The organism is Dyella psychrodurans (assembly GCF_003363265.1).
Classification (GTDB): domain Bacteria; phylum Pseudomonadota; class Gammaproteobacteria; order Xanthomonadales; family Rhodanobacteraceae; genus Dyella_B; species Dyella_B psychrodurans.
In genome coordinates, this window is the sequence record NZ_QRBF01000001.1 from 169,356 (window position 1) to 280,722 (window position 111,367).

Below are 111,367 nucleotides of genomic sequence, written 5' to 3' on the forward strand. Positions count from 1 at the left end.
GTTCCCATGGCCGAGCGCCTGGAGATCGCACGCTTGCTGTCCGCGGCCGCACCAAACGGCTGCCACGGCGGCCGCGCGCGCTGACGGAGGCCACAAACAACCGCGCCCACCAAGCGAACCACCCGAGGAACCCAACAGCCATGTCCCCCGTCAAAGATTTCTGGATCCGCATCAGCGTCGGCGGTCTGGTCACCGCCTTTGTCTTCGCCGCGCTGTCCTTCGCCCCCGTTGGAGCCGGTGCATGACCACCGCCACGCCCGTCCTCGACTCGTTCCTCCAATGCGCCGCAAGCGCCCACCGGCGGCATGAGGCGCTGGAGCGAATCATCGAGGTGCTTCTCCATTCGGATCCGTCGTCCGCCCCTCCCACGGAACCGACGGGCCACACCGAGGCCCAAGCGCCCGTCGTTACAGGGTGATCTCCACCGTGACGGTATCGCGGTACGTGCCGAGCGGCGCTTGTTGGTTGCCGTCCAGGCGCGCGCGGAAGGGCAGGTCCATCGGCACCAGCGCGGACGTGGATGTGCCCACCAAGGGATGGGCCGCGTCCCATGGGCCGCCGGCGGCGCTTTGCAAGCGGTAGGTCAGGCGCGCGCCCTCCGGTCCCGTGAGCACCGTGCCGCCCTGAATGGGCACCACGCGGGCGACGGCGCCCTTGGTGCAGCGCAGGCGCACCGTGCCCGGCGCCGACACCGGACCATCGCCAGGCGTCACAAGTGGCAGCACGGGCGAATCGATCGTATCCACATGACATGAGGCCACCACCGTCGCCGTGACGGTGAACGTTGCGACGGCCGATGCCGCGAAGGCCGGTGCGGTGCAAGCGAGGCAGGCCACTCCGATGGCCGCTGTCCAGTTCATGTGCGGGTCCTCCGCATCCGTGGTGGGACACCCTCAGGAAAGCACAAACGTCCCACACCGCAAGCGATGCGGGCTCGAAGTTGTGCGCCCCCTCTCAGCCCGGGCACACTCCCTACAGAATCGGCCGGCGCGGCCGATTGGGTGGCACACACACAGGGGACACAACGGAATGCGCAGCACAGGAGTTGGGGCTATGGCCCTTGTCGGGCTGATGGCCACAGCGGCCGCGGTCCATGGGCAGGATCTCGAAGCGCCGCAATGCGGCTCCACGGTGAACGTCGCCTGGGGCGACCCGGCCGCCGTCGTCAGCGACATCGACCGGCTGAGGCAAACCCACGTCAAAGAGATCGTCGAGCGCAATCCGTGCACGCCCGTCACGGACGTGTGCCGCGATGGAGGGACGGCGACGGCGCCCCAACACACATGGACCTTCAACCAGGCCGAACAACTGGTGCGCGTGATGGGGCCGCCCATGCGGTTCGGCCTCGACCACAGCGTCTGGACCTACACCTACCAAGGGACCCGACGGTACCCCACCGCCGCCTCCGAGGACGGCGCGCCGCCCGTGCCCACGCTGCTGGGGCAGGCCGACACCAACGGCGCGGTGACCACCGTCTCCTACGCGCCGAACGGACAGGGGCTGATGCAGCGGGTGTACCGCGCCGGCTATCTCTCCGATGAAGTCCTCCAAGTCGGGGGCGCCGCCGAGCGCATCGACTGCGTCTACGAGCGGGTGGGCCCGAACAACACCTACACCCGCGTCACCCAGGACGTGACCAAAGGGGACGATCGCAGCAAGCAGTACGTCGAGGAGGTCCGCACCTACAACGACAAGGCGCTGCTCATCGCGCGGATGAACACCAACCAGCACGCGTGGCGAAACATCGGTTCCTTCAGCGACATGCTGCCCACCACCGATGAGACCTACGCATACACCGCGTTCGACGCGAAGGGGAACTGGACGGCCCGCAAGGAATGCTGGAGCGCGACGATCAGCGGCGCGCGCCGGAACTGGTGCACGACCCGAACGCGCGCGATCACGTACTGGTGATCCCACGCCGTCGTGTGGGATGTCCTGGACCTCACGGAGGCGCGCGCCTCCGTTGAGCCCGCCAGCGCCGCACGACCGAAGCGACGGCGGTGGTCAGCGCGAGCGCAAGGGCGAACGACCACGAATCCACGAGGAGCGTCACGGCGTTCCCCGTGGTCGCCCGATCTCTTCGAACACCACGCCGGCCAGAGCGCCGATCATGAGCGCCAGGATGCCCCACGTCAGGTGGGACAGGGACAGCACGCAAAAGAGCACCACGCCGACGCTGGCGAGCAGAACGACGAACAGGATGTTGAGGAAGGCGGTCATCCCGTCACCCTAACGGCCGGAGGCCGATCGGCAAGGGCTGCGCTGACAACACACACGGCCCCCACCGCAAGCCATGCGCGCCGCCCCGCAGTTTGGCGTTTCCGACGTTGCCGACGGACCCGGCGCGGGTAGGGTGAATGAACCCCGCGCCCGGCCCATTGTCATGAACCCAACGTCACCCGCCGTCCACCAGACTGTTTCGTTGTGTCCTTCGTTGTGCCCGCCGCCGCCCCAACCCGACGATCAGGGCTTTATGGAGATGACACAATATTGGTGCGCCAGTGTGTTGCGCCGACACCACCGATGGCTCCACCGATTGCGTCGCTACGGGCTCCTCCCCAATGACGAATCCGTGGGCCTTACCGTGAAGGTGCGGTCAGGAATCGGTCACGTGGTCACCATCGACGATCACATGATCGAAGCCGGCCGTCGGGCCGTGCAGGCGCGGTGGGACCGCCGGCACCTGTACCGCGCAGCACGCGTCCAATCCACCCCACCCGAAGTCCAGCGCCGGAGGATGTGACGATGACCGTTCCCCACACTCACGTGCCCGCATGGGATCGGCGCAGCCGAAAGCACGGGGCGTTCCAAAGTCCCCACACCCGCACCTCAGTGCAGGATACGACTGTGAACGGATGTCTCGTGCTGGATGGCATGGGCACTCTGGGCCGCGATCATCGATATCATCGATGGAAGCACAAGTTCACCCGCCGCGCCCAGCGTGCCGGTCTTCCGCGAGCGCATGATGGATGGGCGCGCGACTTCGACGAACTGGGCGCATGGGAGCGCGTCGGTCGCCAGGTTGTCCAAGCCCGCTGGGATCGACGCCGATTGGAGCGGTCGGCGCGCGGCGGGAACGCGCCTCACGTGGTTCAACGCCGCCGCATGTGACCGACCCAAGGTCCCACACCCAGCGCGCACCGCACGCCACCAACGAAAACGCCGCCCCTCGCGGAGCGGCGGTCGGAGGTCGGTCATCCATGATGACGTGGGGCCCCACGTCGGCGCCAAGACATTCCGGCGCTGGTATTGACGCATAGGTGCGCCGTGAATGCACCTTCACGGGCCGGCGCACACTGTGCCCCAAGCGGCTGCGGTAAACTGCGGCAAGAGGCCCTGGGGAGGGCTTCACCGGGACTTCACGTGATTCCCGGTGTCATCCATCTTTCACGCGTGGGCACCTTGGGGAGGGCGGCATGCAGGGCAGGGGACAAGCCACAGGAATGGCCCGCTTCGTCGCGATCGCCGCAAGTTACTGCGCCGCCCTGATCCTCTTCCGTCACGTCAGTCTCCCCAACTGGTTCGTCCTCACCGGATTCCACCTCGCGGTGTTGTTGCTGGTGCCGTATCGGTATTGGCCGGCGCTGATGGCGGGCGACACCGCGCGGTTGGCGTACATCAGCGCGACGTGTTACGAGCAGTTCGGACTCCTCTGGGCGCTGGTCAACCTCGTCCCATCGATCGCCTACTACGCGCCGCTGGTCTGGCTCTTTCGCGAGCGCTGGGGGCTCGGCCCCACGCGGCGCACCACCAACGTGCCCGGCCTGGTGCTCTGCGCGTTGCTCACCTCCCTGGTCGCCATGGGCGTGATCATCGGCCAGATCCTGATCACCCCGAAGCCGCCGGGCTACGTGCTGCATTACGGCGAACTCATCGCGCGCCTGACTCTGGGCAACTTCCTCGGCGCGTTGACCATCGCGCCCATCGCCCTGGTCGGGGCGCAGGTGGCGCGCGCCGCCGGATGGGCGCACGCGGGTTCGCTCACAGCACGAATCGGTCGCATCGGCCGCGCGCTGGCCGACAGCCGCCTCACCTACGACGCCGTGTTGATGGGCGGCCCCTTGTTGCTGTTTTTGGTCGCGGTGGGTCTGCGCTACGAGCACGCCCGATCCTTGGTGCAAATGGCCATGTTTTTCGTGGTGGTGTGGCTCGCCCTTCGGCACGGCTGGCGGGGCGCGGCGGTGGGCGGCACGATGGCGAGCATCGCCATCGCGGTGCTGATGCCCGACACGGTCGACCACGGCACGCTGCAGGCGCAGGCGCTTCTCGCGATGGCCATCACCACCATGCTGCTCGTCGGCGCCCGCATCGCCGCGTTGGACGGACGGGCCGCCCAGGAGCAACAGGACCTGCGCCAGGCGCTGGCCCTGGCCCAGCGCAACGCGCACATGGGCGAGGCGCATCTGCGCTCCACCGCCCTGGCATTGACCCAGATCAACGACTCCGTCCACCGCGCCTTCGCGCTGCTGCTCGGGCGCCTGCGCCACTTGCAGCCGGCGGTCGACGAGGCCGGGTACCGCCGGCACGTGGCCGGCACGCAGGAGCAGATCTACCTCCTCTCCGACAGCCTGCACCCGGTGGCGCTGCGCGAACGCGGCCTGCCCAACGCGCTGCGGGAAGGGCCGATTGCTCGGATGCTCGCCGAGGCGGGCGCCGTCTACTGGGCCGACACACGCGGGCCCGTCAGCGCCCTGGCGCCGGCGCTGCACGCCGCCCTCTACCGCATCGTGGGCGAGATCATCGCCGCGCGCTGCGCCACCGAATCCTTCTCCGACTTCCACGTGCGCGTCCGCTGCGGGCGGGGCCGTGCGCACGGCGGGCGCTTGTGGGCGGTGGTGCAAGTGGACGCCCGGCGCCACCCGGTTCGGGCGCATCACGTGCGATTTGATGATCTCAATCCCCGCCTGCGCCAGGCGGTGAGCGGCGTTGGTCCCCAGGCCATCAGCGACCGGGCCGCGACCTTCGAGGGGTGGGTGCGCGAGCGCCCCATCCGCGAGGGCGTGCGCATCTCCGCGCTGCTGATCAACCCCGGCACGCCGGGGGTGATGGCCCCCGACGTGTCCGTGCGGCGCGCTACGGGCCTTTGAGGTTGCAGTCCACCGGATCGCAGGCGAGCGCCGACTGAGCGGCCGTCAGCGCCGTCGTGCCATCGGCCAACGGGGTGGCCGTGACCGTCGTGGCGCCGTCGTTGTAGACCGTGGTCGGCGCGGCCGTTGGCGACGCACTCGACGGAGCGGCCGGCGCTTGCTGCGGGGTCGCCACTTGCTGGGAGAAGGCGCCGATGGGCAACGTGATGTACTGCCCCGAGGCGGTGCCGACCGCGCCCAGGACGTGCCCGGACACATCGTTGACTTGGATGTAGCGCACCCCGCCGATTGCAAAGACATAGACGTGCCAGTTCGGGTTGGTCGAGACATCCGAGGTGTTCGGGGCGCTTTGGCCCAATCCGGTGGCGGGCTGGGCGGCCCACGCTTCGCTGGCACAACCAAAAACGCACATCATCGCCACAAGCGCGTGCGTGATTTTCATAAACACGTCCCCTTTGAGTTGGTGTGGTGAAAGTGGAATCCGTCCGTGGAGCGCCCAGTGTGCACCACGCTCCGTGGCGGTGGCGCGTGACCATCGCCACGGTGGAGCACATCGGGACGGACGTGACGCCGATGTGAAGCCGTGGTATCCAACAGAGAACCGCCAAGGGAGCCTGTCATGGACGCGATCGCGATGCTCCACCAGCACCTCACCGCCGTCGCCGCGCAGCACGGCATGGAGGCGACGCTGCACGGGCACAAGCACTGGGTGCCGGCTACCACGGACGAGTCCGCGTATTGGGACGACGGACGTCTCCTCAAACTCACCCCCGCCGGGGTGCCCAGCCGGCCGCTCCTGGAACTGGAGCAGGACGGCCAGGGCGTGGTGCGCATCTACAAGCACCGGGAATCCGATCTCACCGCCGCGTTCAAAGGCCGCGCGGTCACCTTCGACTGGGTCGTGGCCTTCATCGCCGCCAACGCCGATGCGGCCCGGCGCCTGAGCGGGCGGGGCGCCCCAAGCGAACCCCGCGAGCGGACCCATGTCCTTCCCACGCCCACGGCGCCCGCCGCAGGCTCGTGGGAGATCCTGCAGGCCGAACGGCACCAGGTGGCCTGCGCCTGCCAAGGGCGCAACGACGCCTGCGCCCGGTGCGACGGCCGCGGAACGTATCAGGTGGACGGCCTGGGCAACCCTGTCTGACGCACCCTCGCTCGCACAGAGGGACCCAACGGCAAGCGATGTGCGGTGCATCGCAACGCCGGCACGAGACCGGTTTCTGGCTGTGACGGACACCACGGCCCGCGCACGACGCCAGAGCGCAGCGGCCTAGGATGGTGAGTCCTCCCACCCGCCTGCGCGAACCCGCCGCCGTGACCACCCGACCTATAGCCACCCTGCACGAACTCCACCAGGCGCGTGTGCCGACGGCGGTGATCGCGTGCGTTCTGGGGGTGCGCGAGACGACCGTGCTGCGGGCGCTGCAAACCCCGCGGGCGACAGAAGGAACCACCGATACCTCCGAAGCGACCGTGGGGCGCGCCCGCTCCGGCTCCAGCGCGCTCGACGCGCCCATCACCGCCCTGTGGTTGGCCGGCCGCAGCGTCCGCGACATCGCCGACGAGGTCGGGCGCAGCGCGCCCACCATCCGGCGCGCGTTGGTTCGGTTGGGGCTGGCCGAGCCACGCCGCGCCCGCTGAACCACACCCGGGCCCAAGCGCGTGGGGACCTTGGCAAGCGGGGAAAACCTCCTAGGGTGAAGGGAACACCCTGCACGGAACCCACCCCCATGGCCAAGCGTCACGCGCCCACCGTTCCCGCCCCCAAGACCCTGCTGCGCGACGCGAACCGTTTGCTCGGCCGACAAGACCACGACAAAGACCGCGCGGATACCGCCGCGTGGACCGCCGAGCAAGTCGTGCGCGACGCGCGCGTGGGCAAAGACAAAGCGCAGTTCCGGGCGTACCTCTCCGAAGGGTTGGGCCTGGGCGACCAGGTTGCTGAAGGCATCGCTCAGATTTACGAGGACCGCGATCGCTTCGTGCGTCAAAGCGCCGAGGCGGTGGCGCGCGTGCCCAAGAGCGGGGCGACCACCGAAGCGCTGTCCCAAGCGCACGAAGCGCACTTGAGCGATCCGAAGACCCGCCAGCACCTGATGCGTCCGGTGAAATCGGCGGCGGGGGCGACCGACACGGAGTGGGCGCCCCTGGTCCACTGGCTGCACGACAGCGAGCAGGGCCTGGCCAAAACCGTCAAAGGGGAGGCCCTCGCGCGCATGGATCTGTACGTGCGCAGCGGCTGGGCGGAGAAGGACCTCGCCAACGGCCGGGCCGAGGCGACCTCGCAGACCGGCGCGTACGGCACCGAGCGTTCGGCGGCGGCCGACCATCTGCGCGACCTCGTCGACGGTCTGCGTCGGAACGGCGACGCGAACGGCCAAGAAATCACCGAAGCATTGGACGCCCGCTGGCAAGAACTCTTCGTGCCCATGTCGGTGAAGAAAGTCAGCCTCGACGGCACGGCCGACTGGCGGCCGGTCGCGTTTGAAGCGGGCCTGTCCACCTTTTCCATGGACGGCCGGGGCACCACAGAAGGCGGCGGGCGCATCGACGCCTTCATCCGCGACGCCAACGACTCATCCGCCTGGCACATGGCCTTTGCCTCCAGCGGCGAGGACAGCCGCCGGCAGGGCGATCAGATGACGCGCCATGTGGGCGGCGTGTTGACGGGCATGGAACTGGGCGCGCCGCCGTTCGGGGAGAACGACCGCCTGGCCTCGATCCATTACTACGCCCCGGCCATTGTCACGCGCGAGCGCGCCGAACACATCGGTCTCGCCGACAGCCGCGGCGTCCTCCGCACCATGCAGGAATCGGTCAATCGGTTGGCGCTCTACGCGCAACTCGATGACTCGCACATCCACCGCCAACAAGGCATCGGCGACGCGGTCCTGGCCACCCGCCACATGGCCGTCGGCGCGGGGAGCACGACCGAGGGGTGCGCGCTGCAGGACGTCGATCCCAAGAGCCACGCGCAGCAGATTGTGGGCGCGATCAAGGACCTCGCCCATGTGCGGTGGAACCGCGCCCTGGAGCGCGCCGGCGAAACGCCGGTGCACGACACCATCCTTCCCCTCGCCATGGCGGCGCTGAATGGCATGGCCAGCCACTACCCCGAGACCGTGCCCGATCTGCGCAAGGCCATTCCCAGCCTCAACGCGATCGCGCGGCAGCACCCGATTTCGGAAACGGGACTGGCCAAGCACCTGAGCAACACCGCGCTCACCCTGAAGCATGGGGACACCCAGCCGCTGCCCGAGCAAAAGCCGCTGAGCGAGGACGACAAGATCGCGCTGCGCGCCCGCATCGACGGCGACCGCGACCGCGCCGAAGGCGCCAGCATCGTCACCCTGGCGCTGCGCGGCCAAGTGGACGCGCGCGACGGCCGGGGGAATACGGCCTTGCACATCGCTGCGGAGAAGCGCGACCTCAGTCTTGCGCGCAAACTTTTGGACCAGGGCGCGCAGGTGGACGCGGTGAATGCCGACCAGCACACGCCTCTGCATGTCGCGGCCGCGGCTCTGCCGCGCACGAATGTGGGCCGGGCCGACAACGGCGCGCTGATCGGTCTCATGGCCGAAGCCGGCGGACGGGCGGCGGTGAACTTGGCCGATGCCGAAGGCGACACGGCGCTCCACCTCGCTGCCGCCAAAGGTCAGGACAATGCGGTGATGCACCTCCTGAAGAACGGCGCCGACCTCACCCGACGCAACAACGAGGGCGAGACGGCCCGCGACCTGGCCGCCCAGTACGGCTCCCAGGTGCGCAGCCCGACCCTGCGGCAGGGTGCGGACAAGACCGTCCTCGTGCTCGACACCGTGGCGGCGCTGCACATGCACGCGGAGCAGCAGACCCAAACCCACCACCGCACGAGGTCGCAGCGATGAGCAACGGCATCACCCGGACGCGCGACGCCGCGCTGGTGCGCGCCACGGTCGATCGGTGCCGCCGGTGTTGGGATGCGGTCCCCTACCTCGGGCTCCGCACGTGGTCGACGTTGCCCGACGTCGCCGACTTGCCGCCGGCCTTTGCCTTCCGCGACACCGAACTCCCGCCCGAGGCGGACATCACCGTGGTCTGCAACGCCTCGCGCTTGGCGGACATCGCGCGCGTGGAGGGGCGATTCCTGGGCCGGTTCGATCCCGCCGACGCGTCGGATACGGCGGCGTGGATCGTCGATCGCGTCGGGTCCCTGGTCGCGGAACACGAAGCCACCAGCGCGCTGCTGCCCATCCTCTGGGACTCCCTCGCCGCGCTCACGCCGCTGGCCGCGCCCGACACCGCCATGCCCGAACGGTGGCACGTGGCGTGGTTGTACACCCTGGGACTCAAGGGGCTCTGGGACGAGGGCGCGATCGCAACGCCCCAGACGGCAACCAGCCTCGTCGCGCGGGCGCGCGGCGAAGCGGCGCGGGTGGGCGTTCCGTTCACCTCCCCAACCCAAGCCGATCGCACCTGCGCCCTGGTGGCCCAGAACCTCCAGGAGTCCCTGCGCGCCGCCGGGGCGGACGGTGTTCACGACACGGTCGCCTGGGGGGCATCCCTCTGGGCGGCCGCCGAACCACACCAGGGCCCAAGCGCATGACACCCCGCATCCTCCTCGACCCGCGCCTCATCCGCTACGTCCATGGGTGGGCAACGCCTCCCAAGGCGGAACCGCCCTGGCGCGACGCCACGCCGGCCGAGCGCATTGCGCTCCTGGCGCCCGCTTCCATCGCGCGCTTCCGCCTGGCCTGCGACACCGGCGTCACGGACACCGCGTGCGCGCAGATGCCCTACGTGGGGCCGGCGCTGTGGGATGAAATTCGGCGCGCGGAACCGGAGCGGCGCGCCCGTTCGATGGGCTGGCTGCGCGCCCTCAGCGCGGAGGAGAAACGCCGCCTGGTAGAGGCGTGGCACACGCTGCGCGACGCGGCCCACCAGGCCCGCGCCGACGAGGTGCTGGCCCAGCGCCACGAGCGAAGGGCGGCCATCGCGCGGGCGCGGGCCCTGGGCTGGACGCCGCCCCAACGCGCCTAACCTCCGCGCACCAGGACCACGACCCCACATGCGGCCCCCAGGGCGTCACACCTGCGCCGGCGGCGCCACCACCGCGATGCCGATCCCGATCGCCAAGGGCACCGCCTCGTCCAGGCGCCGCGCCCGCACCAGGCGCTCCGCCTGCTCCGCGCGGGCGGCCGTGTTCTTTTTGGTGATCCGCTCCCATAGCGTTTGGTCGTCGAGCGGGGCGGGCTTCTTCTCCGGAAGCCAAGTCAGGCCCTGGAAGGTGAGGGGCGCCCCGCCGGGGTAGATGATCGACTGCCAGTACCCGCGGTCCCACACCGTCGCCGGATCGGGGTTGGGAACCGGCGGATCGCCGGTGAGCACGTGGAACACGCCCGTGCTGACGCATCCGACAACGGGTGGGTGGCCCACCTGCTCCAAGTACGTCAGGTAGTGGGGACCGGCGCACTGGAACGACAGAACCACCTCGTTGAGGTGGGCGCCCGAGCGCAGCGCGTGCTTCAGATTCCGCACGCTGAAGTTGGCGTGGCCGCCCGTGTCCCGCCCGTAGATGGTTCCTGTGGTCAGGATGCCGAGGGCCTCTGTCATTGAGGTCACGTGCAGCAGCGCGCACGCCTCTTGGGCGATCGCGCCCTGCGCTGGGTAGGTCATTGGCGGCAAGGGCAGGGTGGACACGGTCAACCTCGGCGGGGCGTTCGTCCGATCGTGCCACAACGCCCGAGGACAGTGTCCCCACCACAGCGCACAGGTCCCGCGCCGCAACTGCACGCCGCCTCACACTCCCTCCGGTTGCCAAGTTGCACCGTTTTGAGAGGGTGAAGGGGAACCGGGGACCGCACCCAGTCCCGAACCCAACCGCCCCAAGGAGTTTCCCTCTCATGCCCCTCCGCCCGACCATCCTGGCCGTCGCTTTGCTGTGCGCCGTTGCCACCGCTCGCGCCGCCGACGCGCCCGCAACGACGCACACCGTGGGCGCGATCGAGGTCAGCCCGATCGTGCAGGTCAACAGCCTGACCACACGCGCCTCCTCCTACACGCTCACCAACCGCACCGGATGCCCCGTGCGCGAGCAGATGCGCGTCGTGAAGTGGACCGGGACCGCGAGCGATGGCGCGCGCATCGAGACCGACACCGCCGACGTGCAGATCCGACCGGCGATCGTGACCATTCCCGACCAGGGCCAGCAGATCGCGCGCGTGATCCACGTGGCGCCGCCCGGTGCGTCGGAGGAGCAGTACCGCGTGCACTTCGACCCCATCGTCGCGCCCGGCGACACCTGCCAGGGCGCGGCCCCGGCCACGGCCGGCAAGATTTCGGCGATGGTGACCTTGGTGCAGCACATCGACGTGCCGCTGTTCTACCGCGGAGCGGACATGACCGCGCATGTGACCGCAACGTGGCAGGGCACGAAAGTTGTGCTGCGCAACGACGGCACGGCCACCGCCAAGATCTGGTCCATTGGCGTCGGCAAGCAGGTGTGGAACAAGCAGGCCAACTACGTCCTGCCGGGGCAGTCCGGGACGTTCGAAACAGGGCACCCTGCGCCTGCGCAGGTGACCCTGGTGATGGGCGACACCAAGCCCGTCACCACGGTCCTGCCGATCCACTGACCGGTGCCCGGCCGTGCCGATCCGCGCCACCAGGACCCGCCTTCGGGCGCTCCTGGCCGCCCTGTTCCTGGTTCTGAGCCTTCCCGCCCAGGCCACCACACCAGGTGCGGCCGGCGCGGATCGCGTGTGGCTGGACACCACCATGAACGGCCGGGCGGTCGGGCAGGCGGTGGAGTACGTCCAGCACGGGGTCGTGCTGAGCGCGCCGGCGGCCACCTGGTCGGGCCTCTCGGTGATTTTGAAGCCAGGTGAGACCGGAGCGCTCACGAATGTCCAGTTGGGCCTCACCTGCACCATCGACACGCCCAACCAGGCGGTGGCCTGCACGGGGCCGGCGGCGCGCTTTCCGCTGGAGAAAGTCGGCGCGGCCTTGCACGCGGCCCTGCCCACTACACCGAACGCCCTGGGCCTCCTGCTCGGCTACGACCTCGCTGTGGCGCGCACGCCGACCAGCACGTCGTGGTCCAGCAGCCAGGACGCCCGGTTCGTGACCCCGTGGGGCGTGTTGGAATCAACGGGCCAACTGGACGACACCGCGAGCCAGGGGCTGCTCTACAAGCGCGGCCTCACGACCTGGACCACCGACTGGGCGAGCAAACGCCTCACCTTCCAAGCCGGGGACATTGCGACCAACCCGGTGGCCAATCTTTCCTCTGCGCTGTTGGGCGGCGTGCGCCTGGCCAGCGACCCGTCGCTCGATCCCTCCAGCCCGTCGTACCCCATTCCCGTGATCGGCGGCGTGGCGGTGGGGCCCTCGAAGATCGATGCGTACTTGAACGCCGCGCCGCTCGGCACGGTGGCGCAGGTCGGGCAGGGCGGCTACCAACTGGCCACACCGGTGGCCGCGGGCGGGGCGAACGCCATGACGCTGGTGGCCACCGACGCGTTCGGCCGGCAAACGACCATCACTGATAGTTTCTATGTCTCGCCGACGCTGCTGCGCCCCGGGCTCGATCGCTGGGACGTGGATGTGGGGGAGGCGCGTGTCGACGGCGGGGACACCTACACCACACCCGGGCTGTCCGCCTCGTACCAGCGGGGCCTGAGCGATCACTGGACCATCCAGGGCGCGACGCAGTCCACCGCCGCCGCGCACAACCTGATCGTCGGCGCGATCACCGGCGGACGGTGGGGCACCGCCGACCTCACCGTGGGCGCGTCCACCGGCGGCGCTGGTGGATCGGTGGAGGGCGCCCCCTCCACCACATCCGGCGCCGGGCGCCTGGTCAACATGGATTACTCCTACGTCGGCCGGCACTTTCAGGTGGGCTTCGGCGAAAGCCTGATGAGCCGCGGCTGGTGGGATCTCGCCCAAGGGAACTACGCCCCGAACGAGCGGGGGTTGATCACCCAGCGCCAATCCACCGTGACCCTCGGGTGGACGCCCACGCCCGACCTCCAAGTGCAAGGCACGTACGCGCGGGTGGCGATGCGCAGCGGCAGCACGCAAGGGCGCAGCGACCTGCGCGCCACCTGGAGCCACAACGCGATGACGATCGCGCTGGACCTGGAGCACGCCAGCCGCGACAACGTCGTCGTGCTCTCGGCCTCGATTCCTCTCGGGCACAACATATCGGTCAACGCGCAAGCCTTGGACGACGAGCGCCAGGGCGCCAGCGGCCAGGTGGAGGCCATGGGCACGTGGACGCGCGGCGACACCTTGGGCCAATGGGACAGCACCGTCGACCGCACCGCGGCCGGCACCGTCACCTCCAGCGAGCACGTGATGTGGCGCAACGACCACATTCAGGACGACGCCACGATCTCGACCATCGGCAACCAAGTCTCCGAGAGCAACACCGTCAGCGGCGCGCTGTGGATGGGATCGGGCGCGTATCTGCAAACCGTGCAGCCGGTGTACGACGCCTTCGCCGTCGTGCGCGTCCCCGGCGTGAAGGGCGTGCGCGTGTATTTGGAAAACCGCCTGATGGGCCGCACCAACGCCAACGGCACGCTGGTCGTCGCGCCCCTGACGTCGCTCAGCGCCAACTCCATCCGCATCGCCGCCGAAGACCTGCCCATCGGTGTCGACGTCAAGGACGTCGTGCAAACGGCCGTGCCCAACCGAAAGTCCGGCACGCTGATCGTCTTCCAGATCGCGGGGCAGACCGCGCGCGAGTTCGTCCTCTCCGACGCCCAGGGGCACCACCTCCCCGTCGGATCGGCCGTCACCGCGCACGCCACGAAGGTTCCAGAGGACACCGTGGTCGGCAACGACGGCGTGGTCTACCTGGAAGACACCGTGCAGGGCGCGTCCATCGACGTGGATCTTGGCAACGACCGCACCTGCCGCGCCACCATCCCAACGCCGCTGCCGAAGCCCGATGCGATCACCCCTCTGACGTGCCACGCCGGAGGAACCAAATGACCCGCACGACGGCGCTGGGCACCGCCCATCGGAATGCCTGCCGGCGTTTGCGCGCCAAGGGCCTCACCCTGCGGGCGATCGCCACGCAACTCGGCATCAGCCACCAGGCCGTGGCCCGGCACCTGCGCGGTGCGGACGCGCCCGCCACCGCCCGCGCCCAACGCCGACGAACGATCGCCGATCACCCCGAACGGACCAGCGGGGACCTGGCGGCCGCCCTGGGCGTGAGCCGATGGACCATCGCGCGCGACCGCCGGGCGCTGAACGGGCGGTAGAGCGGAACCGCTCGACCACACCGGGGCCCATCCGCCCATGGACACCTGGTGCGAATCTGGTGAGATGGAGGGCCGCCCCCGGACGCAACCTGTGACCGACCCCATTCCCGCCGACCGCCGCGCCCGCATGGTCGAACGCTCCCGCGCCACCCGGCAGCGCGTGCGCGACAAAGCCATTGCGCTCATGCGGGTGATGCGTGATGGGGGCGCCACGAATCAGGTCATCGCCGATCTCACCGGATACAGTCCGACGACGGTGAAGCGGTATCTGAGATGACGCACAACAGGACGCGGCTCAAGCCCCAAACGCCAGGCCGGTGATGGCGACCGAGAGGACGGTTACATAGATGTCGACGGCAAAATTCGTCCACGAGTTGATGGCTCGAAGCGCGCGCACCACGTGCGCCGACGGGAGCACGTCGTCCATGGGGCACGAATGTACGGATGAGATCACCGATCGCACCAGCAATCCGCCATCTGTATCGGGAAACGGCAGAAGATTGTAGACACCGTAGATCAGGAAGACGTTGGCCGTGAGGAGTCCCAGCGCGGTTCCCAAGCCCACCGATCCAGCCGCGACGTTGTCCACGTGGAGCAGGTGGTGCAGCACGGCCATCAGGCCGAACGCGAACGCAATGTTGGCACCCGGGCCTGCGGCAACGATCGCCAGAATCTTACTGAGATTGACGTCCAAGCCGCCCTCGTGCGGCTCCGCGTGATCGATTGCATCCAGGTCCGATTCGGCCTTGCCGAGCCTGATGTGGCCGCCGAGGGGAACCCACCCCACCTGGTAGGACACCCCGTCACGTCCCACCCGGCCCCACAAAAGCGGTCCGGATCCAATGACCAGTGCCGTCGGTCGGACGCCCACGCAACGGGCCACTGCAAAGTGGCCCAACTCGTGAACGGCAACGCACATAAAGGTTGCGATGTACAGGCTGACGAGGGCGTCAACGAGGTGGAACAGCATGACGATGCGCTCAGTCCATCACAACGCCGACGGCGATCTGGGCGAAGCCGCCATCGGCGTTCTTCCCGGACGTGGTGGAAGGATTGGGTGCAACTGAAGAGGTGCTGGTCATGGCGCACAACCGTGGTGGGTGTCCTTTCAACCTAACGTCCGGCGCCCGTCCCGCAAGGCGCGTGCGCTCGTTTTGGCGCCCCCAAAACGACCAGGTGTGAGCCCCATCTCCCTGGGGACTGGACAGGCTGTTTCGGATGTGTAGAGTGCCGCCCCCGCCGGACGAACCCACCCGATCGCACCCCCATACGACACCAACGGCAAGCAATGCGCGCCAGCGCACACCTCCGGATCGGAGCCCGCGCATTTTGGTTTACAAATGGGACTCGGTCGGCAGGATGGGTACCCCAGCCCGATCGGGGCTCCGGGACCTCCGTGTGGACCATGGGAGGACCCCGAACCACCCCAGCCCTGCACACGCTCCCCCAGGACACTGGCGCACACGCGACCGCCCGAACCCACCAGGATCATCATGCCCATGACCACCACTGCCTACACCCAACGCCGAGCCCGTCGTGCCGCGCAAAACCAGCAGAACGCCGCGGCCGCGCAGCCGACCAGCGCGGCGCCGACCGCCGCAACCGGCAATGCGGCCGGGGCCAACGCCTCCAGCAATGGCGCCGGCGCCAAGGGGCCGAAGAAAGACAAGGGGCCGTCGATCGAGTTGCAGTGGAGCCGGCTGGCGGCCAAGGACACGCTGCGGCCGTGGCGTGTGCACGCGATTAATGAAACGCAGGCGGCGCTCCAGGTGTATCGCTGGCACGAGTGCTTCCTCCAGCCCTACGGCGCCGAAGGCGGCATGACCGAAGTGCTGAAGTGGTTGGCGAAGGTCGACAACGGCGCGTCGTACAACAACAAAAAAGCGCTGAGTTGCTACGACACCATGATGCGCCACCTGCGCGGCCTCACCTCCCACACAATGCCGGCGGAACAGACTCGCGCAATCGTGCCGCTGCGCGATGTGTATCTGGAGATCCACCGCGACGGACGCGTCACGACGATGGTGCCGAAGCCCGACTATGGCATGACGTACGCCATCAACCTGCGCGCCCACCACGCGCCGGGCACAACGTACACGCCCCAGCCGCTGCCCGAGACATCCCGGTTTCGTCGGTGGCTCGAACGTGCCCAGCCCAACCCGGAGGTGCGCGCGCTGATCCAGGAGCAATGCGGTGCGACCTTGTTGCCCTACAACTACAGCCAAGCCGCCTGGTGGTACGGCAAAGCCGGATCGGGCAAGTCAACGTTGGCGGAACTGTGCCGGTTGATGCAGCGCCAGGGCGTGAGCACACGACTCAAAGACCTCGCCGCACGGTTTGCCCTCGAGCCCTTGCTCGGCGCGTCGTTGGTGCACATCGATGAAGTGGACATCGGCGAAAAATACGATGAAGGCTTGCTCAAAACATTGATCTCCCAAAACAGCATCAGCGTCGATCGCAAGCACGAAAAAGCCATCACCACGCAGATTCGCGCCAAGTGGCTCATTTGCAGCAACGACAAACCCTTCATCCGCGACAAGTCGGACGGCATGTGGCGCCGCCTGTGCGTGGTCGAATGGCGCCACGAGATCCCCGAGGCCGAGCGGATCTCCAACATGCACGAGGTTTTTTTTCACGAAGAAGGCCGCGCGATCTTGGACTGGATGATCGAAGGGGCCATCCGCTTGGTGGCCCGCGGCCGGTCGCTGGCGAAAGCGGAGTTGCCCGAAGACGTGCAAGAGACGATGGAGTACGCCCGCGAAGAAGGCGACTCGGTGCGTGCGTGGCGCCGCGCTTACGTGGTGACCGCTGTCACCGAACGCGATCAATACCGCCCGAAAACGGCGATCTACCAAGCCTACCGCGACTATTGCTTGCTCAACGAAATCCCCCACCTGGAATCCAATGTCTTCTGGCGCGCGCTGCGTCCCGCGCTGGGCTTGGGGAACGACCGGCAACTGACCATGGGCGGGCGCGTGACGCCATGCCAAGGCGTGGCGTGGCGCGGCCCGCAAGCCGACGAGGCGGACCTGGCGGCGCACACGAATGTGGTGACCTTGCCGGTTCCGGCGAAATCGCCGGCGCCCACGCCCGCACCGGTGGCCCACACGGGGGCCGCAGCGCCCGCGCCGCGCCCCACCGCAAACGGCGACGGCGATCTCTTCTCACAACTGCTCGACCTGGGGCTCTGACATGCGCGCCTCCTACGCCGCCGCTCGAGCCACCCGCGCCGCGATCCACGATCTGCGCCGCCGGGGGCACTCCAACGCGTCCATCGCGCGCCTGCTCGGACACTCCCGCGCGTACGTCGGCCGTGTGTTGGGACCGACCCCAACGCTGCGCGCGCACCGTCCCCGCACCGTCCAGCGCCTGCGCGCCCAAGGACGGCCGGTGGAGGTCATCGCCCAGGACCTCGGCGTGAGCCGCACGACCGTGTACCGGGACCTCCAGAACCCGGCGGCCCAGAAGGCACACCCGGGCCCCGAGGCGCGCAGCGCCGACCGGGTGGGGCAGGGGCCTGACAAACGCCCCAAGCGCCGTACACTCAAATGATCCCCACCGTTCGGAGCCGCCAATGACCATCCGCCCCGTCGATCTTGACCTGCACGTGGCCCTGGACGAGCAGCGCCCCGACCAGGCGTTCGCCGCGCTGCGCGCCGGCGCCGATCCGCTCTACGCCTCGCCCTTGGAAGGGATCAGCGCGCTGCACAAAGCCGCTCGGGACGTCCGTCCCGACGTGCTGGAGGTGATGCTGCGCGACCCGCGGACGCACAACGTCCTGGACGCGCCGGCGCGCACAGGGCGCACGATGTTGACGGCCCTGTGCGGGGACATCGACACGATGCACAGCGACGAGGCCGCCCGGTGCGCCCGTCTGTTGCTCGACGCGGGCGCGAACCCCGTGGCGGCCGACGCCACCGGTCGCACGCCGGTCCAACGTCTGGTCGAGAATGATCTCGCTCTTTGGAGCGGGGACACCCTGAAGGTCCTGGTGCAGCACCCCGCGGCGCGCGCGGAGTTCCGCACGCGTCTGGCCGAAACCAACGGCCCCGACGCCCACATCCTGGCCCTGCGTTCGGACGACGCTTCAGCGCTCCAGCACTGCCGCAATCGTGGCGCCATCCTGGAGCGCCACTCGGCTGCGCTCAAAGAAGCGGCCCGCGACGGCCGCCCGAACGCGGTGGCGGACTTGTGCGCGCATGGATGCGACGCCAACGCTGTCCACCTGGGCCAATCTCTCTTGCACGTGGCCGCCTCTGAGCCCGACCGATCCGAAACGGGCGACCATCCGGGCACGATCCGTGCTCTGATTGCGGCGGGCGCCGACGTGCACGCCGTCAACGACAACGGCGACACGCCTCTGCACGCCGCCTGTTACTTTCGCGAACCCGAACGCGTGCGCGCGTTGCTCGACGCGGGCGCGGATACGGAGGCGCGCAACCGCGACGGCGAAACGCCGGAGCAGGTGGCCGTCCGCGACAGCCGGCGGCGCGACCCCTACACCTCCGACGCCCGCGCGTACCGCGACGAAAAAACGGAGGAGGCAGCGCGCATCACGCAGATGGTTCTGCAGCGGGCGGTCGCGCAGGAGAGCGAGCCGGTGCGCCAAGCCCCTACCATGCGTCGGCGGATGTGACGATTTGACGGCGGCCCGCGCGCCGCATGATCCTGTTCCCGGAACCATCCGGGAGCAGACCATGGATCAGCAGGGCCTCATCGACACGCCGCCCACCGACAGCGAACCGGGCACCATTCGTGTCGTCGGACGGTTTGCGCGGAAATCCCCGGTGTGGTGTTACGGACCAGAGGGGAGCGCCCTGGACGCCTACCCGAAGGCCGTTGAAGGAGCCATCAACTGGCTGTGGCGGCAGTGGGCGGAGCATCCCTATCGTGGCACCAAGTCCACGCAGGAGGCGCACGTTCTCTGTGAGAACGGTGCCGCCAGTGACGAGGAGTATTGCGCGGTCCTGGCGCGTGCCAATCTCACCACCCGGCTTCCCATCCACCGACACTGGCCCGGTCCGCTGCTGCATCACATCTTGATCTGTGGAGAGTCCGGGCTACGCGCCCTGACTCTGGACGATCCGCGCGTGCGCGACGCCATCCACGCCACCGACGCCCTGGGCCGCCCCGCGCTGGAGATGGTGGTGGCGAATGAGCAATTCGTTGTGAAGACCGTGAACGCACTTCTGTCCATCGGTGCCTGCCCAACAGGGTCGTGCTGGGGAAGTCCGTATGGCTATCCTGATACCTACACCTATCACGCCCTCCTCGTTCATGCCGCGCGCAAGGGGCGCTGGGACATCGGGCGCCTGCTGGTGGACGCGGGCACCATGTGCGATGAACCAGCGCCACAAGAGCATGCCTGGACGTGGGGGCTTCTGACCGGGTACATGCCGTGGTTGGAACAGGGGCTTCGGGACGGAAACGATCCCAATGCGCCGATCGTTCCCTTTCGACATGACCCCTATCCCTCCCAAGACCTCCGGTCCTCCTATTTGCCTCTTGCGATCGCAGCAAACACCGGCCGGCCCGATACCGTCCGATTTCTTCTTGCCCATGGTGCGCGGTGCGCGGACCTGGACCTCATCCCCTTGGTCCTGGACATCATTAAGGACATCACCGAATCTCCCGCCAACGTCTCCTCCGATGAATGGTCCGTCGCCGCATTGTCATTGCGACAGAAATCCCAGCGCCTGGAGTGCTTGCGCCTCTTGGTGGACGGTGGCGCGTCCACCGCCTGGGTGGATCAGGACACCGGGCGCAATGCCTTTCACTGTGCGGTCCTTTGGTCCTGGACCGGTGAGCAAGCGCACGATCTCTTCCGTCTTCTGCACCACGCCGGTGCCGACGTGAACGCCTCAACGAATGTGACCGGAGACACGGCGCTGCACCGTGTTGTCAAACTCACCCAACGGAGGGAAGGCATTCTTCCCGCGCTCTTGGCTGTCGGTGCTGATCCAGAGCGGCCCAACAAAGCCGGCAAGACGCCGATGGACCTCCTTCGGGACGACCTTGAGCAACCCAACGTGGGCCCCAAAGTTCGCGCCTCCTGGGAATCCGCGCTCCAACTCATGGCGGAAGCCGTCCGTACGAAGATCAGCGACGGCCTGCACGGCGGCGCTCTCGACCGGCCGGCCAAGCCCCGCACAACGAAAAGCGGCGGGCGGATGTAGTCCGATGCGGCACACGGGGGCCTGAGAGCCCTGCCGCAGTTTGAACCGGACGCCTCTTGCGGTGAAGGACCGCCGGGGTAGGGTGGTCGTCATCCAAGCCCCACCGGATCGACCCGATGCCCATTGCCCAAGATCACGTCGAGCACCTTCAGCGCATGCGTCACCGCGCAGGCGGCGCCGGATGGGACCCCCTTCCCAACGTCGTGATCGACGGGCGGGTGAACGGCGTGGACTACTACACGCCCGTCCTCGCGGCCACGGTGCGCACCGTGACGCGCGGCTCCGACGGGCGGCCGGTGATCACCGACGCGCCGTGGCCGCCCGACGACCGCGCCGCGATCGAGGCGTTGCGCGACGCCGCGCCGGCCGACCGTGCGATGGCGTGGTGCAACAACCACCGCGATCGCGCGCTCGCGGCGGCCTTCACCTGCGCCGCCTGGGACACGGCCGACGCTCTGGTCCGCCAAGCACCGCACCGGGAACGCCGACCGCTCCTCGACGGGGTGCTCTTCGAGAGCGCCACTTTGGATTACCTGGGCGACGGACAGCGCACGGCCTGGGCCCTGGCCCGTGGTGCGAATCCCAACGCCCACCGGAGCGGTTGCACGCCTCTGACGGGCTGCGCTCTGACGGGCAACGACGCATCCATGACGATGCTCTTAGAGGCCGGTGCTGATCCCAACGCGGCGGAGGATCAGGATCGGAGGACGGCACTGCACATCCTGCTCGACGAGATGCCCTTGGACCGTGACTCAGAGCGCGGCCATGCGTGCCTGGACCTTTTGCTGAACGCCGGCGCCGACCCCGAGCAGCGCAACCGCCAGGGCCGCTCCCCGCGTTCGGAGTTCGCAGAGAAACTCGACCGAACCACCGACCCGGAGGAACTCCGGCGCGGCGGCGACATCCTCGCCCGTCTGGATCAGAGCGTGCTGACGCACCAGGCCGCGCACGTCGACGCCCCACGTCGGAGCGTGCGGCGGATGTAAGTCCACCATGCCACACCCGGCTCCTGGGGCGGGCGCTGGACGAACGGCCCGATCCCGGTACCGTGGGGGCATGAACGCCCTCGGCCGCGCCGTCCTTCGCAACGACACCCCCGCCATCCAGGCGTACCTGGAGCGCGGCGGCAACGCGAACGCGCGGGTGCGCAACCAGGCCGGTGAGGAGTTCGCTCTTTTGCATCTGGCCACGGCGTACCGGCAGGACTCGATCGTGGATCTCCTGATCCGCTCGGGCGCCGATCCCTCGATCACCGATCCCGTTGGGCTGACGCCGCTCCACTACGCCGCCGCCGCCAACGACGCCCGCCTGACCGATCGCCTGGTGCACGCCGGCGCCGCGATCGACCGCGCCGACGCGGCCGGGCGCACGCCCTTGCACGTGAGTGCGCAGTTCGCCGCCCGCAACGCGTTGAGCGCGCTGCTGGCCGAAGGCGCCGATCCCACCTGCACGAACAAACACGGCCGCACGCCGGCCGAGGTGGCTGTGGCCCGCGGGCAGGTGTCGGTCATCGACGTGCTGCTGACCGCCCAGCGCGTGTGGCATCGCAGCCGCGAGCAGGAGCGCGCCACCGTCGTGCCAACCCGGCGCCGCGACGATCAAGGCCAATCCCTCTGACCGGCGCATGACGTACCATGCCCTCCAACAGGAGGGGGAATCATGGGATCGATTCGGTGGGGTGGGGCGGCGATCGCGCTGATCGCTCTGGGCGGCTGCGCCAACCATGTCTCGGGCGCGTACCTCGCGCGCGGCGGACAAACGCCCCAGTCCGCTTGGGCGGACCTCTTGCAACTGACGCCGTCCGGTGACGGGCATCTGATGGGCACGCTCACCCACGTTGGAATCAAACCCGACGGTTCCCTGGACCGCTGGACGCTCAACATCCAAGGCTCCACGGACGGCCGCTCGATCACATTGGCCGCGCAAGTGAACGAACCTCTGGCGACCGCCACGAACATGTCGGGGCAGGTGACCGCCAACGGAATCGCCCTGGTTGAACCGGGCGGCACCGAATCCTTCGCGCCCAGCACCATGGACGCCTACACCGCCGTGGTGCAGGCCATCACCACCCAGGCGCAACAGGTCCAGCAGCAAGCGGCCCAGGCGACCGCCCAGCGGGAAGCGGCGCAGGAGGCCGCGGACCAGGAGCGCGCCCAGCAGCAGGCGATCGCCGACGCCAACAGCCGCGCCGACGCCCTGGCCACGGCGCTCAGCGCCTACGTCGCGCAGGTGCAGGCCCGCCACGATCTCGGCCCCTTTCACGCTTTTCACGACAAGGCCCTGGCGGCGGCGCGTCACGATCTGGACCTGGAGCGCTCTCTGCCGGCCAACGGCCCGCAGCGCGGACAGGTGTCGGTGCGCATCCACCAGATCGGCGTGCAGGTCGACCAGTTCGACATCCCCTGGAGCCAGTCGGCCGACCGGGGCAAGGACCATCTGGCGGGCTTCGACGCGGCCATCGCGCGCAGCCCCTGCCGCACCCAGCCGGATCTGCCGGCGTGCCCCAAGGAGCACCAGGCCGAGGGCGCCTACCAAGCGGCGAAAGCGACCGTGCAAGGGGAGATCGCCGACATCACCGCCACCATCGCGCGCGATGCCGCCGCGTTGACCGATCTGGCCCATCAGTCGGACGCCGCCGACTGAGGCGGTTGATGGCGTCTGATCAACCGCGGAAGGGGGCGGCTTGGAGACGGTACGGTGATCGGGGCCGTCCTAAGCCTTTGATCACATTCCGCCCGGACGGTTTTGGTACCCTGATCCGCGCAATAGCATCAATTCCAATAACCGACTAACAGGATTTGGTCTAACCCGTTGTGCTGCCTACAGTTCCGCACAGCATCACCGCGGATCGTGCGCATGGCCAAGTCGCTTCACACCAAAGAGTATCGAGCCGCCGTCGACCTGTTGCGCGAACTGCGCGAGGCAAGCGGCCAGAACCAGACCGTGTTCGCCGAACAGATCGGGCGCACACAGACCTTTGTCTCTGCCGCCGAGCGGGCGAGCGTGCGCCTCGACATCCAGCAACTGGCCACCTGGATCGCCGCGTGCGGGCTGACCCTGGAGGAATGGGGCCGCCGGATGGACCGCCTCTCCCAGGCGGCTCATGCGAAGCCCACGGCCGCCAAGTCCGCGGCCAAGTCCTCTGCCCGGAAGACCTCGGGCGCCAAGCGCTGAGAAAGGCTGACTCCGTGGTGTCCGGCCCGTTTTAACCGATTAGTGGGAACTGGACTAATGGGCTGCGCAGAGCGCATCCTTCCCACTGCCGTCCCCTGTGGGACGAACGGGGAATCACCATGTCCGCCACCTGGTCCACCACCGAGCGCCGCACGAAAGGCGCGGTGCTCGGTCCCATGCTCGCCAACCGCGCCGCTTTATTCCTGGCGTTTGGGCTGCTGCTCCTGGTCGCCTTCGTCGACCCGACCCTCATCCTGACCACCGTCCTCGCCGCCGTGCTCTGGCGCGGAACGCGCGGCACGATGGCCGATCCCACCCGACGCGTCATCGGCTGGGTGGCCCTCGTCGGTCCGGCGCTGTGGGCCTTCCTCATCCTGCAGTGCGTGCGCGATCCGGAGTTCCACTTTCCGCACGCTCTCGGCGGCCTCTGCCGCTGGGTGGCCTTCGCCGGAACCCTATGGGCGACGGTGCGCCTGGTGCGCGATCGCCATCAGGCCACGGCCGGCGACCGCTACGAGAGCGCCGCGATCGAGGCGTGGATCGACGCCACCACCCAAACCCTCACCGTGCGCACGGGCGCGCGGGTGGTGACCGGTCCCTTGGGCGCGTGGGCCATCGACGCGCACCGCGACACGCACCACGTCGGTGGCGAGGAGCGCGAGGCCGAGCGGCGGCACGATCTGTGGAATCTCGACGGCAGCATCACGCGCTACATCACGCCATCGCACACCCGAATGCGCTGGGTCACGATGCGGGACTCCTACGTCACCTACGACCTGCATGTGCTCGACCCGCGCCTCTACGCCGGCCGCGACGACTGGACCGCGCTGCGCGTCCCCGGCCGATCGATCCGCGTGGAGGTGGACCCGCGCACCGACGGCCTGTTCGCGCAGTGGCTGGAGCGCCAGCGATCGCGCATCGCCTTCGACCCCAGGGCCGCGCGTGCGCGGTGGGAGCAGGCCACCACCCAAGCGCTGGACGTGCCGCGCGCGCTGGCCGGCCGGCCCAAGGGGGGCAAAGAATCGGTGGTCTGGTCGCCGACGAACCGCACGACGCTGATGTCCTACGCGCTGATCCACGCGCCGACGGGCCGGGTGTACGTCTACCAAGGCGGCGCAGGCACATGGATGGACGCCGACCGCTTCCGCTTCCCGCCCGATCACCTGCACGAACTGCCGGCGCAGGAGGCCACGTTGCTGCGCGCCGAACTCATCAAAGCGCAGCAGGCCCGTGCGAAGCAGGCCGCGCGGGCGTAGGCTCACCCCACAACGGCCGGGAACTTGCGGCCGCCGAACCACTCTGAACACGACGTTGGTCCGTTTCTCCCCTCCCATAGCGCGATTTTGCCCACCCCTCCTGGTGGGCTTTTTTTTGTCCGGGGCGCACCGGAACCAGGCACCAGCCGCATCGGGGCCCCAGGCGCCGCGTGTGCGACCGCGGAGGCGTCCTAGGAGCGCGGCGGGCCTTTGGCGGTTTCGCTGGCCAGCCAGGCGCGGATGTTCGCCTGCAGGTCCGGCGGCAAGGAGTCGATCAGGCGCGCGACCAGGGCGGGGTAGGAATCGGGGTTGGGCGAATCGGGCACCCGGGCGCCGTACGCTTCCAACGTCGGGCTGATCGGAATGGGCGGCGTCTTTGTGGTGGCGAACCGGCACCACGCCTCCATGCGGATCGTCTGCACCGCCCCCTCCAGCAGGAGGGGATCGGCGTTCAGCACGAGCCGCGCGCGGCCCTCGATTTCGGCGCGCCGGGCGGCCTGGGGCGGCACGCCGTCCAGGATCCACGAGGCCAGGGCGGCGGCTTGGTGCTGCGCCTGCTCCTCGGGCACATCCGGCGCCCGCAGCGCCGCGATCACGCACGAGAGCACCGCCAGACGCCCGACCGTCGCGGCCGCGCGCATTCGGCCGACCAGGGCGGCCTTGCGTCGTTTGAATCCGAACACGTCCGTGCTCCCTGTTCCCGCTCCGGGCCAGTGTACGACCCAAACCGCGGGATGGCGCACACCCGGCGCGATAGCCTGTTGCCCGATCGCTGGGTAGTGTCGGGTTCGTCCGCGCCCCAGGAGACCCGCCCATGACCGTCGCCCGCGATGCCCTGGCCTGGGCCCTCCAGCGCGAAGCCTTCGACTTGGTGAAGGTCCTGATCGCAACGCCCGAAGGGTTGGACGCGTTGAACGCCCCCGACCACCGGGGCCGCACCTTCCTCCACTCGGTGGCGCACACCGGCGACGTGGATATGGTGCAGCGCCTGATCACCTGGGGCGCCGACCTCAACGCCGTCGATCCCAACGGCGAAACGCCGTTGTTTGCGGCCGCGCGGCAGGGCGAGACCAAGGTGATCCGCCTGCTGCTCAAAGCCGGTGCCGACCGCCGGCACCTTTCCAACGAAGAACAAATGGCCGCCGACGTCGCGCTCGATCCGGCCACCGCGCGGTTGATGGCGGCCACGAGCGAAGCGACCGAGTGGGGGCTCACCTTGATAGACGCGGTGAGCAACGGCTACCGCGAGGTGGCGCGGCACCTGCTCGAGCACGATCCCGCGCTCATCTTCCAACACCATCCGGCCACCGGGTACACCGCCGCGCACGCGGCCGCCGACACGTGCCTTCCGGACATGCTCACGATGCTCTACGAGTGCGGCGCGCCCCTGGAAGCGGCGACCACCCAAGGGCACACGCCGCTCCATCTGAGCGCGATCCGCGGCGACGTTCCGACCATCCGTCGGCTGTTGTACCTGGAAGCCGACGCGGCCGCGCGCGACGTCGAAGGGCGCACACCGATCATCCTGGCGCTCGTGCAGGACAACTGGCAGGCGGTGGAAGCCCTGGCCCGGCACGGCGTGGGGCTGACGGTGACGGACCTGCGCGATCGCACACCGCTCCAGGTCGCCGCCGGCTTAGGGCCGCGCCGCGAGGCGATGGAGACCATCCTGCGCCGCTATCTTCCCGAGGCGCCCCAGCCGGCGCGGTTGGAGGAGGCGGACCGCGAGGGGCACACTGAGCGAGTCTCAGGGGGAACACGCCAGGACCAAGAAGCCGGGCAGGGGCTCTGACCGCCGGGCCACATCGGGGCCCAAGCGCTTCGCGTCGTTGATTCACCGCGGCATCCGACCGCACCCCATCCTCCGACTGGACGAACCGCGGTTCCCCGGCATGGTGGTGGGGCCATGCGATCGCGCGCGTACACCCTGCTCGAAATCCTCCTGGTCCTCGTGATTCTCACGCTGGCGGGAATCGGCGTGCTGCAAATGTACCAGCGCAACGCGCTCCAGGCGGCCGTGCAAAAGGAGCAGGGGAATCTCGCGGCGATCGCCACCGCGGTGGACGGGATGTTCGCCAGCGCCGGTTCCTACGCCGGGCTGACCGCCCAGCAGGTGGCGCAGCAGCGGCCCAACGGTGTGGCGCTGGACTCCCGCGGTGCGGGGGTGCTCTCGGCCTTCGGCGGCGCGGTGGCGATCCAGCCCACCACCGTGGCGGTCGCCAACGACGCCTTCCAGGTGATCTACGCCGGACTCGCGCGGGCGCAATGCGACGCGCTCATTCCCGCGGTGGCCGGCGACGCCTACGCCATCACGATCGGCGCCTCCAACGTCAGCGTGGTGAGCCAATCCGTGGGCACGATCGGGCAAATCACCGACGCCTCCGAAGTCGCCGCCCAATGCGCGGCGCAGCCCCAGGACGCGGGCTTGGTGACCATCACCTACTACACACCCAAGCAGGGCAACGGGCCGATCGCCGGCGCGCCCACGTGCACCACGCCCTGCGCCCCGCAGACCCAAACGCAAACACTCTCCTGCCCAGGGTCGGAGGTGGGCGCGATCGAGGAACAACGCCAGGGCACGTGCACCGGCGCGCCGTGCCCCACGCTGACCTGGGGCGCGTGGACCACCACCGCGTCCTCGTGCGCAACGGCGCCCACGCCGCCCGGCCCGCCGACAACCCCCACGCCGCCGACTCCGTCCTGCGCGCCCACCACGCTCTACCGCGCCACGGACTGTCCGGCGGGGCAAACAGGGCGCCTGTGGCAAGCCAGCAGCGTGACGTGCTCGGGCGGTCAGCCGGTGCAGGGCGCGTGGACGACCATCGACGATGATTGCCTCACCCCGACCGGCAACCCCGCTGGTGGCACGGGGTGCCTCGCCCACGCCGTCCCCACGACGGGCGCCTGTCCTGCGGGAGAAGGCGGCATGATCGCGTACGAACAGAATGTGACGTGCGATGCCAACGGAAACCCCGTGTACGGACCGGTGACGCCGGTCTCGAACACGTGCCAGATCGGGTGCGCGGCAACGGGAACGTGCTGCACACCCTCCAGCGCATCCGACGCGCCCACCCAGGGCCTCTGCCCCGCGGGCGATTACGGTGTCGTGACCAACCAATGGACCACATACGACACCTGCGCGTCGGCCACCGCCACGCCCACGCCCGGTGCGCCCGTGGAGACAGGAACGAGCGCGACGTGCGCACCATGCCCCGCGCCCACCTCCTCATCGAGCACGTCGACGAGCACGAGCACGGAAACACAACCGCAAAGCGCCGCCTGCCCGAGCGGCGAATCGGGATCGGACACCTGGAACGAGGTGTACGACGTCACCACAACCACCACCACAACCACCACCACCGCCTACAACTGCGCCGGGGCGCCCACCACGCTGCCGGCGCCCACACACACCACCTCCAGCACCGCCTCGGTCGGCGCGCCCGTGGACACCGGTGTGCGCCAAGGGGAGGTCAACTCCTGCGTGGCGTCGGCGCCCACGGCGACCGGCAACGGCTGCACGGCCGTGGGCATCTTCCAATACTCCTCCACCGGACCGGTTGCGATTGCCTCCAACCCCGGCACCGGCACCACCGCCTTCAAGTCCTGCACGTGCAAGGTCACGGTCTCCTACGGCGGCAGCACGCAACAGATCATGGTCACGGCCACCGACCTTGCAACCGGCGGCGCTGGCTACTCCGGGTACAACTCCCAGACCTTCACCGTGGGCGGCGGATCCTTCCTCTTCGGCGTCATCGTGAACGCCACGTACGGGCAGGCGTCGGGGGGCAACTACTACTGGAACTCGACCTGCAGCGGATCGGTGCTGCTGCCCAACGGATCGAACTACCCGTGATCCAAGGCGCCACAAATGGTGCGTGTGGCATCACACTTTAAACCTCGCAATCGTTGCGCGGACTGTGGTGGCGCGTAGGTTAAAAGGCAGACCAACCCCGCCACGGAGCCGGTTGTGACCCAGGAACCAGGGCACCCACCGACCAAGAAACCATTCCGTCGCCCAACCCGTGCCGAGAAGCGATTCCAAATCGCTGAGGTGACCCGGTTGTTGGACTCGGGTGTCCCGCGGCGCATGATCGCGGAGCGGCTTGATGTGTCGGTCCGGACGGTGAACCGGGTCGTGCAAACCCAGGATCTTCCCCGATCGAAACCCAACGCGACACGGCGCGGGGACGTCCAGCAGCGTGCGGCGGCCGGGGAAGCGCGGAACGACATCGCACGGGCGTTGGGTATCTCGATGACCCAGGTGGACTATTTCCTCCGACCGGCCGGGGCGCCCCGGAGCAAGCAGCCCGTCGCCGAACAGCAGCGCAAGGCATTGGCGCAATCACGCCGCGCGGAGGTCGAGCGGTTGAGCACAAACGGTCACACCCGATATGAAATCGCCGCACGGCTGGGCATCGTTCCGCAATCCGTCGACAAGCATCTGGAACATATCGCGATCGCACGTGACACCGCGCGACGCCTCGACAGGCTGGAGGACTTGGAACGCTTGGGGACCTTGTGCCGCACGCAGAGCAGGGTCGACACCATCGCGGCGATGATGAACACCAGCCGCTGGCAGGTGATCGCGGGGCTCAAACGTCTGCGTCTGCGCATCTCGAAGCCCACGCGGCGGGTGCGTAAGGAGCGCCTGCAATGCGATGTCCTCGCCCAGTGGGATCAAGGTCGCTCGGTCCATGACATCTCTCTAGCGCTTGGGCTTACGGAGCACGCCATTTACAACTGGCTGCAGGAGGCTGGACGGGACTACCACGGCCGCGCCGCGCGCGTTCGGGTCGCCGGTGTCTGCCTGACGGAAACGGCACGGCTCATGGTTCGTGCCATCGAACAGGCGGACCGTGATCACCAGGCATCTCAACAGGCACCTGGTCCAACTTCGGGATCTGCCGACCCTCCTGTTGATCCGCGCGCAGCCTTTGTTCAGGCGGCCGTTGAGTCGATGGCCCGGCAGCGGCGCGAGCGCGCGCGGCGGTTTGGATTGAGGGGGGGACCACCTAGCCCTGCAACAGCGCCGCCAACCCGAACCCCACCGACCGACCGGCTGCGCGCGCTGTGGGCGCAGGGCTGTTCGGTGCGGGACATTGCCGACGAGTTGGACTGGACGATCGAGCGCGTGCGCAAAGTCGTGCGGGCGATGGGCCTGCCGGGAGCCCCAACTGGGTACTGGCGCGTAGCGTGATGTGATCCCCATCGCACCACACGCGGCCCACACCGCGCGGAGTGTGCACCGCCTCGCAGTGTGCTGGGGCCGCCCAGGACAGCGGGCGCGTGCGGGGAAGAATGAGGCGGACCACGCAACCACCCCGCACGGAACCTCCCCCATGGCTCTCTACCATCTCTACACCCGCACCACCGACGCCGCCGGTCGTCGCACCATCACCGCTCTGGATGTCGAGGAGTGGGACAACGTCGATGACTTGCTGGCGTTCTTCGGCGCACCCACCGGCTACTCACGCACCAACACCCTCGACATCACCTGGTTCGATCAGGACTTTGGTGTGGCCAGCCGCGACTTGCTCCAGGAGCAGATCCACGTTGTGCCGCGGCCCGAACCCCAGTCGGTGGCCGACCTGCGCGCCGGCCGCGGCGCTGTGGTGGTGGACTACGCGCAACTGGCCGAACGCATCGCCGCGCGCGAACGCTTGGACGGCGCGCGGACCAAAGCCGCGGCCGATGCCTGGAAGGCCGCGCGGCGCGATGATGTGGATCTGGAGGAGCAGGACATGCGCGACCAGGGCGCCGACCTCGAGGCGGATTGGGCCCAGGAGCGCCGGATCGCGTGACGCTGCGCCGATGGGAACCCACCGCCGACCAAGCCCAGCGCATCCGCCGTCTGCGGGAGGAGGGCGCCGCTCACGCGCACATCGCCGCGGCGATCGGCGTGGGCGAGGGCACCGTGGGCGCGTGGATGAAACGCCAGGGACTGACACCCACCCCGCGTTCGGAGCGGCGCTTTCCCCCGGCGCTGCGCGCGCTCATTCACGAAAATCTGGTGGCGGGCAAGGAGGCGGCCGCGATCGCGCGGGCGCTGCGCCTCACCATCAGCCTCGTGTGGTCTCAGGCGCAAGCCGAGGGAGTCATCCCGCCGGGTTCCCGACCCTTCTCACGGATTCCCGCGCTGACGCCGGAGGAGCGCCGAACCTTGCGCCGCGCCCTGGAGCGGCCCATTCGAATCATGGAAGCCGCCCGATCCTTGGACACGACCGTTCGCGTGCTGAAGGCCCGCCTGGCTGCCACCGGGACGACGCTGGTCCGGGAGCAGCGCCAGGCGCTGCTCGAGCGCATCGACGGCGACCTGCGCGCCGGCCGCACCATTCCCGAGATCGCCAACGACCTGGGACGTCCCGAACGTGCGGTGGTCCGATGGGCCAACACGGCCGGCTGGGCGTGGCCGCGCATCGCGCCGCAGATTTTGCGTTGGCACGAGCAGGGCGCCACGGTGGAGGTCATCGCGCCGGCCGTGGACCGCGACATCAAGGTCGTGCGCGCGGTGCTCATCCACTACGGCCACACGCCCCGCACCACAAAGACCTCCCGCAACGCCCAGCCCGCCCCAAACGACCCCAGTGGATGACTGGCGCTTGTGCCGGTAGGTTGGAGGCTCGCTCAACCCCGCCGCTCGTGGGAGCCCGATCCATGCCGTACCCCGCCCAACTGCAAGCCGCCCGCGAGGCCAAGCGTCTCGACCTTCCCGTTGATGACGTGATGTTTTTCGGGTCCGTGAACACCAAGGTCCTCTTAGCGATCGCCGAAGGGCGGATCGACGTGCGGGCGCTCGCCCGGGAGGAGGTGGCCAACCGCGGCCTGGACCGCACCGGCCGCTGGGTGGGCTTCCGCCAAGCCGCCGATGACCACGGCTTGATGGAGGTCGAGGCCGACCACGGCCTGGAGATGTGACCTTCCCGGACGCCCGACCGGCTGGGTAGGATGCCCCGACCCGCAGGGACATCCCATGACCACCTTTCCCACGATCGCGGCGCAGCGCGGTCCCTTTGTCATCACACCGCCCGGCCGCCGACCCACCGGCACCTTGACTCGCACCGCCGAAGGCACCGCCCGCGACTGGACCTGGCGGGACCGCACGACGTTCTACGAGGCCCTGCTCGCCAGCGAAGGATGGGCCGCCGGCCTGCAGGCCGCGGGCGGGCCTGTGTCGGCCGAGCGCGCCGCCTTGAGCCGCGCGGTGGCCACGGCCGACGCCACGGCCGTTGCGGCCGCTCTGGGGGGCTGTCCGGATCCGGCGGCGCTTGTCGATGATCGGACCGTGCTCCACGAAGCCTTGGCGGCGGGGCTGAGCCCCCTGATTCCCGTCTTGCTCCGGGACACGCGCCTTCATGCGATCGCCGATCGGCCCGATGGGAACGGCGTCACGCCGATGGCCCAAGCCGTGCATTGGGACGGCGACCACGACGGCGATTGGCGGGCGGTGCAGGCCCTGATCCAAGCGGGCGCCGACCCCAACCAACTCTGGCCGTTGGTCAGCACGATGGCGATCCCCGACGACGATTGGAACGACCTCACCAACGCGCCGCACCCCCTCTCATTGGTCGAGGCGGCCGCGGCGTTGGGCCGTGTGCCGCTGGCGACCATCCTCGTGCGCTTGGGCGCCGAGCCCGGGCCGACCAACCCGTCGTTGGAAAGCGGCCACAAGCGGGCGGAACAAAGCGGCTACGTGCCCTGGGCCGAGCAGGCGTTGGCCGACCATCAGTTCTACGCCGAGCCGGACGACGCTGTGCGCTATTGGCACGGGGATCTGCTCACCTGGTCCCTGTCCGAAGGCGGCTCGCCATCGATCCTGGCGTGGGACCTGCTGCGCCACAAGCCCTGGACGGTGGAAATGCCCCAGGCCATGAAAAACCTCGCGGTGATCATTCCGGCGATCGCGCACATTCCCTCGGTGGACGGGGACGTCAGTCACCTGCTCGCTCTTCTTCCTAACGTCGCTCATGACAGCGACGACGAAGCCGCCTGCACCACCATCCTCGACGCCTTCGCGGAGAACGACTACGACGTGCTTGCGCCCTTCATGGACGGCACGACACTCCTCCACCGCGCCGCCGCCGCGGGCAACATTCCGCTGACCGCCGCGCTGTTGGCCCGCGGCGCCAACCCGGAAACGCCCGACGCCGACGGCCGGACCGCGCTGGATCTCGCCAGCGACTCGGTGGTGCGTGGACGCCTGGAGCACGCCGTCCCCACACGGGGCACCGGCGAACCGACGGGCGCCCGATGAGCCACACTCGGGCCCAAGCGCCCTGTCCGACCACAGGAGCGCGCCATGGCGGACGATGAGGTCACCACGCGCGTGCGCTTTGAGGGCGAACAGCACTACCTGCCGTTTCCCCACATCCACCACGCGGCGGCCACGTTGCGCACGTTGGCGCGCACCACTGACCTGGGGCGCAACCACCTCGAGTCGGCCGCGCTGGTGATGACGGCCTTTGCGGTGGAGGCGTTTTGCCAAACATTGGGCCCGGCGGTGTTGGGCTCGGACTGGACCACTCCGCCGCAGGGCTCCAAGCGTCCGATCGAGCGGTGGTCGGTTGCGGACAAACTCAAAGCGATCGGGCGCGCCGTCGGTGTGCTCGTGGATTTGGGGCAAGCGCCCTGGTCGTTGGTGGTGGACCTCATGGCCGCGCGCGATGAACTGGCGCACGCCAAGCATCTGTCGTCCGAGCGCACCACCATCAACCTGACACTCGACGTGCCCGCGCCCGTCGATCCCTACGATGTCATCAGGCACCACCTGCGCGATCGGATGTTTCCTCTGCACAACATCACCGTGCTGGACGCGCTCTCCGCGGATATTGACGCCGGCTTGCGCCGGTTGTGGACGGCGGCCGGCCACCCCGATCACACCTTCGACCAGGCGGGGATGACTCACTGGACGGGAACGGCCGTCCCGCCCTAATCGCCCCAGTCCCCGTCCCGGTCTTTCCAGCGCGCCAGGTGCGCGACCAATGCGGCGCGATCGGCGTTGGTGACATGCACCCCGCGCGTGAACGAGGGCGCGAGCACCAATCTTCGATCGCCGCACTCCAACACCGGCATCGGATGCGGCGCCTCGATCGTTGCCCACGGCTGCTCGTCGGTGTTGAACACCTCGCGCACGCCGTACCGCCGCCACGCGCTGTGCCCGTGCACCACCATCACGCGCAGTTGGGGCAGGGTGCGAAACAGGCGGTGCAACAGGGGCACGCGTTCCAGCCGCACGCGCGCGGTGTAATCGCTCTCAGGAATCCCCAGGTGCGGGACACTCTGACCCGGGCGCGGCAAGGGCGCCAGGTTGGCGCACATCATGCGCGACCAGGCGCGCGATGAGGCCACCTCAAAGGGCGTATCGGGCTCCCACAAGGCGCGGACGATCTGCACGGGCCGGCGCCAGGCGGCGCTGCCCGTGCTGCGGGGATCGGGCATCGGATCGAACAGCACCTCGTCCGATCCCACGACCCGGGCCGTCACACCGGGATCCGGCGGCCCCTCGGCGACCGGCCCGCCGGGCTCCATGCCAACGAACCAGAGCGGCGCGTCAATGGCACCGTAGCCCAGCACGCGGAACCACGCCGCGATCGCGTCCTCACTGAGCACCCATCCGTTCCTTGCTGTGACCGACCGGCGACCATACCACCACGATGACGCGGTTGAGCCAGTGCGGCGCGGTGGGCACCAGGCGCACCACATCGTCGGGCTCCCACGGAAAGGAGGTGTCCCATGCCTGCAAGAGCATCTGGTACCCCAACCACCGGCGTGGGACGTGGGCGGCGCCGCGCTCGCTCTCGACGAACGCCCAGCGGCCCTCCACCTGCGCGCGGCTCATCTGCCCCTTGTGGCGTCGGCAATGGGCCTCCAGGGTGGCGGCCGCGTCGTGGTACCAGTCCGCCAACACGTCGGCGTCGGGCACCACCGGCGCCACGGCAAAGGCCGCGCGCCAGTGCGCCACGAGCGCCGGCGCCCAATCCGTAGCCAACTGCACCCGCACCGCGCCCATGGTCCGCTCCCCGATGTTGAGGCGGGCAGGATGGGGCGCCTGCGTCGCACCCGCTGCGACCGGGCTGGGTACACTGGGCGCACAAGGGAGCAGGGGGCTGGGATGAATCACCTTGAACAACTGGTGGCCGAGTGGTACGAGTGGCGCGGGTACTTCGTCCGACGCAACGTGCAGGTCGGCAAACTCTCCAAGGGCGGCTACGAGTGCGAACTGGATGTGGTGGCCTACTGCCCCAGCCGCCAGCACCTGGTGCATGTGGAACCGTCGATGGACTCCCACACCTGGGCGGTGCGCGAGCAGCGCTACCAAAAGAAGTTCGACGCCGGCAAGCGCTACATCCCCGCGCTGTTCGGCGGCATGGTGCTGCCCGCGGCCATCGATCACATTGCGGTGCTGGGCTACGCCAGCACCGCGCACCGCACCACCTTAGGCGGCGGGCGCATTATGACGACCGCGCAACTGCTCACCGAGATCACCAAGGACATCGCGCCGCGCACCATTCAGAGCGCGGCGGTCCCCGAGCAGTACCCGCTGCTGCGCACCGTGCAGTTTTGCTACCAGCACCGCAAGGCCGCCGGATGGCCCGCGTGAGCGCCATAAAAACGGCCCGGATTGCTCCGGGCCGTGGCGCTTTGCGGTCCCGCCGGCGCGACGGCGGAAGAGGGCGGTGGAAGGGACACCGACAGACCCGAACTGCGCGGTTGCGTCTCCCAACGACCGGACCCCATCGACGCGCGGCGATGCACTGGGGTGTTCCACGCACCCTGGGTCCACCGCCCAGGTAAGCACACCCGCCGTCCGGCGCAAGCCATGGCCCTGAGCGCCGCATCACATTCCCATCACCCTGAGCATTCACAGGAACGGACCCCATGACCCACCCCTCGCTCTTCGGCCATCTTGTTGGCCGCTTCGCCGCCCAACCCGAGAATCTGGCCACCGAAGCCCTCGGCTACGTGCTGCGCCGATCGGCCGGCGCGCGCCAGGCGCTGGCTTCTTTCCTCACGCACGCGGGGATGTCCGTGCCACCGGAGTTGGCCTACCAAAACCAGGTTGCGGGCACCGATCAAGGCCAACCGGACTTGGTGGGCATCGACACCGACGGGCATCAGCGGCTCATTGGGGAGGCGAAGTTCTGGGCGCATCTGACCGACCACCAACCGGTGACCTACATCGAGCGGTTGCCGCGCGACGGCGGCGTGCTGCTCTTCATCGCGCCGTCGCAGCGCACCGCGGCGCTCTGGGGCGAACTGCTCCACCGCTGTCGTGAGGCCGGGTTGCTGCCCGATGGCGCGAGCGGTACGACCTTGGGCGTGCACCACACCCCGCTGACGGAAGGACGTCACCTCGCCTTGGTCTCCTGGCGCGCGCTGATCGATGCGTTGACGCGCGGTGCGGACGCCCTTGGCGACAGCGCCACCGTGGGCGACCTGGAGCAACTCACGGGGCTGTGCGATGCGATGGACTCCACCGCCTACATTCCGATCACCAGCGCCGACCTGACCAGCCCGTTGTATCGGCGGGTGATCGACTTTGCGGATCTCGCCGACGACATCGTGACGGCCCTGGTCGCGCAAGGCCAAGCCGACGTGAAGAACATCAACCGCCAGCATTTCAAATGCATCAGCGGTCGCTACTTCCGCCTGCGTGGCAACGGCCTCTACATCGGCTGCGACATCGCCAAGTGGACGACCCTCGCGCCCACACCCATCTGGCTCACCTTCGGGCAGGGCTGGCCGTTGACGCACGACATCCGCACGGCCCTGGCGCCATTGCAGGCCACCACGCCGCCGCAGGCGTTCGCGCCCGATCCCAACCTCATCACGTTGCCCCTGCGCGTCCCAACGCTGCAGACCCGCGAGGTGGTGCTCCAGTCGCTGGTCGACCAGGTGCTCGCCATCGCCGACCGCCTGCCGGCCGTCGCCCCCACCCCGATCGGCGGCGTGCGCACCCCCGCCTGACCGATGGGCCACACTGGGGCCTCAGGGCGCACGATTGCGCGAATTGCAGCGCATTGCCACCCATCCCCTAGCCGGGATGAGTGGCGCGCCTTCGGGACGTGCATTCGATCAGGACCGATCGTAATGCAGCCCCACCGGGTCAGGGCCTTGCCAGCCGACTGACCAACCCAGGACAGGAGCCCTCCCATGCATCTATGGGACGCGGTCAACGCCTGGCTTTCGACCCCGTTTGTTCACGATGTGGTGCGACCCTAACTGGCCCCCTTCCCGGTGGCCCGTTCATGTTTCCGGGTCAGCGACCGGATAGCGGTTCATCCGGGCCAGATACAACCACAGATGGGTATTGAGCCCGTGCAGCGTCTTGGACGTCGACCAGGTCGATCGGAACAGGCGCGGCAGGTCCTGACGCATGCGCGCGAACGTCTGGTTGATCGGAAAGAGCGGATCGTGGACCGGCCCCTGTTGGCCCACGGGAGAATGCACCACGCGGTGCACCACCCCCGCGGGCAGCACCTCGGCGATGGCCTTGGGGTAGTACGTCGCCCCATCGGTGGTCAGCACCGCTCCAGCCTTCAGGAACGGCCGGGCCTGGTCCAGGGCGTCCCGAACGGTGGCCACCCGGCGGTCCTTGGTCCAGCCGGCGGCCTGGCCCGCTTTCATGGTGCTGGCCACCGGGCCCACCGCGATCGCCAGGATCTCCCGGGTGGACGCCCGGATGACCACCGCCACCGTGACCTGGCGCCAGCGGGCGCCCAGATACGTCTCCAACTCGTCCAGCATCGCATGCCCGGTCCGTGGCCCGTGTGCGGTGTGGTGCTTCCACGCCCGTCGGGCCATGTGTTGCACCTTCCGGCCCACCGTTCGCCGGGTGCAGCCCACCAATGCGGCGGCCCGGCGCATGGTGACGCCTGACACCACCAGATCCCAGATGTGCTGGTTGATGTGCGGCGATCGGTCCCGCCCTCCGAAGTCGGTGGTGCGGCGGATGTGGGCGGGACCTTTCGTCGACCAGGTGCGCATGCACATCGGGCAGCGCCAGCGTTGAACAACGCCCCGGGCGGTGTACCGATGGCCGTGCTGGAGGCCGGGTGCGTGGTCGCAATACGGACAGGGGACGGCGGGCATCGGGCGGCCGGAGAAGAGCGGTGCGTCGATGATGCCCAGAGCGGCGAAATGACGAAAGGTCCAGACACCACAACGGCCCCAACAGGGGCCGTTGTGGTGGTTGCGAAAAGGGGAAAATCTGGCACCGTGGAAGTTGATCAGCATCATCCGGCAAGAGGGCGCTGATCACAACTGATCTTGTCTCAATCCTTCCCGTTTAGGAGATACCACTGTGCCTCATCGTACCACCAACCGCAAACCCACTTCGTCCAAGAAACCGACCGCTTTCGACAAAGCGATCACTCTGGGCGTTTCCATCGCAATCGCCCTGTTTGGGGCTCCTGCTCCTGCTGGGAGTGTTGGGCATCCGCCCTACTACCACACCCAGGCAACCTTCCGTGTGACGGTATCGGGCGGAGGCCGCCAAGAATCCATCACACCTCTGACCTACGACTCCACCTACATCCCCGGCCAACCGGACGGCTGAGGTCTTCACCTCGATGTTTTGAAGCGAGGCGCCTCCCGCACGGGGGGCGTTTTGCTGTCCGGGGTGTCCCATTTGTAAACCAAAATCATCCATGCCCGGGACCTTATCAGATGGGTGCATCTTGGCAACCGGACGGAGCGGTTGGATCCGGTGGCCCTGGCCGAAATGTGCGGAACGCCCCTCAGGTTTCCCCCTCATCCATCGGCCCACCGTCCCGCCCCACCGGTGGGGCGGTGCGATGCATCGGGTGGTGGAGGAGAGCGGAGACATCATCGGATGGGGGCCTGTTGCTTGTGGGAGTGCTGTGAACCTGAACAACCACCGGGACGGGGGCCAGTTAGGGTGCGACCCATTGCTGTTCGCCTCATCAACCACGGGATCACCAAGGGGGGTGAGTACCTGAAGCAACGCTTCAGGAGCAAACCACCCAAGGGTCGGAAGCCGGCCCGCCAGCGACGCCGCCGCTGACCTCCAGCCCCTCCAACCCCTGCGACTGACATCGCAGGGGTTGGTTTTTCCAGGTCCCATCGGGTGTTCCCGCAAGGCCCTGGTCTTCCAAATCGTTGATTCTCTTGAATGGTCCCCTGCAAAGTGCACACGTACCCCACAGCAAGGACTGCACGCCCAATCTACCCCCTCTGCTCGGTTTGTCATCAGTGGTGATGACAAACCCGCCAACCCATTGATTTCCAATCCTGCAACCGTGATCGGTCGCACAGCCTTTTGGCGGAGCAGCGGCGATCGGGTCGGGTGGTGAATGGGCATGGCGGGATCTCCATGGAGGGACAGGTGGGGTGGGGTTGGAGGTGGAGCGCCCTAAAGGCGCCCAGGTAGGGGGTGAGTACCTGAAGCAACGCTTCAGGAGCAAACCACCCAAGGGTCGGAAGCCGGCCCGTCAGCGACGCCGCCGCTGACCTCCAGCCCCTCCAGCCCCTCCAGCCCCTGCGACCTCGAATCGCGGGGGTTGGTTTTTCCCTCGCCACGTGAGGGTTCGTTCAACTTAGTCGGTCACGACCGCCTGTCAACCCGAGGCGGCACACAGAGCCCCCACCGCGTCGATCAGTCCGGCGGACGCGACTCCCGCTCGATTTCTTCCTCCATGAGCCGGTTGCGCGCGCGGTAGCGCTCCGTCCACAGGCGCCGCTCGGTGGGATCGCGCCACGGTTCGAGGAGCGCTGCCTCCAAACTCATGGACCGCACCGAGCACTCGGCGAAGGCGGTGGTGGTGACCAGGCGCTCGGGGAGATCGCCCACCACACCGACCACGGCGTTGCCCTCGATCAGCACGAGCATGCCGGCCTGCAGGATTTGTCCCTGCCGGTGGACGGCGGGCAATCGGGAGCGCACATGGCGCTGGCCCACCAGGGAGGCGCTCTCTTTCGCCCGCCAACCGGCCTCCCAATCCGCGATGGCGCCCTTCGTTGCGGTGAGCGTCGATCCTTGGGTGGCGGTGAAAGGATTCGGCGGCGGTTGGATCTTCCGGCGCTGACGCCCTTCGGTCTGGCTGATGCCCAGCCACCAGTCGGCCAACGTGGCCTTCAGCGGGGTGGCCGGATCCAGGGCGTCGATGCGTTGGCGCAGCGCGTCGGCGTCCATCGCCCGGTCGGCGGCGGCACGCGGTTTCAACGATTTCAACAAATCCACCGCCATGCGTTTGGCGGCGTCTTCGTATTCCTGTTTGCTGCCGTAGGTGGGCATGGAGCGGTCCAAGGGGCGGGAGCCCACTGTAGCCCGACCGTCTCGACCGCGCGATCCGTTACGATCGCCGTTTCCCCGACGGTCCCCATTCGGACTCGCTCGGGGTGCCCCTCGCCGTCCCGGAGCCGCGCCCATGTCCACCCCGATGTCGCAAGACTTTCTCAACGACCAGTGGGCCAAGGTGTGGGCCCATCAGCAAACGCCCTGGGACCCGCAGGCCACCACCGGATTCGACAACCGGGACCAACTCTCGGTCCACGATCGACCGAACGATCCCACTGCACCGCGCCGCGTCTTCGAGCGCACCGCCACACCGGCGGGGCTCACGCACTGGACGGAGGTGCCCGCCGTTGTTCTGATGACGCTCAAGCGTCCGACCGCGACGATCTGACCCGACGACACCGCGGGCGCTACGACACCGTCCGCACCTCGTCCCAGTCGGTGGTGTAGCAGGGGCTGAGCATGTCGCGCTTCATCGACCAGTCCTGCTTCGCGCGGATGCCGCTCCAACCGACGCCGAGGTGCCCGCTGCCCCATTTGGTGTTCGCGGCGTCGAGCACGTGCATGAGTTGGGCGCGTTTGGCGTCCCATTCCTCTCCCCGACTGGCGGCTCGGTCGGCCTGCGCCGCCCGGCCGGGGCGCGGCGCGTCGAACAGTGACCCCTGGTGCTCGGTGTGGGGGCGCAGATCGTCCAGCACCACGCCGGCTTTGACGTAGCGGTACCCCGGCCGCACGATCGAGCGGAGCAGGGCAGTCGACCAGGCGGCGAGCACCGCGGTGTCGGCGCTCGGCGCGGGCAATGCCACCGATCGAGACGGTGTGTGCTGCGGGTCCTGCGGGCGGAACGGATTGGTGGTGAGCCACACGCCGACGCGGCCGGCGACCGATCCTTGGGCGCGGGCTTTTTCGGCGGCGCGGGCCGCGTGCGCGTGGACGGGCGCCATCAGATCGTCGGCGGTGTACAGCGGCGCGCCGAAACTCCGGCTGGAAATGATCTGCTTTTTCGCCGGCGGCTCCGTCTCCCACCCCAGGCAGCGCGTGCCCTGCAACTCGCGCACCGTGCGCTCCACCACCACCGAGAAACGCTCGCGCAGCCGCCTCGCGTCGGCGGCGCGCAGATCCGCGGCCGTGGCGATGCCCCCGTCGATCAACTGCGCCGACAAACGCCGGCCGATGCCCCAGACGTCGCCGACGGGGACCTCCGACAGCAGCGCGTGCAGAGCGGGTTCCGACAGCGACGTGAGATCGCACACACCCATCCACCGCGGCTGCTTCTTGGCAACGTGGTTGGCCATTTTCGCCAAGGTCTGCGTGCCGCCGAACCCCACGCACACGGGCAGGCCGGTCCACACGCGCACGCGCTCGCGAATGGTGTGCCCCAGCGCGGTGGCGTTAGGGTGCAGATGCGTGTGCTTCGAAAAATCGAGAAAGGACTCGTCGATGGAGTACACCGACTGATCCTCGGGCGGCACGAACTGCGCGAGCACGTTCATGAAGCGGCGGGACATATCGCCGTACAACGTGTAGTTCGACGAAAACGCGGTGAGGTCCCAATGCGAGCGGCGGGCCTGATCGCGCAACTGGAACCAGGGCGCGCCCATGGGAACGCCAAGAACCTTGGCCTCGCTCGTGCGGCTCACCACGCAGCCGTCGTTGTTGGAGAGCACCACCACCGCGCGGCCGTTGAGGTCCGGCCGGAACACGCGTTCGGCCGAACAATAGAACGAGTTGGCGTCCACCAAGGCCAGCATGAGCGGTGCGTCCGTGTCGGCGATTCGCGCCGGCGTCAGCGGCGCTTGCGGAACGAACGCAGCGCGTGGGTGACCACGCCCCAGATCTCCATCACGTCACCTTCCTTAGGCACGATCGGTTGGAAGTGGGGATTCTCAGGAATGAGCGCCAACGCCCCATCGATCGTGCCCAGCGTCTTGATGGTGAGATCGCCATTCAAAATCGCCACCACGACATCACCGTGCTGCGCGGTCAGCGCCCGATCGACCACCACGCGGTCGCCGTCAAAAATGCCGGCGCCGACCATCGAAAAACCGACCACACGCAGGACGTAGGTGGACGCCTCGTGCCCGCGCACCACCATCTCGGCGTTCAGATCGATCGCGTCCTCCAAATAATCCTGCGCTGGTGAGGGAAAGCCCGCCGGCACACGGGACGTGAACGCCACCAAGGGCAGGGCGGTGGTGGCGCGCAGCGGCACGGGATCGACCGCGTGGGTGGGCGATCGCTGGGAATCGAGGTAGGCCACCACGGTGTCGACCTGAGAGAGCGGCACCCGCACGGGCTGGGTGGGCTCCCCGAACACGCCCGAGCCCCGTTTGCGGCCGGAGCCGGCGCGAGAACCGCCGAGGGGAGGGGTCATGGCAGGGGGCCTTTGATTTCGGTACCGAAATCAATTGTGCACCCAGCGGGTGGCGGAAGGCTAGGGGCGGTCGCCGCTACAATCGGCGTTTCACCCGAACGGATTCCGCCATGCCCCCTCGCCGTTCCCTCTGCGCTGCGCCGCTCATCGCCGCAATCGCCGCCGCTCACGCTAACGATTTCCAGGACGCGGTGCGCGCCTCCGCGCTTCGCACCCAGCGCTGTGTGGACACCCAAGTGCGCGCGCTCGACGATGAGGTCAGCGGCGCCGATGTGATCGCACGCGCGGTCGTGACCGCCTGCGGCGCGGCGTTGGATGAGGCGGCCGATGTGATGACCTACGGCCCCGGCGCGCACGACACCACCAATCCGACGCTGGCCAACGAGCGGAATACGCTCCGCCGCCAGGTGGAGCAGGACGCCACGAAGCAAGCCACCCTAGCGGTCTTGCAGGAACGCGCCCACCACACGCGGTGATCGCGTGAAGCGGCCGCCGAAGCACACCGGGGCGCAAGCGCGTGCAACTGCGGGGTGGTTCACCACCTTGGGAGCGTCGTAAGCCTTGCGGGTCGGCTGCGACCCGGTAGGGTGGTGGGGTGTCCCCAGCGCATCACACTCGACCATGTCCCGTCGCACATCCCCGTACATCGACGCTCTGTCCCAGCACCCAACACGCCGCCACCAGCGCGTCCGGGACTTGATTGCGCGCGGGGTCGACGTCAACGATCCGGGCGCCTACCACATACCGCCGCTGACCTACGCGGCGGCGGTTTCGGGCGTCGACGACGACCAGGTCATGGAGATGCTCATCGCCGCCGGCGCGGACGTGTGCGCGGACTCAGGCGACGAGGGGACCGCGCTCACCACCGCCGCGGCCAATGGGAATTTCAAGCAGGTCGCTGTGTTGCTGCGCCACGGCGCCGACCAACGGGACCGCGCGCTGCAAGCGACGGTGTTCGGAGACCACGAGCCTCACGGTGCGGCCCAAGTGGTGATGTTGCTGCTTGATGCGGGCGCCGGCCTCGACACGCGGACCAGCGGTTGGACCCCGCTGATGTGGGCGGTTCACAGCGGGTATCCCAACTGCGTCCGCGTGCTGATCGACCGCGGCGCGGATGTGCGGGCGGTCGACGGGGAGGGCAAGTCGGTGCGCGCCATTGCCCAGCGCTGCCGCACAGACGACGCGCGGCAGGACGTGTTGGCCCTTGTGCTGCCGGCGATCGCGGCGGCGGACCGTCAGGATTTGCAAGCCGCGGCGGATGGGGATCCGACATCCCAACCAACGAGCCTCACTGCCGTTGCCGGACCAATCACGACCACCGCAGCGCCACGACGGCGCATGTGAGCAACCTGCCATGACGCGCTCCCCCAGATCGCCGAACGCAACGCTCAAATCATCGCCCGCTACCGTGACGGCGCCACGTACCGGGAGATCGCAAAAGAATTTCACATAACCATGGGATTGGTGTGTCGCATCATCTCCAAGGCGGGTGTGGCCGAAGGCCGCAAGCGGATTGGGGATCCTGCAGCCGCTGCGCGCAACGCCCAAATCGTCGCCCGCTACCGTGACGGCGCCACCTACAAGGACATCGCCGCGGAGTTCCAACGTCCGATCGGCTCGGTGCGCGGAGTCATCACAACGGCTGGCGCGGTCCAGGAGCGGGCCAGAAGTCGGCAACCCGATCCCAAGATCGCAACGCGCAACGCCCAAATCGACGCGCGCTACCTCGAAGGGGAAACGATGCAGAGCATCGCGGCCGGATTTCGCCCGCGGTACTGGGTGGTCAACGCGATCATCACAAAGGCTGGTGTGGCACGCCCCAAAGGTCCACGTCCCGACTCGGCGATCGCCGCGCGCAACGCCCAAATCGTCGCGCGCTACCAGGCCGGCGCTTCGTACAAGGACATTGCGGAAGCGTTCCACCTGCCTTTCGGCACGGTCAGCGCCATCATCTCGTCGGCCGGCGCGGTCCAAGGGCGTCGTCGAGGGCCTCGGACCACCAGCGCTGCACGTAGCGTCCCACATCCCGGGCGCCGGTCCGCTCCCCAGACGAAGCGCGCAACCAGCACGCCCATTATGGATCGCTATCTGGCCGGCGAGACGTGCGACTCCATCGCCGCAGATGTTGGGATCTCCAGTTTGGGCGTCCACCAAGTTTTGATGGGTTTGTCGCCGGAACCCGACAATCATCTCAAAGGCGGGCGTCTCACGCACGTACGGTCCACGTCCCGATCCAGCCATCGTGAAACGCAACGTCGTTGGAGCGCGTGACCGATGCCCCACACCCGGGCCCAACTGCTCACATTGCGGCGCGCCTAACATCCTTCGGATCCGCCGCGCTCTTGCGGATCGGATGCGGTTCGCTAGCGTGAATATCCCCAGGAGACCGTCATGCCCCAGATCATCATGACTTTTTCGCAAACGGCGATTTACGACGAACAGGGCGCCGACGCGCGCGACATGCTCGACCGCCTGACCGAACGCGCCCAGACGCTGGCCAACCGACTGGACCGCAGCGTGGAGATCGTCACGAACGACGGCCTGGTGGCCGAGACGTGCCATCCGGAATCCGCGGTCGCCCCGTCGCGCTGCTGATTCATCGCCCGCAACCACACAGGAACCACACCATGATTCTCGTTTATCTGACCGCCGACGATCCAACGTCCAACCACCTGACCTACAACATCGCTGTCGCGCCCGCGTTCCCGCTCGTTCCCGCCGACAACAATGGCGTGGCGTTGACGAACTACTCCGAGTACGAACACTACGTTCTTCAGCGTCTGGATCGCGGTCGCTCCCGTCAGCAGATCCTCACCGATCTCGGGCTTTGGAACGGGCCGGCGGTGCAGCGCATACAGCGCGACGTGCGCGAGCGCGGATTCCAACGCCGCATCCGGCTCCAGCAGGTCGTCATGCAAGACGAAATGGACGCCATTCGGCAAGGGCGCCAGCGGGCGGCGGAGATCATGCGGTCTGGTGCGTATGTCGATGATGTCCTCGCGGATCTCCTCCAGGAAGGAGTCCTGGTGGCGCCTGCGCCGGAACGCGTCGCGTACGACGTCGTGGTTGATCGCGCCAACGCCCTGCGGTTTCGGACGGCCCGATCGGCGAACCTGCCCCGGCCGGTACGACGCCCGCGAGGGACCACCCTGGTCGCGGAGAAGGGCGGTGCGGAAGGGGCCCAGGTCGTTGCGATCATGCGCTCCTTCAAACCCACCGGCACCAAGCACCCTGCGCTCTAACAACCCGCTTTCCCACACGCGGCTCCTAGCGCTTCCCAAACCGACCGTTCCTAGGTATGTGTGTCCTGACACCCAGGACACGCCCAATGGATCAACCCGAGCCCCTGACCACCACCTTCTGGCGCGCCGTCCAACAGGGCCGGTCCCGCGCGGTGCGCGCCTTGGCCGAGGAGCACCCACACCTGGTGCACTGGTTCAACGTCGACCGCACCGCGCTGATGGAAGCCACCAGCCGCGGGCACAACTCGGTCGTGGAGGACCTGATCGCGCTGGGCGCGGACGTCGACGCCCATACGCCGCGGGATTGGACGGCGCTGCACCTGGGCGCCTTCGTCGGCGCGGTGATGCCCATCCGGATCCTGCTGGACGCCGGCGCCGACGCGCGGCGCACGAACGACGACGGGCACACCCCGCTGATCGTGGCGGTGCGGGCGGGGCAGGAGAAGGTGGTTCAAACGCTGATCCAGCGCGGAGTCGACGTGCACGAGGCCGACGGCTGGGGCTCACCTCTGCACCACGCGATCGCCAAGCGCCAGCGGGCCATCGCCCAGCGCTTGATCAACGCGGGCGCCGATCGGGACGCGCGCGACGCCCTTCACCGCACCGCGCGCGACCGTGCGCGCGATGTGGGCTGGTCCTTCGATTACGACCAGCACATGACCCTGTGAGTTGAACCTTATCCCCGATCCCACAGCGCCCTCGGCGCCCGATGTGTCCCCCTGGAGACCGATGATGCCCACCACCCCGCAACCCTCCCTGGCCTTTGGCGCGTTCGAGTGGGCCATCCACCACGCCGATGGGGATCTGGTCACTCACCTGCTGGCGTGGTCGGAGGCCAAAAGCGCGCTCTCGGAGCAATGCGAGAATCTCACGCTGCTGCACATGGCCGCGCTTGAGGGCAACCGCGCGGTGATTCGCGCGCTGGTCTCCGGCGGGGCGCATGTGAACGAGCGCAACAGCGTCGGCGACACGCCGCTGCATGCGGCCGCTCGGGCCGGCGCAACCACCGCGGTGGACACGCTCCTCTCCCTCGGAGCCAACCGGAACGTCGCCAACCACCAGGGCGAACGGCCGTGGGATGTGGCCCAGCACGCCGCCACCAAAGCGGCGCTCGCGCCCACCCACCAGGCGGATGAGTGGGGCGCCACGTTGATCGAGGCGGCGCTGGCCGGACGCGAGGCGGTGGTGCGCCAGATTCTCAGCCGCGCCGACGCGCACAATCTCGTGGACATGGTGGATCCGGACGGCACCACCGCGCTGATGGCCGCCGCCTCGCGTGGGCACGTGCCGGTGCTGCGCCAACTGATCGCCAGCGGCGCGGCGTTGAACACCCAAACACCGGAGACGATGATCACCGCGCTGCACGCCGCCGTGGCCAACAACCACCCGTTCGCAACGCGCGAACTCCTGGCGCGCGGCGCCAACCAACACTTGCACGACGCCGACGGGCACACGCCGCTGATCAGCGCGGTGGTGGCCGGCAACGACATGCTCGTCCGCGCCATTTTGGAGATGAGCACCGGTGCGATCGACCAGCCCGACAGCACCGAGCGCGGCTACCGCCCGCTGCACCACGCGCTGGAGCGCAACCCCTTGGGGCCCATCGTCGATCTCCTTCTTCAGTTCGGCGCGGACACCCAGGCGACCAGCGAGCAGGGCGTCACCCCCGAGCAGATCGCCAAAGAGAACGGCGCGCGGCTGATCAAGCGCATGGCCCGCGACCAGGGCCTGGAGATGTGAGCCCATGACGGTGAGCGATATGGCCGCCCGCAACGATGTCAGCCGCGTCGCGGACGCGATCGCCGCCGGCTCGCCTCTGGACCAATGGGATCCCCACACGGGCTTGGCGCCCCTGCACGCCGCCGCGCTCAGCAACGCGCTCCCCACGCTGGAGGCGTTGCTTGCCGCGGGCGTCCGGCGTGACGCCCCGGCCTGGGACGGGCGCACGGCGATGCACCTCGCCGCCTCGCCGGAGATCGCCCGCGCGTTGGTGCGCGGCCTGCGCCCCGAACGGGTGCAGCAGATCGTCAACGCTCGCGACGCCGAACAGCGCACGCCCTTGCACCTGGTCGCGCTGGCCGGAGCAGGAAACAGGAACGGCGGATGGGTGAAACAACAGCGCGATGCGTTGTTGGCGCTGGGTGCCGATCCCTCGCTCCAGGATCGGGACGGCCTCACGCCGGCCGCGTTAGGCCGGTCCCTGGGCAACTGGGAAATGGCGTGCGTGGAGGCGGTGGCGCAGGGCCGGGCGCAGGAGAAGGGGGTGGGGCAAGAGCGGTGAGTGTGGACCGGTTGGCCACACGGGAGTCTTAGGGCGCGGAGTGCGCTCGGTCCTTGGTTATCCCCCTTCGGACTGATCTGACGAGCCGTTGACGATCGCCGCCGTGGCATCCAGCCAACGCTTGCCACAACGCGTCGCCAACGTCCTGCCAGGCGGCGGCGATCTGCGCCTCGGGCGCCGCCTCTTGCAGCACACGCTCACGTTGTTGCCGGCGCGTCACATGCGGCATCAGGTCGAACATGGGCCTGAAGTTCATAAGATCACCTTCCTCCCATGACTCGGGGCGAGGAGAGCGGGGTCGTGGGCCAAACCGTGAGCGCTACGGCCACTCCTGCTCCAACCAACATGATGAGATGGTTGGTGTTGGTGGAAACCTCGAGCGCCATGGCAGCGGCCCAGCCGATGCAAGCACCTCCCGTCAATGCATTAAAAACTTTTCGTGCGGTCACGGGCGTGTCCTCTGTGGGGGGTGGTTCCACCACTTTGGCAGCCCTACCAGAACCGCCATGGGCACCATCTATACAGCCATCCGCCGCCCCACCGTTGTGGTCGTCACGGCGCCATTCGTCCATCAAGGCATTGAGCGCCACCATGGATTCCGTCTTACGTTGAGGCGCCGGAGGCATGGGGAGCATTCCAAACATATTCACCCAGCCCAACGCCTTGTCGCGTTCCGACAGCACTGGGAGCGGCTCGGGTGATGGGGAAGGATGGGGATCGGATGGCGCGACACGCGGCGCCGACCGTTCCAACATCAATCGATTTTTGGACGGGCACCACGGCGCATGAATCAGTGAGACCGTGGCGCCCACCGCCACACCGTAGTCGCCCAACCATTCGCCGCCGCGGCGGCGGTATCCCCCGTCCTCGTGGCGCAGCAAGATTTGACGGGGCAGGAAGGTCACCGATGTTCCATCGTTGAGTGCAACGACCACAATCATTCCGGACAGTACTGCCTCCACCGTGCCGGAGACGGTTGGGGCGCCGCGCACCACAGCGAAGTCGTATCTCTCGAAGAGGTCTGCGTCCCCATTCAACCACACGCAGGCATTCTCCTCCGATGGTTGGGATGGATGGAACCGATGGATGGTGGCGTTACTCACAAGGCACTCCTTCGTCGTTAATCACGACGATCCTCAGTTCACTCAGCGGGCGGGTGCCTGCCCGCCTCTTTGCAACCGCTCGGGCGTACGCTCGGGCCTGACGTCGAAACGCCGGATTCAACCACGGGTTGTCAGCGCAGCGTTGGGCGGTTGAGGCGGCTGTCGCCAGGCTCGCCAGCGTTGTGTCGTCGATCATCGGGGCGCCGAACCGCGCGCCTCCGCTCAGGTCGTTCATGATCACGGACGCGGCCGATTCCTTTTCGGGTTGATGGGATAACTGTGGTGTGCTCATAGCGCTCGATGCTCCGGTGGTGCGGTTGGCGGCAGTGCAGGCGCTCACCACTCGACGATTTCCGCTCCGATCTCAGGTTGGTTCCCGTACAAAAGCGGGTGCTGGTCCTCGATCGTGCACGCGGCCACTAGGGCGGCGTGCAACTCATCGATGCCACCCTCGTCCAACGGATCGGCGGGCGGTGTTGACAGCGTGTCTGTGCTCATGGGTGCGTTGCTCCCGTGACGCGGTCCTCTTGCGACGCGACGACGGCGGGCGGATCCAAAATCCACCAAGCCACCCCGACCAGCACTCCCATCAGCAACGACGAGGGTAGAAATGGAACGCGAATGGCGACCAGGCCCGCATGAACGATTTCAATGACAAGCGCTGGGCCGAGCGACCGAAGCACCAGAGAAGGAATGTAAACCCTCCAGCCGACACGCTTCGCACGGTCCCACCACCCGATCAGGAGCGGCGTGGCGAACACGACCGCTGTGCCCAGTGTCACGGCCGTGGAGTACAAGGCAGCAGGGAAGGCAACGTACACCGTGTACCGCCAACACAAGGCCACCACCGTGGCAACAACGGTGCCAATCAAGGTTCCAACTTTCATTGCGGTTCTCCATCCCTATCGGCTTGGGGTCCTTCCAACCTAGGCGCGCCCCTTCGCGCCGCAAGCCCCGCATCAGCCGAACTGCGACCGTCCTAACACACCCGGGCCTAAGGGATTGGAGGGCGCTGGATCGCGCGGCGACGTTGCCGTCGCACCGTCTGCCGTGTCTGCGATTTTTGACATTCCAGACTGTCAAAAATCCCGACAGACGCTAGTCCTCTTGGGCGAGGGCCACCGGGCAGTGATCGGCGTGGACGATCGGTTGCTTCGATGCCCACGGCACCCACGCGCCGCACAGCCGACAGCGCTCTTTGTCTTTTTCTAAGAATCCGCCCATCACCCACTCGGTGGTCTGCTCGATGGGCACCAGGACGTGCCCACTGCGACCGTCCGGAACATCGCGCGCGAACGCCTCCCGCACGCGGATCCAATCCTCTTCCGAACCGCCGCGCCGCAGCCACGGGCCGATGTCCAGCCCCGCGACCACCAAAAGGGCCCGGCGCACCAGATCGGGATCGTCGGGGAACACAGACTGGCGGCGCAGCGTGGCGGCCTCGCGTTCGGCGGCCTCCGCCCGCTGGGTCAACGCGGCGGTCTGCTGCTCCAGATCCGCGGCCCGCTGCCGGGCGGTGTCGAGCAGCGCCTGCTGCACCAGGGAATCGAGGTCGTTGGCGTCCATGGAAGCGGCCCGTCGAAGGATGCGGGCAGGGTAGCACCGGCGCCTAAGGGAGAGCGGGGGTAAGGAAAAACGGCGACCGGGACCGTCGCCCACAACCGATCGATGCGGCCTGAGATCCCCCAAATGCCCTGAAGTGGGGCAAGCCGTTTGTGCAGGCCCTTAGGTCCCTGTGTGGGGTAGGGGAGTGTACCGAACCACCCCGGAAACCAGTCGAACGACCACGAGGCTCGTGCCACCACAACGGAGGCACGATCATGACCACGACCCAGCGCCAAACCGGCTCCCAGACCGTCCGGCCCACCCGTGTCGTCCCCACCGCGCAGCAGCGGCGCCTGGCGCGCCTCCCGGCGCATGCGGTGCCCCACGTCCGCAGGCAGCGCCGCACCACGCCGCATGAACGCGCTCCGAGCCCCAGCGATCGCGCCGCCGCGGCCGCCGTCGCCGCCGGCTACGCGATCGATGCCCGGCAAAAGGCGGACGGCCTCGCGCTGCTTCAGGCGCTGCCGACGGACAGTGCGCCGTTGGTGTTCTTCGATCCGCAGTACCGCTCGGTGCTCGACCACCTCTCCCTGGGCAATGAGGACGCGCGCAACCCGAGGAGGGCGGCGCTGCCGTCGCTCACCGACGACCAGATCCGCGCGTTCGTCTCGGAGATCGAACGCGTGCTCACCCCCTCGGGCCACCTGATGCTGTGGGTGGACAAGTTCCTCCTCTGCACCGGTGTCCCGCGCCTCACCGAACACACCGACCTCCGCTGCGTCGATATGGTGACGTGGAACAAGATGCGTATGGGCATGGGCCACCGCACCCGCCGTCACACCGAGCACCTCGTTGTCTTCCAAAAGACGCCGGTGCGCGCCAAGGGTGTATGGACCAACCACAGCATCCCCGATGTGTGGCACGAGCAGGTGGAGCGCGGCGGGCACACCCACAGCAAGCCCATCCGTCTGCAGCAGGCGCTGATCCAGGCCACCACGCGCATGGGCGATCTCGTCGTCGATCCGTGCGCCGGCGGCTTCTCCGTCCTGGAGGCGGCGGAGGGCACGGGCCGCAGGTTCCTCGGTGCAGATCTCAATGGGTAGGGCGCGGCGTGGGCGGAAGCGTCCCAGGGCCGACCGGTCCTGTGGCGTTGCCGTGTCGGTGCAAAGATCACAAGCGGATGGGGGTGATCACATCCAATACACCACACAGAACGCCAAGAGCGCGATGTGTGAGAAGGCTCACCCCATTTGTCGATGCGATCCCCTTGCGGCTGGTCCACCAGCCGGTAGGGTGGATCTCACCAAATCAGGAGCACAGATCATGACCGTTGCAGCCCCCCGCGCGCAACAAGCCACAACGAATCATGAGGCCGTCGATGCCCTGTTCGAGGCCGCCCGGTACAGACGGGCCTCCGCGGTCGAGTCACTGATTGCATTAGGAACGGATGTCAACGCCTGCGACTCGTACGGAGCCCTGCCGTGGGTTGAGGCCGCCCTCGGCGGGCAGGTGAAGATCCTTCGCTTGTTCATCGACGCCGGTGCGGACGTCAACGCGTGGCGATCGGGCAAGGGGGAACAAACTGCGTTGATGATCTCCATCCAGCGGGGGTATCACGGCATGGCTCAGATGCTCATTGAGGCCGGTGCGGACCTCAATGCGCGCGATGCAGAGGGACGGACGGCGTTGAGCCTGGCCAAGGCCGAGGGGAATACCCGGTGGAACGACATCGTCGCGCTGATCGAACGCACCATCCTTGCCGACGTCGCCACGCGGACGACGAGCGCGCCACCGACCCGCCGGGCCATGTAATGAGGACCAAGCCAATGATCACGCCCCACCAACTTACTCCCCGCGAACGCGAAGCCATCGCCCACCACCAGGCGGGGCGCACCCCCGCGCAGATCGCGCCGCTCATGGGCGTCTCCTACGCGCGCGCGCGGCAACTCTTGATCGACGCAGGCGTCACCCCGCACCGCACCCTGGCGCCCGCCGGCACAGGACAGTGGAAGCCCCAGATGGATCGGGTCGCCTACCGCCGTCCCCGTGCAGAGCGGCGCGACCGGGTGCGCGCGGAGTTGGCCGCCGACCCAACGTTGCCGACGCATGTCTTGGCCCAACGAATCGGCGCCCACCCCGAAACCGTCCGCAAGGACCGACAGGCGTTGCGCCTGCAACGAGGGACCGCATCGGGCCACCCATGAACCACATCCGGGCCCGAGCGCGGGATGTGTGATGAGCCTCACCACATTTGTTCGACACGAGCCCTTGCGACTGGTCCACCAGCCGGTAGGGTGGATGGACCACCAGCGGAGAGCCACCATGATCACGAACGCTACCCATTCCGCCACCCACAAGACCGGACGATGCGCCAATGGGTCCGAACGCGATCATGGGACGGTGTGGCACGCCGTCCCTCATGGCAGCGATCTGGGAAAAGCGTTGTGCGGAACCGCACCAGGCCGGCGCGGCGGCGGTTGGTCGTGCACCACGCGCCAGTTGACCGCGGTCACATGCCCGGCGTGCCGTCGGGCGATCGAGCAGGAGAACACTCCATGACCATGACGATCAAACAAGCGAATGTGTTGCTCGAAGTCGAAGCGGCGCGCATTGCAGCGGACAAGGCGTGCGCCGATTGGGACCAACGGATCAAGTCGACGTTTGGTGAGAGTATTGAGGTCCGTCGCACCCGCCAGGCATTGCGCGCAGCGATGGAAACCGCGCTGGCCGCGCAGAAGGCGGCGGAAGTGCGCGCGCAGGAGAGCGCCGGGCGTCTGTGGAGGTGTCGGCTGGAGGAGGCGCGGGGTGTTATCGCTCGCGGCGCCGACGTACCCGTCATGAGCACGACGGACATGATTGCAGCATCCGCCGACGAACTGGCCCACGCACGGGCGGCCCTGCGCGACGCTGAGGCTGCGCTGGCGGCGGCGGTGCGCGCGCACCGCCCGCGCAGCGGGCTCCGGGACAGCGTCGATCACGCACGGCTCATTGAAGCGATCGCGATGGATCAGGTGGTGGGGGCGGTGGGTCGTGCGCACCCCTTCCAGGGATCACGGTTCGTGGGGGTTCCGTACGGACGCCAACTCCGCCGTGATGCGTTGGTGCAGCAGGTGGAGGCCGAGGTCGTTGCCGCAGAGCGGCGCGCTGTTGCAACCCTTGATCGTGCTGCGCTGGCGGAGGTCGCCACGCGCACGCCGGTTGCACCCGCCCAAAAGCGGAGGGCGATGTGATGAAGCGCACCGCAATGAAACACGCCACCGCCGGATCACTTCGTGCCGCCTATGTCGCCGGTGCGCTGGACGGCGCCCTGCTGTTTGCGGTGGACCGCGGCGACGTCCATGTCGTCCGCCACCTCCTCGCCGATGGCGTGTCGGCTGCTGCGCGCGATCGGGCCATGATCGATGTGTGGCGCGCCGGTTCGAGCGCCCCCGCCATCGTCCGCATGCTGCTGGATGAAGGCGTCAGTCCCGCTGCCGTCGACAGCGCCCTCGAACAGGACCTCTGGCTGTTGGATCACAAAGCGGTGGTCCTGCTCCACGCCGCGCAGGATCGGGCTGTGCTTAAAACGGTCGCCACCACCAACACGCATGCGCCCGCACTCAAGCGGCGCGTGATGTAAGACCGGGCAGGCGCCCCCGGCGCCCCATGTGGAGCGCTGGACGATCCCCCGTCACCCGGTATGTGTGGAGGCCCCCTTCGGAGCCGCCCGCATGTCCTTGCCGACCCTCACCGACCGCCCCAGCCGCCTGTACGCCCGCGTGGAACGCGTGCTGGGCGGGTGGCCCCGCCACGAGCAGGAGACGTATTGGGCGCACAGCGATGCGTGGGCCATCGCGGCGCTGGACTGGCTCAACGGCCAACGCGCCGGCCGGGCGATCTGGGTGGCCACTTACGAGCCTGGCGACGGCACCACCCGCCCGCTGGCCCACATCGTGGTCGAGGCCGCCGGCACCCAATGGGACACATCGGGGCCTGGGGCCATCGCGCGGTGGGAAACCGCGCACCCCGGCTCGGTGACCTGGACGCTCGCCAGCGCCGACTCCCTGCGCGCGCTGCGCCTGGAGCACTCGGGCCGCACGGTCGACCCGCAGCGGGTGATGGAGGCGGCAACGCGCATCCGCGGCCGGGAACAGGAGCGCTTGCACGACATGAACGCTCGGGTGCGCGCGGTGCTGGCCGATCGGACACCCAACCTGGTCGATTTGATGGAAGCCATCGACGAGGGCGCCGCACTGACCGCGCGCGCTCCCGACGGGCGCACGGTGCTCCAATGGGCGCTGGACCGCGATCCCAACGACGCGGAGTTCCTGACGTATTTGATGAACTGCGGTGCGTACGTCCTGCAGCCAGGGCGCGATGGATTGACGGCGCTCGATCAGGCGCACCGCACCGGTGCGTTCGACGCGCGCGACCTGATGCTGACGCACTTCTCCCACGAGCAACGCCGCCTGCTGCTGGGGCACTTGCGCGCCCATCACACTCAAGAGCAGGACGGCGCGAAGCCCTCGGTGTGGGAGCAGGCGGAAGTCGCCGCCTCCACCCGCGTGGCCGATCCGCTCACCGTCGCCTACATGGCCAAAGGGGCGGCCGACGTCCTCAAACACCTTCCGCGGTTGCCAAAAGGCATCGCAGGCGAGTTGGATCTCGTCGATCAGGTGATCGCCCACGCGCCGCTCATCGACGCGATGGCCGATCTGCGCCGCGACGATCTCGCCGGTGTGTTTGTTTACGAAGTGGCCGAACCGCTGGGCGCCTTCATCGCGCAACGTTTGGTCGCCGGCGATGGTGTGGATCTCCAGGACGCGGTGCGCGTCAAAGCACGCGCCTTGGTGGCCGACTGCTGCATGGACGCAGGAACGAACCAAACAAGCGGGCAGCGGACCACCACAACGCAGGGTTGGGAGCGCGAACTGTGACGCGCGATGTGACGGCTGTGTGAAGACGGCGGCGACCATGTTGTCGCGCCTCGTCCGCGCCGTTACGATGTCCCCGAAAGGACCAGGGGCAAAAGGATGTTGGGTCGTCGCGCGCTCGCGTTTGTTCTCTTCCTCACCGTGGGGGGTGCCTGCACCGCCGCATCCGTTTCTGCGCCGCTGCCGCCCGGCACGATCGTCCCAACACCCGACGCCAGCACGCAGGTGCTGCGCACGATCCTCTGGCAGCAAGACGATCGCATTGATCTGGCCCAAGCGAAGATCACGATCGATCATCTGGTGGACCCCACCATCGATCAAGCGGCCACCTTAAAAGAAGTCAACGACTGGGCGGCGAAAGTGCGCGCGCGCATCCCAAGCGGCGCGTCAACCTGGGCGAAGGTCATGACGGTCTACTCGACCATTTATGTTCCCGGCCCCTGGAACGATTTCCACAAGTTCGATTACAACTTCGACGATCCGATGGGCAAGGACGTGCACACGACCATGCTCTCGACGTACCTGGCCACGCGCAAAGGCAACTGCGTGTCGATGCCGATCTTTTTTGCCATCCTCGCGCAGCGCATCGGACTGAACGCCGTGCTGGCCACCGCGCCGAACCACCTATTCGTCAAAGTGATGCTGGACGACGGGCAATGGAAGAACATCGAGGCGACCAGCGGCAGCACGCTGACCGATGTGGAGTACGCCGAGCGCTTCCTCATTTCCCCGCGCGCGGTCGACTCCGGTCTCTACCTGCAGCCGATGACCAACCACCAGGCGGTGGTGGAAATGGCCAACCCCTTCATCCAGTTTTACACCACCACCCACACACCGGGGCAGATCATGGCGCTCGCGGATTTGGCGCTCTCCTACGACCCGAAGGACGTGGACGCGATGATGTTCCGCGCGCTGGCCTTCGACAAACAGGTGACCATCGCCTACCGGAGCAAGTACCCGGACACCCGCATGCTCACCCCCGCGCAGTTCGCCGATTACAAAGCGCTGATGGACGGCTATTTCGATATGGCCGACAAACTCCAATCGCTGGGCTGGCACCGCCGCAGCGCGGCGCAGGACGCCGAATACTTGCACGACATCGACAAAGCCAAAACCGCTGAGGCAGGGGGCTGACCCACATGATCAAGATTGCCGCCGTTGCACTCCTCGTCCTTGGTGCGCTCACCACCGGCGGGTCCGCGCGCGCCAGTTATGTCGCAGGCAACCCGCTCAGCCGCACCGACCCCACCGGGCTCAAATGCAACGGGCAGGGCTGTTGGAACACGCCCCAGGAACGCGCGTACGGCCAATCGGGGGACTGGAAAGACTATTACGCCACCGCCTGCGCGAACGGCGACCCGTACGCCTGCGAGGCCGGGAATGTGGCCAACAACACGGGGATGCTGTCGGGCGTGACCAACTACCGCCTCGCCTGGTCGATCTCCAACCGCCTGCCGCCGGGCCAAACCTGCGCGGCGGACGCGGCCGCGATCGATCGGAATATGGAGGCCATCCGCGAGGCCCTGGCCGCCGCCCGCGTCGCCCAACTGGATGCGGCGGGCGCCACGCCCGACAATCCGGTCATGGTGAGCGGCGCGTCCATCTCAGCCTTCCACAACGCCACGTTCCAGGCGAACGGGGCGGGTCCTGTGTTCGGCGGGGACATCCCGTTCAGCAACACCTTCGTCGGGTGGTGCACGGCGCCCGCGTGCCACCCGTGAGCCGCCGACCGCTCTGGTGGGGCCTGGTCGCCACGCCCTGGCTGGTGCCGGTGGCGTTTTTTCCCCTCGCCCTTGCGTACTACGCCCTCACCGGGCAGCACGCCACCGCCTCCGGCTGGGGCGGCTTTCTGGGCTTTGCCTACCTCTTCGGCGTGCCGCTGGGCTACGTCGCCCTCGCGGTGCTCGGCTGGCCCTGGGTCAGCGTCTTGCAGCGATGGAACAAACTGGTCACCCCTTATGTGTGCGCCGGCGCCTGCGTGATCGGCGCCGTGGCCTTTGAGGTGTTCGCCGCCCTGGTGGGCACGGCGCAGCGCAACACCACCGAGGTGCTCGGCATTGGCCTGGTGACCGGGCTTCTGGCGGGTCTCATTTTCTGCGCCGTCGCCGGTGTTCCCTTTCGATCCCATCGATGACACACGGAGGTTCTATGACACGCTCGTCGCGCTGGTGCGCCGCACTCATTCCACTCCTGGTCGCCACGGCGGCGCACGCGTCCTACGTGGGCGGCAACCCGCTCAGCAACGTCGATCCCACGGGCCTGGCCACCGCGGTGGTGGTGGGCGGTCCCGCCGGTCTCAACGTGTTCGGCCACGTCGCGATCGGATTCACGGGGCAGGGCATTTACTCCTACGGCACGCCCGATCCGTTCGGCGCGAGTTTCACCGGATACCTGGCCGGCCAGGCGGCGTATCGGAACAGCACCGTCTACATCCTGCCCACCACGCCGGCGCAAGAGCAGGCCATGCAGCAATACATCATGGCCAACTACGCCAACGGCCGGCCGTACTCGATTTGGCGCAACCACGACTGCGCCAGCATGGTAAACGGCGCGCTGAGCGGCCAAGGCATCGGTGAGGCCGACATCATGCAGCACGCCCAAAATGGGGTGCTCTACATGCCCATGGATCCGGTCACCGCCGCCGAACGCGCGGCCAGTTATCCGGGTGTGCAAACGATCTCCATCCCCGAGGGCGGCGCGATCCCCGGCATCATGGGGCAGTTCAACCCGAGCGGTCCCTGATGCGCATCGGCCTGGTGCTGCTCGCCATCGTTCTCGTCCTCGCCGGCGTGTGGTGGGGCGAACGCCATCCCAAAGGCGGCCTCGAACTCAGCCAGGCGCCCGTGTGGGCCGCCCTGCAAACCATCGAGGCCCAGCACCGCGGCGACACCGCGCTGCACGTGCCGGTGCTGCTCACCAACGCGGTCGACGGAAAGGATGATGTGGTGGGTCTGCGCTCGGACAGCGCGCGGTTCCCTTATGTGTGGATCGTCCTCACCGAAAACGCCGGGGCGAATGGGATCTACGCGTTGCCGCACGATGCGACCTTCTCGCTGGCATGCAGCGACGTGCGATCGCTGCAGAGCCGCACCAAAGTCGATCCCGTCGTGGTCAGCGCGCTGCAGGCGCACTGTCGTGGGAGCAGGTGACAGTCCCGAGTGGATTTGTGAAGATCCCTTCACCTCAACCGCAGCAAGGGCAGGGCATGGACGTTGCAGATCTCACGGTGAACGAGTTGGCCCTGGGGGCTGTGACCACGCCAACAGGACGCAGCCTGGTGGACCGGGTGGAAAACCTCGTCATCCTGGCGGAGACACCGATCGAATCCGATCATCCGGCTATCGCCATCTCCAATATGTTGCACCACACGGTGCGCATCCCTTACGAGCACCTGTTGCGCGACCTTCCCGATGACGCCCGCGATCCGATCCTGAGCACGCGCCTGGATCGGGACGGCCTCAAAGCCATGGGTCGTTTGATGATGGAGGTGGTGGACGGCTTGGTTGCCAACCCTCCTGCAGCGCTGCCGTGGCTGGCCCAACTGGCGGACGATCGGCGCACCAAGCACTACCTCATGGATGCCCTCCTGGGGCGGTTGATGATGCGTGTGCGCCTGGCCCTTCAATCCGGACGCTGGGCGGACCGGCCCCAACGCTCAGACAGCATCCTGGATGTGGCGTGTTCGGTGGTGGAACTGGAAGGGGTGCAGGTCGGCACGAGTTTTCTGGCCGAAGCGCTTGTGTGCACCAGCGCGGACGGCGCCAAGCGCTACGCCGTAGTCATTGTGCTGCGCACGGTCCACAACGACTCCACCGCACGGCCGGAGGTCGAGCGGCGCGTGCGGACGTCCTATGAGGAGGACCCTGCATTCGTTCGTCCTGTCATCGTGTATACGGTCGATCTCATCGACGGCCTGCGCGTGCCTTACTCGGTCATCGAACCGCTGTCCCGGGTCCTGATGAACGGCGCCGAGGACATCGAGGACCAAATCGACAACCTGATCATCGCCACCTCTGCCTTCGGACGGCTTGATGGGAGCGCACCGCCCACGCCGCTGATGGGCGTTGTCGTGCAGCACACCGTGGGGCTGCTGACCGGGCTGATTGCCGAAATCCTCCAACACGATGACCCCATGAACGCCTGGGTCGCGCTCAACGCCCAGGCGTACGGCGGGATTGTCCACTACGGCCGGGCGTTTTTGGAGGACATCGCCGAACGCGATCCCACCGACCCGATCTTGTCCCGTCTCCAAGAGCCTGAGGACGACGACGAGGAGGACTCCCCCCGCTCGTACTGGGCGGAGATGTTCGGCGTGCACGGCCTGGCGCGGTTGCAGGTCGTGATCGCCAGCGGCGCGTGGACCGTCCTTCGGGAGCGCACGAACGATGATCCCAACAGGATGGCGATGGAGGTGCTCGGTCACGCCGAACCTCTCGTGCGCGTGGAACGCGACGACGACGGGGAGGTGACCATGCAGCGCCTGGACGGATGGGTGGTCATCGCCCCACGCGACGGGTCTATGGGAAAAACCCGATCCAGTGGCGTGATGGTTCTCGGACGTCGTCCGGTTGACTCGCAAGCGTTCTTGACCGTCGCGCCGGCGTTGGAAGCGGGCGCCTACGAGGGGGCCCCGGGCGTTCGCCTTGATCCCAGCGAACAGCACCTGAGCACGTTGTTTCGCCCGGCGGTGTACTGATACGTCATGCCCAATCTTCGCCCTAACGACCGGCACGCATGAGGCAAGAGCGGGGGGCTGGGAAAAGAAACGCAACCAACGCGATGTGTGAGCGCCCATACACACCTGGGCCTTAGGGGCCGTGTGTGGCGCAGGGGAGTGGGTCGATGCACCCACCACACCTCGGCGTTGGCGCCGGTTGCAGTTCCCAAACGGTCGATAAACAGAAACGACCGTCGATCCAGCGCGGACGGCCGTTCCGACGACGGATGCGGAGGCAACCCCTTCACCGTCAAGGATTTTTGTCGGTTGCGGCCGGTTGATTGTGTAGCATTTTATTCGTCGTCCGAAAGGAGGATGATGCACCCATCGGCTCGCACAGAGCCGTGCGGATGAGGCGGCTGCCGATGTGCCCGCCTCATGTCGTTCCGCCCGCTCGGGGCGCTCTCGAAGCGCCCGCTGACCCCTCGATCAGGTCCGCCCGCGCGTCCGCGCTGGTGTCACGCAATAGGTCCGCCCGCGCGTCCGCGCCGGCGCCACACCATCGAGGGTTTTTTCAATATGGACATCACTTTTCAGGTCGATCCGTCGGTCGATCCCACCATCGTCCCGTTCGTCTACGAGCACCCCGAGATCGGGCGCGACACGTACACCTTTCCCATCGCCCGGATGGACAAGGTCGCCAAGATGATCGCGCTTTACACGATCGCCGATTGCATCCCGGACAGCGCCCAACGCCGCGCGGCCTTTGATGCGGCACGGGCCTTGGGGCAGAGCCTCGCTCGCACCTGCACGTTGGGAGGTGCGCTGTGACCGCGCCGCACGCCACCACCCAGGCCAAGCCGGCCGAATCCTTTGATGCCTTCTGTCGCGTCGTCGCGGGCAAACAGCGCGACGCGATTGTCCAGGCCCTTCCGCGCCAGCGCGACGATCTGATTCGCCTTCTCCTCCAGGGGCTGGAGGGCTCCCACACGCAGCGGACCCAACGGTTCGAGGCGTTGGTTCGTGTGGCGCTGCAAGCGCTGCAGGATGATCGCATCGGGTTGCTCATCACCTGCGCACCTCCGTGGAACAAGGTGGCGATCGTGCCGCCCGACACGGTCGCCCTGGTGACGCTGTATTTCGCCCTGGTGAGCGTCAGCCCCCCGTACACCGACGTGCTCGGGGACCTGCACGGCCGGTTGCTGGCGCGGTTCGGTGGCGACGGACTGGGGCAGCATTTCACGCCACCGGACCTGGCCGATCTGACGGTGGCGTTGGCTCTCGCCCATGCCGCGCGGCATCCCATCGCGCCCCGATCGGGACCGGTGCGCCTCCACGACCCGGCGTGCGGGGCGGGCGCGCTGCTCCTCGCGCAGTTCCGCGGCGACTGTCCGCGCCCCGAGCAGTGCGCGGTGGTGGCCCAAGACATCGATCCCATGTGCTGCGCGATGACCGCGCTGCAACTGACCGCCAACGCCGTCTGCCACCACCGGCCGCTGCACGAACTCACGGTTCTGTGCGGCAACACACTGTCCCAGGGGTTCAGCGCGCCGGTGTTCTTCCACGCGCAACGCCGTCCGTCGATCCTGGAGATGCTGGGTTGGGTGGACGCGGGCGCGCCCATGCCGGCGCCTTCCGCTGAGGAGGAACTCGCATGAGCGCTTCCCGCAACCCATACGGCTACATCGTGTACGACACCGAGGAGAACGACATTGTGGCCTCGGATCGGCGGCGCGATGTGGCGGACAAGATCGCCGAGGCGCTCACGGAGTGGTCCCGGGAAGAACGGTTCCAGGTTCTCCCGGCCGAGCGCCGACTGGTCGAGGCGTTTGGCGATTGGTGCTGGACCACGGAGGAGCGGTTGGTGGGCGGCGTTCCGATGGAGGTCGCTCTCGTGGATGAGGACGAGGAGGACTCGGAATGAGCAAGATCACCAAAGCCCAGAATCGCAACCACGAGGCGGCTTGTGCGCTGCTCCAGAAGGAAACGCTGACCATGGACGAGCGCCGTTTCGTGCTCGACCACTGGCGGGCCGATGCCGCGCACGACGTGACGCGCATCGGCGCCTACTTCACCCCGCGTGGCCTGGCCGAGGCGGTGGCCCAGGAATGCCATGGCGCGGACCGCGTGATCGACCTGTGCGCCGGGATCGGTGCGCTGGCCTTCGCGCGGTGGGAGCGGGATCGGCCCAGCCGCCTGGTGTGCGTCGAGCGGGATCCGGTGTACGCGGTGGTGGGGCGGAAGGTGTTGCCCGAGGCCGAGTGGATTGTGGCGGACGTCTTCTCCCTCGTGCAGCGCAAGGACCTGGGTGCGTTCGACCTGGCCGTGAGCAATCCGCCCTACGGCCGACTGAAGCGCACCAGCGGCGGTCCGCGCTACCGCGGCGGGCTGTTCGAGTACCACGTGATCGATGTGGCGTCGCACCTCGCGGAGCAGGGCGTGTTTTTGATCCCGCAGACGTCCTCGCCCTGTCGTTTCAGCGGCGCGGCCGCACAGCGGGGTGATTGGATCGAGTCGGAGGACTGCATCCGGTTTCGCCAGGAGACCGGGATCGATCTGGACCTGGGGCTGGGGATCGACACCAGCGCCTGGACGCACGATTGGCACGGCGTCAAGCCGACCGTCGAGAGCGTGCGCGTCGACTTTGGGTGGAAGCGGTGATGGAGGGCGCACCACCCAACACGCGTGCGTGTCCGATCGCGCAGTTCGAGCACACCGCCGCTTGCGCGGCCGATCTCAGGGACGACGATGATCTCGCCATGGACATCACCGCCACCTCGTACGTTCTCACCGACACGCCGGACGCGTCCCTCACGCGCCGGCTTCGTCGGCGCGCCCGCGACGAAGCGCTCTACATCAGAGCGCTGGCGACCCGGGCCCCCGACCCGATCAGCGGTGTGACCGGGCTGCACCTTCTCGCCGACATCACCCTAGACGATCCCGCCAACGAGCCCGTGCGCGTTCGCGCCCTCACCGCGCTCCTCGACGCCGGCGGTGATCCCTTCCGCACCGACGTCCTCGGCCGCAGCGCCCTGCATTGCGCCACCGCCGCATCGGCCGCGCTGATCCTCGACCGCCTCACCCCCGAGCAGCGGCGCGCCCTGGTGAACCAGGCCGACGATTACGGCGACACGCCCCTACACGAGGCGGCGGCCTGCGGACACGCCGACACCATCCAACTGCTCATCGCGCACGGCGCCGACGCCACCGCGTGCAACATCGCCGGCGCCACCCCCGAGGATGCGGCGCGTCGCTTCCATCCCGCCATCGCCGACCTCATCCGATGCGAACAGGCGCGGCAGGACCGCGCGGCCCTGGTGGAGGTGGCAACAACCGGGGAGTCCGAGGCGCCTCGACGTGCTGTGAAACGGCGGATGTGAGGGCGGCCCGAACCGTTGGAGCACACCCGGGCCCAAGCGCTTGATCTGTGAGGCGGCTCTCGGGCTTTTTTGCGGGTCGGTGTTGCGGGTCGGCGGCGACCCGATAGGGTGCGCCAGCACATCCGGCGCGCCGGCGGATGTGACCCGCTGCTAGGATGGCCCCACACCCAGGGCCGTCCGCGATCGATGCGCACCACCATCATCCTTTCCTCGCTTCTCTCCGCCTGGGCCGATCGGGCGCGCACGGCGCCCGATCGGCCCAGGCGGAATTGACGTGGGACGGCTCGCCGACCACACAACAGCGGAGACGAACACATGAGTGAGCAAACCCTTCGCACCGAACTGGAGGACGTCGCGACCCTCGACGATATCGACGTCGCCGCTTGGGCCGAGCGGCACGAGGTCGACCCGCAGGCGGTGGAACGGGTGCGCCGCCACCAGGCCGAGGCGCGCCGCACATGCGGCTGGGCCCTGGAGAAAGATGCGCGCCGGCGTCTCAGCGCTGGGGCCGACGTGAACGCAGCGGATGCGCAGGGAAACACGCCGCTGATGGAAGCGGTGCGGTGGGAGGGCGTGGAGAGCGTGCGATTGCTGATCGACTCGGGCGCCAATGTCCATGCGCACGACACCCAGGGAGCCACGGCGATAATCGAAGCGGTTGCCGGCGGCCAGCACGGGCACGTCGACATCGTTCGGATTCTCATCGACGCCGGCGCCGACGTCCACGTGCGGAACAACAGGGGGCACGATGCGCTGATGATGCTCGTCAAACATGCCCGCCGGTGGGATGAGGACGATTGCGCGGCGGTGGTGCGGACGCTGATCGACGCCGGCGCGGATGGCACGGCGCAGGACCATGAGGGGACCAGCGCCCTGCAAGCCGCCAAAGATGCCGGCCACAACGCCATCGTCGCGGAGATCGAGCGCGGGGTCCTGGCGGCGGCCGCAACTTCCGAAACGCCCGGGTCGGCGCCGAAGCGCCGCACGATGTAAGTCCCTGAAGGAGGGTCGGGCAGAAACCAGGGGACCCTGAGGTTGTGAACCACCACCCACCCGGTCCCCAGCGCCCGTCGTGGACTGTTGGCCCCGGGCGGGTAAGATGACCCCATGCTCCCCAAAACCATCCCGATCAAGCGCTACCCCGAACTGCGCCTGGCCGCCCGGCATCTCCCTGAGACCGCCCGGGTCACGCCGGCGGAGGCGCTGGGCCTGTACGAACGGGACGCGCGCCGCCTGGACCGGCAGCACATGAGCGCTGAGGAGCGGACGCTGCTCAACGATCTGATCAGGGAAATTGGTCGTGGCGTCTTTAACGGTTAACCGGCCGCACCACCAGCGGATCATGCAGGCGCTTTCCGCCTTCGATCCGGCGGCGCTGACGGCGTGCTCGTGCTACTTCGGTGGCGGCACCGCGATCGCCCTCCTGGTGGGCGAACACCGCGAATCGGTGGACATCGATTTTTTGTGCACCACCCAGCAGGGCATGCGCGCGCTGCGGCAAACGGTGACCAGCAACAGCCTCGGCGCCCTTGTGAAGCCCGGCGCCCACCTCACACTCCATCGGGAAGTGATCTTCGACCGGTACGGCGTGCGCACCGTCGTTAACGTCAACGGCACCCCGATCAAACTGGAACTGGTCTACGAAAACCGCGTCGCCGTGACCGGTGGCCCGGTCGCATCGCTCCCCGTTCCCGTGCTTCACCGCACCGATCTCTACACCGAGAAACTCCTGGCCAACTCCGATCGGGGATCCGACGGGGCGATCCTCTATCGGGACATGATCGATCTGGCGGCCATGATCGCCACCTGGGGACCCATTCCTGAAGCGGCGTGGATCAAGGCCCGCGGGGCGTACGGCCCGCACATCGATCTGGCCTACACCACGGTGCTCGACACGCTGCGCACGCATCCCGCCAAGTGGGAGGAGGCGTGCCAAAAAATGCACATCGACGCCCATTGGCGCGCGAAACTGGCCCAAACCCTTGGGATTCCCGGTCCCGAGCAGCGGCGCCGTCCGAACCACGATCTGTCGCTGTAAGCCCGCTGCCCCACACGCGGCTCGTCGGGCACAATGAGGGCATCACACCAGGCGGGGAATCAGCATGAGCACACGGACGAGCCGGGCGGTTGGTGCCGCCCTGGCGTACGCGATCGCTGCATCGACGGCGGCCGCGGCCGCACCAGGAACGGGAGCAACAGGACCAGGAGACGCAGGCCGAACGAGTCCCCAAGAAACGACGGGTTGGGTGAAAACCTCCCAAGGTCCCGACGCCTCCGACGGCACACCTTCCGTCCACACCGAGTACGTCGTCCCCAACAGCATCACGGCGCTGCGCAACGGCGACCGCACCGCGTTCGTCAAAGTGACCTACGCGCCGGGCGTCGATCTGGGGCAGGGCGTGGTCACCACCGAGATTGCCCAGGTCACCGTGGGCTGCGCGGCAATGACGTGGGGCGATATCACCAAGATCTCCTTCGATTCGAACATGGTGCCGCTGCTGGCGACCACGGGCACCTACGACACCAGCAAGCCGATCTGGACGCTCAAAGGCATGGAGCCGTTGGACCCCAAGTCGATCACGTACGCGACAGCGAAGTACATCTGCGCGCATGGGGGCACACCGTGACGCGGCGGCCTGGGGATTTTTCCCTGGCGGATGTGCGCGCCCTGGCCGCGCGCACCGGGCATACGTGCGCCTACCTGGAGTGCGGAAAGATCACCAGCATCCGATCGTTGGACGACGACACGAAGGCCATCAGCATCGGAGTCGGGGCGCACGAGGTGGCGGCGGGCAAGAAGGGGCCGCGGCCGCAATCGGAACACCCCGACATCACCGAGGAGCAGATTCGCTGCGCGCGCACCAACGGGATTTGGCTGTGCGCCGACCACGCGATCATCGTCGACCGCAATCCGCGGTTCCACGACCGCGCCAAACTGCAGGAATGGCAGCGCCTGGCCGAAGAAACGGCGGCCCAAGGTGCCCGCTACGGGCGACTCAGGCCCATCACGGTCGGGCCCGATCAGGTGGCCGCCCGCGCGCGGATGTTCATCAACGCGATCCGGGATGTGTTGCCCCAACTCCCGTTCCGTATAGGCGCCACCATGGACAGCCACCAGGTGCAGCAGATGCGCGGGGCCCTGGTCATGCTGGCCGGCTTCGGTCCGCTTCACCCGATGTTCGGGATCGAGGCCGGGTTGGTGGCCTCGCAGAACCAGGCGATCGACGACTTGCGCGCGTTTGTGGCCTTTTTCGAGGACCGCACCCTCTTCGTTCCCGACGGCAACGGAATCCTCCAGGTAGTGGACAACAAACCGGGCACCCGCATTGAGGCCGAGCAGCGGCAGGTCGCGCTGTGGGGGCACATCCACACCATCGGGCGGCGCTGGGTCCAAGGCGAGGCGTACTACGGGCCGAGCGTTTAGGGCCGACGGACGGGGTTGCGTGGGACCGCTGGGGCACATCCGGGCCCCAGCGCCAAAGCCAGAACCCAAAGCGGGTGTTGGGAAGGCGCAAACTGGTCGCCCGCGCCCCAATCCACCCCATCACACCGAGCGGTCGGCGCTTCCGTCTGAGCGCTGAATGCCACGCCCGTGTTCCGCTGGAGCACACCGGGGCCCCCTGGAACCTCACACGGCCCCTGGGGCACAATCCCCTCACACCACAGTGCGAGGTTCCACATGGCCGTTTCCCGCAAAACCGTCGCCGCGGTCAACCGCCTGCGGCGCAAAGGCACCAAAGCCACGGCAATCGCCAAGACGCTGGACATCCCGGTGCGGCAGGCCAGCGCCGTCCTGAAGGCCGAGGCAAAACGCGAGGAGGTCCTGGCCTACCTGAAAGAGGACCAGCGGCGCATCAACGCCCGCGCTAAGAACGTCACATCCGCCGAACCGCCGCTCGGTCCCAACGAGATCGCCCGCCTGTGTGAGATCACCCACCAACGCGTCGCCCAGATCCGGGAAACGGCCGTGGCGAACGGAGCGGTGCTCCAGAACCAGTGGGACCGTGTGGACGAACGCCGCAAGGAAGTGGTGCGGATGCACAAGGCGGGCACGACCACCAACGAGATTGCCGAGCACTTCGGAATCCGGCGGCGGGTGGTCAACCGGGACCTGAAGTTCATGGGCTATTCTCGCACCCAGGAGGAGATCATGGCCGAGCGGGATTCCCGCCTGGAGCAGATCCCAAAATTCTTGAAGCGGGGCGAAACCGTCGAGTGGATCGCCAACGAGTTTGGCGTTTACGCCCAGGCCATCACGAACGACATCGCGCTGATCCCCGAACTGCACGCGGCGCGCAAGGCCAAGCGGGACGCCATTCACGAGCGCCGCAAGAAGGTCCTCGCTCTGCGCAAAGAGGGCAAGACGGTCGCCCAAGTCATGAAGACGTTGAAGGCCAGCCGCGCCCAGGTGGAGGGGGACATCACCTGGTCCAACAAGCAGAAGGCGGCGCGTGCCGCCGCTCGAGCGGCCAAGAAAGCGGGCTGAGCGCACGGCGCCCCAGGACACCCGTGAGGGGACGGGGAGGGCTCCACAATTTGGGGGGATCGCTTTTTCGATCCCCCCAAGTATCCCCCCAAGTGGCCTCGGGATCCCCCCGAATCGGCCCGATTCGGGGGGATAAAATGGCGTTTGGTGTAACTTTTTGGGGGGCTGGAGTCCCCAATACCCCCCCCTAAAACGGGCAAAAGTTACAGATAATGCGTCGATACATGTGTTTGCGGTTGCGGGGCCAAAGTTACCGATATTTCGCTCCGATCCCCCCCAATTGGGGGGGGTCGCGTTATCTATATGGAGGATGGTATCCCCCATAGTTGCTATACATTTTTTCGGCGACGTTTCCCGAACTTCCTTTCTTTTCTCTCTGAATCCTTCCCTGAAATCATCATTTAGGGGGGATAGGGAGGATAAAAGGCAATTATTTTTAATTGGTGAGGGAGCGAGTTACATGAAGTGAACATTTGTTCACTTCATGTAACCAAGAACACCGCAGAACACCGTATAAAAAAAGTTGGAAACATCCTCCCGATATACAACAATCGCCCCGATTCTGGGGGCAGGCAGGCCCCAAGACGCTTCCACAACCCACCCCGCGTCCCCACATCGAACGCCCAGCGCGCCGCAACGTCGTTGCGTCGTAACGAACCGGAGGTTCGGCGCGCCGTGCCCACCAGGGACCGCGGCAGCGGACTCGACACCGCCGGGAACCCCGGTAGTGTGGAGCGACACCACCCGCGCGGAGTTCTCCCCATGGCCGACCCCCATGCCCTCGCAGCCCGCCTCTCGCGCGGACGCCGTCTGCGCGAACGCGGCATGGACGCCATCACCATCGGTCGGTGTCTCGGCGTGAGCGCCGCCCAGGTGCGCCGGGACCTGCGTGACCAGGGGGTGCCGACCAGCCGGCAAAGCGATCCCCAGGTCGCTAAGCGCCGGGAGAAGGAGATCACCCTCTTAGGGGACGGTTACACATACGAGGAGATCGCCGGCCTGCTGCGCGTGCCGGTGACCACCGTCAAGGCGGACATCCGGCGCTACCGGCAGGCTCAGCCGGGCGCGGTGCCTCTGCGCCGCTCCACCGTGGTGCGGCCGAAGCCCCCGCGGCCCACACCCGAGGCCAAGAGCCCCGAAGTCCCCACCGGTCCCGATCCCGTGCTTCCCGATCCTGCGTTGTGGTCGCGGTGGACGGATCTGAGTGACGCCTGGCGCGAACTTCGGCCGGGGCAACTGACAATGCAAGCGGGCTTGGAGTCGCTGCTGCAGGACCTGCGCGTTACCACCGATCCCGACGCGCTGGAGGATCTCGGGCAGCACCTGGCCGAGACGATCACGAACGATACGACATGGGACGAAGACATCCGCTGGTCGCTGATCAACACGATCCACCGGGCCCTCTCATGAGCGCGCTCGCCGACCGCATTGTGGTCCTCGGACGCGAGGGCCTGCACATCGCCGCCATCGCCCAACGTCTCGGGTGCACGCGCGGGTGGGTGGGCGAGGTGCTCTTGTTGAACGGGATCGCCGCACGACCTCGGCCCGATCGCTTCACCGGTCGTGTGCTCGCGGCGCACGGGGACGGCCTGCACATTGCGGCGATCGCGCGGACCGTGGGATGCAGCCACCAGTGGGTCAGCCACATCCTGCACACGCACACCCTGGATCCGCACCCGCGGCCCGAGGTGCAACAGGCCCGCGCCCGGCGCGCCGTCATCCGATCGGCGCTGGCGTCGGCGGACCTCAGCGTGCGCGACCTAGCGGTGCTCACCGACGTGCCCTTGCGACGTGTCCGCAAGGACCTCCTCCTCCTGGGGCTGAACGCGCGGCCGGCGGGAAAACCGAAACACCCCAAGCGCGACGCGGCCGATCAACGGCGGGAACGCATCGCGGGCGACCTGCGAATCGATCCCACCATTCCCTCGATCGTGCTCGCGCAGCGCTACAGGGTGAGCCTCCAGCAGATCCGTGTCGATCGCCAACGCCTCACCGGATCCAGCGGACCCGAGGCCCAGCGACGCGCGAGCGCGCACGAACGCCGCTCCGTCATCCGATCGGCGCTGGCATCGGCCCATCTCACGGTGCGCGACCTCGCCGCGCTCACGAACAGCAGTCCACGTGCCATCCGCAACGATCTGCGCCGGCTGAACCTCACGGTGCGTTCCGCACCAGGCGCGATGGGCGCCCCCAACACCAACCCCACGACGTGACGATCGCGCGGCTTTAAGCGGCCCGCGCAACGACGCATCCCCAGCCGCATCCGCCATCGGGCGGAGCCGAGGTGTGCGGGCTTCTCCTTCCCGTCCGAAGCGCGCCGCAGGCGCGCGGGGTTTTGGAGGCGGCACCGACCTAAGCCGAATCAGCCTGTGGCGCATCAGGCCACCGAGGGCGCGAGCGCAGCGAGCGCCCGACGGTCGCCAGGTCATCGCGCAACATCTCTGACGTCGTGCATCGAGGGAACCACAACACCACACAGGGACCCCACCGCATGCGATGCGCGCCAGTGCACAGTTTGGAATCGCCAAACCACCAATCGCGCGCATTTGTCATCGGTACTGATGACAAACACCACCGATTGCCTAAATTGAATGTGCGCCGGCGATCGGACGCATGGTCCCCACCATGCATCGCCCAGCCCTCAAGGAACCGCACTCATGAACACCGCCACCGACATCATCCTGAACCCGTTGGACAACCTGGGCAAAATCGCCGTCTTCGTGTTCATCGTCGCGCCGATCGCCGCCGCTTTCCTCGCGCTGATCTAACAACCCCATCGCGCCGCACAGCCCCAGGGACACTGAGGCTCACAAGGAACCGCCATCATGATCGCCACCATCGTCGCCGCCGCTCTGATCTTCACCGTGATCAAGCACCACTTGGACCACTGGGCGCTGTACGCCTGACCCGTCCTCCGGAACGGCGGATCAACGAACCGCAACCGCCTTCGGCGCGGCCCAACGCTCCACACACAACCCCCGCGGCGCCCTGTTAGGGGATCCGCGGGGGTTTTTAGTTGTGCAAATAATCCGACACGGCACTGCTCCGTGTCGGATCGGCTGCATCAGTTGCTGGTGAGCGTGAGCGTCACGCCGCCGGCCGATGCCTGCGCGCTGGACCCACAGGCGGTGGCCACAGCGGAGGGGTCGTACTGCGTGGTGGTCGCGCTGATCGTGTCCTGCACCACCGTCGTGCCCACCGCGACGCGGCCCCAGTTCGCGATCAGGTCGGGGAGCAACTTCTGACAGACGTCGTAGGGGACGGCCGCGTAGGTGACCGTGAAGTAGGTCGCCGGCGTGGTGGCCGAGGTCGCACCGGCCGCCGTGGACGGACCCACCGTCACCGCGCCGCCCCACTCGTTGGAGACGGACGTCGGTGCGGTCGGGCTGTTCCACATGGCCTGCGGCCACATGTTGGCGCCGGCGGTGACCGCGGTCGTGGCCTTCGAGTAATCGCCGGTGGTGAACAGGCCCTTCATCGACGCCTGGAAGGCGGAGAGGATGTCGGCCTCGTTCTGAGCGGCGCGGCCGGCCTGGACCCGCGGGTAGATGATGAACGCGGCCACGGCCAAAGCCGCGATGATGGCCAGAACGAGCAGCAGTTCGATCAGGGTGAAGCCGTGCTGTTGGGGACGCATGGGGGAAGGACTCCAAAGTCCTCCGCCGAGGGGTGAGCACCAACAACCGTGGCGATCGGGCGGGGCCCTCCCTCTTAACTCCGCGCTGTACGGCGTCCAGGTCGGGCGCGCGAATGGGCCCCCTTCCGATCTGGTGCTGCGAGGCCGGACACATTCGGCCCGAAGCCAGGCTGTGTCCATAGGGCCTCACCAGGAACCAACGGTCAGGGATGGCCGACAGGCGATCGACGGGCGCGGATCATCGCCGCGGTACCGCTCCCTAGGACCCAGATCGTAGACCCGAGCGGGCGCGGCCTTACGGCGTTGCCCTCACGTGCGGTCGCGGGCTTTGTCCCGCCGGCGCCACCGAAGGCGCCGCACGCGTTTGTCGTGCGCGGCGCGCCGCGCGACCAAGGCTTCGTTGGTGTCGGACCCGACGGGCGGGTAACGACCGGCTGTGGGGTGGCGGCTGAAGGCCAGGGCGAATCGGGAGGACATGGTCGGGCCCAACTGGGGTGGTGGTGACCCCATCAAAGCACAGAGGGACCGAACCGCAAGCGATGCACGTGCGCGACTGTGGAGCGGATCACCACCAAAGGGGCGACGACCGTCCGCCTCGAACAGACCAGCGCATCACACGCGCACGGGCTCACCCCACCGCCCATCACGGGCGGTCCGCATCCAACCCTGCCAGGGCGTTCGTGCGCCGCTGCACGCAGCGCATCCAGTCCTTCTGCAGCGCGTCGACGATCAAGGCAGGGGCGCCCTTGGACCGTGCCTCGGTCAGGCGCTGACGCGCCGCCTCGGCCTCCGCGCGCCACCGCTGCACGGCGGCTCGACGGTCGGCGGTCCGGTGGAGCCGCGCGCTGGGCTTATCGGACTCCGCACGCGGCGTCGACGGGTAGGGCGTGCCTCCCGGCTCTTGGCAGCGCCGAACGTGCGCGATGACCGACACCAGGTGCACCGGCCAGGCGTGGCGCCAGGTGGGGCAGTCGCGGGCCGATGGCGCCGCGTGTGGATCGATGGAAACAATCAAGCCGCCGGCCTCGATCAACGCCCACAACCCGTCCAGGGCCAACTCCGACGGCAGAAAGAAGGCGCGGGCCCGATCATTCGCCAGGTGCCTGATGGCGCCGTGCTCGGCCAAGAGACGGACGTGAGCGGCTCGGCCGGGGCCGTCCGGCGATCGCAGGGAATGGCCGATCCACACACCCTCGGGCGTTGAGTCGACCACCCACGGACACCGGGCGTGGGACGCCCGATCACGCAGGACCACCCGATAGGATTCCTGGGATCGCCCCCGACCGAGGCGCGTCAGGTGGTGCGGAATGTATTGCAACCACAGAGCCGCGCGCCTCTCCAGCAACGCGGCGGGCACCGGCCCATCGAGGTCCAATAGGTCGCGGTGGGCGCGTTTCTGTGCGCACGGAGAACAGAGGAGGGCGAAGTTATCGGCGAGATGGAGCGGACCACCCACCTCACCGGGGATCACCGGATCGGCGATGGGTCGGACCACCCGATCATCGAACGGGGCACCACAGAGGGCGCACCTGTTGCTTTGCGCTGCGGCCAGGTGGACTGCTTGCCACGGCGCACGGTCGGGGTTGCGCTGGTAAGCATCGCGTGTGGCGATCGCATCGAGCAGGGCGTCGTTCGGTTCGATCATGGCGGGGCGTCGTTCGGGGGTAACCCCAGTGAAGCAGAGCGAAGGGCTCTGACAAGAGGTGGAGCAGGGACGAGCCCAAGCGCAGAGGCGGACGGCGGCCGGCTGGTGAAGCGCCGGCGTTACGAGCACATACGCGGGAGAGCCTGGTGAAGCAAAAGCGAAAGGGCACGCATGTGGCCGGCGGGGAGTCGCCGGTTGTCGCGAGTCGCGGTGAAGCCGCGCGCGTTTCGCAAATCGTCGCGTTGGCCTCCGGGCGATGTCGCCTTTGCAGGGGTCGCGGCAAGCGGCATTTTTCGCCCCGGGGGCAATGGACAGGACGCACCGGAGGTGGCCTCACAATCGGAGTCGTCATGCCCTGATCCAAGCCCGGTGAAGCCCGACACGCCAACGGCGCGCCGGCGGAGCCGCCCACAAGCACCACGCGAACACCAGCGCACCACATCCGAGCCCAAGCGCCCCAAGGCTTCGCGGACGAATCCGCGCCCCATCTTGCCAGACCACGATTTCCTGCTTGACTGGGTTGTGCCTCCTCCCCACGGGCACACCCCACATGGCCGTCTCCACCACCCGCGTCGCCGTCGATCTGACCACGAGCGAGCACAGCGCGCTCGCACGGGCGGCCCGGCGTGCCGGGGTCAGCCAACGCCAATACCTGGGCCACGCGTTGCGCGTCCAACTCGGAATCGAAACGGTCGCCAGCGCCCAAGACACCCTGCGGGACGCCACCGATCGCATGGAGCGCAGCCATGTCGACGCCGTGGCGGATCTGGACGCCCGCTTCGCCACCCAGGACGCCGCGATCCGCACCCTGCTCGACACGCACACCCAAACACTGACCACACGCCTCGGCAACGCCCTGCAGAGGGCCCTCGACGATCGCACCACCGACGAGAGCGACGCCATCGCCCAAGCGATCGCCGAGTCGCTCAAGGACCGGTGGTCCACACCAGGGCCCAAGAGCGGAGACCACGGCGCGGAGATGCGGGATGCCCTCGGCGCCATCGATGCGGTCGTCGAACGGGTGAACACCAGCGCCAACAACCAAAGCGCGACTCAGGCCGAAGCGATCCTCGCTCTCCAGGCCGCGGAGGGAAAGTTCATAGAGGAAATCGCCGCCCTTCAAGCGATCACCGATCACTACAAAAAACTGTATCGGCTCATGGTGGCCGCCTCCCCACAACTCGCCGCTTCGGCAACACCGCCGCCAGGAGGCAAGTCCGCACACAAGCAGCGATAACCCTCCCACCCCCGTTCCACATCCCAATCCCATCAGGAGTATCCCCATGTTCCGCAACACCCTGTTCGCCATCGCCCTCTCCTCCGCCCTTGTCCTCTCCGGCTGCGCCAGCATGCCCGGCATGGGACCGAGCCCGTCCTCGTCGTCCACCACCTCCCAGCCTTCGCAAGGTAAGGACGTGGCCACCGGTGCCGTCGCTGGTGCCGGCATTGGCTGCGCCGCCGGTGCGGTGATCGGTGCGCTCTTCCATCACAACGCCGGCACGCTGTGCGCGGCCGGTGCCGTCGCCGGTGGTGTTTCGGGTGCGGTGATCGGCGAGGAGGTCTACAAGAAGCAACTGGCTCAGTACCAGGCCCTGCAGGCGCAGGCCCAGGCCGCCGGCTTGAAGGCCCAACTGGAAACCAAGCAGGTCACAGCGTCCGACACCAAGCAGCCCACCGCTGCGGTGAGCCGCCTCGTGATCAACTACGACCCGGCCGACATGCAACGCGTGGGCCCGAAGACCCGGGCGACCTTCGACAAACTGGCGGAGATCCTGAAGCAGGCGAAGGAAAAGCAGACCGTTGAGTTCGACGGCACAAACCTCCACACCTGCGAAGTCCCGATGGATCAACTGGCGCAGCGTCACGCGCTCGACAACGCTAATGTGGTCGACCACTGCGGGAGCACGACCTACGCTCCCTACGCGATCGTGGTGTCGCCGAATCCGATCCACTGAGCCGGGACTGCAACAGTCCCCAACGGTACGGCCCCCTGGAATGGGGGCTTTGCCGTTTTGAGAGATCGTGCATCGCCCGGTGGGCCACACCCGGACCCGACCGCCCAATGGTGGACTCAGTCGGACAGCGCCGGTTCGTCAAAAGCGGGGAGGGCCGATCCCAGGGCGCGCAGACGGTCGAGCACCTCCAAGACGGCCACCGCCTGTTCCTGTTCCAGCGGCACGACATCCTCGTCGGGATCCGAGCGCGGAGGAGGCAGCATCAGAACGCCGGGAACCTGCTCCTCGCGTTTCTTGGGGTAACTCACCACCGGCCAGTCGAGCATGAGGAGGTCGCCACCTTGGTCCAGGATGGCCGTGACCGCCGCACCGTCCGGCGTCTTCTTGAATCCGAGTTTGTTGGTCAGATCGTACGTCCGCAGGATGTTGTCGCTCTCTTCAAACGCTTGGTCGGGCCGAAGCGCGGCCACGCGGTTGCGTCCGGCGTGCTCGGCCACCTTGTCGCGCGTGCTCCCGGCGCCCATGCGCCCGTAAATGGTTGTGGCCGAAACCGTCATGACGGTATCGGCTTCCTCGCGCGAGTAGGTGCGCGCCAACAACTCCGGCGACTGGGTCGCGGCGCAGACCACCACCCCCTTCGATCGGCCCAAAGTCCAGAGGCGCAGGTCCAGCCGGCCGCACGTCGTGACTTCATCCAGGAAAAATCCGAGGAACCGTCCTCCCTCGTTGTCGGGGAGGGCGCCGGAGCAGATCGCCGATGCGGCGATGTTCACCATCGCACCAATGTACGCGGCCGTCAGGGACGGGGACCCGCCGCCTTGCACGATCACTTGCCGACGCCCTGTGTAGTCGTCGCGGATCCACCGACGGATGGAGAACGTGCGGGATCGGCCGTTGCGTTCGGCTTGCTCGGGTGGCCATGCCTTCGCTAGGTCGTCCACGGCGCGGGATGCAATGGCGACCGTCGCCATCAGATCGTTCGCCGACTTCGCTTGCGGATCGTTCAAAACGACCGACGCCATGGGGTGGTACGTCTTGAGCACTTCCAACTTGGCCTCGGCCGACAGTTGCAACGCGTCGCGCAGTTCCTGCCAGCGCCAGGACGTGCCCTTCGTCACCTGCAGCATGCGCACCAACGCGCTGATGATCATCTGCCCGCCGTTCGTGAAAAACGGGTTGCTCTCCCCAGGGCGGGGCGGGAGGAGTTGCTCGGCCAAAATGTCCGCATCGGCGCTGGACACGCAATCCTCCCCGATCAGCCAGACGTAGGACCTGGCATCGTAGGGCGAGATGATCACCGGCTCCAGGTACCGCGACGTCAGATCCCCCTTCACGTCATAAATGAAGCACTTCAACCCACCGAACCCAGGGCGCGCCGCTGCATCGCCGCCGGGCAGGCCCACGCCGCGGATGATCTGATCCAGCCACCCGCCCATGATCACGGTCTTGCCGGCGCCGACCCCGCCGAGCACAAGAACATGCTGACCCCAGCGGCGCTTGGCCATCGTGTACTCAGGATGGATTTGCAGAGCGAAGGGCTCCGCCGGATCGCTGGATCGCGCCCGTGCTGTCGCCAGTGCCTCGGCCCCCTCCAACAACCGGGTGCCCGACACGTGCACGCGGTTCGAACGCGGCCGGGCCGCCACCCGACCGGCCAACGCCCCGGCCACCACACTGGGCGCCAGGACCAAGCCATCGCACAGCACGCCCCAGCCCTCGCGCAGCCGCGCCCAGGCATCGGCGTCGCCCAGCGCGGACCAACCGCCCAGCAGAAGATCCGTCCCGATTGGAACGCCGGCGTAGCCCATCGGAACCGCCACCACAGCACCAACCACCACGGCCGCGCCTAATGCAGCGATCAGCACCTCGTCCCACCGGCGGATCTGGGCGCTGGGCGGGACGTGCTTTCCGATTCCGCCGAAGGCGTTGTAGACGCGCGGATCAGCCATGATGAGAACACACCAGGGCGAGCCGATTGGACGGACACCACTTGTACGTGCCGGCCGGCGCACGCAGCGGACCGAGCAGGAGGAGGCTAATCACGCCCCACGCCAGGACATCGCACACAAGGCTCCAGTTGAGCGGGTGGTCCTTCGTCGGAAACAACGTCACGGCACCGACTCCATGGGGTGGGCATCCAGTGAACCAAACGCACGGGACCTGGCAAGGGACGGAGCCACAACAGCACACACGACTCCCACCGCAAGCGATGTGCGCTGTCTCACGCCTTGGGCGTCCACACCCACCCATTTGTCATCAGTAGTGATGACAAAACCAGGCGGTCCCCTAGGGTGAATGTGAGCCTATCCATCGCCGCACGCCCATGATCTCCTTACGCGCCACACCTCCCGCCACGGTCTCCATCTCGGGGATACGTTTGCGTGCGGACGAACGGCGTGGACTCACGGGGTTGGCGCGCACGCATTCTCTATCCATCTCTGCAGCCGTGCGGCAAATCCTTCAACAGTTCCTCGTGGCTGTTCCCGGACCGATACCCCCGGTGCCGCGGGACGGCCTGCTCTCAGAGCGCATTGCACGAGTCAATGTCCCGCCCGATCTCTGGACCGAACTCTCGAAACGCCGAGCGCCCAACGAGGTATCCGCAAGTGCCGCGGTGCGCCAAGCCGTCCGATGGGCGCTCAATCAGCCCCCACCGCACACCCGGGCCGAACCGCCCTTGAACCAACCGGAGCATTAAAGAAGGAGTCCGACCATGCTCATCACACCCAACCCCACGAAGAACCTCGGCCGCAAACTGATCGTCTACATGATCGGTCTGCTGGTCCTGAGCCCCTGGATCACCAGCCTGCAGCGCGTGCCCGACGTCTACGCCACTACCAGCCAGAGCATCCAGGACATCGCGGCCTGGGCGCAAAGCCTCCCTCCGAGTCCCGTGCCCAATGTGGCCGATCGGATCTTGCAGGGGAACTGAGCCATGGTCGTCCTGCCCATTCTCACCCACGCGGCCCCCGACCTGCCGGCGCAAGTGGCGCAGCACGCGGCGATCGCGTATGCCTGTGAAGGCGCCGACAGTCGCCTGCTGATGGTCGCCGACATGTCCCAGCGCAACACCCGTCCGCGATTCTGGGCGTTCGACGTGCGCAACCCCGCTCAGCCCCGACTCCTTATTGAATCGCGTATTGAACACGGGGCTGGATCCGATCCCGGCAGGAGCGGCTACGCCACCCGCTTCAGCAACGCCGACGGGTCGGGTGAGACATCGCTCGGCCTCTACCGCCTCACCGACCCGTACGAGTCGCCGACGCACGGCCGCTCGTACCACCTGCGCGGGCTCACCCCAGGTTGGAACACCAACGCCGAGGCGCGGGACGTAGAGTTTCATCCCAGCCACTTCGTCGACACCGACCGCGTCGACTGGTCCCTCGGGTGCTTGGCCACGCCCACGCGTGTGATCCCAGCGCTGGAGAAAGCGGTGCACAGTCTGTCCGGCGCGATCGTCTGGGTCGACGGACCACGAGCGGTGCCGCTGCCGTGCCACACAACATGGACCGAACCGACCTGGCCGGACGCGACCAGCGCTTGGCCTGCGTACACCTTGTGGGGGAGCGACAAGACAACGGCCTGCACGGTATGACCGGCCGGCGGCCGATGACGTGGGAGCGCGTGCTCCGGGGCGATCCCTCCCCGGAAGCACTGCACCGGGCAGCCCACACATGGGGCGTGATTGACGCCTCCAACCCCTTGCACATCGCCGCCCGCATCCCACGGACCACGCCGCGCATCATCCGCGTGCTGCTGGATCTCGAATGCGATCCATTGGCGTGGGACGACAACGGTGAGAGCGCCGCCGCTGCTCTGTGCGCCAGCGACCGATGGGACCTCTACCACGCGCTTCATCTGCCCGTGGACATCGTCCTCGACGATCGCGACCACACCGCGCTCCATCACGCGGCCGCGCTGCGCAACGCTGGGGCGATCGCCGATCTCGTACGACGTAAGGCCAATCCGTTGGCTCTGGCCGCCGGCGGGTGGATGCCCCTCCACGACGCCCTGGACAGCAACTGCCTCGGGCCCAATATCGACTGGCTGACCCCTTTGCTGCCGAGCGCGTCTAAGGTCATCGGCCACCGGGGTCTTACGGCACTGCATTTCGCGGCGAGCAATCTCAGCGAACCCGCCACGGTGCTTGCCATTGTGGACCGCTTGCTGGAGGCGGGCTGCGATCCGATGGCCACCGACGATCGAGGGCTCCGCCCAGCGGCCCGGGCGGGGCACGGTGCGGTTGCCGCCCGCCTGGACCGCGCCGTTCTCGAAGCCGCGGCGGGACCGACCTTTCCACGGCAGCGTCGGCGCATGTAAGGCACCACGAAAGCACACAGGTCCCCAACCGCAAGCAATGCGCGCCAGTGCACAGAATCACCGATCCGGCGCGTTCGTCCCATCGACACCTCGTCCCCCGTTCGTAGGGTGAAACGACCACTCCAGGGCCACCCACCATGACCTCCCACGACGACGACATCGCGGCCATGCTCGCCGAGATCGAAGGCCGAACACCTTCGAGCCCAAGCAAACCGCCCAACACCAAGCCGAGTACAACGTCCACGTCGGTGGATTTTTCGCCCATGGGCAAAGACGAAGCCAAACGGGCCGCCGACGCGTTGAAGCGCGAGGCCGCGGTCCAGGCGGCCGCTGCGCTCGAAGCGCTGGGGAAGGGTGCGGCCACCCTCAAGGACAAAGTGGGGGCGCTGGGATCCTTGATCCCGAAGAACGTGGTGGCGCCCGCCGCCGCTGCAACGCGACCGGTAGAACCAACCGTCGAACCGACCGATCCCGAGACGGCGGCGATCGTTCCGACGGAACCGGTGCCCCAGCAGGTGGAGGCCGCCGAGGAGAGTGGACACCAAGCAGAGGACGCGCCTGCTGAAGCGCACGACGCCCATGTTGAATGTGTAAGCACGACGAACCACCAGGAGGCAGCGCCTCAGGTGGTGGATTCGGCGCTCGCGCCCGAGTCCGCCGATCGCGCCGACATGGACCTACTGTTGCGCGGCATCGACGACGAATCCCCCCATGTCGCACCGCTCCAATCAACCGCACCAAATCGAGGCAACAGCGCCCGCGTCCTTGTGATCGGCGGCGTGGTTGCGGTGCTGTGCGCAACAGGCGGGTGGTGGGCTCTTCGGTCCCATGCCCCAGCGACGCCACCGGCCGTTGCGGCCAAGGCGCCCGCGGTGGCGGCGTCATCTCCAGCGCCAACCAAGCCCGCGATGGTCCCGGCTCCGGCCGTGCAACCCGCGCCGCCGGCAAGCACCCCGCCAGCCGCAGCCCCAGTCCCCAACCCGCAACCAACGGTTCCCACTTCGCCAAATGAGGCCGGCCCCGTGGTGACCGCCAGCCCGGCACTTCCTAAGCCGAGCGCGCCGTCACCGGTCGTTTCCAACACACCGACTCCGGCCCCCGCGGTCGATTCGCCGAAGCCGCAGGCCGCTGTCGCTCCATCCGAAGCCCCCGTTCACCGTGGAACCACACAGGGGCCTAAGGCCAAGCCAGTGGCGAAATCTGAATGGCAGGACAAAGCCGACGCGGCCATGGACGCCTACCTCAAGAACCAACACTGAGCCCACTTGCCAATGGGTCCGTTTCTGCTTTCTTGGATGGACCCCCACCGATCGGCTTCCCCACCGACGGCCCCAAGCACGAGACCGCCCCCATGCCGCTCATGACCGCCATCCGCCTTGGGATCACCGTGATCCAAGCCCCCGTGAACTATGTTCGCGGGCGGTACTTCCCGATGTACGACCGGCCGCGCAAGTTGCTGGCCACTCATGTCTCCCAACTGCTCGGCACGCTCTTCCTTCAAACACCGATCTACACCGAAGAAGACGAAGCGCGCGAGCGGCAGAAACCTCTCGCCGAGCGCTCGTTGGTGGGAGTAGGTCCCGTGCGCGGCTACATGAAGGACGAGTTCTTCTACGCCAAGGCCAACCGCACCATCCTGACCGATCAAGTGCATTTCCGGCAGAAACTGCTGTTGGCCGAGTACAGCAACCGCGCGATGAAGACCATCGCTTGGCGGTGCTTTGTCTTCGGGACCTTGTTTTGTGCCGCTGTGGTCGTTGCGGCGAACACGGTGGCCTGGTCCATCTGCAAATCCGTTTCCATCGAGCACAAGGTCTCCAACGGCGTGGCCGGCTTGGTGCACGACTCGAATGCACCGACGGTGCACTCCGACGACAACACCGACCAGGTGATGGCGCCCGATCTGGCCCAAGCGTTCAAGGATGCGCTGGCGAGCGGCGTGACGCTGACCGCGGACCAGCAGCACACGATTGTCGACGACCTGACGTCCTGTCCGGTGGTGATGGCCGACATCGTCACCAACGGCAATCTCGTCCGCACCAGTCTGGCTCAAGCCAAGATCAAGCACGAAGATTTCCTGCCCGTGGCGCTCGCCATGAAGATTCCGGTCTGCCGCAGCAACGGCTACTACGACACCACCGCGCTCATGCGCGCCATGATGCCTCTGCGCCAACAAGTCTCCCCCGCGACCTGGCTGATGTTGAACAAAGGCGCGGTCAACACCCCTGAGGTCGACAACTTCAGCGCCGACGAGCGGGCGCGCCTCACCGGTAACTTTGACACCTGCGCCGCCGACATCGTCCGCATTCCCAGTCTGAGCAACCACAGCGTACAGAGCCTGTCGTTGCACGACGCCACCTTCCTGGTGCGCCGCTACCAAGCCTGCGGTGAACACGGCCAATCCCCTGTCATTCCCGCCGCGACATCGGCCAGTCCGCAGTCGTTCATCCAGTAAGGAACCCACCTCATGCCGTCCCTTGTGAAGCGCCTCGCCTCCGGCGTGTCCCGAATCATCCAGGACCACGACGACATCCGTCAGTCGATGGAAGCCTTCGACCGCATGTACGGCGGCAACACCGACCCCAACGGGCTCTCACCCAACGCGGTGAACGGTGCGCTGGGCAAAGTCGTGGGACCGGACGCCGAAAAGATCGTGTCGTTCTACGGCGCGGTGCAATCCGACGGTGGTTGGGTGTTGCCTGAAGACAAGCGCACGCCCGATGTGATCAAGAAACTGCGGCCGTTCTGGGTCAAGGTCCCCGACGATTTGACGGGCATTCACGGCGGCATGCCGCGCCTCACCGCCGACGGCAAGCCTGTGGAAAGTGTCAGCCTGGCCGAGGAATGGGGCCCGGGCAGCGATCCCATCACCGTTCCTCTGATTTACACGCTCATCCCCATGATCGCGGCGGTGTGGGTGGCCATCGTCACGCTCACAAACGCCTTGGCGGGAATCCTGCCGGCCGCTGTGCTGTCGTGGGGCGCCATCGGCGTCACCACGGTGCTGGCCCTCGCGCTTGCAACGTTGTTCCTCACGATCGAAGAAATGACCAACAGCGTGTGGACGGGCCTGAAAGCCATCCTGATCGGCGCCGCGCTTCCGCTCATGCTCAATAGGGCAATGCCCGCGTGGCTCTCCGGCGTGCTGGATGCACCCTTGCGCTGGTTCCATGAGATTCCCATGGAACTGATCGCGATCGGGGCCGTCATCGTGCTTCTGGGCGGCTTTATTTTTTCCGGTGTGGTCACCTTCTTCAAGGGCGGTGGCCTCAAGCACACCCTGCGCGAACGCTTGCTCGCCCTGTTTTGGTTCGGCTCCTACATCTCGGCGCTCGTCTACATCGATGTCGCGCTCCCGTCGGTGGCCAAAGGGATCTTCGTCTTCGTGCCGGGGTGCCTGATGGCGGTGCGCAACCTGGACGCCTGGTGGCGGTACCGCGCCCAGATGCTGTTGCTGCAGTTCAGCATGTCCCAGAGCAACATGCAGATTCGGTCCTTCCAGCAAAGCGGCATGATTCAGTCCACACGGAACGGGCAAATCCTGAGAGCATCGCGCGACACCTCGCACGTGATCAAACTGGGAACGTGCACGGGCTCGTCGGCGCTGAAGGCCGCCACGCCGTTCACCCCCTCCGCGGGCGCGGACATGAGTGTGACCACCAAGGACTTGGGCGGGCACACCATCGTGTTCGGCATCAGCGGCAGTGGCAAAACCGCCTCGCTCGCACGGCCTGTCGCCTACGAATATTGGCGCTCCGGCGAGGGCGGCATGCTGATCATGTGCGGCAAAGGCCAACTGCCCAAGGACCTGCGTCCCATCATCGACATCATGATCGAGCCCGGCGCCGACTGGGCCATTATGGCCGGGCTGGACGCTGTCCAGGTGAGCGGCATCATGCGCACCTTCAAGGCCACGGGTAAGGCGGTCAAGGACAGCGACGAAAATGGCAAGGATTCACATTGGCGGGAAGGCGCCCAGAGTTTCACCACCAACTGCACGTACATCCTGGGCGCGCTCCACACCCACGAAATCGCCACACGTGCCTACGAACGCGAGCAGATCGCCAAGCGTCACATCGAAACGCTCATCCTCGAAATCGAGGGGATGGACGGCGCCGACGTGGACGAGGACTTGGCGAGCCGCGAGGATGAGGTGGCCAAGCGCCAAGCGGTTGTGGCCCAGGACCGCGAGTGGCGCTGGACGTACGGCCACCTGTACGACACGGTGCGGCAGGCCAACGCCGGGTTGAAGTCCGGCACATCGTTCACGGTCTCCAAGGAGGTCCTGCACTGGCGCGACTTCCTGGGCGTGAACGCCTCGGACCACCGCCGCGAGACCAATCCGGAAACGATTTACCACGACGTGTTGATCGAACGCTCCGGCTTGCTGATGGCGCTCGAGGCTGTCGAGGACTGGGTCGTCAACCAGCCCGAGGAGACCCGCAACTCCTTCTTCAGCAACATCCAGCAGGCGTTTACCCCGCTGATGCGCACCGGCACGGTGATGCACAACGCCGATGGGATTCCGTGGATCGCCCTGGAGCAGGGCACCTTGCGCACGGACGGGGTGTTCTACGGGAAAAACCTGGGTGTGGCCCTCAACGTGGAAAAACTGGGTGACCCGGCACGCATCATCACCCAGATCGTCCGCGGCATCGTCCACAACGAGATCAAGCGGCGCGACGACGAGTGGTCCAACGACCTTGTGAAGGCTGGACAGAAACCCGTGATGATCCTGATCGACGAATGCCATCTGATCGTCGGTTCGGAGGAAGCCAACCTGATCACCACCATTCGCTCCAAGGGCGGATCGTACTTCCTGCTCACCCAGGGCCTGGAAAACTTCCAGGGGCTCGCCGGCTTCGAGGAGAAAGAGGTGTTGGCGCTGCTCAGCCAATGCTCGAACGTGATCTCGTTCCAGACGTCCGAGTTCACCTACGCCTACCTTGAGGCCCGTTGCGGCAAAACCCTGGCGGCCAAGACGAAGATGTGGACCAACGGCAACCTGTCCTTCGACAACGCCTGGGCGCAGTTCAAGGGGTCGCCGCTGTTCGACGCCTCCAACCCCTTCGCGGCGTTCTACCAGAAGTTGCGCAACCACGGCTTTGGTCACGTGACCATCCGCCCGGCCTCCAAGGACGGCAAGTTGTCGGTGCACAAGGGCGGCCACCATCTGGTCGATCAGGACATGCTCGCCATGTACATGGAAAGCCTGAAGCACAAGCACGCGTCCGCTGAGATCGAGGAGGTGGAGATCGACCGTGTGTCCAAAGCGGATCTGCAGGCTCAGTTGCTGACGAAGGGCGAAGGCGATGCGTTTGTGTACCTGACCCGGGCCGGCGCGCCCCGTTATGACTTCTGCAAGTTGCAGCACATGACTCCGGCGCAACTGCGCGCGCGAATCGCCGAGCACAAGAGCCAAATCGAAACCGCCCAGGAGGCCGCATGAGCACCGCCGCTGACTACACCACCGCCCTGAACGCCGTCATCGCCAACGGCAACCTGGAACGGGATCCCGTTCGGAAGAAGGAGCACGCCGCCTGGAAGGAGGAGGAACTCCGACTGATCGGTCGCGCGGCGCGTCTCCGCAACGACATTGTGGCGAAGGCCCGCGCGATGTCGCCGGAGGAACGGAAGACGTTGGTCCAGGAGTTGTTGATCAAGCGCGGCTTGATCGGCCTCACCGCGGAAGGTCGTCCCCTCCCTTTGTTCAAAGCCTGATCGCGAGGACTCAGTCATGTGGAATCCCATCGCACTCATCCAAACCGGACTCCGCAAGCGCGCCGATCGGGAGGAATACGTCCATCGCGCGATGCTGCGGGACTCTCAGGAATCCGACAGCGGCTGGGAGCACCATCGGCGCTCGCGTCAGGAAATCCTGGCCGAGTACAATGCACAGGAGAAGGCCAACAGTGAGCGGCGTGCCAATCACGCCGACCACACGCGGGGCTCGGGGCACGACCGGCAGGAAGGGAGTCGATGGGCATCCGCCAACTACCACCACGCCTGGCACTCCGACGATGCCCTCCGGGTGCGCGAGGAACGCGCCAAGCAGTTGAACGAACAGCGAGAGGCGTGGCTTGCCGAGTTGAGTGCGCGCCAGACCATCGTTCAAGCCTACAAGGAGCGCACCGCCACCATGTCGCCGGAGGCGTTGGACGCCGAGCGGGCCCAGCGCCAAGCCGAGCGCAACCGCGCTGAAGCCCGGGAGTATCAACAGAAGTGGCAGCAAAGCGCCGCGTACGCGGACGCGATGCGTCAGATTCAGACCGACAACGAGCGCGCCCAGACGGTGCGGTCCGAACGCGCCGCCGCGCAGGCCAAGCAGGATCAGGAACGGGCCGCCATCATGCAACGCGCTTTCCACGGCACGCCCGAGCACCCCACCACTCCAGCGGAGGGGCGCACGAACCTTGACCGTGGCAGCGACAAGCCCGCCGAACAATGGGTGGACGGCGCCGCGACCGCATGGGTGGCCGCGCACGACGCGAAGGGCAACGACCTTGACTCGCGGTACAAATCCTCTAACGCCGCCACCTTCGGCGACTGGGCCCGGCAGCAGACATTCGCCGATCGCCCGTGGTTGGACGCCTACCAGAACGAACACCCCTTCCCAATGGCCAAGCAGGCCGATGCGGAGTCCCACAAGCCACCCGCCGATGCCGCCCAAAAATCGACCGCGGCCGATCGCATGACGGGAACTCTGGTCGACCACGGCCCGGCGCCGTACAAAAACGATCCCCAGAACAACGAATCGTACTTCGTGACGGTCCAGCCCGATGCCGGCAAACAAGCCACGCATTGGGGCAAGGACCTCAGTCGTGCGATGGCCGAGTCCCAAGTGCAGATCGGCGATCGCATCCATCTGGAACGGACCGGCCAGGACACGCCTGTTGCGGTCAAGGAGCAGGTGCGGGACGACCAGGGGCACGTGGTGGCCACCCAGGACACCACCGCTGTCCGCAAGGGCTGGAGCGTGACCAACCTCAGCGCGCCGATCCAGCACCAGGAGCCTACACCAGATGCGGCCGCTCCATCGGCCCACGTGGAGCCAATGGAGCACACTGGGGCCCAAGCGCCAACGCCCACGCGTGCGTCCCACCCGGAATCCGCCGCACGGATCGAGCGGGGGATGGACGACGCGTACGCTCTCCTGGACGCCCACGCCGCCCACCAGGGCGCCGCGCAGGAGCGCGTTGAACCGCCGGCCGACGTCCCAACCGCCCGTCCTCCGGTGGACCAGGATCCGTCCCTCGTCTTCGACGAGCCCGCTGTGCACGAGGGTTTGACCGAAGCCGACATCGACGCGTTGACCATCACCGACGAGGACGTGGACTGGGAGGGTTCCACCTCGCACGCATCCGATCGCGACCAAAACGATGTCGCCGTCGCGCCCGTGATCGCCGACAACCTTCGGGCCAAGCGGGACGAGGATGGCGGCACCGCCGGCCAGGGCGGCACCACCCAGGGCACGAACGACGTGTCCGATGCCAATCCGACGGCGATGACGCAGGACCAGGACACGAAGGCCGCCTACCAAAAAGCCGACGCACACCACGACGCTCAAACGGAGGCGACAGCCGCATCGTCCGAGGTGGCGCCGGTCGGCGCCGACCGGATCAAACAGCACCGTGCCGATCAGGCCACCGATTCGGGCGCGGACACCGCCAAGCCGCAAAAGACCTCGGTGCTTGCCGGCGAGAGCCGCGCCTACACCATCAGCAAGCCCGAGAAGGCGCCGCCGCCCACGCAGAGTCCGCCTTCCGAGGGGGCACCCACCGCGCGCCGCACGCGCACCCGGTGACTTGCCAATCAGGTCGCATGTGCTTGAATGGATCAACCACGGGCGCGGCGGCGTCCCCAACCGAAGGACACCCCATGCCGCGCCCCTACCAGCCCCCCTACGACATCCACCATTGGAACACGCCGAACTTCGAGCCGTTGTTTCACCGAGCGGCCGCCTCGAATCGCGTTACGCTGTTCGGCGTGACCTCGCCCGAGGAGATCGTGCGGCTCATTCGCGCGGGCGCTGATCCGAACGCGCGGGACGGGGAGGGACGCACGCCGATCTTCTACGCGCGCACCGTGGCCATCGCCAAGGCGCTCCTCGCCGGCGGCGCGTCCTTGGATGTACAAGATGCCCGCGGGAAGACTCCCATCTTCGTCACACCCGGTGGGCCGGATGTCATCGATTTCCTCTGTGATGGTGGGTGCGAGCCGGATGCGCAGGACGACCACGGCGACACCTTGGCCCACCTCACTGTGGACCCGAACGTGATCGCGACCCTGCTCGGCCAGGGCGCTGATTTCACATTGCGCAACGCCGCCGGGCAGGATCCGCTGGAAACACAGACCGCCCGCCGGGATGCGTTGGACGACAACAATGCCGATGACGATCCGCTCCCGGTCGGTGGTGGTGCCATCGACGACCAGCCGATCGCTCCTCCTGTTCGAATCGCCTCCGACGTGGGAGGCGGGGCCGCCTCGAATCAGCGCAACCAAAAGCCGCAGAGCCAGGGAGGCGCGGGCGGCGGACAGAATGGCAAACAGCGGGAGCGCGATGACGCCGCGCGCATTGTGGAGATGATTTCGGAGATCGTCGACACCATCGGCGCGATCATGCAATGTGTCGTGGCGATGATCTGACATGAACAACGTCACCAAACTGACCATGCGCGGCGGGTCCACCTCGGCGACGATCGAGTATCTGCGCGCCACTGAGTATTACAACGACGCCAAGGGTCAACGTCAGGACCTCATGGAATGGGGTGGCTCCTGGGCGCAGCAACTGGTTCTCGCCGGCACCCAGGTGGGGCGCGATGCGATGGACCGCCTGGCCGAGGGCTACCACCCCACCAAAACGGGGGCCAACGGCTCGAAGATTCCTCTGTGCCGCAACGCTGGCGCGAAGCCCAAGAAAATCACCAAGTTCGACCGTAGGACGGGGATCCCGCGCACTGTGGAGGAGGGCGGCCACGTCATCGGATACGACGTCACCCTCTCCGCCCCGAAGGACATCGGCCTGGCGTTCATGGCCGCCAACGAGGAGGAGCGCGCCGCCATTTTGGACGTGCAGAAGGTCGCCAACCGCGAGGCGATGGCTTACTACGAAAACCTGGTGGAGACACGCCGCGGCAAGGCCGGCAAGGACGTGTCATCGGTGGAGGCGCTGATCTGGTCCAGCCACCTGCACTTGGCGGCCCGGCCCTCCGCCGAGGGCATGATTGCCGCAAGCCTTCACACGCACAACCTCGTCTACGGTGTGGCGCTGGGGCGCGATGGGAAATCCGGCACCTTCGACTCGATGGAACTCTTCGAGCACCGGCGGGCGTCGGACGCGATCTACAAAAACGCTCTGTACGCCGGGATGCGCGCGCTCGGCTACCACCTGGAGCAGACCGAAGAAACGGACATCAACGGGCACCCCACGGGCCGGAAGGACACCCGCCTGGCCGGTTTTTCCGACGCGATGATCGAATACTTCTCCGCGCGTCAGGGCGAGATCCTCGAGTACATGGAGGAGCACGGCGTCAGCAAGCAAGTGGCGTGGAGCCAGACGCGGCAGGCCAAGCAAGAGCCGGGCTACGACGAACTCTCCGCGCTGTGGGTCGGCTACATGGACACCTATATCGCCGAGCACGCCGACGAGCAGCGTCCCACGACCGCGTTTCTCAAAGCGCAGGCCGACACCTTGATCGATCCGGCCGCAACGCAAACGGTGATCGATCGCTTGCACGAGAGCGAGGCGCTGCTCGAGCGGCACGACATTTTCGCCGCGCTGGCCGAAGAAACCATGGGCCGCGTGTCGTTGGAGGATCTTCAATCCGCCACCGATGCGGCGACCGCAACGATGGTGGCCGTGGCCCCGCACGCCATCCACGCCGACGACGCCGGAATCTCGCTGGCCCGCCGGCACACCGAGAACCGCTACGCAGCGCCGTGGATGATCAGCCAGGAGAAGGAGGTCCAGGAGTACGCGCGACGACGCCAATCCGAGGATACACGTCTCTCTCCTGACTACGTCACGAAGGTGATCGCCGACTTCGAGCGCCGCAAGGGCTTCACTCTCTCCGAGGAGCAGCGCGGCGGCGTCATGCATGTGTGCTGCACGGTCAATGGGATCGGGGCCATCTCGGGTTATGCCGGTAGCGGCAAGACCTGTGTGTCCGAGTGCTTCGTCGAAGCCTACCGCGGCATGGGGTATGAGGTCTTCGGCTGCGCCCCGTCGAACGCCGCGGCGAAAAAACTCCAACTCGAAGCCGGCATCCCATGCTTTTCGGTCGCGCACATCGTGCACGAAATGGAAAAGGGTCGCTGGGAAGGCGTGATGTGTCCCACCGGTCGCAAGTCGCTCATCATCATGGACGAGGCCGGTATGGTCGACACCGCCGACACCCGCAAACTTTTGGTCCTCACGGATCGCATGGCGAAAAAGCCGGTCCTACTGGTCCAAGGAGACTGCCGCCAAATTCAGCCCGTTGGGGCTGGCAGCGGGATGGCCCTGATCGAGGACGTCACCGGCGATGTGAAACTCACCGAGATTCGCCGGCAGAAGGGCGCGACCGACGAGGAAACAGCCGCGCGCCGTGAGTTGGCCGGCCTCTACTACGAGCAGAAACTCGACGCCGATGGCCACGTCATTGGCCTCGATGACAACCGCGATGTGAAGTCCCGGGCCCAGCAGCGCGCTAAGGGCGAGCGCATCACCGCCGCGCTCGACGCGCTCGGGATGCTCGAGGTGTACACCACCAAACAGGAGGCCATGGTCGCAGCGGTGCGTGCGTGGGCTGAGGATCCTGCGCCGCGCAACAACAAACTGCTGATCACCCACAAGAACGTCGACGTGGACGCGATGAACACAGCGGCACGCTCCGCGCTCAAGGCCAGTGGCGCCCTGGGCGCCCAAGACCACGCCATCAAAGTTCTCCTGGGACGTCGCGGCATGGCCGTGCGCCCTTTCGCTGTCGGCGAGGCCATCAAGTTCTCGAAAAAGTCCCAGAAACTGGGCGTGGTGAACAACTCCACCGGCACCATCACCCGAATCAGCACCTCGCGTGACGGCACCATCGACCTCACGGTCCGCGTGAACGGTCTCGGTCCCAAGGATCCCGACCGCACCATCACGTTCAACACGACCAACGACTATCGTGCGTTCACCCACTCCTACTGTCGGTCCATCCATGATGTGCAGGGGCAGGGGGCGCCGTTCGTCTACCACGTGGCCGACGCCGGCATGCTGGACAACCAATCGGCTCTGGTGGCGATGACGCGCCTGACCTCCGGCGATTACCGCATGTACGGCGACAGCAACCTGATGGACTCGCTGCAGGACCGCCTCGGCATCGATCGATTGAAGGAGACGGCCCTCCTCGCCAAGGGCGGTGCCATCCGTCCGGCCACATCAGAGCCCCAGCGCCCCAGCGATCCCAACGCCCCCACGCAACGCCCCGAGGCGGCGGCCTCCACCCACCCGCAGGGACAGGGCCCCTCAGCCGCCCTCGAGCACGGCGCTCCGCGCCGGGATGGAAGCACGTCGAACAACGGCCCAGGGGGCGGCCCACAGGCTGACCCGACCCACCGCACGCCCCCTGTTCACGAAGGCACTCTCGTCGCGCACGGGCGCGCGCCGTATCAGTTCCAAGAGAACGGAAATGGCTCGTATTACGTCACGATTCGCGACGGGCAGGGGCACGAGCAGACCCTTTGGGGGAAGGACTTGGAGCGTGCGATCAATGGGCACGTCCATGGGGACGTCGTTCGTGTGCAGCGTTCTGGGAAGGATGAGAGCGTGACGATTCGAGAGCCTGTTCGGAGCGATGATGGGAACGTCATCGATTTCGAGGAGCGTCGTGCGCAGCGTCGTGGGTGGACCGTGCAAGCGATTCCTTCCGAACAAACTCCATCCGATATCGTGTACGTCGCCAGTCCGTCGAACGATGTGAGCAACGAAACTCCTGCGAGCACCAACGACGAACCGATGAGCGTGATGGCGCGCATGCTCTACGGAGACGATGCGCCTGTTCGTTCGAAGCGCCAAGCACCAGCCTCATCTCAGCGCCCCGACGGGGCGGGTCCCGACCAGGCGCCCGCCGGCGCCGACGAGCGTCGCACACCCGACACCGCCTCCCCATCCAACGCCGTCGCTGCGGACGCATCTCCCGCGTCGGCTGGGGAGGAGCAGCGGACCCGACGCGCCCGGGATCGTGCGGCACGCGCCGCCACGGCGCACCGCACCGATCGGACGCCGTCGCACGACGACACGCCGCCGACGCAGCAGCGCGGCCGCGACCAAGGTCAACGCCGTTGAGCGGTGCATCGGGCCCCTGAATCGGCCCTGATAGCCGAATAGTGCGAAACCGGCTAATCGGTTGTCGATCGTGGGATCATGGGATGCCCGCCAGGGGCGTCACCACGGGGAATCCCATGCACCGCACCATCATCCGCGTCCTCGGAGCCGCGCTTGTGCTCGCGTTCTGCGGCACCGCCTCCGCGCAGGACCAGCCCGCGCCGTCGAGCAGCGCCCACACCACCTTCGGCGGTTGGCTTCACGCCGTGGGATCCCACGCCGCCCAGGTCGGCAAGCAGATCGTCGGTGGGCACGGCGTATCGAATGCAGGAGCCCCCGGGGCGGGCGGTGGCCCGCTCTACCAGCCCGAAAACGGCGCCGGCTCCTTCCGCGGCCTCTTCGCTTCGCAAAGCCACGACCTGGCCAAACAAGGCCGACTCCAATGGCCGCGCGCCGCGCTCACGTTCGAGACGTACGGCGTGCACCAGGACTGCTGGACCGTGCGGGCCACCATCTGGACGAACGCCACGACATCGACCGTGGAGACCTTCCAAACGTGCCTCGACGCGCCGCTGACCCACACCGACGACACGGGGCAAGCGACGACCACCACGCGGAATGTGGCCTTCTTCTCCAAACTGCTGAACGCACAGGTCATGTACGGGCGGCCGACCACGGGTGCGCTGCGCACCACCGGCCCCAACCCGCCGCGATCGCTATTCAACGTCGACGTACCGACCGACCTCTACGAGCGGGTCAACCAGGCGGTGATCAACGCCGCTTGGGTGTCGGGGTTCTACGGCCAATCGGATGAAGCGTACACATCCATCTTCTACGACGACCGCCTGTGGATCGCCGGATTCAACCCCCAGGGCAACCGCGGCTGACCGTTGGCCCACATCGGGGCCCAAGCGCTGCGTCAACAGGGGCGTCAGAGGCGGCCGGTGCCCCGATCGCGCTCAGAACGGCCACCACCAACGCCGCTTGCGGGGCACCGGCGGCTCGGGCTGATTCAATCGTCGGCCGCGTTTGAGCGCGCCGGAAAACCCCCACCACAACCGCCACGCCAGACGGGTCCGGCGTGGAGTCATCTGCCGGTGCACGTGCCGGATGACGATCCCAGGGGGCAGGCCGTACACGCCCCAGCCCCACCATGCGGCCGCTTGCCGATAGCCGTGCTCCCAGTCCTCGGCTTCCGCTTGTGTGCCGCGCATGGAACCCAGAACGACCATGTGGAATGGGCGTCGCCCCCAGCCCTTGCTGCAATGCTCAGCGAACCGTCGATCGGGATCCACCGACTGACCGATGTAGACGAAACGGCGCACGTCATGAAACACAAGCGCATAGAGAAATCGCTCGCGGCGGTGGTACTTCTGCGAGCGATTCCAATGCGGCGCATCCATGTCGGCCTCCCACAGCAACGGCCCCGGCGATCACACCGGGGCCGAAGCGTCATGCGTTACCAGCCGTAGCCGATGCCGACCCCAATGGAGCGCTCGCTGCCGGCGATCGCGCCCTGGATGGACCAGGAAATGGCCTTGCTTTCAGAGATGTGGCGGTAGCCCACAGCGATGCCGTTGTGCCCGCCCGACAGGCCCAAGCCTACCGCGAAGGAGTTGGGCATCTCGCGGAAGTTCGAGGCCATCGATGCGGAGGCCGCGCTGGCCGCCATGACGCGGGAGATGCGATCGTTCAACCCCGACACCGCTTGATCCGTGTACGCCTTCGCCCAGTTTTCGGACTGGCGCACCGCGCCGAACAACTGCGCGCCGTTCACCGCATCGGTCGATGTCGCGTTGACGGCGCCCGGGGCCACGTTGGTGATCGTGGTGCCGTTCGCGCCTTGCAGCGTCACGGTGGAGTCGGTGCTGTCGTCGTAGTGCACCGCGTTCGGATCCGTGCTCGACACCGGCCCCGTAGGTCCGGTCGAGGTGGTGCCGTCCAGCCCGTAGAGGAAGTTGAGTGCCGCGCCGACGTTGTTGAAGGAGTGCGACCCGAACGAGTAGTTCGGGTTGACGATGGCCCCTGAGTTCATGCCGGCGCCGCCGCCGAAGATGCCCAGCGCGCCGTTCAACTGCGAGACGTTCACCGCATCGTTGGGGGCGACGCCCGCGGCGACGTTGGTGATGCGTGTGGTGAAGCCGAGCCCCGCGTTGCCGACCGACAGTGTGTCGGCTTGATTGCACGCGGCGAGTGTGCCGATGGCCGAGCATCCGTTGTCGGCCGATGCGTTGGCTCCGACCGCGAGACCACCACCGGTGCCAACTTGTGCGCCGGTCCCGATGCCAATGCCGCCGACCCCTTGCACGTTCACGCCCTGGCCCAACAAGATCGTGTTCGCGGCGTTGGTCGTGGACCCGGTGCCAATGAGGACGCTGTTGGCGCCGGTGTTGTTGTTGCCCGATCCCATCACCACCGCGCCTGAGGCCGACACGGTGTTGTTGTTGCCGAACACGCTGGCGCCGGCCAAGCCGTTCGTTTGCGTGCCGCCCCCGTTGACGTTGTTGTACACGCCGAACACGGAGTCGTCGAAGCCATTGCCTGTGGAGTTCGCGCCCACGACCGTGGACTGGAATCCATTCGCGGCGGCGCCGTTGCCAATAGCCGTGGCCGCGGTGCCCGGTGCGGTCGCGCCACCGGCCGCGTACGCGTTGGTGCCCAGCGTCTGCGCCAAGAGCGCGGTGGGGGAGAGCAGCGCCAGCAAACCGGCGCACACAAGGGATCGACGCAACACGTTCATGGGGAGGTTCCGGATGGGGTGATCCATCCAGCCAACCAGATTCCGGCCGTCCGTCAAGGCTTGCGGTGGGGACCCCATGTGGTGGCGTGGTTCCAAAAGGGAAACCCCCGCCTTTCGGCGGGGGTTTCAGGGACGGCGCAGCACCACGGCACACCCCAAACGTCCGGGAACCAGTCGGACGAGGACCCACTGCTGCGCCGTCTCAACTTCACCGTACCAGGCTTGGGCGGCCCCGCAAGACGGGAGGGTTCCGATGGACCACATGCGGGCCCTTCGGCTTCATTCCCAACCGGCTGGCCTTTGGCCTGATCCGCGGTATGTGTGGTCCGATCCCCGCCGGAGTCCGACGATGCCCACTCTGCCCACCTCATTCGGCGATGCCCTGCGGTGGGCCGCGCACCAGGGCCACGCCGACATCCTTGGCGTGCTGCTGGCCACCAGCGACGGCCGGCGCGCGATTGACGAGACCGACCACCTGGGCCGCACCGCGCTGTTGATCGCCGCCGAGCGCGGCCAGGCCGCCGCGATGCGAACGCTCATTGACCACTGGGCAGACCCCAACATTGCCGACCTGGTCGGGCGGACTCCTGAGCACATCCTCCGCGGGCACCTGATCCAGGTGCAGCCGGACCAGGAGGAGGCGCAAGCCGAACTGGGGGCCCTGATCGCCGCCACCCCGGCGGACAACGCCGAAACCTCAACCGCCGGCGAACGAGTCCGATACCTTATTAATAGGGGCGCTCTGCCGGGTCGGTGGCAAGCGCGCGGCGGAACCTGCCTGCACGAGGCCGTGGCCCGGGGACAGCGCTCGATCGTCCGGGCGCTCTTGGAGCACCCCGACAGCATCCAGACGTCCCTGAAACAAGACCGGTTCGACCGTTCCCCACTGCTCCTGGCCGTTGAGGTGCACGCGACCGACGAACTCCTCGACGACCTGATGTTCCGGGGCGGGGCGCACACCCAACTGGCCGATGCGGTGGCCGCGGCCACCACCCTCGGGGCGCCGGCGCGGGCGGCGCGGCTGCAGCGGATTCTGGAGCGCGATCAGGCCGAGGAGCGGCGGATGGCGATCGAACTGATGGACGTGTGAGCGGGACTCACATGATCGGCCCGCGTTTTCGCGGGTGATCGGAGGTCAGGTCCGCAACACCCTGGAGTATGGCGGCCTCGTCGAGGCTGACGAGCACGCTCACTTCCGCCAAAATATCCCGCAGGACGACCCGACTACGCTCCATCCACTTCAACATGCGCGGACCAATGTTGGTCATGCGCGATCGGCGGCCGACCGGGACCAGCGCGGGCGGAAGGACAGGGCGATCATCGGGGCGGCTTCGATCGTCGAGGGCGCGCGCCAACGCGTCGATCGGTACCAGCCACCGCTTCTCCCCTTTGCCTTTTCGGATGCCGGGGATCAGCGTTCCGGCGTCGAGTTTTTCCCGGATCGATTCGACCCGTTTCTTGGTGGCGGCGGCGTCGCCATGAATCGCTTGCGCGATCTCTTTGGGCGTGAGGGCGACGCGACCGGGAAAGCGCTCGCGGAGGATGTCCAACGTGCTCATGGGACCAGTGTAACAGCGGGTGTTGGGGACACGGCCGGGGACACAAGAGGTGGATTTGAGGGCAAAACCGGGCGTTTCGGTGCGTTTGGCCGGTCCGGGCTCCGGGCACAAAAAACCCCGAAAAACGGCTGTTTTTCGGGGTTCTTTGGGTCTTTCGATTGGTCGGGGTGACATGATTCGAACATGCGACTTCTACGTCCCGAACGTAGCGCTCTACCAGGCTGAGCTACACCCCGTGGGAGCCGCGTATCTTATCGGGCTGGCGCGACCTTGGCAACAGGTCGGGGGCCGTCGAGAGCGGGCATTCATGCTTGCCGATGGGTAAGGCGGAGGGGTGCATCTGTTACGCTATGCGGCTGCCGTCGCACGGCATTTTTCTTTTGTCAGCAGAGGATTCCATGGCGCTTACCCCGGCCCGCACCATGCCCGGCGTGCTCGAGCTGCTTCCGCTCGACCAGGTTGCTTTCCAGCGCATGCTCGACGTGATTCGTCGCAATTATGAGCGCTTCGGTTTCCTGCCGGTGGAGACGCCGGTGATCGAGTACTCGGACGTGCTTTTGACCAAGACGGGCGGCGAGACCGAGCGTCAGGTGTATTTCGTGCAGTCGACCGGCGCGCTGGAGCAGGGCGAAAAGCCGGAACTGGCCTTGCGCTTCGACCTCACCGTGCCGCTTGCCCGCTACGTGGCCGAGCATGAGCACGATCTCAGCTTTCCGTTCCGTCGCTATCAGATGCAGCGCGTCTATCGCGGCGAGCGCGCGCAGCGCGGCCGTTTCCGCGAGTTCTACCAGTGCGACATCGATGTGATCGGCAAGGACAGTCTGTCGATCCGCTACGACGCCGAACTGCCGGCGGTGATCTACAGCGTGTTCCGCGAGCTGAACATCGGCGCGTTCACCATTCAGCTCAACAACCGCAAGCTGATGCGCGGTTACTTCGAAAGCCTGGGCGTGACCGATCCGGAACAGCAGACGCTGGTGCTGCGCGAAGTGGACAAGCTGGACAAGCGCGGCGCCGACTACGTGCGCGAGACGCTGACCGGCGAAGGTTTTGGTCTGAGCGCGCAAGCGGCACAGAAAATTCTCGATGTCGTGCAGGTCCGCTCGACCTCGCTGCAGGATGCGCTCGACAAGCTCGATGCGCTGGGCGTGGGCCCTGAGGCGATGGAGCAAGGTCGCGCCGAACTCAAGGAAGTTCTGAACTTGATCCATGCGTTTGGTGTGCCTGAAAGCCACTACGCACTCAATCTCTCGATCGCGCGCGGCCTGGATTACTACACGGGCACTGTGTACGAAACGACGCTTAACGATCACCCGCAGATCGGTTCGATCTGTTCCGGCGGTCGCTACGAAAACCTTGCGGGCCAGTACACCAAGTCGCACCTGCCGGGCGTGGGTATCTCGATCGGTCTCACGCGCCTCTACTGGCAATTGCGCGATGCGGGCCTGATCAATACGGCGCACAGTACGGTGGACGTGCTTGTCACGCAGATGGATGCCGCGCAAATGCCGGCCTATCTCGAACTGGCCGGCGAATTGCGCGCGGCGGGCATTGCCACCGAAATGGTGCTGGAAGGCGGCAAGCTCGGCAAGCAGTTCAAGTACGCCGACCGTGCCGGCATTCGCTTTGTGATCGTGCTGGGCGAAGACGAGCTTGCGAAGGGTGTGGTGACGGTCAAAGATCTGCGCCGCGAAGATCAGTTCGAAGTTGCGCGTGGAGAACTGATCAAGACTTTGCGCGTCGAACTGGCGCAGGCCGAAATCGGAACGTAATCGGCGAACAAAGGTTGTGGTGTCGAATGGCTTCGCGCACTCGCCATTTCAACCTGTTTCGGATTAACGCTCCAAGACACCAGGCAGCAAACATGGATGGTCGGCTGCATCTATAACTCATAGTGGACGCGTTGACGAGATCCCCATCGGCAGCGCCATCAAAAACACACTTGCCCGTTAGGGCGCGGAGTACGCATGACCGCCAATTCGATCCTGCTGGATGGCAATAGCCTCAGCCGTCAACAACTCGTCGCCGTTGCTCGTCATGGTCACGGAGTTCGGCTTGATCCTTCGCAGCTGACGCGCGTCAAGCGTGCGGCCGATTTTCTGGCGGAGAAGGTGAGTTGCGGCGAACCGACCTACGGCGTCACCACCGGCTTCGGCAGCAACGCCGACAAGTTGCTGGGCGCCTATCGTCTGCGCGATGAATTGCCCGGCGGCAATCCGCACAAGCCGGAAGGCACGCTGATGGAAGAGCTTCAGCACAACCTGATCACCACGCACGCGGTTTGCGTGGGCAAGCCGTTTTCCGCCGAAGTCGTGCGCGCGATGCTGGTCATCCGCATCAATACGCTGATGCGCGGACACTCGGGCATCCGTGTGGAGACGCTCGAAGCGCTTACCGCACTGCTCAATCACGATGTGATTCCGGTGGTGCCGGAGAAAGGCTCGGTCGGCGCGAGCGGCGACCTGGCGCCGCTGTCGCATCTGGCGATCGTGCTGCTCGGCGGCGGCGAGGCGTTTTACAAGGGCGAGCGTTTATCGGGCGCCGAGGCGCTGAAGCGTGCTGGCCTTGTGCCGATCCGTTTGTCGTTCAAGGAAGGCCTGGCGCTCAACAACGGCACCGCGCAGATGCTGGCCACGGCGGCACTGGCGCTCGATACGCTGGAATACCTGCTCGATGTCGCCGATCTCGCCGCATCGATGACGCTCGATGCCTTCGCGGGCCGTAGCGGTGCCTTGCGCGCCGACGTGCATGCCTTGCGCCCGCATCCCGGGCAGGTGCAGGCGGCCGACCATGTTCGTGAACTGCTGCAAGGTTCGACGCTGGTCGATATTCCGTATCACCTGGTACCGCGCTTCCGCCAATGGAGCGCTGAAGCGTGGAGCACGCCACAGGATCAGGCGCTCAGCTTCGACATCGGCTGGGATTGGGTGCCCGCCAATCAGCGCCATGGCCGCGAAACGTTCTATAGCCGATTCCTGCCGTTCAAGGGCGGCAAGAAGCACCAGCCGCAGGATGCCTACTGTTTGCGCTGCATGCCGCAGGTACACGGCGCGGTGCGCGATGCCTGGGCGCAAGCCTGCCGCGTTATCGACATCGAACTGAATGCGGTGACCGACAATCCGTTGATCTTCCCGGACAACACCGACGCCCAGTACATCGAGGAGCAGGTGATTTCCGCCGGCCATTTCCACGGCATGCCACTGGCGCTGGCCATGAGTTACGTGAAGGCGGCCATTCCGGTGCTGGCGTCGATCTCCGAGCGTCGCCTCAACAAGCTGGTCGATCCGGCTACCAACGATGGTCTGCCGGCCTTCCTGACCGGCAACGAGGACGGCACGGATTCCGGCTTCATGATCGTGCAGTACACCGCGGCGGCGCTGGTGAACGACCTGGCCACGCGCGCGCATCCGGCCAGTGTCTATTCCGTGCCGACGAGTGCGAATGCCGAAGACCACGTCTCGATGGGCGCCAACGAAGCGCGCCACGTGCTGGAGATGACCGAAGACCTGAGCCATGTGCTGGCGCTGGAGCTCTACACCGCCGCCCAGGCGCTGGATTATCGCCAGGAAATGCTCAACGCGGCGCGCCGCCTTGCCGCACGTGGTGATTGGCAGGCGCTGGCATCCAAGGTCGCGAACGCGCCGCGCGAAGACAATCCGCACTACGCGCAGTTCGTCGAGGAAGTGAAGCAGTTGACGGCTGCACTGGCCGAAGTCGGCGATTTCCATGCAGGCGGCGCGGTGCGCAAGGCGCACGACACGCTACGCGGGAAGATTCGCTTCATGCATCGCGACCGCGCGATGGATGGCGATGTGCACACCGTGTGCGAACTGGTGCAGAAGCGCGCGTTCGCCAACGCGTGAGAAGAGTCAGGCTGGTCGGGCGGCGCGCATGATGTGCCGTGCGGCCCAACCCAGCCAAAGCAAGATCAGCACGATGGCCAGCTTTTCCCAGAATCCGTTGGGAAGCCCTGGCACCAATACCTGAAACCACAGGACCAAGGTGGCCAGCCAGGCAAGCAGGATGCCTGAGTGGCCGCCTTTTTTCATGCGCGGATCGCGCAGCCAGCGGCTCGACAGCAGCAGCATGCCGAAGCTGAGCCACAGAAACGTCGCGGGTGCGGAAACCTGATGAATCGTGCGGGCCAGTTCGTAGAACTTCGTGCGCCTGAACAACTCCGTGACTGCCACCACGGGTAGCGCCACGCCCGCCGCCGCGAACAAGGCTGCGGCAAGTCCGCTGCGTAATTCGACTGTCGTGGCGCTATAGCCCGCCCAGGCGAAGCCGAGCAGGGCGATCGACATCAAGTCATAGGCCACGTGTACGTAAACGCAGCCCGGGCCGTATAGATAGGTGCTCAAGGGAGTCCTGATCCAGTCCAGATCGGTGCGCCAGAACTGGGCCGCAGTGCAGACGCCGATGAAGACGAGGACGGCGAAAAGCATCAGGCCCGCCAGTGTGCGGATAGCCGGGGATTTGCTCGTAGGGTTCATGATCCTGATGGGGCTGATGGGTGGGGCTTTCCAAGGCCTTGCTTTGATTCGAAATTGTACGGGGTGAATGCGGGCTTGCCGAGACCGGCCCCGTCGCGTATCATGCGTTCCATCGTATTAATGCATTAGTACATTATGAAACGTCGATCGATCGACCCGGAAACCCCGGACGAGTCCGCCAAGCTCAGTCTGTGCCGCGCATTGCTCTCCATGAAAAACGTGGATGAGATGGATGCATTTCTCAACGACCTCTGCACGCCCGCCGAGTTGGAAGTGCTGATCGATCGCTGGCGTGTGGTGCCGTACCTGCTTGAAGGCGTCTCCTATCGCGAGATCCACGAACGCACCGCGGTCAGCATCACCACCATCGGTCGTGTGGCGCGCTATTTGAACCAGGGTAGCGGCGGCTATCTCGCGGCCGGGGCGCGCGCCGCGCGCAGTCGCGCAGCGGCGAAAAGGGCACGCGCATGAAACCGCGGGACCGCTTGCGCATCGCCATGCAAAAGTCGGGGCGTTTGACCGAGCCGGCGCTGGAGCTCCTGAACCGTTGCGGGCTCACGTTTCGCCAGAGTCGCGACAAGCTGTTTTGTTTCGGGGAGGGCGAGCCCGTCGATCTGCTGCTGGTTCGCGATGACGATATTCCCGGCCTCATTGCACAAGGCGTATGCGATCTCGGCATCGTCGGCCGCAATGTGCTGAATGAATTCAAAGGCACGGCGACGGATGGTGCGGCAGCGCTGACAGAGTGGCGTCCGCTGGGTTTCGGTCGCTGTCGTCTGTCCATTGCCGTGCCGCAGGAAATGAATTACGCCCAGCCGCACGATTTGAATGGCATGCGTATCGCGACGTCGTATCCGGCGTTGCTCAATGGATGGCTCAAAGCGCAGGAGGTGGATGCCGCTGTGGTAACGCTGGCGGGTTCGGTGGAAATCGCGCCAAAGCTGGGTACCGCCGATGTCATCTGCGACCTGGTGCAAAGCGGGGGCACGCTGGTCGCCAATCAGTTGCGCGAAACCGAAGTACTGCTGCAAAGCGAGGCAGTGCTCGCCGGACCCGAAGCGCTGCCCACGGACGAGCGCGGCGACATGATCGAGTTGCTGCTCAAGCGGCTCGATGGCGTGATCCAGGTGCGTGAGTCGCGCCTGCTGCTTCTGCAGACCTCGCGCACGTCGCTCGACGCCGTGACGCGGCTGTTGCCGGGCGGTCCGCAGCCCACGCTGCTGCCGGTCGCCGGACAACCCGACCAGCTGATGCTGCAGGCATTGTGCGCCGGCGAAGTGAGCTGGCGGCAGCTGGAAGAAATCAAGAAAGCCGGGGCTCGCGAAATGTTCGTGCTGCCGGTCGAAAAGATGCTTGCGTAAGAGTCGGCTCGAATGAAACGAATTGTCTGGAACTCCTTGGATGAAGCGGAGCGCCGCACCGCGCTGGCACGGCCCGCGCAATCTCGTGCGGATGAATTGCGTCGTGGCGTCGAACAGATCATTGCGGCTGTCCGAAAAAACGGCGACGCAGCTTTGCGCGAACTCTCCGCACGCTACGACCGTTGCGCGCTGCAGGCGATCGAAGTCGACGAGGCTGAATTCGCGGCCGCAGAGGCAAGGCTCGCGCCGGAACTGAAGGCGGCGATCCGCGAGGCTGCCGCACGCATTGATACGTTCCATCGCGCGACGGCACCGCAGCCTGTTGCCGTCAATACCGCCACCGGAGTACGGGTGGAGCGTGTACTGCGTCCGATCCATCGCGTGGGCCTGTATGTGCCCGCGGGCAGTGCGCCGCTACCTTCCACGGCTTTGATGCTGGGCGTGCCTGCACGTATCGCGGGTTGTCGCGAAGTGGTTCTGTGTTCTCCGGCCCGCGCGGATGGCACGTGTGACGAAGCCGTGCTGTTCACCGCGCGCGAGGTAGGCGTACACCGGGTGTTCAAGCTCGGTGGTGCTCAGGCGATTGCAGCCATGGCGTACGGCACCGAAAGCGTGCCGCGTTGCGACAAGCTGTTCGGTCCCGGCAATGCGTGGGTGACCGAAGCGAAGTTGCAGGTTTCGGGCGATCCCGAGGGCGCCGCCATCGATATGCCGGCGGGGCCTTCCGAAGTGCTCGTTGTCGCGGATGCGCAGGCCAATCCGGTCTTCGTGGCGGCCGATTTGTTGTCGCAGGCCGAGCACGGTCCCGATTCGCAGGTGATCCTGGTCAGCCCGTCGTCCAGTTTGCTCGACAAGGTGTCTGCCGAAGTGGCGCGGCAATGCGCCGAACTGCCGCGTGGCGCCATCGCAGAGCAGGCGCTTGCGCAGAGCCGCCTGATCGAGGTCGACTCGCTCGAGCAGGCGATGGAAGTCAGCAATCGTTATGCACCGGAGCACCTCATCCTGCAGACGGCGACAGCGCGCGATCTGCTCGATCTCGTCGAAAGCGCCGGTTCCGTATTCGTCGGAGCCTGGACGCCCGAATCCGTAGGCGACTATTGCAGCGGCAGTAACCACGTATTGCCCACGTATGGCTATGCGCGCAGCTACAGCGGCGTTTCCGTGGCGAGCTATCAGAAACAGATCACCGTGCAGGAACTGGATCCCAACGGATTGCGCGCGATTGGCCCGTGCACGGCGACGCTGGCGGCTGCCGAGCAATTGGAGGCGCACCGTCGCGCGGTGACCTTGCGTTTGGCGGCATTGGGTACCCAGCTATGAGCGTGCTCGATCTTGCCAGACCGGAAATTCGCTCGCTGCAGCCGTATTCCTCTGCGCGCATGGAGGCTGATGGCGGGCAGATCATGCTCAATGCGAACGAATCCGCATGGGAGCCGGTGGGCGACGGTGGGCTCGGTTGCAATCGCTATCCCGATCCGCAACCGGCAGCGCTGTTGCAGGCATTGGCGCAGCTTTACGGTGTAAGCCGCGAACAATTGTTCGTGGGCCGCGGCAGCGATGAAGCGATCGATCTGCTGGTGCGCGCCTTCTGTCGAGCCGGCCAGGATGCGATTCTCATCCAGCCGCCGACTTTCGGCATGTACGCCGTAAGCGCGCGCATACAGAACGCCACGGTGATCGAGACGCCGCTCAAACCCGACTTCAGCGTCGATGTTCAGGCGCTGCTCGATTCGGTGATGCCAGCCGTCAAGCTGGTGTTCCTTTGCACTCCGAACAATCCGAGTGGCAAGTCGATTCCGCGCGAGGACATCCAGCACTTGGCAAGACAGTTGACCGGAAAGGCGCTGCTCGTGGTGGACGAAGCCTACGTGGAATTTTCCGATCAACGCAGCGTGGCCGACCTGATCAATCGCTACGACAACCTGGCCGTTTTGCGTACCTTGTCCAAGGCCTGGGCACTGGCAGGGGCGCGTGTAGGCAGCCTGCTGGCCCATGCCGATGTCATCGCCTTGATTCGCCGCATCATGCCGCCGTACCCGCTGCCGCTTCCTTGTGTGGCGGCGGCGTTGGTGGAGCTGTCGCCATCCGGTCAGGCGGTGGCGCGTGAAAACATCGCCATCGTGCGGGAGCAGCGCGCGATCATGCGCAGTGCATTGTCCAGGGTGCCCGGTGTGCGCGAAGTCCTGCCGTCGGATGCCAATTTTCTGGCCGTCCGCTTCGATGACGCAGGCACCGTTTATCAACGTCTTCTTCAGGCAGGCATCGTGGTTCGCGATATTCGTCGTTATCCGCAATTGGGGGATGCTTTGCGCATCACCATGGGCACGCCGGAGGAAAATGCACGCGTGCTTACCGTGCTGAACGAGGGCAGGGCATGAGCCGCAAGATTCTTTTTGTCGACCGCGACGGTTGCCTGATTGACGAGCCCGCCGACCAGCAGATCGACAGTTACGAAAAGCTCGCGCTTCTGCCGGGCGTGATTGGCGCATTGCAGCGTATCGTGGCGGCAGGCTATGAGCTCGTGATGGTGACCAACCAGGACGGCCTCGGTACGGAACAGTTTCCGCAGGCGCATTTTGACGGCCCGCACGATTTGCTGATGCGTATTCTTGCCTCGCAAGGTATTCGGTTCCGCGAGGTGCTGATCGACCGCAGTTTTCAGCACGAGGGATTGGATACACGCAAACCCGGCATCGGCATGATGCGGCAATACCTGGCCGACGACGGGTGGACCCGCGCGGAATCGGCCATGGTCGGCGATCGCGAAACCGATCTGCAATTTGCAGCCAACATGGGCGTGCGCGGTTTTCGCGTCGGTTCCAAGGGCATTGCCTGGGATGACGTCGCGCATCAGCTGATCGACCGGCCGCGCGTGGCGGAAGTCGTGCGCAACACCAAGGAGACGCGCATCAGCGTTCGCGTGGATCTCGATCGCGTGAGCGAGCCGGTGGTGCACACGGGTCTTGGATTCTTCGATCACATGCTTGAGCAGATCGGTAAACACGGTGGTTTTGCCTTGCAGATCGCATGCGATGGCGACACCAAGGTCGACGAGCACCACACCATTGAAGATTGCGCGCTCGCGCTGGGGCAGGCTTTGCGCCAGGCGCTGGGCGACAAGCGCGGCATCGGTCGCTACGGATTCACCTTGCCGATGGACGAATCGTTGGCCAGCGCCGCACTGGATCTCTCCGGTCGCCCGTACTTTGTTTTCGACGGCCAGTTTCCGCGCGAGCGGGTCGGCGACATTCCCACGGAACTGGTACCTCATTTCTTTCGTTCCTTGTGCGACACGCTGGGCGCCAATCTTCATATCACTGTGAAGGGCGAGAACGCTCATCACATGGTCGAAGCGTGCTTCAAGGTCACGGCGCGCGTCCTGCGTCAGGCGATACGCCGCGAGGGCAACGAGTTGCCTAGCACCAAGGGGACGCTGTCGTGAGCGTCGTTCTGGTCGATGCCGGCGGTACCAATATCGGCTCGGTGCGTTATGCCTTGCAGCGGTTGGGTGTCGATGCATCGCTGACATCCGACGCTGCGCAGATCCGGACGGCGGACAAGGTGATCTTGCCTGGCGTAGGTGCTGCCGGGCCGGGCATGGCGCGATTGCGCGAATTGGGGCTCGTCGACGTGATTCGCGGGCTTACGCAACCTGTTCTCGGTGTGTGCCTTGGCATGCAACTGCTGTGTGCGCATTCGGCGGAAGGTGATACCGATTGTCTGGATGTGATTCCGGCGAATGTCTCCCGTTTCCAGGAAACACCTGATCTGTGCGTTCCGCACATGGGCTGGAATCGCCTGTCGACCGTTGCCAGGCATCCCTTGCTCGACCATTTGGAAGAAGGCGACTGGGCGTACTTCGTGCACAGCTACGCCGTGCCCATGGGCGAATATACGTTAGCGAGCACCGACTATGGTGGCGGTTTTTCTGCGGTGATCGCGAAAGACAATTTCCATGGCATGCAGTTTCATCCGGAACGCTCGGCAAATGTCGGCGCCAAGTTACTGAAGAATTTTCTCGAACTATGACCTTCGAAGTGATACCCGCCATCGATCTGCGCGGCGGCCAGGTGGTTCGTCTGCGGCAGGGCGATTACGCGCAGGAAACCCGTTACGCGCCGCATCCCGAAGAAGTCGCGAGGCGTTATGCCGATGCCGGCGCACGCTGGCTGCACGTGGTCGATCTGGATGGTGCGCGCTCCGGCAATCTGGCCAACCTGGCGGTGATCGAATCGCTGGCGAAAGTGGGCATGTCCGTACAGGCAGGCGGCGGCGTGCGTGCGGAAGAGGATGCGAAGCGTTTATTCGGCGCCGGCGTGACGCGCGTGGTGGTCGGAAGCGTTGCGATCCGCGACCAGGAGCGCGTTGCAACCTGGTTGAAGACCTACGGTGCGGAGCGATTCACCATCGCACTGGACACGCGCAAGCGCGGCGATCGCTGGACTTTGCCAAGCGCCGGTTGGACCGAGGATGAGGCACGTACGCTCGATGAACTTGCGCCGTGGTTTGCCGCACAAGGTGCGCGCCATCTGCTGTGCACGGACATCGAGCGCGATGGCATGCTGGCTGGCTTCAATCTTGACTTGTACCAGCATCTGGCGCAAACAGTGCCGCAGCTTGCCGTGCAGGCTTCGGGCGGTGTGCGTTCGCTGGACGATATCCGTGCCGCGCGAGAAGCCGGTGCAAGCGGTGTGATCCTGGGCCGCGCGCTATTGGAAGGGCGTTTCACCTTGGAGGACGCGTTGGCATGCTGAGTCGCCGCATCATTCCCTGTCTGGACGTACGCGACGGCAAGGTGGTCAAGGGCGTGCGTTTTCGCGATCACGTTGTGATGGGCGAGATTGTCGACCTGGCTTTGCGCTACCGCGACGAAGGCGCCGACGAACTGGTGTTCTACGACATCACCGCCAGTCCGGAAGGGCGCAGCGTGGATCGCGGTTGGGTCGAACGCGTAGCGCGCGTGATCGATATTCCGTTCTGTGTGGCTGGGGGCATTCGTTCCGTGGATGAAGCGCGCGCCGTGCTGCACGCCGGTGCCGACAAGATTTCAGTGAATTCGCCAGCATTGGAACGCCCCGAACTCGTTGACGAACTGGCGACGGCGTTTGGTGTGCAATGTGTCGTCGTGGGCATTGATTCCATGCGCGATGCGGATGGCGAATGGCGCGTGCGTCAATACACGGGCGATCCGTCCAAGACGCGTTCGCTTTCGCGGCGAACGATCGACTGGATGATCGAAGTGCAACGGCGTGGCGCGGGCGAAATCGTGCTCAACTGCATGGATAGCGATGGTGTGCGCAAAGGCTACGATCTGGAGCAGCTTGGCAAGGTGCGTGCTGTCTGCCATGTTCCGTTGATCGCATCGGGTGGCGCGGGCGCAGTGGAACATTTCCGCGACGCCTTCACGCAGGCGCGTGTCGACGGTGCGTTGGCTGCCAGCGTTTTTCACAGCGGCGCCATCGGGATACCCGATCTCAAACGTTACCTGCAGCATCAGGGTGTGGTGGTTCGCTTGCAGGGGAGTTGTGGCCATGAGTGATGTCGCCAATGATTTCAGCCGGCTCGATTGGAGTAAATCGGGGGGGTTGTTGCCCGCCATCGTGCAGCACTGGCTGACGGGAGAAGTGCTGATGCTCGGCTATATGAATGCCGAAGCGCTGGCGCGTACCCAGGCGCTCGGCAAGGTGACTTTTTACAGTCGCAGCAAAGAACGCCTTTGGACCAAAGGCGAAAGTTCCGGCCATGAACTGCTGCTCAAGTCGATCTGCATGGATTGCGATGCGGACACGCTGCTGGTGCAGGCCGAGCCCAAAGGTCCGGCCTGTCATCTGGGAACGAGCAGCTGTTTCGGCGATGCCGTGCAGCCTTCGCTGGGTTTTCTTGCCAAGCTCGACGCCCTGGTGGCCAGCCGGAAAGCGGAGCTACCCGATGGGAGTTACACCACGAAGCTCTTCAACGGAGGCACGCGGCGCATCGCTCAGAAAGTCGGCGAGGAGGGTGTCGAAACGGCGCTCGCCGCGGTGGCGCAGGGCGATGACGAACTGCTCAGCGAAGCGGCCGATTTGATTTTCCATCTCACCGTATTGTTGCGCGCGCGGGGTTTTGGCTTGGCCGATGTCACGCGCGTGCTTGCGGAGCGGCATGGCTGACGACATGCCGCGCTGAGGTCACTGAGCCGCCGTGGGTGCGCTGCTTGCAGAAGCGGGCGGTGGCACAAACGGCACCGCCGCACCGGGCTTGATGTCTTTACGCCACATTGCAAGCTGCTGCACGATGCCTTCGCCGATATTGATCTGCGGCTCTGACGGCGTGAGCTTGTCTTGCTTTTCCCAGCCCTCGATGTCCGCCTTGGCGTATTGGAACGCGTCGACGAAATCGTCGGTGCGGTTCATCGCATCGACCAGCCATGCCTTGCCGAAGTAGGTGATATCGGAGTCGCTGCCGCAACCGAATGAACTGCGGTCGCTGCGCGCGGCGGTGAGTATCAGCGTGCCCGGGCCGTGGAGGTCCGAAATGAAACCGCCGGAATAGCAGGCGTTGACCACCACCACCTTCCACTTGAAGGGATGCTTCTTGAGGATACTGGCGAGGTCGGGGGCGCCGATCTGGTCCAGCGGCAGGGGATCCATGTCGACCAGCAGGTTGTGATCCTCATCGCCGTGCGAGGTCATGTAGAGCACGAGGACGTCCTGATCCTGGTTCATCACTGTCGCGAGTCCATCGAGTGTGTTTTCCAGGTTGCTCCAGTCGGCTAGTGGGTGTTTTTGCAACGTGGTTGGGTTGTTTTCCAGCACCAGCGCATGCGCGGTCGGGCCGAAACGCCGGGTGAAGAGTTGCGCGGCGTATTCGGCCTCGTTGCGGAATACGTCCTCGCCGCCGTCCCCGGCGAAGGTGACCAGATAGAGGTTGGTTTTGCCGGGGACGCGTGGGCCGAGCTGGGACAGCGCCGTGTGCAGCATGGCCGACTGGGCATAAAGCACCTGCTCCGGCGATGGACCCTGGTTTGGCCAGCTGTCGTTGCTGTCGCCGCTATCGTCGCTATCGCTGCCGGAGCTGGACGCTGCAGGCGCCGCGGGATTGTTCGCCGTGCTGGCACCGGAGGCTACGTTTGCGGCGGGAGCCACGTGTGAAGGCGAATGCACGCCGACCAGCGTCATCAGCAACACACCGGCGGCAAAGGCGAGCAAGGCGGTCAGTACGAGGCGCATGGGAGGGCTCAGAGTTGGATGGCGTCGAAATCGGTATAGGCAGCGTGCCTGGGCTGGGCAGGTACTGCCAACGGTGAACGCAGCAACCATCCCGTCCGTAGACCGGCGGACGCGGCGGCATCCAGTTCTTCCACGACATCGGAAAGGAACAGTACGTGCTCGGGGCGCTCGCCGATGGCCTCGACGATGCGCACGTAGGAGTCCTTCTCCCGCTTGGCGCCGATCTCGGTGTCGAAATAGCCGGCGAACAGGGGGGTGAGGTCGCCGGCGTCGCTGTAGCGGAAGAGCAGCTTTTGCGCCGGCACCGAACCCGATGAGTATACGTACAGGCGCAACCCGTCCCCGCGCCAGGCGTGCAGACGGGCAGCCACTTCGGGGTACACGTGGGCGCGGTACTCGCCGGCTTCGTAGCCATCCTTCCAGATCATGCCCTGCAGGGCCTTCAGCGCCGTGGATTTGCGGTCCTCGTCGATCCAGCGGAGCAGCAGCCCGATGACTTCCTGCCGGCTCGCCTCGACAAAACCGGCCTCCTTGGCGGCCTCGTGCAGCCAATGCTGCACGTCGGCGTGATCGGCGTGGGTCTCGATGTAGGCCGGCAACCGCTTGCGCGCGTAGGGAAACAGCACGTCCTTGACGAAGCTGATGGAGCTGGTGGTTCCTTCGATATCGGTGACGATGGCGCGTATGGCGGTCATGGGGGCAATCAGGGGAGCGGGCTCCCAAGCTTAACCTGCCCCCGTTCACGCGCAAGCCACAGCGCTACTGAAATCAGCCAGATAGGTGAACCAGCGCGCTTTTCGGGCTGGAGAACTTAACCGGATCCTCAGGCGGCCGTAGCCAAGGGTTTCATGCGAGGGAATCGCTCGGCGATGTCCGACCCCGTGAAGTTGGCCACCCAGCCTTCCTTGTTGGTGAACAAGCGGATCGCCACGAAGTAGGGTGCCTCGCTCATGTCGAACCAGTGGCGGGTGCCGTCGGGAACGCCGATAAGGTCGCCCTGCTCGCAAAGCACGTCGTAGACCTTGTCCTGGATGTGCAGGGTGAACTGGCCCGCGCCGGCGACGAAGAACCGCACTTCATCTTCGCTATGCGTGTGCTCGTTGAGGAATTTCTGGCGCAAGGCGGCGCGGTCGGGGTGATCGGGCGTCAGGCTGATCACGTCCACGGCCTGATAGCCTTCCTCAGCCATCAGGCGATCGATGTCCTGGCGATAGGCTGCGATCACCTGATCCTGGCTGGCACCGGGCGCGACGGGCTGGCTGGCCTCCCATTGCTCGAAGCGCACGCCGACTTTGCCCAGTTCGCGCGAGATGCTCGCGTGATCCTCATGTACCGACGATGGGTTTTGCGGCTGCTCCGCATCGAAAATACGCAGGCGGCTCATGCGTTCAGTCTCCTCAAGTCGAGTTCACAGCCGAGCAGGAATTCCAGCGCTTCCAGATGACGCTGCGCTTCGGCCATGTCGCGGCCCCAGGTGTAGATGCCGTGGCCGTTGATCAGATAGGCGTGCAGGGGCTTGCCGGCATCGAGCCAGGCGTCGACCTGCGCCACCAGTTCGGGCATGTGCTGGGTATTCGGAAAGACCGGAATGTCCAGCACGCTTTCGTGCGTCGTGTGGCCGTGGATGGCTTTCTGCAATTCCCATCCCTCCAGCCGAATCACCCCGTGCTTTGCAAACAGTCGCGATGCCACGCTTTGCGTGCGCGAATGCGTATGCAGAACCGCGTTCACTTCCGGCCAGCGGCGGTATACCTGGGTGTGCAGTTCGGTTTCGGCGCTTGGGCGCGAATCGGTGCCGACCGCCTTGCCGTCCATGTTCACCAGCATGATGTCGTTGCGTCCGAGCTTGCCCTTGTCGCGCCCGGAAATGGTGATGGCGGCATGATCGGCATCCACGCGCATGGAGAAGTTGCTGCTGGTGGCTGGCGTCCAGCCATGCTGCGCAAGCTCGCGCGCGGTAAGCGCGATGGCATCTGCGC

121 protein-coding genes and 1 tRNA gene (2 of these 122 only partly in view) are annotated in these 111,367 nt (G+C 66.7%); 91 read left to right on the forward strand and 31 right to left on the reverse strand.

Annotated elements, in window-relative coordinates; translation table 11 throughout:
• Positions 1-84: the 3' portion of a hypothetical protein gene (locus DWU99_RS00815; RefSeq protein WP_115476099.1), read on the forward strand. The gene continues 420 nt to the left of window position 1, outside the view; only the last 84 of its 504 coding nucleotides appear in the window; its start codon lies off the left edge, out of view; the stop codon is at positions 82-84.
• 323 nt (positions 85-407) lie between these two features.
• On the opposite strand, the gene DWU99_RS00820 is transcribed toward DWU99_RS00815, so the two are convergent.
• On the reverse strand, positions 408-860 hold the full coding sequence (locus DWU99_RS00820) for a spore coat protein U domain-containing protein (RefSeq protein ID WP_115476100.1): 453 nt from the start codon (positions 858-860) through the stop codon (positions 408-410).
• A 193-nt stretch (positions 861-1,053) separates the two neighbouring features.
• Here DWU99_RS00820 and DWU99_RS00825 point away from each other — a divergent pair, with 193 nt between their 5' ends.
• Positions 1,054-1,911, forward strand: coding sequence for a hypothetical protein (locus DWU99_RS00825; protein WP_115476101.1), 858 nt, complete (start codon positions 1,054-1,056; stop codon positions 1,909-1,911).
• A gap of 138 nt (positions 1,912-2,049) precedes the next feature.
• On the opposite strand, the gene DWU99_RS20930 is transcribed toward DWU99_RS00825, so the two are convergent.
• Positions 2,050-2,220, reverse strand: a complete 171-nt coding sequence (locus DWU99_RS20930) for a hypothetical protein (RefSeq protein WP_158543192.1) — start codon at positions 2,218-2,220, stop codon at positions 2,050-2,052.
• Positions 2,221-3,443: 1,223 nt separating this feature from the next.
• On the opposite strand from DWU99_RS20930, the gene DWU99_RS00835 reads away from it, so the two are divergent.
• Positions 3,444-5,087 (forward strand): MASE1 domain-containing protein, encoded by a 1,644-nt coding sequence (locus DWU99_RS00835; protein WP_158543193.1) that lies wholly within the window; start codon positions 3,444-3,446, stop codon positions 5,085-5,087.
• Here the strand turns inward: DWU99_RS00835 and DWU99_RS00840 are convergent.
• Complete coding sequence (locus DWU99_RS00840) at positions 5,074-5,529, reverse strand: hypothetical protein (RefSeq protein ID WP_233510804.1); 456 nt, start codon at positions 5,527-5,529, stop codon at positions 5,074-5,076. The genes DWU99_RS00835 and DWU99_RS00840 overlap by 14 nt on opposite strands.
• 177 nt (positions 5,530-5,706) lie before the next feature.
• Here DWU99_RS00840 and DWU99_RS00845 point away from each other — a divergent pair, with 177 nt between their 5' ends.
• From DWU99_RS00845 to DWU99_RS00865, 5 genes are all read left to right on the forward strand, one after another.
• The gene (locus tag DWU99_RS00845; protein WP_115476104.1) at positions 5,707-6,231 is read left to right on the forward strand and encodes a hypothetical protein; all 525 of its coding nucleotides are present in this window, start codon (positions 5,707-5,709) and stop codon (positions 6,229-6,231) included.
• Between the two features lie 170 nt (positions 6,232-6,401).
• Entirely contained in the window at positions 6,402-6,728 is a 327-nt protein-coding gene (locus DWU99_RS00850; RefSeq protein ID WP_147292858.1) for a helix-turn-helix domain-containing protein, read from the forward strand.
• Between the two features lie 89 nt (positions 6,729-6,817).
• Positions 6,818-8,974, forward strand: a complete 2,157-nt coding sequence (locus DWU99_RS00855) for an ankyrin repeat domain-containing protein (protein ID WP_115476106.1) — start codon at positions 6,818-6,820, stop codon at positions 8,972-8,974.
• A complete protein-coding gene (locus DWU99_RS00860) occupies positions 8,971-9,672 on the forward strand; it encodes a hypothetical protein (RefSeq protein WP_115476107.1) in 702 nt (233 codons plus the stop codon). Before DWU99_RS00855 ends, DWU99_RS00860 begins: the two co-directional genes overlap by 4 nt.
• A complete protein-coding gene (locus DWU99_RS00865) occupies positions 9,669-10,106 on the forward strand; it encodes a hypothetical protein (RefSeq protein WP_115476108.1) in 438 nt (145 codons plus the stop codon). The genes DWU99_RS00860 and DWU99_RS00865 overlap by 4 nt, the downstream gene beginning before the upstream one ends.
• 45 nt (positions 10,107-10,151) lie before the next feature.
• On the opposite strand, the gene DWU99_RS00870 is transcribed toward DWU99_RS00865, so the two are convergent.
• Entirely contained in the window at positions 10,152-10,766 is a 615-nt protein-coding gene (locus DWU99_RS00870; RefSeq protein WP_147292859.1) for a hypothetical protein, read from the reverse strand.
• A 203-nt stretch (positions 10,767-10,969) separates the two neighbouring features.
• Here DWU99_RS00870 and DWU99_RS00875 point away from each other — a divergent pair, with 203 nt between their 5' ends.
• From DWU99_RS00875 to DWU99_RS00890, 4 genes are all read left to right on the forward strand, one after another.
• On the forward strand, positions 10,970-11,701 hold the full coding sequence (locus DWU99_RS00875) for a fimbrial biogenesis chaperone (RefSeq protein WP_115476110.1): 732 nt from the start codon (positions 10,970-10,972) through the stop codon (positions 11,699-11,701).
• 13 nt (positions 11,702-11,714) lie between these two features.
• Entirely contained in the window at positions 11,715-14,069 is a 2,355-nt protein-coding gene (locus tag DWU99_RS00880; protein WP_115476111.1) for a fimbria/pilus outer membrane usher protein, read from the forward strand.
• Positions 14,066-14,344, forward strand: a complete 279-nt coding sequence (locus DWU99_RS00885) for a helix-turn-helix domain-containing protein (protein WP_115476112.1) — start codon at positions 14,066-14,068, stop codon at positions 14,342-14,344. The genes DWU99_RS00880 and DWU99_RS00885 overlap by 4 nt, the downstream gene beginning before the upstream one ends.
• Positions 14,345-14,435: 91 nt before the next feature.
• The gene (locus DWU99_RS00890; RefSeq protein ID WP_158543194.1) at positions 14,436-14,621 is read left to right on the forward strand and encodes a winged helix-turn-helix transcriptional regulator; all 186 of its coding nucleotides are present in this window, start codon (positions 14,436-14,438) and stop codon (positions 14,619-14,621) included.
• 18 nt (positions 14,622-14,639) lie between these two features.
• Here DWU99_RS00890 and DWU99_RS00895 read toward each other — a convergent pair whose 3' ends face one another.
• Positions 14,640-15,314 carry a site-2 protease family protein gene (locus DWU99_RS00895; protein ID WP_115476114.1) on the reverse strand — a complete coding sequence of 225 codons (675 nt, stop codon included), beginning with the start codon at positions 15,312-15,314 and terminating at the stop codon, positions 14,640-14,642.
• A 529-nt stretch (positions 15,315-15,843) separates the two neighbouring features.
• Here DWU99_RS00895 and DWU99_RS00900 point away from each other — a divergent pair.
• The 9 genes from DWU99_RS00900 to DWU99_RS00940 all read left to right on the forward strand — a co-directional run bounded on the left by DWU99_RS00900 (position 15,844) and on the right by DWU99_RS00940 (position 24,950).
• Complete coding sequence (locus DWU99_RS00900; RefSeq protein ID WP_115476115.1) at positions 15,844-17,535, forward strand: DNA primase family protein; 1,692 nt, start codon at positions 15,844-15,846, stop codon at positions 17,533-17,535.
• Position 17,536: 1 nt separating this feature from the next.
• Positions 17,537-17,896, forward strand: coding sequence for a helix-turn-helix domain-containing protein (locus tag DWU99_RS00905; RefSeq protein ID WP_115476116.1), 360 nt, complete (start codon positions 17,537-17,539; stop codon positions 17,894-17,896).
• A 22-nt stretch (positions 17,897-17,918) separates the two neighbouring features.
• Entirely contained in the window at positions 17,919-18,980 is a 1,062-nt protein-coding gene (locus DWU99_RS00910) for an ankyrin repeat domain-containing protein (protein ID WP_115476117.1), read from the forward strand.
• Between the two features lie 61 nt (positions 18,981-19,041).
• A complete protein-coding gene (locus DWU99_RS00915; RefSeq protein ID WP_115476118.1) occupies positions 19,042-20,520 on the forward strand; it encodes an ankyrin repeat domain-containing protein in 1,479 nt (492 codons plus the stop codon).
• 116 nt (positions 20,521-20,636) lie between these two features.
• Entirely contained in the window at positions 20,637-21,506 is an 870-nt protein-coding gene (locus DWU99_RS00920; protein ID WP_115476119.1) for an ankyrin repeat domain-containing protein, read from the forward strand.
• Positions 21,507-21,576: 70 nt separating this feature from the next.
• Positions 21,577-22,137: an ankyrin repeat domain-containing protein gene (locus DWU99_RS00925; RefSeq protein ID WP_158543195.1), complete on the forward strand. Its 561-nt coding sequence runs from the start codon at positions 21,577-21,579 to the stop codon at positions 22,135-22,137.
• A gap of 42 nt (positions 22,138-22,179) precedes the next feature.
• Positions 22,180-23,163 carry a hypothetical protein gene (locus DWU99_RS00930; protein WP_115476121.1) on the forward strand — a complete coding sequence of 328 codons (984 nt, stop codon included), beginning with the start codon at positions 22,180-22,182 and terminating at the stop codon, positions 23,161-23,163.
• Positions 23,164-23,376: 213 nt separating this feature from the next.
• Positions 23,377-23,694, forward strand: coding sequence for a helix-turn-helix domain-containing protein (locus tag DWU99_RS00935; RefSeq protein ID WP_115476122.1), 318 nt, complete (start codon positions 23,377-23,379; stop codon positions 23,692-23,694).
• Positions 23,695-23,813: 119 nt separating this feature from the next.
• A complete protein-coding gene (locus DWU99_RS00940) occupies positions 23,814-24,950 on the forward strand; it encodes a hypothetical protein (protein WP_115476123.1) in 1,137 nt (378 codons plus the stop codon).
• 191 nt (positions 24,951-25,141) lie between these two features.
• Here DWU99_RS00940 and DWU99_RS00945 read toward each other — a convergent pair whose 3' ends face one another.
• Positions 25,142-25,633, reverse strand: coding sequence for a hypothetical protein (locus tag DWU99_RS00945; protein ID WP_115476124.1), 492 nt, complete (start codon positions 25,631-25,633; stop codon positions 25,142-25,144).
• Positions 25,634-25,764: 131 nt separating this feature from the next.
• Between DWU99_RS00945 and DWU99_RS00950 the strand changes: the two genes are divergently transcribed.
• The 8 genes from DWU99_RS00950 (at position 25,765) to DWU99_RS00985 (ending at position 33,879) form a co-directional block, all read left to right on the forward strand.
• Positions 25,765-26,742 carry an ankyrin repeat domain-containing protein gene (locus DWU99_RS00950; RefSeq protein ID WP_115476125.1) on the forward strand — a complete coding sequence of 326 codons (978 nt, stop codon included), beginning with the start codon at positions 25,765-25,767 and terminating at the stop codon, positions 26,740-26,742.
• A 114-nt stretch (positions 26,743-26,856) separates the two neighbouring features.
• A complete protein-coding gene (locus tag DWU99_RS00955) occupies positions 26,857-28,803 on the forward strand; it encodes a type 4 pilus major pilin (protein ID WP_115476126.1) in 1,947 nt (648 codons plus the stop codon).
• Between the two features lie 114 nt (positions 28,804-28,917).
• The gene (locus tag DWU99_RS00960) at positions 28,918-30,147 is read left to right on the forward strand and encodes a helix-turn-helix domain-containing protein (protein WP_115476127.1); all 1,230 of its coding nucleotides are present in this window, start codon (positions 28,918-28,920) and stop codon (positions 30,145-30,147) included.
• A 142-nt stretch (positions 30,148-30,289) separates the two neighbouring features.
• Positions 30,290-30,751, forward strand: a complete 462-nt coding sequence (locus tag DWU99_RS00965) for a hypothetical protein (RefSeq protein ID WP_115476128.1) — start codon at positions 30,290-30,292, stop codon at positions 30,749-30,751.
• Entirely contained in the window at positions 30,748-31,542 is a 795-nt protein-coding gene (locus DWU99_RS00970; protein WP_115476129.1) for a hypothetical protein, read from the forward strand. The genes DWU99_RS00965 and DWU99_RS00970 overlap by 4 nt, the downstream gene beginning before the upstream one ends.
• Positions 31,543-31,604: 62 nt before the next feature.
• Positions 31,605-31,865 (forward strand): hypothetical protein, encoded by a 261-nt coding sequence (locus tag DWU99_RS00975; RefSeq protein WP_115476130.1) that lies wholly within the window; start codon positions 31,605-31,607, stop codon positions 31,863-31,865.
• A gap of 55 nt (positions 31,866-31,920) precedes the next feature.
• The gene (locus DWU99_RS00980; protein ID WP_115476131.1) at positions 31,921-33,201 is read left to right on the forward strand and encodes an ankyrin repeat domain-containing protein; all 1,281 of its coding nucleotides are present in this window, start codon (positions 31,921-31,923) and stop codon (positions 33,199-33,201) included.
• Between the two features lie 45 nt (positions 33,202-33,246).
• A complete protein-coding gene (locus DWU99_RS00985) occupies positions 33,247-33,879 on the forward strand; it encodes a hypothetical protein (RefSeq protein WP_115476132.1) in 633 nt (210 codons plus the stop codon).
• Here the strand turns inward: DWU99_RS00985 and DWU99_RS00990 are convergent.
• Together DWU99_RS00990 and DWU99_RS00995 are read right to left on the reverse strand one after the other, a co-directional pair.
• Positions 33,876-34,556 (reverse strand): hypothetical protein, encoded by a 681-nt coding sequence (locus tag DWU99_RS00990; protein WP_115476133.1) that lies wholly within the window; start codon positions 34,554-34,556, stop codon positions 33,876-33,878. The two genes, DWU99_RS00985 and DWU99_RS00990, sit on opposite strands and share 4 nt — an antisense overlap.
• Positions 34,546-34,956: a hypothetical protein gene (locus tag DWU99_RS00995; RefSeq protein ID WP_115476134.1), complete on the reverse strand. Its 411-nt coding sequence runs from the start codon at positions 34,954-34,956 to the stop codon at positions 34,546-34,548. Before DWU99_RS00995 ends, DWU99_RS00990 begins: the two co-directional genes overlap by 11 nt.
• Before the next feature lie 102 nt (positions 34,957-35,058).
• Between DWU99_RS00995 and DWU99_RS01000 the strand changes: the two genes are divergently transcribed.
• Together DWU99_RS01000 and DWU99_RS01005 are read left to right on the forward strand one after the other, a co-directional pair.
• Entirely contained in the window at positions 35,059-35,547 is a 489-nt protein-coding gene (locus DWU99_RS01000; protein ID WP_115476135.1) for a hypothetical protein, read from the forward strand.
• Positions 35,548-35,825: 278 nt separating this feature from the next.
• Positions 35,826-36,914: a hypothetical protein gene (locus tag DWU99_RS01005; RefSeq protein WP_115476136.1), complete on the forward strand. Its 1,089-nt coding sequence runs from the start codon at positions 35,826-35,828 to the stop codon at positions 36,912-36,914.
• A gap of 279 nt (positions 36,915-37,193) precedes the next feature.
• On the opposite strand, the gene DWU99_RS01010 is transcribed toward DWU99_RS01005, so the two are convergent.
• Entirely contained in the window at positions 37,194-38,186 is a 993-nt protein-coding gene (locus DWU99_RS01010) for an IS1 family transposase (RefSeq protein ID WP_147292860.1), read from the reverse strand.
• Positions 38,187-38,250: 64 nt separating this feature from the next.
• On the opposite strand from DWU99_RS01010, the gene DWU99_RS20755 reads away from it, so the two are divergent.
• Positions 38,251-38,505 (forward strand): hypothetical protein, encoded by a 255-nt coding sequence (locus DWU99_RS20755; RefSeq protein ID WP_147292861.1) that lies wholly within the window; start codon positions 38,251-38,253, stop codon positions 38,503-38,505.
• A 1,059-nt stretch (positions 38,506-39,564) separates the two neighbouring features.
• On the opposite strand, the gene DWU99_RS01015 is transcribed toward DWU99_RS20755, so the two are convergent.
• Positions 39,565-40,203: a hypothetical protein gene (locus DWU99_RS01015; RefSeq protein ID WP_115476138.1), complete on the reverse strand. Its 639-nt coding sequence runs from the start codon at positions 40,201-40,203 to the stop codon at positions 39,565-39,567.
• Between the two features lie 133 nt (positions 40,204-40,336).
• Here DWU99_RS01015 and DWU99_RS01020 point away from each other — a divergent pair, with 133 nt between their 5' ends.
• Positions 40,337-40,594, forward strand: coding sequence for a hypothetical protein (locus DWU99_RS01020; protein ID WP_115476139.1), 258 nt, complete (start codon positions 40,337-40,339; stop codon positions 40,592-40,594).
• Positions 40,595-40,613: 19 nt separating this feature from the next.
• On the opposite strand, the gene DWU99_RS01025 is transcribed toward DWU99_RS01020, so the two are convergent.
• Together DWU99_RS01025 and DWU99_RS01030 are read right to left on the reverse strand one after the other, a co-directional pair.
• Positions 40,614-41,954, reverse strand: coding sequence for a Y-family DNA polymerase (locus DWU99_RS01025; RefSeq protein ID WP_115476140.1), 1,341 nt, complete (start codon positions 41,952-41,954; stop codon positions 40,614-40,616).
• A 35-nt stretch (positions 41,955-41,989) separates the two neighbouring features.
• Positions 41,990-42,577: a LexA family protein gene (locus DWU99_RS01030; protein ID WP_115476141.1), complete on the reverse strand. Its 588-nt coding sequence runs from the start codon at positions 42,575-42,577 to the stop codon at positions 41,990-41,992.
• A gap of 110 nt (positions 42,578-42,687) precedes the next feature.
• On the opposite strand from DWU99_RS01030, the gene DWU99_RS01035 reads away from it, so the two are divergent.
• The 8 genes from DWU99_RS01035 to DWU99_RS01070 all read left to right on the forward strand — a co-directional run bounded on the left by DWU99_RS01035 (position 42,688) and on the right by DWU99_RS01070 (position 48,100).
• The gene (locus tag DWU99_RS01035) at positions 42,688-43,053 is read left to right on the forward strand and encodes a hypothetical protein (protein WP_115476142.1); all 366 of its coding nucleotides are present in this window, start codon (positions 42,688-42,690) and stop codon (positions 43,051-43,053) included.
• Between the two features lie 145 nt (positions 43,054-43,198).
• Positions 43,199-43,921: an ankyrin repeat domain-containing protein gene (locus DWU99_RS01040; protein WP_115476143.1), complete on the forward strand. Its 723-nt coding sequence runs from the start codon at positions 43,199-43,201 to the stop codon at positions 43,919-43,921.
• A 111-nt stretch (positions 43,922-44,032) separates the two neighbouring features.
• Positions 44,033-44,848: a hypothetical protein gene (locus tag DWU99_RS01045; protein WP_233510806.1), complete on the forward strand. Its 816-nt coding sequence runs from the start codon at positions 44,033-44,035 to the stop codon at positions 44,846-44,848.
• A gap of 120 nt (positions 44,849-44,968) precedes the next feature.
• Complete coding sequence (locus DWU99_RS01050) at positions 44,969-45,172, forward strand: hypothetical protein (RefSeq protein ID WP_115476145.1); 204 nt, start codon at positions 44,969-44,971, stop codon at positions 45,170-45,172.
• Positions 45,173-45,204: 32 nt separating this feature from the next.
• Positions 45,205-45,819: a hypothetical protein gene (locus DWU99_RS01055; RefSeq protein ID WP_115476146.1), complete on the forward strand. Its 615-nt coding sequence runs from the start codon at positions 45,205-45,207 to the stop codon at positions 45,817-45,819.
• Positions 45,820-45,905: 86 nt separating this feature from the next.
• Positions 45,906-46,487 (forward strand): ankyrin repeat domain-containing protein, encoded by a 582-nt coding sequence (locus tag DWU99_RS01060; protein ID WP_158543196.1) that lies wholly within the window; start codon positions 45,906-45,908, stop codon positions 46,485-46,487.
• Between the two features lie 61 nt (positions 46,488-46,548).
• Complete coding sequence (locus tag DWU99_RS01065; RefSeq protein WP_115476148.1) at positions 46,549-47,559, forward strand: ankyrin repeat domain-containing protein; 1,011 nt, start codon at positions 46,549-46,551, stop codon at positions 47,557-47,559.
• Positions 47,560-47,563: 4 nt separating this feature from the next.
• Positions 47,564-48,100 carry an ankyrin repeat domain-containing protein gene (locus DWU99_RS01070; protein ID WP_115476149.1) on the forward strand — a complete coding sequence of 179 codons (537 nt, stop codon included), beginning with the start codon at positions 47,564-47,566 and terminating at the stop codon, positions 48,098-48,100.
• Positions 48,101-48,128: 28 nt separating this feature from the next.
• Here DWU99_RS01070 and DWU99_RS01075 read toward each other — a convergent pair whose 3' ends face one another.
• The 6 genes from DWU99_RS01075 to DWU99_RS01095 all read right to left on the reverse strand — a co-directional run bounded on the left by DWU99_RS01075 (position 48,129) and on the right by DWU99_RS01095 (position 50,769).
• Positions 48,129-48,356, reverse strand: a complete 228-nt coding sequence (locus DWU99_RS01075) for a hypothetical protein (protein WP_115476150.1) — start codon at positions 48,354-48,356, stop codon at positions 48,129-48,131.
• Between the two features lie 4 nt (positions 48,357-48,360).
• Positions 48,361-49,203, reverse strand: a complete 843-nt coding sequence (locus tag DWU99_RS01080) for a hypothetical protein (RefSeq protein WP_147292862.1) — start codon at positions 49,201-49,203, stop codon at positions 48,361-48,363.
• The gene (locus DWU99_RS01085; protein ID WP_115476152.1) at positions 49,196-49,495 is read right to left on the reverse strand and encodes a hypothetical protein; all 300 of its coding nucleotides are present in this window, start codon (positions 49,493-49,495) and stop codon (positions 49,196-49,198) included. The genes DWU99_RS01080 and DWU99_RS01085 overlap by 8 nt, the downstream gene beginning before the upstream one ends.
• A gap of 44 nt (positions 49,496-49,539) precedes the next feature.
• Positions 49,540-49,701, reverse strand: a complete 162-nt coding sequence (locus tag DWU99_RS20935) for a hypothetical protein (protein WP_158543197.1) — start codon at positions 49,699-49,701, stop codon at positions 49,540-49,542.
• A complete protein-coding gene (locus DWU99_RS01090; RefSeq protein ID WP_115476153.1) occupies positions 49,698-50,090 on the reverse strand; it encodes a hypothetical protein in 393 nt (130 codons plus the stop codon). The genes DWU99_RS20935 and DWU99_RS01090 overlap by 4 nt, the downstream gene beginning before the upstream one ends.
• Positions 50,091-50,301: 211 nt before the next feature.
• Entirely contained in the window at positions 50,302-50,769 is a 468-nt protein-coding gene (locus DWU99_RS01095; protein WP_115476154.1) for a DUF3222 family protein, read from the reverse strand.
• A gap of 254 nt (positions 50,770-51,023) precedes the next feature.
• On the opposite strand from DWU99_RS01095, the gene DWU99_RS01100 reads away from it, so the two are divergent.
• The 25 genes from DWU99_RS01100 to DWU99_RS01220 all read left to right on the forward strand — a co-directional run bounded on the left by DWU99_RS01100 (position 51,024) and on the right by DWU99_RS01220 (position 70,397).
• Positions 51,024-51,851: a DNA methyltransferase gene (locus DWU99_RS01100; RefSeq protein WP_115476155.1), complete on the forward strand. Its 828-nt coding sequence runs from the start codon at positions 51,024-51,026 to the stop codon at positions 51,849-51,851.
• A gap of 220 nt (positions 51,852-52,071) precedes the next feature.
• The gene (locus tag DWU99_RS01105; RefSeq protein ID WP_158543198.1) at positions 52,072-52,560 is read left to right on the forward strand and encodes an ankyrin repeat domain-containing protein; all 489 of its coding nucleotides are present in this window, start codon (positions 52,072-52,074) and stop codon (positions 52,558-52,560) included.
• A 14-nt stretch (positions 52,561-52,574) separates the two neighbouring features.
• On the forward strand, positions 52,575-52,952 hold the full coding sequence (locus DWU99_RS01110) for a sigma-70 RNA polymerase sigma factor region 4 domain-containing protein (RefSeq protein WP_147292864.1): 378 nt from the start codon (positions 52,575-52,577) through the stop codon (positions 52,950-52,952).
• Between the two features lie 351 nt (positions 52,953-53,303).
• Positions 53,304-53,978 (forward strand): hypothetical protein, encoded by a 675-nt coding sequence (locus tag DWU99_RS01115; protein ID WP_115476158.1) that lies wholly within the window; start codon positions 53,304-53,306, stop codon positions 53,976-53,978.
• Positions 53,978-54,367: a hypothetical protein gene (locus tag DWU99_RS01120; RefSeq protein WP_115476159.1), complete on the forward strand. Its 390-nt coding sequence runs from the start codon at positions 53,978-53,980 to the stop codon at positions 54,365-54,367. Before DWU99_RS01115 ends, DWU99_RS01120 begins: the two co-directional genes overlap by 1 nt.
• Before the next feature lie 91 nt (positions 54,368-54,458).
• Positions 54,459-55,664 (forward strand): ankyrin repeat domain-containing protein, encoded by a 1,206-nt coding sequence (locus DWU99_RS01125; RefSeq protein ID WP_115476160.1) that lies wholly within the window; start codon positions 54,459-54,461, stop codon positions 55,662-55,664.
• A 96-nt stretch (positions 55,665-55,760) separates the two neighbouring features.
• Positions 55,761-56,795: a transglutaminase family protein gene (locus tag DWU99_RS01130; RefSeq protein ID WP_115476161.1), complete on the forward strand. Its 1,035-nt coding sequence runs from the start codon at positions 55,761-55,763 to the stop codon at positions 56,793-56,795.
• A gap of 5 nt (positions 56,796-56,800) precedes the next feature.
• A complete protein-coding gene (locus DWU99_RS01135) occupies positions 56,801-57,382 on the forward strand; it encodes a hypothetical protein (RefSeq protein ID WP_115476162.1) in 582 nt (193 codons plus the stop codon).
• Entirely contained in the window at positions 57,379-57,795 is a 417-nt protein-coding gene (locus tag DWU99_RS01140) for a hypothetical protein (protein ID WP_147292865.1), read from the forward strand. The genes DWU99_RS01135 and DWU99_RS01140 overlap by 4 nt, the downstream gene beginning before the upstream one ends.
• Before the next feature lie 14 nt (positions 57,796-57,809).
• The gene (locus DWU99_RS01145) at positions 57,810-58,403 is read left to right on the forward strand and encodes a hypothetical protein (protein ID WP_115476164.1); all 594 of its coding nucleotides are present in this window, start codon (positions 57,810-57,812) and stop codon (positions 58,401-58,403) included.
• Positions 58,403-58,810, forward strand: coding sequence for a hypothetical protein (locus DWU99_RS01150; RefSeq protein ID WP_115476165.1), 408 nt, complete (start codon positions 58,403-58,405; stop codon positions 58,808-58,810). Before DWU99_RS01145 ends, DWU99_RS01150 begins: the two co-directional genes overlap by 1 nt.
• A 56-nt stretch (positions 58,811-58,866) precedes the next feature.
• Positions 58,867-60,357 (forward strand): hypothetical protein, encoded by a 1,491-nt coding sequence (locus tag DWU99_RS01155; RefSeq protein ID WP_115476166.1) that lies wholly within the window; start codon positions 58,867-58,869, stop codon positions 60,355-60,357.
• A gap of 540 nt (positions 60,358-60,897) precedes the next feature.
• On the forward strand, positions 60,898-61,149 hold the full coding sequence (locus DWU99_RS01160) for a hypothetical protein (RefSeq protein ID WP_115476167.1): 252 nt from the start codon (positions 60,898-60,900) through the stop codon (positions 61,147-61,149).
• Entirely contained in the window at positions 61,146-61,976 is an 831-nt protein-coding gene (locus DWU99_RS01165; protein WP_115476168.1) for an N-6 DNA methylase, read from the forward strand. Before DWU99_RS01160 ends, DWU99_RS01165 begins: the two co-directional genes overlap by 4 nt.
• Positions 61,973-62,242 carry a hypothetical protein gene (locus DWU99_RS01170; protein ID WP_115476169.1) on the forward strand — a complete coding sequence of 90 codons (270 nt, stop codon included), beginning with the start codon at positions 61,973-61,975 and terminating at the stop codon, positions 62,240-62,242. Before DWU99_RS01165 ends, DWU99_RS01170 begins: the two co-directional genes overlap by 4 nt.
• Positions 62,239-62,979 carry a class I SAM-dependent methyltransferase gene (locus tag DWU99_RS01175; RefSeq protein ID WP_115476170.1) on the forward strand — a complete coding sequence of 247 codons (741 nt, stop codon included), beginning with the start codon at positions 62,239-62,241 and terminating at the stop codon, positions 62,977-62,979. The genes DWU99_RS01170 and DWU99_RS01175 overlap by 4 nt, the downstream gene beginning before the upstream one ends.
• A complete protein-coding gene (locus tag DWU99_RS01180) occupies positions 62,979-63,698 on the forward strand; it encodes an ankyrin repeat domain-containing protein (protein ID WP_115476171.1) in 720 nt (239 codons plus the stop codon). The genes DWU99_RS01175 and DWU99_RS01180 overlap by 1 nt, the downstream gene beginning before the upstream one ends.
• Positions 63,699-64,013: 315 nt before the next feature.
• Positions 64,014-64,691, forward strand: coding sequence for an ankyrin repeat domain-containing protein (locus tag DWU99_RS01185; protein WP_115476172.1), 678 nt, complete (start codon positions 64,014-64,016; stop codon positions 64,689-64,691).
• A gap of 114 nt (positions 64,692-64,805) precedes the next feature.
• Entirely contained in the window at positions 64,806-65,018 is a 213-nt protein-coding gene (locus tag DWU99_RS01190) for a hypothetical protein (protein WP_115476173.1), read from the forward strand.
• Positions 64,999-65,736, forward strand: coding sequence for a nucleotidyl transferase AbiEii/AbiGii toxin family protein (locus DWU99_RS01195; protein ID WP_147292866.1), 738 nt, complete (start codon positions 64,999-65,001; stop codon positions 65,734-65,736). Before DWU99_RS01190 ends, DWU99_RS01195 begins: the two co-directional genes overlap by 20 nt.
• A 208-nt stretch (positions 65,737-65,944) precedes the next feature.
• The gene (locus tag DWU99_RS01200) at positions 65,945-66,325 is read left to right on the forward strand and encodes a hypothetical protein (protein WP_115476175.1); all 381 of its coding nucleotides are present in this window, start codon (positions 65,945-65,947) and stop codon (positions 66,323-66,325) included.
• Positions 66,322-67,122 (forward strand): hypothetical protein, encoded by an 801-nt coding sequence (locus DWU99_RS01205; protein WP_147292867.1) that lies wholly within the window; start codon positions 66,322-66,324, stop codon positions 67,120-67,122. Before DWU99_RS01200 ends, DWU99_RS01205 begins: the two co-directional genes overlap by 4 nt.
• Before the next feature lie 255 nt (positions 67,123-67,377).
• Positions 67,378-68,184, forward strand: a complete 807-nt coding sequence (locus DWU99_RS01210; RefSeq protein WP_115476177.1) for a hypothetical protein — start codon at positions 67,378-67,380, stop codon at positions 68,182-68,184.
• 762 nt (positions 68,185-68,946) lie between these two features.
• Positions 68,947-69,594 (forward strand): sigma-70 region 4 domain-containing protein, encoded by a 648-nt coding sequence (locus DWU99_RS01215; RefSeq protein ID WP_115476178.1) that lies wholly within the window; start codon positions 68,947-68,949, stop codon positions 69,592-69,594.
• A complete protein-coding gene (locus tag DWU99_RS01220; protein ID WP_115476179.1) occupies positions 69,591-70,397 on the forward strand; it encodes a hypothetical protein in 807 nt (268 codons plus the stop codon). The genes DWU99_RS01215 and DWU99_RS01220 overlap by 4 nt, the downstream gene beginning before the upstream one ends.
• Before the next feature lie 851 nt (positions 70,398-71,248).
• On the opposite strand, the gene DWU99_RS01225 is transcribed toward DWU99_RS01220, so the two are convergent.
• On the reverse strand, positions 71,249-71,821 hold the full coding sequence (locus tag DWU99_RS01225) for a type 4 pilus major pilin (protein WP_158543242.1): 573 nt from the start codon (positions 71,819-71,821) through the stop codon (positions 71,249-71,251).
• A gap of 643 nt (positions 71,822-72,464) precedes the next feature.
• Positions 72,465-73,466: a hypothetical protein gene (locus tag DWU99_RS01230; RefSeq protein ID WP_115476181.1), complete on the reverse strand. Its 1,002-nt coding sequence runs from the start codon at positions 73,464-73,466 to the stop codon at positions 72,465-72,467.
• 550 nt (positions 73,467-74,016) lie between these two features.
• Here DWU99_RS01230 and DWU99_RS01235 point away from each other — a divergent pair.
• Both DWU99_RS01235 and DWU99_RS01240 read left to right on the forward strand, forming a co-directional pair.
• The gene (locus DWU99_RS01235; protein WP_115476182.1) at positions 74,017-74,703 is read left to right on the forward strand and encodes a hypothetical protein; all 687 of its coding nucleotides are present in this window, start codon (positions 74,017-74,019) and stop codon (positions 74,701-74,703) included.
• 46 nt (positions 74,704-74,749) lie between these two features.
• On the forward strand, positions 74,750-75,421 hold the full coding sequence (locus DWU99_RS01240; protein WP_115476183.1) for a glycine zipper domain-containing protein: 672 nt from the start codon (positions 74,750-74,752) through the stop codon (positions 75,419-75,421).
• A gap of 116 nt (positions 75,422-75,537) precedes the next feature.
• On the opposite strand, the gene DWU99_RS01245 is transcribed toward DWU99_RS01240, so the two are convergent.
• Positions 75,538-77,370: a type IV secretion system DNA-binding domain-containing protein gene (locus tag DWU99_RS01245; protein WP_115476184.1), complete on the reverse strand. Its 1,833-nt coding sequence runs from the start codon at positions 77,368-77,370 to the stop codon at positions 75,538-75,540.
• Positions 77,363-77,533: a hypothetical protein gene (locus tag DWU99_RS20940; RefSeq protein WP_158543199.1), complete on the reverse strand. Its 171-nt coding sequence runs from the start codon at positions 77,531-77,533 to the stop codon at positions 77,363-77,365. Before DWU99_RS20940 ends, DWU99_RS01245 begins: the two co-directional genes overlap by 8 nt.
• A gap of 601 nt (positions 77,534-78,134) precedes the next feature.
• Between DWU99_RS20940 and DWU99_RS01250 the strand changes: the two genes are divergently transcribed.
• The 11 genes from DWU99_RS01250 to DWU99_RS01300 all read left to right on the forward strand — a co-directional run bounded on the left by DWU99_RS01250 (position 78,135) and on the right by DWU99_RS01300 (position 92,914).
• Positions 78,135-78,353, forward strand: coding sequence for a hypothetical protein (locus tag DWU99_RS01250; protein ID WP_115476185.1), 219 nt, complete (start codon positions 78,135-78,137; stop codon positions 78,351-78,353).
• A 3-nt stretch (positions 78,354-78,356) separates the two neighbouring features.
• Positions 78,357-79,016 (forward strand): murein L,D-transpeptidase catalytic domain-containing protein, encoded by a 660-nt coding sequence (locus DWU99_RS01255; RefSeq protein WP_115476186.1) that lies wholly within the window; start codon positions 78,357-78,359, stop codon positions 79,014-79,016.
• A gap of 86 nt (positions 79,017-79,102) precedes the next feature.
• A complete protein-coding gene (locus tag DWU99_RS01260; protein WP_147292868.1) occupies positions 79,103-79,741 on the forward strand; it encodes an ankyrin repeat domain-containing protein in 639 nt (212 codons plus the stop codon).
• Between the two features lie 137 nt (positions 79,742-79,878).
• The gene (locus DWU99_RS01265) at positions 79,879-81,000 is read left to right on the forward strand and encodes a hypothetical protein (RefSeq protein ID WP_115476188.1); all 1,122 of its coding nucleotides are present in this window, start codon (positions 79,879-79,881) and stop codon (positions 80,998-81,000) included.
• A gap of 92 nt (positions 81,001-81,092) precedes the next feature.
• The gene (locus DWU99_RS01270) at positions 81,093-82,196 is read left to right on the forward strand and encodes a hypothetical protein (RefSeq protein ID WP_115476189.1); all 1,104 of its coding nucleotides are present in this window, start codon (positions 81,093-81,095) and stop codon (positions 82,194-82,196) included.
• A gap of 12 nt (positions 82,197-82,208) precedes the next feature.
• A complete protein-coding gene (locus DWU99_RS01275) occupies positions 82,209-85,190 on the forward strand; it encodes a type IV secretory system conjugative DNA transfer family protein (protein ID WP_115476190.1) in 2,982 nt (993 codons plus the stop codon).
• Positions 85,187-85,462, forward strand: a complete 276-nt coding sequence (locus DWU99_RS01280; protein ID WP_115476191.1) for a hypothetical protein — start codon at positions 85,187-85,189, stop codon at positions 85,460-85,462. Before DWU99_RS01275 ends, DWU99_RS01280 begins: the two co-directional genes overlap by 4 nt.
• 16 nt (positions 85,463-85,478) lie before the next feature.
• The gene (locus tag DWU99_RS01285; RefSeq protein WP_115476192.1) at positions 85,479-87,545 is read left to right on the forward strand and encodes an OmpH family outer membrane protein; all 2,067 of its coding nucleotides are present in this window, start codon (positions 85,479-85,481) and stop codon (positions 87,543-87,545) included.
• A gap of 74 nt (positions 87,546-87,619) precedes the next feature.
• Positions 87,620-88,387 carry an ankyrin repeat domain-containing protein gene (locus tag DWU99_RS01290; protein WP_115476193.1) on the forward strand — a complete coding sequence of 256 codons (768 nt, stop codon included), beginning with the start codon at positions 87,620-87,622 and terminating at the stop codon, positions 88,385-88,387.
• A 1-nt stretch (position 88,388) separates the two neighbouring features.
• Positions 88,389-92,048 (forward strand): MobF family relaxase, encoded by a 3,660-nt coding sequence (gene mobF, locus DWU99_RS01295; protein ID WP_115476194.1) that lies wholly within the window; start codon positions 88,389-88,391, stop codon positions 92,046-92,048.
• Between the two features lie 116 nt (positions 92,049-92,164).
• Positions 92,165-92,914, forward strand: coding sequence for a hypothetical protein (locus tag DWU99_RS01300; RefSeq protein ID WP_115476195.1), 750 nt, complete (start codon positions 92,165-92,167; stop codon positions 92,912-92,914).
• 72 nt (positions 92,915-92,986) lie between these two features.
• On the opposite strand, the gene DWU99_RS01305 is transcribed toward DWU99_RS01300, so the two are convergent.
• Positions 92,987-93,430 (reverse strand): GIY-YIG nuclease family protein, encoded by a 444-nt coding sequence (locus DWU99_RS01305; protein WP_115476196.1) that lies wholly within the window; start codon positions 93,428-93,430, stop codon positions 92,987-92,989.
• Positions 93,431-93,486: 56 nt separating this feature from the next.
• Positions 93,487-94,767 (reverse strand): YadA-like family protein, encoded by a 1,281-nt coding sequence (locus DWU99_RS01310; RefSeq protein WP_158543200.1) that lies wholly within the window; start codon positions 94,765-94,767, stop codon positions 93,487-93,489.
• A gap of 349 nt (positions 94,768-95,116) precedes the next feature.
• Here DWU99_RS01310 and DWU99_RS01315 point away from each other — a divergent pair, with 349 nt between their 5' ends.
• Positions 95,117-95,857, forward strand: coding sequence for an ankyrin repeat domain-containing protein (locus DWU99_RS01315; RefSeq protein ID WP_158543201.1), 741 nt, complete (start codon positions 95,117-95,119; stop codon positions 95,855-95,857).
• Between the two features lie 7 nt (positions 95,858-95,864).
• Here the strand turns inward: DWU99_RS01315 and DWU99_RS01320 are convergent, their stop codons facing one another.
• The gene (locus DWU99_RS01320) at positions 95,865-96,326 is read right to left on the reverse strand and encodes a hypothetical protein (RefSeq protein ID WP_115476199.1); all 462 of its coding nucleotides are present in this window, start codon (positions 96,324-96,326) and stop codon (positions 95,865-95,867) included.
• Positions 96,327-96,485: 159 nt separating this feature from the next.
• A tRNA-Pro gene (locus DWU99_RS01325) sits at positions 96,486-96,562 on the reverse strand.
• A 162-nt stretch (positions 96,563-96,724) separates the two neighbouring features.
• Here DWU99_RS01325 and hisS point away from each other — a divergent pair.
• Together hisS and DWU99_RS01335 are read left to right on the forward strand one after the other, a co-directional pair.
• Complete coding sequence (hisS, locus tag DWU99_RS01330; RefSeq protein WP_115477130.1) at positions 96,725-98,098, forward strand: histidine--tRNA ligase; 1,374 nt, start codon at positions 96,725-96,727, stop codon at positions 98,096-98,098.
• Between the two features lie 195 nt (positions 98,099-98,293).
• Entirely contained in the window at positions 98,294-100,189 is a 1,896-nt protein-coding gene (locus DWU99_RS01335; RefSeq protein ID WP_115476200.1) for an HAL/PAL/TAL family ammonia-lyase, read from the forward strand.
• A gap of 6 nt (positions 100,190-100,195) precedes the next feature.
• Here the strand turns inward: DWU99_RS01335 and DWU99_RS01340 are convergent, their stop codons facing one another.
• Positions 100,196-100,771, reverse strand: a complete 576-nt coding sequence (locus DWU99_RS01340; protein WP_158543202.1) for a DUF998 domain-containing protein — start codon at positions 100,769-100,771, stop codon at positions 100,196-100,198.
• Between the two features lie 183 nt (positions 100,772-100,954).
• Here DWU99_RS01340 and DWU99_RS01345 point away from each other — a divergent pair, with 183 nt between their 5' ends.
• Genes DWU99_RS01345 through hisIE form a run of 9 tightly spaced genes read left to right on the forward strand, consistent with a single transcriptional unit; the run spans position 100,955 to position 108,329 of the window.
• A complete protein-coding gene (locus DWU99_RS01345) occupies positions 100,955-101,290 on the forward strand; it encodes a YerC/YecD family TrpR-related protein (protein ID WP_115476202.1) in 336 nt (111 codons plus the stop codon).
• A complete protein-coding gene (hisG, locus tag DWU99_RS01350; protein WP_115476203.1) occupies positions 101,287-102,180 on the forward strand; it encodes an ATP phosphoribosyltransferase in 894 nt (297 codons plus the stop codon). Before DWU99_RS01345 ends, hisG begins: the two co-directional genes overlap by 4 nt.
• A 12-nt stretch (positions 102,181-102,192) precedes the next feature.
• Positions 102,193-103,500, forward strand: coding sequence for a histidinol dehydrogenase (gene hisD, locus DWU99_RS01355; protein ID WP_115476204.1), 1,308 nt, complete (start codon positions 102,193-102,195; stop codon positions 103,498-103,500).
• A complete protein-coding gene (gene hisC / locus DWU99_RS01360) occupies positions 103,497-104,558 on the forward strand; it encodes a histidinol-phosphate transaminase (RefSeq protein WP_115476205.1) in 1,062 nt (353 codons plus the stop codon). The genes hisD and hisC overlap by 4 nt, the downstream gene beginning before the upstream one ends.
• Positions 104,555-105,622: a bifunctional histidinol-phosphatase/imidazoleglycerol-phosphate dehydratase HisB gene (hisB, locus tag DWU99_RS01365; RefSeq protein WP_115476206.1), complete on the forward strand. Its 1,068-nt coding sequence runs from the start codon at positions 104,555-104,557 to the stop codon at positions 105,620-105,622. Before hisC ends, hisB begins: the two co-directional genes overlap by 4 nt.
• Positions 105,619-106,209, forward strand: coding sequence for an imidazole glycerol phosphate synthase subunit HisH (hisH, locus tag DWU99_RS01370; RefSeq protein ID WP_115476207.1), 591 nt, complete (start codon positions 105,619-105,621; stop codon positions 106,207-106,209). Before hisB ends, hisH begins: the two co-directional genes overlap by 4 nt.
• On the forward strand, positions 106,206-106,934 hold the full coding sequence (hisA, locus tag DWU99_RS01375; protein WP_115476208.1) for a 1-(5-phosphoribosyl)-5-[(5-phosphoribosylamino)methylideneamino]imidazole-4-carboxamide isomerase: 729 nt from the start codon (positions 106,206-106,208) through the stop codon (positions 106,932-106,934). Before hisH ends, hisA begins: the two co-directional genes overlap by 4 nt.
• Positions 106,928-107,719 carry an imidazole glycerol phosphate synthase subunit HisF gene (gene hisF / locus DWU99_RS01380; RefSeq protein WP_115476209.1) on the forward strand — a complete coding sequence of 264 codons (792 nt, stop codon included), beginning with the start codon at positions 106,928-106,930 and terminating at the stop codon, positions 107,717-107,719. The genes hisA and hisF overlap by 7 nt, the downstream gene beginning before the upstream one ends.
• Positions 107,712-108,329, forward strand: coding sequence for a bifunctional phosphoribosyl-AMP cyclohydrolase/phosphoribosyl-ATP diphosphatase HisIE (gene hisIE, locus DWU99_RS01385; protein ID WP_115476210.1), 618 nt, complete (start codon positions 107,712-107,714; stop codon positions 108,327-108,329). Before hisF ends, hisIE begins: the two co-directional genes overlap by 8 nt.
• Before the next feature lie 18 nt (positions 108,330-108,347).
• On the opposite strand, the gene DWU99_RS01390 is transcribed toward hisIE, so the two are convergent.
• The 4 genes from DWU99_RS01390 to DWU99_RS01405 all read right to left on the reverse strand — a co-directional run.
• Entirely contained in the window at positions 108,348-109,388 is a 1,041-nt protein-coding gene (locus tag DWU99_RS01390) for a C13 family peptidase (protein WP_115476211.1), read from the reverse strand.
• An 8-nt stretch (positions 109,389-109,396) separates the two neighbouring features.
• Positions 109,397-110,083: an acireductone synthase gene (gene mtnC / locus DWU99_RS01395; protein WP_115476212.1), complete on the reverse strand. Its 687-nt coding sequence runs from the start codon at positions 110,081-110,083 to the stop codon at positions 109,397-109,399.
• Between the two features lie 128 nt (positions 110,084-110,211).
• Positions 110,212-110,772 (reverse strand): 1,2-dihydroxy-3-keto-5-methylthiopentene dioxygenase, encoded by a 561-nt coding sequence (locus DWU99_RS01400; RefSeq protein ID WP_115476213.1) that lies wholly within the window; start codon positions 110,770-110,772, stop codon positions 110,212-110,214.
• Positions 110,769-111,367, reverse strand: partial view of a methylthioribulose 1-phosphate dehydratase gene (locus tag DWU99_RS01405; RefSeq protein ID WP_115476214.1) — the 3' portion only. The gene runs 49 nt beyond the window's last position; the window shows 599 of its 648 coding nt (coding positions 50-648); the start codon falls outside the window, past its right edge; the stop codon is at positions 110,769-110,771. The genes DWU99_RS01400 and DWU99_RS01405 overlap by 4 nt, the downstream gene beginning before the upstream one ends.

What these genes read in the sequence shown, in the direction of transcription:
- DWU99_RS00820 (WP_115476100.1), bottom strand. Translation starts at nt 860, where the DNA reads ATGAACTGGACAGCGGCCATCGGAGTGGCCTGCCTCGCTTGCACCGCA.
- DWU99_RS00825 (WP_115476101.1), top strand. Translation starts at nt 1,054, where the DNA reads ATGGCCCTTGTCGGGCTGATGGCCACAGCGGCCGCGGTCCATGGGCAG.
- DWU99_RS20930 (WP_158543192.1), bottom strand. Translation starts at nt 2,220, where the DNA reads ATGACCGCCTTCCTCAACATCCTGTTCGTCGTTCTGCTCGCCAGCGTC.
- DWU99_RS00835 (WP_158543193.1), top strand. Translation starts at nt 3,444, where the DNA reads ATGGCCCGCTTCGTCGCGATCGCCGCAAGTTACTGCGCCGCCCTGATC.
- DWU99_RS00840 (WP_233510804.1), bottom strand. Translation starts at nt 5,529, where the DNA reads ATGAAAATCACGCACGCGCTTGTGGCGATGATGTGCGTTTTTGGTTGT.
- DWU99_RS00845 (WP_115476104.1), top strand. Translation starts at nt 5,707, where the DNA reads ATGGACGCGATCGCGATGCTCCACCAGCACCTCACCGCCGTCGCCGCG.
- DWU99_RS00855 (WP_115476106.1), top strand. Translation starts at nt 6,818, where the DNA reads ATGGCCAAGCGTCACGCGCCCACCGTTCCCGCCCCCAAGACCCTGCTG.
- DWU99_RS00860 (WP_115476107.1), top strand. Translation starts at nt 8,971, where the DNA reads ATGAGCAACGGCATCACCCGGACGCGCGACGCCGCGCTGGTGCGCGCC.
- DWU99_RS00865 (WP_115476108.1), top strand. Translation starts at nt 9,669, where the DNA reads ATGACACCCCGCATCCTCCTCGACCCGCGCCTCATCCGCTACGTCCAT.
- DWU99_RS00875 (WP_115476110.1), top strand. Translation starts at nt 10,970, where the DNA reads ATGCCCCTCCGCCCGACCATCCTGGCCGTCGCTTTGCTGTGCGCCGTT.
- DWU99_RS00885 (WP_115476112.1), top strand. Translation starts at nt 14,066, where the DNA reads ATGACCCGCACGACGGCGCTGGGCACCGCCCATCGGAATGCCTGCCGG.
- DWU99_RS00895 (WP_115476114.1), bottom strand. Translation starts at nt 15,314, where the DNA reads ATGCTGTTCCACCTCGTTGACGCCCTCGTCAGCCTGTACATCGCAACC.
- DWU99_RS00900 (WP_115476115.1), top strand. Translation starts at nt 15,844, where the DNA reads ATGACCACCACTGCCTACACCCAACGCCGAGCCCGTCGTGCCGCGCAA.
- DWU99_RS00905 (WP_115476116.1), top strand. Translation starts at nt 17,537, where the DNA reads ATGCGCGCCTCCTACGCCGCCGCTCGAGCCACCCGCGCCGCGATCCAC.
- DWU99_RS00910 (WP_115476117.1), top strand. Translation starts at nt 17,919, where the DNA reads ATGACCATCCGCCCCGTCGATCTTGACCTGCACGTGGCCCTGGACGAG.
- DWU99_RS00915 (WP_115476118.1), top strand. Translation starts at nt 19,042, where the DNA reads ATGGATCAGCAGGGCCTCATCGACACGCCGCCCACCGACAGCGAACCG.
- DWU99_RS00920 (WP_115476119.1), top strand. Translation starts at nt 20,637, where the DNA reads ATGCCCATTGCCCAAGATCACGTCGAGCACCTTCAGCGCATGCGTCAC.
- DWU99_RS00925 (WP_158543195.1), top strand. Translation starts at nt 21,577, where the DNA reads ATGAACGCCCTCGGCCGCGCCGTCCTTCGCAACGACACCCCCGCCATC.
- DWU99_RS00930 (WP_115476121.1), top strand. Translation starts at nt 22,180, where the DNA reads ATGGGATCGATTCGGTGGGGTGGGGCGGCGATCGCGCTGATCGCTCTG.
- DWU99_RS00935 (WP_115476122.1), top strand. Translation starts at nt 23,377, where the DNA reads ATGGCCAAGTCGCTTCACACCAAAGAGTATCGAGCCGCCGTCGACCTG.
- DWU99_RS00940 (WP_115476123.1), top strand. Translation starts at nt 23,814, where the DNA reads ATGTCCGCCACCTGGTCCACCACCGAGCGCCGCACGAAAGGCGCGGTG.
- DWU99_RS00950 (WP_115476125.1), top strand. Translation starts at nt 25,765, where the DNA reads ATGACCGTCGCCCGCGATGCCCTGGCCTGGGCCCTCCAGCGCGAAGCC.
- DWU99_RS00955 (WP_115476126.1), top strand. Translation starts at nt 26,857, where the DNA reads ATGCGATCGCGCGCGTACACCCTGCTCGAAATCCTCCTGGTCCTCGTG.
- DWU99_RS00965 (WP_115476128.1), top strand. Translation starts at nt 30,290, where the DNA reads ATGGCTCTCTACCATCTCTACACCCGCACCACCGACGCCGCCGGTCGT.
- DWU99_RS00975 (WP_115476130.1), top strand. Translation starts at nt 31,605, where the DNA reads ATGCCGTACCCCGCCCAACTGCAAGCCGCCCGCGAGGCCAAGCGTCTC.
- DWU99_RS00980 (WP_115476131.1), top strand. Translation starts at nt 31,921, where the DNA reads ATGACCACCTTTCCCACGATCGCGGCGCAGCGCGGTCCCTTTGTCATC.
- DWU99_RS00985 (WP_115476132.1), top strand. Translation starts at nt 33,247, where the DNA reads ATGGCGGACGATGAGGTCACCACGCGCGTGCGCTTTGAGGGCGAACAG.
- DWU99_RS00995 (WP_115476134.1), bottom strand. Translation starts at nt 34,956, where the DNA reads ATGGGCGCGGTGCGGGTGCAGTTGGCTACGGATTGGGCGCCGGCGCTC.
- DWU99_RS01000 (WP_115476135.1), top strand. Translation starts at nt 35,059, where the DNA reads ATGAATCACCTTGAACAACTGGTGGCCGAGTGGTACGAGTGGCGCGGG.
- DWU99_RS01005 (WP_115476136.1), top strand. Translation starts at nt 35,826, where the DNA reads ATGACCCACCCCTCGCTCTTCGGCCATCTTGTTGGCCGCTTCGCCGCC.
- DWU99_RS01010 (WP_147292860.1), bottom strand. Translation starts at nt 38,186, where the DNA reads ATGATGCTGATCAACTTCCACGGTGCCAGATTTTCCCCTTTTCGCAAC.
- DWU99_RS01015 (WP_115476138.1), bottom strand. Translation starts at nt 40,203, where the DNA reads ATGCCCACCTACGGCAGCAAACAGGAATACGAAGACGCCGCCAAACGC.
- DWU99_RS01020 (WP_115476139.1), top strand. Translation starts at nt 40,337, where the DNA reads ATGTCCACCCCGATGTCGCAAGACTTTCTCAACGACCAGTGGGCCAAG.
- DWU99_RS01025 (WP_115476140.1), bottom strand. Translation starts at nt 41,954, where the DNA reads ATGCTGGCCTTGGTGGACGCCAACTCGTTCTATTGTTCGGCCGAACGC.
- DWU99_RS01030 (WP_115476141.1), bottom strand. Translation starts at nt 42,577, where the DNA reads ATGACCCCTCCCCTCGGCGGTTCTCGCGCCGGCTCCGGCCGCAAACGG.
- DWU99_RS01035 (WP_115476142.1), top strand. Translation starts at nt 42,688, where the DNA reads ATGCCCCCTCGCCGTTCCCTCTGCGCTGCGCCGCTCATCGCCGCAATC.
- DWU99_RS01040 (WP_115476143.1), top strand. Translation starts at nt 43,199, where the DNA reads ATGTCCCGTCGCACATCCCCGTACATCGACGCTCTGTCCCAGCACCCA.
- DWU99_RS01045 (WP_233510806.1), top strand. Translation starts at nt 44,033, where the DNA reads ATGGGATTGGTGTGTCGCATCATCTCCAAGGCGGGTGTGGCCGAAGGC.
- DWU99_RS01050 (WP_115476145.1), top strand. Translation starts at nt 44,969, where the DNA reads ATGCCCCAGATCATCATGACTTTTTCGCAAACGGCGATTTACGACGAA.
- DWU99_RS01055 (WP_115476146.1), top strand. Translation starts at nt 45,205, where the DNA reads ATGATTCTCGTTTATCTGACCGCCGACGATCCAACGTCCAACCACCTG.
- DWU99_RS01060 (WP_158543196.1), top strand. Translation starts at nt 45,906, where the DNA reads ATGGATCAACCCGAGCCCCTGACCACCACCTTCTGGCGCGCCGTCCAA.
- DWU99_RS01065 (WP_115476148.1), top strand. Translation starts at nt 46,549, where the DNA reads ATGATGCCCACCACCCCGCAACCCTCCCTGGCCTTTGGCGCGTTCGAG.
- DWU99_RS01070 (WP_115476149.1), top strand. Translation starts at nt 47,564, where the DNA reads ATGACGGTGAGCGATATGGCCGCCCGCAACGATGTCAGCCGCGTCGCG.
- DWU99_RS01075 (WP_115476150.1), bottom strand. Translation starts at nt 48,356, where the DNA reads ATGAACTTCAGGCCCATGTTCGACCTGATGCCGCATGTGACGCGCCGG.
- DWU99_RS01085 (WP_115476152.1), bottom strand. Translation starts at nt 49,495, where the DNA reads ATGAGCACACCACAGTTATCCCATCAACCCGAAAAGGAATCGGCCGCG.
- DWU99_RS20935 (WP_158543197.1), bottom strand. Translation starts at nt 49,701, where the DNA reads ATGAGCACAGACACGCTGTCAACACCGCCCGCCGATCCGTTGGACGAG.
- DWU99_RS01090 (WP_115476153.1), bottom strand. Translation starts at nt 50,090, where the DNA reads ATGAAAGTTGGAACCTTGATTGGCACCGTTGTTGCCACGGTGGTGGCC.
- DWU99_RS01095 (WP_115476154.1), bottom strand. Translation starts at nt 50,769, where the DNA reads ATGGACGCCAACGACCTCGATTCCCTGGTGCAGCAGGCGCTGCTCGAC.
- DWU99_RS01100 (WP_115476155.1), top strand. Translation starts at nt 51,024, where the DNA reads ATGACCACGACCCAGCGCCAAACCGGCTCCCAGACCGTCCGGCCCACC.
- DWU99_RS01105 (WP_158543198.1), top strand. Translation starts at nt 52,072, where the DNA reads ATGACCGTTGCAGCCCCCCGCGCGCAACAAGCCACAACGAATCATGAG.
- DWU99_RS01110 (WP_147292864.1), top strand. Translation starts at nt 52,575, where the DNA reads ATGATCACGCCCCACCAACTTACTCCCCGCGAACGCGAAGCCATCGCC.
- DWU99_RS01115 (WP_115476158.1), top strand. Translation starts at nt 53,304, where the DNA reads ATGACCATGACGATCAAACAAGCGAATGTGTTGCTCGAAGTCGAAGCG.
- DWU99_RS01120 (WP_115476159.1), top strand. Translation starts at nt 53,978, where the DNA reads ATGAAGCGCACCGCAATGAAACACGCCACCGCCGGATCACTTCGTGCC.
- DWU99_RS01125 (WP_115476160.1), top strand. Translation starts at nt 54,459, where the DNA reads ATGTCCTTGCCGACCCTCACCGACCGCCCCAGCCGCCTGTACGCCCGC.
- DWU99_RS01130 (WP_115476161.1), top strand. Translation starts at nt 55,761, where the DNA reads ATGTTGGGTCGTCGCGCGCTCGCGTTTGTTCTCTTCCTCACCGTGGGG.
- DWU99_RS01135 (WP_115476162.1), top strand. Translation starts at nt 56,801, where the DNA reads ATGATCAAGATTGCCGCCGTTGCACTCCTCGTCCTTGGTGCGCTCACC.
- DWU99_RS01145 (WP_115476164.1), top strand. Translation starts at nt 57,810, where the DNA reads ATGACACGCTCGTCGCGCTGGTGCGCCGCACTCATTCCACTCCTGGTC.
- DWU99_RS01150 (WP_115476165.1), top strand. Translation starts at nt 58,403, where the DNA reads ATGCGCATCGGCCTGGTGCTGCTCGCCATCGTTCTCGTCCTCGCCGGC.
- DWU99_RS01155 (WP_115476166.1), top strand. Translation starts at nt 58,867, where the DNA reads ATGGACGTTGCAGATCTCACGGTGAACGAGTTGGCCCTGGGGGCTGTG.
- DWU99_RS01160 (WP_115476167.1), top strand. Translation starts at nt 60,898, where the DNA reads ATGGACATCACTTTTCAGGTCGATCCGTCGGTCGATCCCACCATCGTC.
- DWU99_RS01170 (WP_115476169.1), top strand. Translation starts at nt 61,973, where the DNA reads ATGAGCGCTTCCCGCAACCCATACGGCTACATCGTGTACGACACCGAG.
- DWU99_RS01175 (WP_115476170.1), top strand. Translation starts at nt 62,239, where the DNA reads ATGAGCAAGATCACCAAAGCCCAGAATCGCAACCACGAGGCGGCTTGT.
- DWU99_RS01180 (WP_115476171.1), top strand. Translation starts at nt 62,979, where the DNA reads ATGGAGGGCGCACCACCCAACACGCGTGCGTGTCCGATCGCGCAGTTC.
- DWU99_RS01185 (WP_115476172.1), top strand. Translation starts at nt 64,014, where the DNA reads ATGAGTGAGCAAACCCTTCGCACCGAACTGGAGGACGTCGCGACCCTC.
- DWU99_RS01190 (WP_115476173.1), top strand. Translation starts at nt 64,806, where the DNA reads ATGCTCCCCAAAACCATCCCGATCAAGCGCTACCCCGAACTGCGCCTG.
- DWU99_RS01210 (WP_115476177.1), top strand. Translation starts at nt 67,378, where the DNA reads ATGGCCGTTTCCCGCAAAACCGTCGCCGCGGTCAACCGCCTGCGGCGC.
- DWU99_RS01215 (WP_115476178.1), top strand. Translation starts at nt 68,947, where the DNA reads ATGGCCGACCCCCATGCCCTCGCAGCCCGCCTCTCGCGCGGACGCCGT.
- DWU99_RS01220 (WP_115476179.1), top strand. Translation starts at nt 69,591, where the DNA reads ATGAGCGCGCTCGCCGACCGCATTGTGGTCCTCGGACGCGAGGGCCTG.
- DWU99_RS01225 (WP_158543242.1), bottom strand. Translation starts at nt 71,821, where the DNA reads ATGCGTCCCCAACAGCACGGCTTCACCCTGATCGAACTGCTGCTCGTT.
- DWU99_RS01230 (WP_115476181.1), bottom strand. Translation starts at nt 73,466, where the DNA reads ATGATCGAACCGAACGACGCCCTGCTCGATGCGATCGCCACACGCGAT.
- DWU99_RS01235 (WP_115476182.1), top strand. Translation starts at nt 74,017, where the DNA reads ATGGCCGTCTCCACCACCCGCGTCGCCGTCGATCTGACCACGAGCGAG.
- DWU99_RS01240 (WP_115476183.1), top strand. Translation starts at nt 74,750, where the DNA reads ATGTTCCGCAACACCCTGTTCGCCATCGCCCTCTCCTCCGCCCTTGTC.
- DWU99_RS01245 (WP_115476184.1), bottom strand. Translation starts at nt 77,370, where the DNA reads ATGGCTGATCCGCGCGTCTACAACGCCTTCGGCGGAATCGGAAAGCAC.
- DWU99_RS01250 (WP_115476185.1), top strand. Translation starts at nt 78,135, where the DNA reads ATGCTCATCACACCCAACCCCACGAAGAACCTCGGCCGCAAACTGATC.
- DWU99_RS01255 (WP_115476186.1), top strand. Translation starts at nt 78,357, where the DNA reads ATGGTCGTCCTGCCCATTCTCACCCACGCGGCCCCCGACCTGCCGGCG.
- DWU99_RS01265 (WP_115476188.1), top strand. Translation starts at nt 79,879, where the DNA reads ATGACCTCCCACGACGACGACATCGCGGCCATGCTCGCCGAGATCGAA.
- DWU99_RS01270 (WP_115476189.1), top strand. Translation starts at nt 81,093, where the DNA reads ATGCCGCTCATGACCGCCATCCGCCTTGGGATCACCGTGATCCAAGCC.
- DWU99_RS01275 (WP_115476190.1), top strand. Translation starts at nt 82,209, where the DNA reads ATGCCGTCCCTTGTGAAGCGCCTCGCCTCCGGCGTGTCCCGAATCATC.
- DWU99_RS01280 (WP_115476191.1), top strand. Translation starts at nt 85,187, where the DNA reads ATGAGCACCGCCGCTGACTACACCACCGCCCTGAACGCCGTCATCGCC.
- DWU99_RS01285 (WP_115476192.1), top strand. Translation starts at nt 85,479, where the DNA reads ATGTGGAATCCCATCGCACTCATCCAAACCGGACTCCGCAAGCGCGCC.
- DWU99_RS01290 (WP_115476193.1), top strand. Translation starts at nt 87,620, where the DNA reads ATGCCGCGCCCCTACCAGCCCCCCTACGACATCCACCATTGGAACACG.
- mobF (WP_115476194.1), top strand. Translation starts at nt 88,389, where the DNA reads ATGAACAACGTCACCAAACTGACCATGCGCGGCGGGTCCACCTCGGCG.
- DWU99_RS01300 (WP_115476195.1), top strand. Translation starts at nt 92,165, where the DNA reads ATGCACCGCACCATCATCCGCGTCCTCGGAGCCGCGCTTGTGCTCGCG.
- DWU99_RS01305 (WP_115476196.1), bottom strand. Translation starts at nt 93,430, where the DNA reads ATGGATGCGCCGCATTGGAATCGCTCGCAGAAGTACCACCGCCGCGAG.
- DWU99_RS01310 (WP_158543200.1), bottom strand. Translation starts at nt 94,767, where the DNA reads ATGAACGTGTTGCGTCGATCCCTTGTGTGCGCCGGTTTGCTGGCGCTG.
- DWU99_RS01315 (WP_158543201.1), top strand. Translation starts at nt 95,117, where the DNA reads ATGCCCACTCTGCCCACCTCATTCGGCGATGCCCTGCGGTGGGCCGCG.
- DWU99_RS01320 (WP_115476199.1), bottom strand. Translation starts at nt 96,326, where the DNA reads ATGAGCACGTTGGACATCCTCCGCGAGCGCTTTCCCGGTCGCGTCGCC.
- hisS (WP_115477130.1), top strand. Translation starts at nt 96,725, where the DNA reads ATGGCGCTTACCCCGGCCCGCACCATGCCCGGCGTGCTCGAGCTGCTT.
- DWU99_RS01335 (WP_115476200.1), top strand. Translation starts at nt 98,294, where the DNA reads ATGACCGCCAATTCGATCCTGCTGGATGGCAATAGCCTCAGCCGTCAA.
- DWU99_RS01340 (WP_158543202.1), bottom strand. Translation starts at nt 100,771, where the DNA reads ATGCTTTTCGCCGTCCTCGTCTTCATCGGCGTCTGCACTGCGGCCCAG.
- DWU99_RS01345 (WP_115476202.1), top strand. Translation starts at nt 100,955, where the DNA reads ATGAAACGTCGATCGATCGACCCGGAAACCCCGGACGAGTCCGCCAAG.
- hisG (WP_115476203.1), top strand. Translation starts at nt 101,287, where the DNA reads ATGAAACCGCGGGACCGCTTGCGCATCGCCATGCAAAAGTCGGGGCGT.
- hisD (WP_115476204.1), top strand. Translation starts at nt 102,193, where the DNA reads ATGAAACGAATTGTCTGGAACTCCTTGGATGAAGCGGAGCGCCGCACC.
- hisC (WP_115476205.1), top strand. Translation starts at nt 103,497, where the DNA reads ATGAGCGTGCTCGATCTTGCCAGACCGGAAATTCGCTCGCTGCAGCCG.
- hisB (WP_115476206.1), top strand. Translation starts at nt 104,555, where the DNA reads ATGAGCCGCAAGATTCTTTTTGTCGACCGCGACGGTTGCCTGATTGAC.
- hisA (WP_115476208.1), top strand. Translation starts at nt 106,206, where the DNA reads ATGACCTTCGAAGTGATACCCGCCATCGATCTGCGCGGCGGCCAGGTG.
- hisF (WP_115476209.1), top strand. Translation starts at nt 106,928, where the DNA reads ATGCTGAGTCGCCGCATCATTCCCTGTCTGGACGTACGCGACGGCAAG.
- hisIE (WP_115476210.1), top strand. Translation starts at nt 107,712, where the DNA reads ATGAGTGATGTCGCCAATGATTTCAGCCGGCTCGATTGGAGTAAATCG.
- DWU99_RS01390 (WP_115476211.1), bottom strand. Translation starts at nt 109,388, where the DNA reads ATGCGCCTCGTACTGACCGCCTTGCTCGCCTTTGCCGCCGGTGTGTTG.
- mtnC (WP_115476212.1), bottom strand. Translation starts at nt 110,083, where the DNA reads ATGACCGCCATACGCGCCATCGTCACCGATATCGAAGGAACCACCAGC.
- DWU99_RS01400 (WP_115476213.1), bottom strand. Translation starts at nt 110,772, where the DNA reads ATGAGCCGCCTGCGTATTTTCGATGCGGAGCAGCCGCAAAACCCATCG.